This window comes from Moorena sp. SIO3A2 (assembly GCF_010672265.1).
Classification (GTDB): Bacteria; Cyanobacteriota; Cyanobacteriia; order Cyanobacteriales; family Coleofasciculaceae; genus Moorena; species Moorena producens.
Map to the genome: position 1 here is coordinate 1 of NZ_JAAHHC010000022.1, position 115343 is coordinate 115343.

Below are 115343 nucleotides of genomic sequence, written 5' to 3' on the forward strand. Positions count from 1 at the left end.
CCGTTCCACCAAGATGCCCGTTCCACCAAGATGCCCGTTCCACCAAGATGCCCGTTCCACCAAGATGCCCGTTCCACCAAGATGCCCGTTCCACCAAGATGCCCGTTCCACCAAGATGCCCGTTCCAGCCACCGGGTCAAACAGCTTTAATGAGATGCACCCGGTTTACACCAAGCACAGTAAAGTTAGTCCCTGGTTCAATAGGTAAATAGTATCAACCTGCCACCCTTAGAGGGCATTTCAATTTGAAGGTTGTTGCCTTGCACATCCTTACCATTGAATTCGTATATAACGTCTGTGGCCCGGACGCTCCTCCTAATCACAGTAGGCTGGAAGTCAGGTAGCCAGACTCTTAGACCTTTGAGTACTGGTGGGGGTACCTGACTCTGGTCAATTTCTTCTTCAACCTGCTGAATTTCCCCAATGGCATTGACATCCACTTCAAAGCGGTTACCCTGGGAGTTCTGACCACTCAGTCCATAGATTAGCTTGCCATCAGCCCCAATCTCGATTGCTGCATCCGTGGGTGAGACACCAGCAGCAACAGTGGCCGCAGTGATAGCAGGAGCTGGCACTTCAGAGATAGAAATCTCCTGATATATCCCCCCAAAGCTTTGGGCAAATCCCTTGCCAGCTGGGAGACTAAGTGCAAGGAATGAAACCAGTGTCAAGCTAAATTTTCGCAGTAAACTCATCTCCATGTCACACCAAAAAAAAGTTTGCTTTCTTGTAAAATAGCATTAAACTTGGCTTGGAGTTTTCTGGTACAGTCTCTGATGAAAGAAATTTGATTACCCACTTGATTGCCCACTTGATTGCCCACTGATAACGCCAGTAAAATTGGCGAAACTTTAGACTTTAAATGGTCGTCATATAAATTATATGATGATTAACGCGATCGCGTAATCTCTAGGATTAAGAATACTGACAATTGTAAGACTAGAATAAATGTAAGCTATCAGCTATCAGCTATCAGCTTAAGCGCTACGCGCACGCTACGCGAACAGCTATCAGCTATTGGCCGTAGATCAGGCTAGGCCAACATTTTATGCGCTACAGATGGTGCTAATCGAGGTGCTTTTTAATAAAATAAGTTCACGGCTGACGGCTGACGGCACCTCAAGTAGCGTGGCCAAAGGCCAACGGCTGACGGCTGAATACTTACGAATAAATTAAGGATACATTAATGATTGGCTATCAATTTTTTTGGCAAAAGGTTTTAACAGCAACAGCAGTAACCCTAACCGTTGGCTTTGGTTCTATCAGTGGTGCGATCGCTCAATCCTTCACTGGCGCGGGAGCTACATTTCCTGAACCCCTTTATCGCCGTTACTTTAGAGAATACCAAGAAGAAAAACAAAAAGAACAAACAGATGTAAAGTTCAAATACAGTGCCATTGGCAGTGGTGGTGGGATTAGACGATTTCTCAATCAGTCCGTTGACTTCGGAGCGAGCAATGTGATTCCAACTCCTGTAGAGAGAAACTCAATGAAACGGGGTTTGTTGATGGTGCCAACTGCTGGGGGGTCTTTGGCTGTCGTTTATAATCTTCAAGGAATAACCACCGATGTTAAGCTATCCCGAGACACTCTCGGTAAAATTTTTTCAGGTCAGATTTCTAATTGGAAGCAGGTTAACTCCCGCCTGCCAAACCGGAAAATCCAAGTAGTTGTCCACTCAGGCAGTAGCGGCACTAGCTTTATTTTTACTAAATATTTGAACGAAATTACTAATGGCAGAATCCGAGCAAGTAAAAGACCTAATTGGGGCTTTAAGGTCTTCTCTAGTGTTCCGGGAAATGCAGCAGTAGCTAGCGAAGTTAGGCGAATTGACGGTGCCATTGGCTATGTACCGGCGAGCTATGCTAAACAGCTTAACCTACCAATGGCCAGGCTGGAAAACCGAGCAGGTCGCTACGTCAAGCCTACCGTTGATCAAGCGAATAAAGCCCTAGGCAATGTGCAGTTCAATGATGACTTCACCATCGAAAATATAGATGACCCAGAACAGGGTTATCCAATTGTAGGTATAACTTGGCTGTTTCTCTACGAAAAGTATCCTAAACCAGAACTAGCCCAAGGGGTTAAAGACCTGATAAATTGGATTCTGACTGAAGGTCAAGACTTGAACGAAGATCTACAGTACACTCGGATACCCGAAGATGTTGCTAACCGAGCCATCGAAGCTGTGAATAACAACATCAGGGTTGTTCCATAGAAGGACAAAAGTCAAAAGTACTTTGGTATCGGTGTATCGCTGTTATCGGTGTGGTATAGCCTTCGAGCTTTTATAGCACTACGCATTAAGGTGTTTGACATAAATAAAAGCTGAAAAGCTCTTGTAGTTAACTTTTGCCTTTTGCCTCTTGCCAATGCCATTGCGCGTAGCGCTATACCTTTTATTTTTGTTGTGTGAGGAGAGTTGTGAAAAAATTTTGCGGTGGATTACCACTGACACCGATAGTACTTGGTGTCCATTTGGTAACCATTACCCCCGCTATGGCTGATAGCGAACCAGAAACCTTGACTGCCATAGACCCTAAACCATCACCAGATAGGTCAGATCTTAATCCCAGACCGAAATATATAGCGCGAGAGTACTTAAAAACTCCCCCAAAAACTCCTCAGTTAACCGACCAATTCCACGATGAACTGGAGTTTAAGACTACTACGTCTATTCCTAATTATGGGATATCGACAGCTAGCTTGACTAGTCTGGAGTCACCGCCAGACCTAGAGATGGCAGACACTGTGAGTAATCCGTCTATGGGTCAGGTAGCACCGATTTCTAAACTATTAGACATGCCATCTACCCAGACTAACTCCAATAGTCTAGATAATAGTCCAGATAATAGTTTAGATATATCCCAAAACTTAGGTGTGACAGACCCGTTGAGTAATGGACCAATGGAGCGGGTAACACCAGTTTATGAACTGTCTGATGTCCAACCTACGGATTGGGCTTACGAAGCACTACAGTCTTTGTTGAAGCGCTATAGATGCCTGACTGGTTACGAGGATGACACCTATCGCGGTAACCGTGCCCTGACTCGCTACGAGTTTGCTTTTGGCTTGAATTTTTGCCTAAATCGGGTGAATGCCATGATTATTGGTAAAACAGCCAACTTGGTAACCGAAGCTGATTTAGCAGCAATGCAAAGGCTACAAGAAGAGTTCAGTGGTGAATTAGCTACTGTACAGGCTCGGGTCGATAACTTGGAAGGGCGAGTGACTTTCCTAGAAGACCATCAGTTCTCGACTACTACTATATTGCGTGGGAGTGTAGATATTGCTCTAGCTACTGGCTTTGGCGGGAAAAAAGCAGTTCCTTCTGGTCAAAGCCCAACAGAAGATTTTGATGATACTAATACTCTGTTGGGAGGCCGGGCAATTCTCAACTTCGACACCAGTTTCACCGGTCGAGACCTTTTGCGCACTAGACTTCGGGCAGGGAATACCAGTAATTTTAGCACTGGTTTCACCGGTACAGCCATGACCAAGTTTGGTTTTGCCACTAATACCGGCAATGATGTTAAATTAAACCAGCTGTTCTATCGGTTTCCCCTAGGTAATAAAGGTCTGGTATCTATAGCAGCAGCAGGTCAGGGAGCAACTGCTTTGATTCCCGCCCTCAATCCAGCATTTTCCATTTCCAGTTTTGGATTCAATAATTACATCTACGACTTGGGTTTTGGTGCTGGTGCTGGAATCTACTATCAATTCAATGACCTGATTGCTACTGGAGCAGCCTATTACACTGGTTCTGCCTCTAATTCAGACTTTGGACTGTTCAATGGTGCCTTTGGTGCTTTGGCTCAGGTGACCCTTACTCCCTCTGATCGTTTTGGTATGGCCTTGACCTATGTCCGGTACTACTCTCCTCAAACAGCCAATACTGCATCGTTTCTCGGTAGCCAATTCGCTCAATCTCCCTTTGGCTCAAATACAGCCACCTCATCAAATAGCTTGGGTGTATCCACTAGCTATCGATTTAGCGATCGCTTTACCCTAGGCGGTTGGGTTGGTTATAGCAATGCGATCGCAGAATCCTCAAGCATTAACAATAACAATGGTTTCGATGTGTCAAGCGGATCAGAAGCAGATATTTGGAGCTGGGCAGTTACCGCCGCTTTCCCAGACATCGGAAAACTAGGCAGCCAGTTGAATCTCATTGTTGGCATGCCTCCAAGACTAGCTAGTAATGATGTTGCTGGTCGTCGCGATCGCGATGTATCATACCATCTTGAACTGTCTTATCGCTACCCACTGACTGATAGAATCTTTATCACTCCTGGTGTTTTGGTGATTATCGATCCAGAACACAATGATGAAAATGACACCATTGGGGTTGGACTGCTCCGAACCCAGTTTAATTTCTAGAGCATTGGTTGATTATTATTCGATGACAAAGCTTGAGGGTTAATGGTTTATGCTCAAAACCCTAGCACTGACAATGATTAGAGCATCATAGTAAATGGGATTTACCTACGGTCACGCTACGCGATGCTCGGTACGAGCCGCTACGCGAACCCATGAGCCAGCCATCAAACTATCTTGGACTATCATGGTGTTGGAGCAAGCCATAGAAGTTGACAAAATGACCAAAAATATTGGGTTTCAAGCCCCGCCCTTTTAGGGCGGCTTTAAAAAGATTTTATGTTTGAATTAAGGATGGGCGTTAATTCAAGAATGTGATATCCTTGAATTAAGGAGGCAAGTAAAGTGTTCAATCTAACCTACGAGTTCAAATTAAAACCTACCGCTAAGCAAGTATCTTTGTTTGAAAACTGGCTTGAACAGTGTCGCAAAGTCTATAACTATGCACTAGCAGAAAGGAAGGATTGGTATAAATCTCGTAGTTGTCAGGTTAATGCTTGCTCTGTTCGTAGTGAATACATCATTCCAGCAGAGCAAACCCGTCCTACTTATGCCAGTCAATGCCGTGGGTTAACCGCTGCCAGAAAAGCTATTGAAGAGCTTAGAGCTGTTCAAGTTCATGTCTTACAACAAACGCTCAAAAGGCTAGAAAAAGCTTTTGTTAGTATGTGGGAACAAGGTCATGGCTTTCCTCGCTTTAAGAAGCAGGGACAAATGCGATCTTTTGTTTTTCCACAACTAGGAGTCAAACCAGTTGAATCTGGAAAAATTAAATTGCCCAAAATTGGCTGGGTAAAGATGCGGCAATCACGGGAAATACCTTCTGATGCTGTAGTTAAACAAGCCAGAGTGGTCAGACGTGCTACTGGCTGGTATGTGATGTTGACTTTGCAATGGGATGTTGATGTTCCTCAGATTATGCCTCATGGGGAACCCTTGGGCATTGATGTGGGAATTTCACATTTTGCTGCTGTTAGTAACGGGAGGTTATTTCCTAATCCACGTCCTTTCAAGGGTCTCGAACGCAAGCTTAAATTGCTGCAAAAGAGGGTAAGCAGAAAGCGTAAAGGAAGTAGCAACCGTTGTAAGGCACAAGCAAAAGTCAGCAAGCTACACGAACGAATCGTTAACATTAGAAAAAATTATTACTGGAAATTAGCTCATAATCTTTGCGATTGGGCTGGGATGATCTTTGTTGAAGATCTAAATCTCAAAGGATTGGCTAAGGGAATGCTAGGAAAGCACTGTCTAGATGCGGGATGGGGACAGTTTTTTAAGATATTAGAGCAGTGTTGCGCCCATCGTGGTGTCTATTTTCAAAAAGTAGATTCTAAAAAGACTAGCCAAATTTGTCCCAATTGTTTAACTGAAACTGGCAAAAAGACCTTAGCTGAGCGCATACATCATTGCGAACATTGTGGCTACACAACCGACAGAGATGTGGCAGCTGCTCAAATAATCGCTATACGCGGACTTGCAGCCGTGGGGCACACGGTCAAGATGCTTTCTGAGGGCAAGTTCATTGGAATCCCTGGGAAGAAAGAATCCTCGTCCTTGTAGGACGGGGAGTGTCAACAGCATAACCAAGACCGAAGCAGTATCGCCAACTGCAACCGATAGTATGGATTGGGAGCCCCCCATGCCACCAACGGATTTAATCTTTGATGATGGAGAACCTTTGGAGAGTGACCGCCACCGCATAGCCATGAACGCCCTCATCCGTTCACTGCGCGTTGCTTTAGCTGACCGAGACGATTACTTTGTTGGGGGCAATATGTTTGTTTACTTCAGTAGTGAACAAGCACGAAACCAGGACTTTCGCGGGCCAGATTTCTTTGTAGTCTTGAATGTAGACGGTAGCCGAGAACGTCTTGGCTGGGTAGTATGGGAAGAACAGGGTCGCTACCCAGATGTGATCATCGAGCTGATGTCCCCCTCCACAAAGCAAGTTGATACAGGTAAAAAGAAGAGCATCTACTGCCAGACCTTCCGCACTCCAAATTATTTTGTCTACCAACCCTTTGACCCAGATTCATTGCAAGGATGGTATTTAGATATAGACAATGGCTACCAGGAGCTAACCCCAAATGAACAAGGGTGGCTATGGTGTCAGCCCTTAGGCTTGTGGTTGGGACAATGGTCTGGAACCATTGAGGAAACCTCAGCAGTATGGCTGCGCTTTTATGACCGGGATGGGAATCTAGTTCCCTTACCAGAAGAAGCAGCTGAGCAACGAGCTGAAGTAGCTGAACAACGAGCTGAAAAATTAGCAGAACGACTGCGACAGGCAGGGATTGACCCAGATTAAATTTAAGGTGAATGGCCATAAAAAGTGCTGAGTGCATCAGTGCAAAGCAGACTGAGTAACTGTTATAAACTAGGGGTTTTTCCGAATCACCTTTTATAATTTTATCTTTTTACCCTTTTCCAAAATAACTAATGACTACTATTAATTCAAACCCCAAAATTCGTATTGAACATCTGATTAAAATTTATGGAGAGAAACCCCAAGCTGCCCTCAAACTGTTTCGCCAAGGTGGGAGTAGGGATTCTATCTTAGAAAAAACCGGTCAAGTCTTAGGCATTGCCGATGTCTCTCTGACCGTTAATAAAGGAGAATTGTTCGTGGTAATGGGGTTATCCGGTTCCGGGAAATCCACCCTAGCTCGCTGTATTAACCGCTTAATTAATCCCACCAGCGGCAATATCTATATCGATGATGAAGACATTGCCCATGTTGATGAGAAGCGGATGCGAGAGATTCGCCAGAGCAAGGTATCAATGGTGTTTCAGCGATTTGGATTATTTCCCCACAAAACAGTTGCAGAAAATGTCGGGTATGGTCTCAAGGTTCGGGGGATAGATCAAGCCAAACGCCGCAAAAAAGCTCTGGAAACCTTAGAAGTGGTAGGTTTATCCCAATGGGCCGATTATTTACCTTCTTCTCTGAGTGGTGGGATGCGTCAACGGGTGGGTTTAGCCCGCGCCTTAGCCACAGATGCCGAGATTTTACTTATGGATGAGGCATTCAGCGCCCTCGACCCCCTGATTCGGCGGGACATGCAGGATGAATTACTGCGACTTCAGACAGAACTGCACAAAACCATTGTATTTATCAGCCATGATATTCAAGAAGCCCTCAAGATGGGCGATCACATAGCGGTGATGAAAGACGGTTATATTGTCCAAATTGGCACACCAGAAGAACTGATTAACCAACCAGCTGACGACTACATCCGTGCATTCATCCAAGATGTTAACCGCGCCCAAGTCCTAAAAACTGGGTCAATTGCTCGTCAAACCCCTGCCTTAGTTCTTAAAGAAAACTCTGCTAGAGCTGGACTGGAACAAATGATAGACCATCACCTCCAACAAATCTATGTTGTCGATGAACACAGCAAACCTGTTGGAATTGTCAAGAAACAATGGCTCGAAGCAGTCCTCCAAAAAGGAAGCGAAGACATTACTGAAGTGATGGAAACGGACTTCCCCACAGTCAACCCTTCAACCCACCTAGAAGATATATTTCACCTCTACCGAGACGGACTTCCTGTTGCTGTAGTCGATACTGACGGTACATTCAAAGGAATGGTCGAACAGTCTGATCTTATCGCTAGTATTGGCAAACCTCAAAAGCTTGTCCAAGACAACAGCTGATAGCACCTCAAGTAGCGTGGCCTTTGGCCTTTAGCTGATAGCTGATAGCTGAATGCTTAAAAACGAAATATCTAGATAAATTGACAATCTATACTAGAAGAGTGTTGCTTTGAATAGTATTGTGTTCAATTATTTAATTCTATCCCTTAATAATATCGCAACAAGCCAAGTCGGTCTAGATATTATCTTGAATCCCTTTGAGCTTTATACCTTACCCCTTGACGAGTGGATTACCGCAGTAGTTAATTTCCTAGTTGACAACTTCCGTCCCTTTTTTCAAGCAATTAGCTTGCCCATTACCTGGACTCTGGAAGGGATACAATCGCTGTTCCTATCCATTCCTCCCCTAATTTTTCTGATTATTCTGGCTTTGATAGTATGGCAAATTGCTGGGGGAAAAATTGCTATTTATAGCCTTTTTGCCTTGACCTTGATTGGTTTTTTTGGAGCTTGGGAACAAGCAATGACTACCCTGGCGCTAGTGGTAACAGCCGTAGTCTTTTGCGTGCTCATTGGCATTTCCCTTGGCATTGCCTGTGCTAGTAGCGATCGCGTCGAGAAATTCCTGCGACCCCTGCTTGATGCCATGCAAACCCTCCCGTCATTCGTCTATCTTGTCCCAGTGGTAATGCTGTTTGGCATTGGTGCAGTCCCTGGAGTAATCGCTACTTTAGTCTTTGCTGTTCCCCCCTTGATTCGCCTGACCAACCTAGGCATCCGACAAGTATCTACAGAAGTTGTCGAAGCTGCGATCGCATTTGGCTCAACCCCAAGACAAATGCTTTGGGAAGTGCAAATTCCCCTAGCAATGCCAACTATCCTAGCTGGAGTCAACCAAGCGATCCTATTAGCACTATCGATGTCGGTAGTGACTTCTATGATTGGTGTCGGGGGATTGGGACAGATGGTCTTACAAGGTCTCGGTCGGGTGAATGTCGGACTGGCTGCTGTGGGAGGATTAAGCATCGTTCTGATTGCGGTGATGCTCGACCGGATCACTCAAGTGGTGAGTCAAGGCAACAACCAAATCCCTTGGCTAGAGCGAGGACCCATTGGTTTTGTGCGTTTGAGGTTAACCAGTAAACCACGGACTGGGACTACTACTGTTGCTGCAATGGTTTTAGTGGCATTGCTTGTGGGTTTCATCAGCTCGCAACAAATTCCCCAAGCTACAACCGAATTAACCTCATCAGAAATAGCCCTACCTGGGAAAGGGGTGAAAGTACGCTCTACCTATGGTTATCTAGCCGATTCACAATTCATGACACACATCGTTAACACGGCTCTGGAAAAGCTCGGTTACGAGATTGAAAAACCCAAACAACTCCAGCCAACTACCAGCCACATCGCTTTGGGTAATAACGACCTCGATTTTACCGCTAACCACTGGGAAAAGTTGCACACAGAATTCTTTGAAAAAAATGGTGGCGACAAGAAATTAGAGCGAGTTGGGGTTATTGTTTCTGATCTGTTGCAAGGGTATCAGATTGATAAAAAAACTGCTGAAAAATACAAGATCACCAATTTAGAGCAACTCAAAGACCCTAAAATTGCCAAACTCTTTGACTCCGATGGAGATGGTAAGGCAAATTTAGCCGGTTGTATTCCCGGTTGGGGATGTGAGTTAGTTATTGAGCATCACTTAGATGCTTATGGGCTCAGGGATACTGTCGAACACGACCAAGGAGAATATAGCGTCCTAATTGCGAATAGCATTGCTCGCTACAAACAAGGAAAACCAGTCCTATACTACACTTGGACTCCTCTGTGGCTGGCTACGGTATTAAAACCAGGTGAGGATGTGGTTTGGCTAGAAGTTGCCCAAACCAATCTACCAGAAGCCCAGAAAGGGTTGACAGAAAAACATACTTCAATCGATGGTAAAAATCTCGGATTCGCGGTGGATCAGATCCGCTTTGTGGCAAACAAAAAATTCCTAGCAACTAACCCAGCAGCCAGAGACTTGTTTGAGCGATTTAAGATGCCGATTGAGGAGCTTAATGCTGAAAGCTTACGGGCCAAAAAGGGGGAAGATAGCCCAGCAGATATCCGTCGCCATAGCCAAGAATGGATTAAAAAGAATCAAAAGTTGTTTGATAGCTGGCTTGAAGAAGCTAGAAAAGTTGGAGAAACTTCTGGAATTTGAGGTTTCCTATAATTTACGAGAACATTAATATTGTCAAGGTTGAGTAATTGGTATTTGGTAAAGGGGAATTGGTATTTGTGATTAATCCCGACCTTTTACCCTTTACCCTTTACCCTTTACCTGCAAGTATCTTGGGTCAACTACCAGACACTCACCTATCGGTTACATCCCCTTGAACGATCCGTTGCCCCATCTTCCAACTATCACAACTAATAACAGATTGCTATATTCCCAAATTATCCGGATTAACCTGATCTACCCAGTAAAAAGAAAGTGGTAGATGCACCCTGGTAAAGTCCTAGAGATAAACTCTGGGGCTTTTTTTATTTAGATACCGTATCCCACTGCTGATTATCGACTGGAACAACATCTGGCAAAGACCGACCGATCCAATACAGCCACCCTAAACCAGCAACTCCCAATGCGATCGCAACTAAACTGACCACTTGAGCAATGCGTAATGGACCGAGCATCAGACTATCCATCCGCAATGCCTCAATCCAGAAGCGACCAGTACTATAGGCGACCATATAAACTAGAGCCATCGTCCCTACCTTCAGATGGGGTTTGCGGCGTAAATCCCGAAAGAACAGAGTCATCAGTAACCCAAAGACCAATAAGTTCCACACAGACTCATACAGAAAAGTCGGATGGAAATAGTCAAAATTATTAAAGCTTAGGGGACGCTGTCCTAGTGGAATATACAATTTCCAAGGCAAATCCGTGGGAGCCCCAAAGGCTTCGGAATTAAAGAAATTACCCCAACGTCCGATGGCTTGACCTAATATCAGGGAAGGAACTACTAGATCAACTAACAGCCAGACAGACAGTTTATTGAGGCGGGCAAAAATTATTGCAGCTAAGATACCACCCAAGATAGCGCCATGAATGGCAATCCCACCATTCCAAATCGCAATAATTTGGTCTGGACGCTGGGCGTATTGTTTCCACTGAAACAAGACATAGTAAAGTCTGGCTCCAGGAATCGCAGAAATCACCAGCCAGATAGCCAAGTCGCCCAACAAATCTGGGTTAACGTTACGACTCTTGGCTAGGTATTGGGAAAGGCTAACTCCAATTAACACTGCTGAGGCAATCAATAGTCCGTACCAGCGGATTGTTACCGGTCCGAGTTCAACGATTATTGGCCCGGGACTTGCAAATTGGAACCCTAGGGTTAGATGAGAGATTGCTTGCAGCATTGATTTATCCATAGGCAGCAAACCACAAATTTCATTGTAGTCTCCTACAGCATCGGTTAAGTCATCAGAAAACTAAGTAAATTGATGATGGGGTAATGGGATAATGGGATAATGGGGTGGTCAGGTGATAGAAATATCCTGTACAAGTGCTTGGTCTAGCTATTGCTAATTTTGTCAACTTCTATTACTTGACCAGCTCTCTAGCATTTCCTAATCTGGAGTGCGATGGTGGGAAGCAAAGGCTTAGATCAGCTTCTCCTATAACTGCTCAGCAGACAGTATAAATGGACTATATAGTTGTCAAAGTTTTGTGATTCCAAGAAATTAGCGTAACTTATCCATAGAAAAACCTTGACCTTCGGTCACGCTTTGCGAACAACCTTCTGACCTTGGCCAAAAGGCCACGCGATCGCTCGATTGCGGGACTCCGTCCATCGCGTTCAACCTACCCGACCAGGGACCCCAAAGGCCAACAACCAAATCACCTTCAACCCAAGATGAATTCCGAACAACTAGAATTAACTATAGGCTGGCTTTACCCTACCCTAATGAGTACCTACGGTGATCGTGGTAATGTCATCTGCTTACAACAACGAACCCAGTGGCGAGGCATTAGAGTCAATCTAATCCCCCTGGATCAGCAAACCCCTGCTGAGCAATTCTATAAAGTGGATATCTTCATGGGTGGTGGTGCTCAAGATAGACAGCAAGAAATTGTTATGCGAGACTTACAAGGTAGCAAAGCCAATGCCCTACAAGAAAAAATTGAAGCAGGTGTACCGGGAGTATTTACCTGTGGCTCACCTCAATTGCTAGGTAACTACTATGAACCCGCTCTAGGTAAGCGGATTCAGGGATTAGGGTTGCTGGATTTGGTCAGCAAGCATCCTGGCGTAGATGCTCGCCGTTGCATTGGTAATGTGGTATTTGAGATTACTGCATCACCCCTAGCCCAAGACTTAAAGGCTATGCTGGGGAAAAATCCAGTAGTGATTGGCTTTGAAAATCACGGTGGTCGTACCTATTTAGGTAATGTCGAACCCCTAGCTCAAGTGGTCAAAGGATATGGTAACAATGGGGAAGATGGCACAGAAGGAGCATTTTATCGAAATGCGATCGCAACCTACTCCCACGGTCCGCTGTTACCGAAAAACCCCTTTCTTGCTGATTGGCTGATCCAAACTGCCCTCAAGCAAAAGTATGATATACCAGTGTCCTTAGAACCACTGGATGATACCTTAGCAACCAAGGCAAGGGTGGCGATGTTTAAACGTCTTGCCCTGACTAACCTGAGTTGACTAGGACTAGTAGCAAGAAGTCGTGACTCTTACGGCTAATCGGTAATCGGTAATAGTAGAAATGTTTACCAATTACTAATCATCCACAGTCCCGACTTGAGTGGATAGCCCCTCAATGCCTCGTAAACGAATAAACTATTAACTATACCCCCTCCCAAGCACTTGAGCGAGGGATGAGGTTCTTTGACGGCGGTTAAAACCGCTGGTTTCGTAGTTCCTCCGCGCTTTAAAAAGCGGTGCGACCCCGGCGAGGTTCCCTCGCCATGGGAACGCGCACCAAGACAGACGCGGTTTCCCTACCCCGTAAAGTCAGATGACTGGAAAAGTAATCGATAGCAGTGCCACTGGAATTCTCATTCTAATCATCCCCTTCGCATTGGTGATGGTTCTGTTGCTAAAGGCATGGCCGATCGTACTGGCAATGCTAATCTTGATTATCATCATCAGGCTTTGGCAGCAATATCAATGGCAGAAGTGGACTCGGAAAGTTAATCCCTTCTTCAATCAACTGATTAAAGATAACCAAGGCTGTCTGACACCCATGGACTTGTCGATCAAGGCGGATATTTCTGGAACTGCAGCCAAACAGTATTTAGACAAAAAGGCAGAGGAGTTTGGAGCTCAGAGTAAAACCTATGATGACATTGGCACTGTTTATTACTTTCTGACTGCTAGCGCTCTCGGTAGTATCTTTGATCAGAGTGAACCCTCCTTCGACCCTGAAAGTGAATCCTCCTTCGAGCCTGAGAGTGAATCCAACACCAGTCAAGCAACCCCGTCTTTGGAACTACAGCTCCAACAAGATGAGTTCTCTAGCAATGACATCCCAAAACTGCAAGAAAATCCACGATCACAAGAATCTGTTGCCTCTAAACTAGCTGCCTTGACTGCTGACGCTTCAGGTGATCAAAAAAACCGGGTCAAAAAGAAGCAGGATAAGAAAGTTTATCAACCTCTGATCCAAGCCGAATTAGCCAAGCGACTGAATGTTCATGCCAGCACAGTTGGTAAACGTAAATCTGATGCCGACTTTTCACAATGGAGTCAAAGTAAAGATCCAGACGGAATTGCCTGGGAATATTCATCACAGAGAAAGGAGTTTTTGCCAATTGTGAACAATTAGGAAAATCTCGATAATTAGTTTGTTATTTGTCATATGTACCGAATAACTAATGACTAATCAGCCAGCTGGCCACAATGATAAGTATTCAACGGTAAATTATATCATACTAGCAATGATATAATACTACCTAAGGTTATAAAAAGCTAGGAACTAGGAAATGGAATGAGCAAGTTCTGGCTGGGTTGGGTAATTAAACCTGTCCAGAGCATCCCATTTATTCAACAGTTGGGATTTTAGTTGTTCAAATTTGAGCTTTAGTATGCGTCTGCTGACTATGGGTTGAGCTATAGGTTGTGAGGTTTGACCAGTATTAGCCGACTCTTGTAACATTTGGCATTGTTGGGGTTTAAGCGTTACGGTCATTACCTGGTTACAGCGTTGTGGTTCTTCAGTGGAAAACAAAAGTAGTCGATAGAAGCCTTTATCTGCTAAGCAACGAGTAATGGTCTGAACTTTCGAGGTTTTCAAGTCTAGATAACAAGGGAGTAACCGAGAGTCCTGTGCTTTAGACTGAAGTACAGTAACCCATAGTAGCATCGGATGAGGCGAATTGATGAAGACAAATTGACTGTGGGGCTTGCTGAATAGATAATACTGAATTTCTTCTGGAGATAACATCAAGCATAAGGTGGCAAAATTTCCCAAGCTGCTTGGTAAAATTGCTGGAAATATAATTTTGCTAATTGGTTTATCCTGGGGCCAGGATTGCTGTAGACACACTTGTAACATTTTAACTCCTGATTATCTATTTATAGTCTAATAAACCTATGAATAGCATCATTGAAAACTTCCTAAGCTGAAGGCAGAATCAATGAAATATTCCCCGCTAACCGTTGATGCTGTTAATTGGTTAAACTTGACATGCCATAAGGTTTCAGGTAAACTATCTACGCTCCCTAAGAATGATAGTGATGAAATATTCAACGGGTAAGTAGATTGTTGAGCGACTACTTCCTTAACCCCATCCTTATAATTCTGGAAAAACTTATTATTTATCAGGGTTCCAGAGATAAAATTTTCAGTCATTGGGGGAATCCCATTGACAAACATCAGGCAGGTAGTGAGAGCAGCTGCTTCGATAAAGGTTCTCCAATAACGATGGTTCATAAGTATAGTTAAGTTGATTGAGATATAGAAATAAGGCTTACTAGGATCCCAATTCAGTAATCAATGGCGGTCGTTATCCTAGGGTTATTCATGGTTCACAGTCCTCTTCACCGAACGCCTAAAGTGTACGAAAAATTACTGAATTGATGCTATAGTTTAAGGATGAAGTTTGGATGTTTGCGATTGCGTTTTTGTTGTGTTTGAGTTGATGTATACCAATCACTCACCAGAAATGGAAGAGGGTGAAAAGGGAAAAGGCTTGCAGGCAAAATCGATATCTTCTTGCCTGACGTTTAACATCATCTTTTGTCCGAGAACAACCAACGGTCGGACTGGGAGAGTGGGATAGAATAAAATATATAGCAGTCGCCAGGGCAGTTAGGACATGACAAAAGTCTCACACCCTTTGTAAGCGATGCAGCGCGGTCTTGGGGGTTTCCCCCATGAGCGACTGCATCAAGAAGCGCAAGAGTTTGACTTCTGACAAATGACTTCTGACAAATGACTTCTGACTTCTGCTATAGCAATCCGATTTGAGTTGTGAAACACCAGAAGAGGGGGAGAGGGGTCTGAGACCGGAAGTGGAGGAAGAGAAGTAAGAATCTCACCATGGGTTCTTTTTCACAAATGATTGAGGATTTCTATATACTTCTGACCCCATCACCTGATCACGTCATCACCCCATCACCCCATCACCCCATCACCCCCTCTGATCAAAAATTTCCCATTGTGATCCGTTCGTTGTGGCTCTTGACCTATTTTTCGGGAAATCTATAGGTGAGTGTCGAAAGATTTTTCAGTAAATTAAGCTTGAGCTATGGCAAAGCGATCTCTCCAGGCATCTCCAGACGGCATCAGAAAAGCCAAACAGGCTTTTGAACGCAAGGGATGGACACAAGAATATTTTGCGGGTGAAATCGGCATAGAAACTCGCCAACCGATTTGGAAGTTTTTTGCCGGTAAACCCGTTGACCGCCGCGTTTTTAGCGAAATCTGCTTTCATCTGGATTTGGAGATGGAAGAGATTGTCGCTATACCAGAAGATGCTCAGATAGATGCAGAACAGAAAGCAGCTGAGGACAAAAGTAGAGTTGATGCCATCGTCACCAAAGTGCGATCGCACTACCATGACAAAATTCAAAATCAGTGTGGCACTCTGCGCCTATTAGATATTGCTCGACCGGTGAGTTTAGATCACATCTACGTAGATGTGAATATTCTCGAAGAAATCACTAGTCAACGATGGTTGGAAATTGAGGATTTGCAAGGCTTCCCACCGGAGGAATTTGACCGCTTGGGTATAGGCAAAGTGCGCCGGGAAAGCATACCAGGAGTGCAAGCGGTAGAACGCTATCCTAAAATGATGGTGCTAGGTAAACCTGGCTCTGGGAAAACCACCTTTTTGCAATATCTGGCTATTCAGTGCAATCAAGGAAATTTTCAATCGGATCGGGTTCCGATTTTGATTCGATTGAAAAACTTTGCCGAGGATGCTATGATCGAATGTAGTTTCAGCCTATTTAACTACATTAATCAAGAGTTCCAAAGTTGTGGTATTTCAGAACAAGATATTGAAACTATCCTCAGCTATGGCAGAGGCTTGATCTTAATGGATGGCTTGGATGAAGTCCCGGAAACTGCCAGTAATCAAGTTATTCAACAAATCCGCAAGATTTCAGAAAAGTATTACAAAAATCAGCTGATCATCACATGTCGTATTGCAGCTCAACAGTATCGATTTCGGGGATTTACTGAGGTTGAGATTGCTGACTTCAAACCAGCACAAATTCAACACTTTGCTAAAAAGTGGTTTGTGGCGATAGCAAGGAATGACCCAGAATCAGGTTTGGAGAAAGCATCTCTGTTTATCGAGCAGATGAAGCTGCCAGAAAATCAGCAAATTAGAGAACTAGCAACAACACCAGTCTTGCTGAATCTAGCCTGTCTGGTGTTTCAAACCAAAGCTGACTTTCCTGTTAAACGCTCTGATCTTTACCAGCAAGGACTAGACTTACTACTGATTCGCTGGGATGAAGCCCGGGGTGTTAAGCGAGATGATATTTATCGTAATTTATCCTTGCCCCACAAGCTAGAATTACTTTCTCAATTAGCAGTTATCACCTTTGAGCAAGGGGAGTATTTCTTTGAAGAAATTCGGCTGCAACAATTAATTGCTGATTATTTACGGAAATTACCAGCAACTCAAAGCAACCAGGCAGCTTTAGAATTAGATAGCTTAGCAGTACTCAAATCTATCGAGGTGCAGCATGGACTATTGGTAGAGCGGGCACGACGAATTTACTCATTCTCTCATCTGACATTTCAAGAGTATTTTACCGCCAGAGCGATTGTGATCGGCAATGGGATGTCTTTGTTACAGCTAGTCGAACACCTACAGGAGAAACGTTGGCGGGAAGTATTTTTACTCACAGCACAAATGTTGCCAGATGCTGATCAGCTATTGTTGCTGATCAAGCAACAGGTTAATCGGTTAGTCTGTGCAGAAATGGTGTTTGACTCAGTCAAACAGACACCAGGCGTTATGGCTTTAGATGATACCTTGAGCAAGTTCTTGAACTGGATCGAGATCAAATCCCTCGACATCGATACTCCCTACAAGCCAGCAGCAGTGCGTGCCTTTTACATGACCCTTGCCCTTCCTCCTAACCATCCTCTTTCCCGGAATCAAGCCTTAGCTTTGGCTATTGATCACAGACTAGGAGGGGAGTTGGGTAGTGAACTTGCCCTAGATTTAGCTTTAGATCATGCTTTAGCTGTTGCCCAAGCTATGACACCAGAACTAGTTTACGACCGACTCAGTGCTCTTTACCTTGCCCTTGACTTGAATCACCTGACTGGGATTGAGTCTATAGGAGACTATCTAGAGAAGCTTAAAAATCAGCTACCTGACCTAGATGATGACGACCGAGATAGTATTCAACAATGGTGGCAAAGTCATGGTCCGGAATGGTTATCACAATTAAGGGCTTTGATGATTGAGCATCGTAATATGGGTCACCAATGGGATTTGAGCAAGACATCCCAAGATTGGTTAGAGCAGTATAGTCGTGCTAATCACTTGCTAGTAGAGTGCCTCAATAGTAATTGTCAGCTGAGTCTGACGGTGCGCAAAGAAATAGAAGATACGTTGTTTTTGCCGCTGTGCCACTCGTAATTGATCCCTCACGGTCGATGTTGACCTGAAGGGGTGAAAAGTAGCTTCTCACCCCTTCACCCTTTAACCTACCGTAAACCGAATCGCCTTGGGCGAACAACCTTGGCCTTGGCCTTGGCCAAAAGGCCACGCTACGCGAACAAGCCCTAACCCTTAAACCGTTTTGACCCGTGCTACGGTGAGAATGTCGTAAGGCTTACTTACCTAAATGGAGCAATAAGGCTCACACCATAACGCTAGTTTGGTGTTGGGACGGGGCTTTCAAGGTGCTGAACTAAATTCCGCACACAGCCCCTCATGAATTGCGACCCACAAAAAAAAGAATCCAGAACTTTTGGTGATCCGCATTTGTTTGTTGTAAAATAGGCTGATGATAGTCAGAGAAGCCAAGCTTTTAAACGGGTCTAAGGCACAATACCAAGCAATAGACTCAGCCATAAGAACTGCTCAATTCATTAGAAACAAAGCAGTTAGATTATGGCGCGACGAGCCGGATGTAAATAAGGCTCGTCTGTCTGAGCTGTGTAAAGAACTGGCACGCGCATATCCTTTTGCCAAAAAGTTGAACTCAATGGCGCGTCAGGCATCGGCACAGAGGGCTTGGAATTCAATCTCTAGCTTCTATCGTCGCTGTAGAGAGGGATCCAAAAAGAAAGGTTATCCTCAGTTCAAAAAGCATTCTCGCAACGGCTTTGCCGACGCTGCGCGAACAGTTGAGTATAAAACTACGGGCTGGAAGCTATCAGAGGATTGTTTAACGATTAATTTCACCGATGGTTTTCAAGCAGGTACGTTCTCTCTATTCTGTAATCATGAAACCAGAGAGGACTTATTTAGGCTAAAAATTAATCGGGTGAGAGTGGTTAGACGAGCTGATGGTTATTATGCTCAATTCTGTTTTGATGTTAATCGTAAAGAAGCGGGAAACTATACAGGGAACTTTGTAGGCATTGATTTGGGATTGAAGTATTTCTACAAAGACCAAAACGACAATGGTGCAATATATCCTAAGTATTTAAGAAGAGCACAGAAGCGAATTAAGAAACTACAGCGACGGTTGTCCAGAAAGTTTGTTAAGGGTAAGAAACCTCAATCCAACAACTACCACAAAGCCAGAATTAGACTCGGTAAGGCACATTTGAAGGTTCAAAGACAGCGTAAAGACGAAGTCTTCGCAGCTCTCGGAGCTTGCATCCGAGAGAACGAAGACTGGGCGGTGAAGCTCGCTCGGTGCGTAGTCCACTCTAATGATGTGGTTGTCTACGTTGGCGCTAGCCTGCCGACGCTAGGAGGCATAGACCTAAAGATACAAAACATGGTCAAGAATCATCATCTGGCTCAGTCTATTTCTGATGCTTCGTGGTATCAATTCACTCAATGGTTAGATTATTTTGGCAAGGTTTGGGACAAGACAGTGATTGCTGTTGCCCCTAACTATACCTCCCAAGATTGTTCAAATTGTGGTCATCGAGTGAAGAAATCACTCAGCACTCGAACTCATCAATGCCCTAAATGCAGGGAGCATCCCATTTTTGCCCATAACACTTTCAATTATGTTTTTAAACCCTAGTACTCTCGTTAGTTTGAGCCATGGATTTGCCAAATTGGGATGCTCCCTAAATGCAAGACAGAAATATGTCGGGATACGAATGCGGCATTAAATATTTTAAACAAAGGTATGAACATTCTAGGTGTTGAGTGCAATAACAACAGTACCCTAGGGCATAGGGGATCTGCCGGGGAACCGGGAACGCTTGAGGAGAGTTCGACCGCTGTTGATGAAGAGAAATCTAATTCAATAAGTTGTCTCGATGAATCAAGAATCACTGTCTGTGAGAATCCCGCCCTGTAATCTTTGATTCAGCGCCGGGAGTATGTCAATATTGTTGATCGCTTTTTTATGCCTTTTCCCAGATCTAGTGGTCTTTTGCTCCATCCGACATCCCTACCCAGTCCCTTTGGTATTGGTGACTTAGGTTTACAGGCTTATCAATTCATTGACTTTTTGGCACAAAGCGCCCAGCAATACTGGCAAATCTTGCCCCTTGGTCCGATTGGGTATGGTAACTCTCCCTATGGCTCTTACTCAGCCATGGCAGGCAATCCCCTGCTCATTAGCCCAGAACAATTGCAAAAGCAGGGACTGCTCAAGGATGAAGACTTTGCCAATCTACCAGAGTTTCCCCTCGACTCAGTGGATTATAATCAGGTAATTCAAACCAAGATGCCCCTGTTATACCAAGCTTGCGATCGCTTCCGTGCCAACGCCTCACCCCAACAGCACCATAAATTTACAGAATTTTGTCAAGCAAAAGCCAGCTGGTTGGAAGACTATGCTTTATTTATGGCTGTTCGTGATGTGTTTGACCAGAGTAGCTGGCATACTTGGGAACGAGACATTGCTATGGCTCAACCCAAAGCAGTTGAGTATTGGCGGCAGAAATTGCAAGATGAAATTTATTTCTACAAATACCTACAGTTTGAGTTTTTCTGCCAGTGGTCAGCTCTCACACAGTACGCCAACCATCACCAGATCCAGATTATTGGTGATATTCCAATTTATGTGGCTCACGATAGTGCTGATGTCTGGGCTCATCGGGAAATCTTTGCCATTGATCACGAAACTGGCGAACCCACACTCATGGCTGGGGTGCCTCCGGACTATTTCAGTGCCACAGGTCAGTTGTGGGGTAATCCAGTTTATAACTGGGAACAGTTACAGGCAGATAACTTCCGATGGTGGATACAACGCTTCCAAACCATCTTGGAGTATGTAGACATTGTGCGGATTGACCATTTCCGGGGATTTGAGGCCTACTGGCAAGTCAAGCAAGGAGAAACAACTGCCATCACTGGAGAATGGGTTAAGGCACCAGGAAAAGAATTTTTTGAAGTACTCCAAGACAAGTTGGGCAATTTGCCAATTATTGCGGAAGATTTAGGGATCATCACTTCAGAAGTAGAAGCATTACGCTCACGCTTCCAGTTTCCTGGTATGAAAATTTTACAGTTTGCCTTTAGTGGGGGATCAAGTAACCCTTACTTACCCTTTAACTATATCCAAAACTGTGTGGTTTACACCGGCACCCATGATAATGACACAACAGTGGGTTGGTTTAAAAAACTCTCTGCTGAAGATAAGCAGATTATAATTAATTACTCCGGACCAGTCAGCCAAGAAGGCATCCATTGGGATTTAATCCGATTAGCGCTCAGTAGTATTGCCAACCAAGCAATTATTCCTGTGCAAGATATTTTAGGTCTGGACACAGATGCTCGAATGAATTTTCCGAGTACCGTGGAAGGTAACTGGCAATGGCGCTATCAACCGAATGCGTTGAGTGAAGAATTGGCTAATCGCCTCAAAATCCTCACTCACACTTACGGTCGCGCTCCCAGTTCTGACTAGCAAGCCTAGTTATATTGTATTGGAATAGTTTGAACAATTAATCCTATTAAGTTCATTATTGGTTGTTTATTTTTTGACAAAAATGTTAATTATTAGTTGACAATCTTCAACTCACAATCCTACACAATTCTAGTCTATACAAGGGATTAACTGGACTTTATATAAGTTAAGTGCTATAGCATTTGAATTTGATATGTTCAAATTTAATTGATTAACAAAGGTAACAGGTAACATTAGGAAAGAGAGCCGACAATTGTTTCGTGTTATGGTAAATCAGCATTGGTTTTCATGAATCTATTTTTAATTTTAAATGCTATAGGTTGCGATTTTTTTATTAAAATCTATAGGTTTTTGCCCCCAATTATATGCTTTTTTAATGTTTAAGATTGATGAATTTAATGCTTTTCCCCTAGAAAGCTTGACTACTGGAGAGAGGGTCTAGGTTTAGCGGCAAAGGTTAATGCTTGTACTGCACCAGGAGCCCCCATCTGCTTTGCCTGTTGGTTATTGAACTCAACGATTACATTGCCAGCATCCCCAGCTTTAACAAATAGTTTTTCGTTAGCAACCCAAGTCTTCTGGGTTCCTTCTTCTAGGATGCCTTCATATTTTTTCTTGCCATCTGCCACGATCAGAAGCCAAGATCTACCTTTGAGAGTGATATCCACCTGAACTGGCTTATGTGGACTGGACGGTATCTTGGTTAAGGCTAACTGCGCTTGCGAGTTAGTTTGATCTAAATTACCGGGTGTCGGTAATGATTGAGCTGGAGACAAGTTTGGTTCCTTATCAGTTATTTGTGGCTTAGAAGGGTTGATTAGGACAGATAAGCCACTCACCGAACCAATAACCAAGCCAATGTAGAACAAATAAAGATGAAACGGTCGCAGTTGAGGAATCCAACTGTTACCCCACGAAAGTGTTGACCTTTGTACAGTTACCCCAGTGGGAAAAGCCTTGGCAAACTCGTCTCCATCTAAGCCTAGTGCATCCGCAAAGTGCTTGATAAACCCTTGAACATACACAGCTTCTGGTAATTGGTCTAGCTTGCCTTGCTCTATTGCCCTCAAAAATCGTGCATTAATTCGGGTGCAAGTGGCAATTTCCCCAATGCTTTTAGACTGTTGAGTGCGTAACTGGCACAGGTATGAACCCATTTCTGCCAGCTTCTTCTGTTGTTGTTCCTGCAACGGGACTTTGTTTTCATTCATACACGGTACTCCTCGACATCTGCTGGCATTTTTACTGAACAATGGTGGATTTACTGGTAAGAAAACTCACCTCTACATCATTCAAGGCACGGTAGTCACCACAAGGAAGAATTGGCTCTCCTGGTAGATTTAATTTAATCGGGCCAATAGCAGTACGATGTAGATGAATCACTGGATAGCTTAGCAGTTGAGCAACACGACGGATCTGTCGGTTTCTACCTTCGGTTAAGACCACCTCCAAAAGTGTGGATTGACCCTTACGCTTAAGTACACGGACTTGAGCGGGTAACGTTTTTTTACCCAGCAGATTAACACCTTCACGCCAAGTTTGCAGGACCGATTCTGGGGGATTACCCCGTACCCAAACCTGATACGTCTTAGGTATGTGATGACTAGGATGGGTCAGGCGAAATGTTAGCTCACCATCATTGGTCAGTAGTAATGCACCTGTAGAATCGGCATCCAGCCTTCCTACAGGATGAATCCCCTGACCCTTGGTTAGTTTATCCGGTAATAAGTCAATTACTGTCGGACGATTCCGGGAATCTCGGCAAGTGGAAACTACTCCAGCAGGCTTGTTCAGTAAAAGGTAGATAGATTGAGGTCGCTGATAGGGGTTTATCGGTTTGCCATCCACTTCGATTACATCTGTTTCTGGATCAGCTTTCTGCCCCAAATGTACAGTCGTACCATTTAGGCGCACTTGTCCTGCGGCTATCATCTTCTCGGCTCGACGCCGTGACGCAATACCCCACTGTGAAAGAATTTTTTGTACTCTTTCCTCCATGACCCAACATTTGGCTTGAGCTTTGTCTTCTGGACTATGGTGATGCTGAATTTAGTTTGCCTTATGCTTATAGTGTGCCCAGGAGTTGATTTCCATTAGACAACGACTTCAAAATACTATGTACAAATAGTACAAGAAGGTGTTCTTTTGGTTAAAACTCCGAAAAGCTCGAAGCAAAAGCCAAGCCAGATTATCAGCAAAGTTATTTCCCCAGCGCTACGGCTGTGGCTGCGATCGCAAGTAGAGGAAGTTGCTACATTGCAACTAAGCATTGTGGGACGCGATCGCCAAATCCTGACTGGTTACATTCCTCAGGTTGCCCTTGCTGCCAACCAAGCAGTTTATCAAGGACTGCATCTAACCCAAATTCAGCTCGAAGGCAGTAATATTAAACTTAACCTGGGTCAGATAATTAAGGGTAAACCCCTACGTCTTTTAGAACCAGTTCCCGTAGTGGGTCAGCTATTACTCCTAGAACCAGACCTGCAATCATCTCTTGAAGCACCCTTGTTATCTAACGCTTTGACGGAGTTATTATATACATTCCTTAAATCAGATGATATCATTAAACCCGGTAACGACCCAAAACAGCCACAAATACGCTGGCAAAAGATTAATATCAATATAGGACAGCTGACCTTAAGAGGCATTTCAACTAATCCTGATGTTGGTACCAAGCTGATAGTAATTCGTGCTGGTATCCAACTGGCGACCCCCAACCAACTGGAACTGAACCCCTTGCAAGTTCAGATAGACCCTGATGCCCCCCCGATTAGCTTAGATGGGTTTCTAATAAATTTAGGACCAGAGGTGGAGCTTCTTGAACTTACCCTCACAACTGGACAACTGATATGTCGTGGAGGACTGAAGGTAATGCCTTAGGTGTTAGTCCTTACTTTGTATAGCACTACCCATTCAGATGTTTGACATTCCTAAACTCCGAAACGTAAGTAATCGCTTACTTTTGACTTCTGACTTCGTTCCTTCTCACGCTAAGCGTAGCGCTATAAGACCCGTGGAGATTGTCGTTGGCCTCACCATCGCTACCTTTGAGGGCGCTCCATCCCTTGCCAACTAAATCCTATTCCATATCAATAAGATAACCATCTTCCTTCCGCCCCCTAATATTAAGTAATGTAACAATTATGCCGTCATAGCAGCTTAATGTCTTGACAGCTAGAGAGGAAGCCGATAAGGTTAAATACATACCCGGGTACAACGATATAAAAAATATATGCAAGACAAGCAAAAAGTTACTCTTTATCTTCCACCAGGATTGCACCGTCGGCTCAAAATAAAAGCGGCTGTTGATTCTGAATCAATGTCAGCTATGGTTGAGAGGGCGATTATATTCTACATAGAACACCAAGATGTGGTTGAAGAGGTAGACCAATATGGACAAACCCATCAAGTATACTCCTGTCCTGAGTGTTCTAGTGACTTGGTTCTCTCAGAGGGACAATTAGTTGCTCTGAAAAACCAACCTGGTGTGATATCGGAAGAACTCCCAGTAGAAAAGGTAACAGCGAAAGTATGCTCCATTACCGATTCTCACGGAGAAGAGGAATTGGTTCCTTGTTAAGGTAGCCAAAGTTAAGGTAGACAAATTAATCTACTCCCAGAGCAGACTTAGTTAGCTCAGTGGTTCAGTTGAAGATGTTTGGGCAGTTGTAAGCCGTCTCTAATATTAGGTAGAGTTATGCAAGAAGAGATAAACGTTCTCATTCAAGCTCAATATCCTCTAATCTACCTCGTGACTCCCGAGGAGGAGCGGGCAGAGAGGGCAATAGCAATGATTGCTCAAAGGAAGTCTCAACAGCAACGAGTCTTTGTTTGGACCGTCACTCACGGGATTGTTGAGTATGGTCAATCGCGCCACACCACTCAGCACAATACGGTCTCTCCTGAGGCAGCAGTTCAGTGGGTAATTCAACAAAAAGAACCTGGTATATACATCTTTAAGGACTTACATCCCTTTATCGATGCACCAGCAACTACCCGATGGTTGCGGGATGCGATGGCAAGCTTTAGGGAGGAAGCTAAGAAGTCTCTTAAAAAGTCTATCATCGTAATGTCCCCGGTGCAGCAGATTCCTATTGAGTTGGAAAAGGAAGTGGTCGTGCTTGACTTTCCCCTACCAAACCTTAAGGAACTTAACCAAGTCCTATCCCACCAACTGGATCAGAGCAAAACTCGTCGAACTACTACAGAAACTAGGGAAAAGCTGCTCAAAGCAGCATTAGGCTTGACCCGGGATGAAGCAGAGAAGGTTTATCGCAAAGCCTACGTTAAAGCTGGTCGTCTCACCGAAGCTGAAGTCGATATTGTTCTATCCGAGAAGAAGCAGATCATCCGCCGCAACGGTATCCTAGAGTATATCGAAGAAGATGAAACCCTCGATTCTATAGGAGGGTTAGAGGAACTGAAGCGTTGGCTAAAGCAGCGCTCTAATGCCTTTACAGAGAGGGCGAGAGAATATGGTTTGCCTCAACCGAAGGGAATGTTGATTCTAGGGGTTCCTGGCTGTGGTAAATCTCTGATTGCCAAAACTACGTCTCGTTTATGGGGTCTGCCACTATTGCGCCTGGATATGGGGCGGGTATACGATGGCTCGATGGTAGGGCGCTCGGAAGCCAACCTGCGCAATGCTTTGAAGACGGCAGAATCAATCTCTCCAGCTATTCTCTTCATAGATGAGCTTGATAAGTCGTTTGCTGGTAGCAGTGGTTCTTCTGACTCTGATGGGGGTACTTCAAGTCGAATCTTTGGTTCTTTCCTGACCTGGATGCAAGAAAAAACCTCACCAGTTTTTGTGATGGCGACAGCCAACCGAGTGGAGCGCCTACCAGGAGAATTCCTGCGCAAAGGTCGTTTTGATGAGATATTTTTTGTTGATTTACCCAACACCCAAGAACGCCAGCAAATCTTTGAAATTCACCTGAAAAAGCGGCGTGGAGATATTGACCGCTTTGACATTGAACAGTTAGCTAAGGTTTCTGAAGGTTTTTCTGGGGCTGAGATTGAACAAGCCCTGGTGGCAGCGATGTACGAGGCATTTGCTCAAGACCGGGAGTTTACTCAACTGGATATTATTGCCGCGATTAAATCAACTCAGCCTCTATCGCGCACGATGACAGAGCAGGTTGCAGCCCTGAGGGACTGGGCTAGGCAACGCGCGCGACCTGCTGCATCCTCCGTAGCTGAATATCAGCGTATGGAGTTCTAACAGGCTTTCTCCTGCTCCCAACAGGAGTAAAGGCTAGCAAAAAATTGCTAGCAGTTTGATAAGTAGCCGCTTGTAATTGTTGAGGGCGGCTAGCCATAAAAGTAAAACGCTACGTTGTCCTTTCTCTGATACCTTTTCTGGAGGAAATCCACATGTCTCACTTTAGCACTCTGCGCACTAAAATCACCGATGCCGAAATCCTGAAGACTTCCCTGTGTGACCTGGGAATCAATGTTAAGACAGAAGCTGATGTTCGCGGCTACAATGGTCAACGAGTTCGCGCTGACTTGGTTGCCGTTCTCGAAGGCGAATATGATCTAGGTTGGTCTCGCAACAGTGATGGCACCTTTGACCTGATTGGTGACCTTTGGGGTGTGGCGAAGAAGCACAACCAAACCGAGTTGATCAACTCCATCAACCAGAAGTATGCCGTTAACAAGACCTTGGCAGAAGTCAAGCAGCGTGGCCTAAACAATGCCAACGTTAAGTTGGTGCTACAAAAGTAGTCCATTTAGGCGTTCCCAAGCTCACGGGTTGACCAATTGTATAGCGGGTTAACCCGTTTTTTTGTGCAAATTTTTGTGCAATTGTATAAATTTCGATTTTATAAAAGCCGATAAAGCATAAAGGCTGACAACTCCGACGGCTTGATTAAAACTTCTTTTTCAAGGAAGTTTTAATATTATGCAAACGGTATGATGTTTTCAGTCATAGTAAAATATCCTATACTCAACCTGTCCAGATGCGGCTCTACGCCCATATCGTAACAATTGTTGATAATCCCCCATGCTTGAGCTGGGGGAAAGTTCAAGCAATTAATATATAGATTGTGTCAATGCAGTCTAATCTAGTATTTTGAGGGGATACCGTTGTGAGTAATGTGATTACAATCGAAGATCAAGAGTTTGAAGCCGAAGTTTTAAAAGCCGAGAAGCCAGTACTGGTATACTTTTGGGCAACTTGGTGTGGACCATGCCGCTTAGTATCCTCATCAATAAACTGGGTTGCGGAAAATTATAGCGATCGCTTAAAAGTCATTAAGATGGAAGTAGACCAAAATAAAGATGCCGTTGCCAAGTGCAAGGTAGAGGGTGTCCCTGCTCTAAGACTGTTTAAAAATGGTGAGCTAGCCAAATCCCATGAAGGAGCAATTAGCAAAGCTAAATTGCAGACTATGCTGGATGAGAATTTAAATTAGGGAAGTAAGGGGCAATGGGAGGAATGCCAGCGCAACCGATGGGAAAGACTCGTGCATGAATAGACAAAAGAAAAAGACTAAAGATTAAAATGCAGTTTGCCCAACGTTTACAACCCCTGCAAGCAAATGTATTTGCCGATATGGATCAGGCAAAAGCGTTGGCAGCTGCTGGGAAAGAAATCATTGACCTATCATTAGGGTCTTCCGATTTACCAGCTCCCAAGCATGTGTGTGCTGCGATTGAAGCTTCGTTGTATGATCCCAGCACTCACGGTTACTTGCTGTTTCATGGTACTAAAGCTTTTCGTCAGGCAGCAGCTAGCTGGTATACTAAAAAATTCGGTATTCCGGTTGACCCAGAAACTGAGGTGCTACAACTGATTGGTTCTCAGGAAGGCACAGCTCATTTACCTTTAGCTGTGCTTAATCCAGGGGATTTTGCTCTGCTACAAGACCCAGGCTATCCTTCCCATGCCGGTGGTGTCCACCTAGCCAGTGGTCAGATTTATCCCATGCCCCTATTGGCAGAAAATAATTTTTTGCCTGTATTTGAGGATATCCCCCAGGCAGTGCTAGCTCAAGCACGGATGATGGTGTTGAGTTATCCCCATAATCCCACTACTGCGATCGCACCCTTATCTTTTTTTCAGGAAGCAGTAGCGTTTTGTCAGTGCCATAATCTGGTATTAGTTCACGATTTTCCCTACGTTGATATCGTTTTTGAAGATACCACAGGGAATGGGGAGCAGATCGGGAAAATCCCAGAAAGCCTTAATCCCACCTCTGTTGCTCCCTCAGTTTTGCAAGCAGACCCAGATAAAACTGTATCGATTGAGTTTTTTAGCTTTTCCAAGTCTTACAATATGGGAGGCTTCCGGATTGGCTATGCTATCGGTAATGCTCAAGTGATTCGAGCTTTGCGGCAGGTGAAAGCGGCCATTGACTTTAACCAATACAGGGGGATTCTCAATGGTGCGATCGCAGCGTTGAATGGTTCTCAAGACATTGTTAAACCTGTAGTCACCACCTATCAACAGCGACGGGATACCTTTGTCGATGCTTTAAACCGGATTGGTTGGTCAGTGCCAGTGCCACTAGCCACTATGTATGTCTGGGCAAAATTGCCAGAACCTTGGGCAGGGAACTCAGTGAAATTTTGTACTAGCTTGGTAGAAGCCACTGGGGTTGCTGTTGCTCCAGGAGCTGGTTTTGGCAAGGCTGGTGAAGGCTATGTGCGTTTTGCCTTAGTACAGGAACCAGAAGTTTTGGAAAGAGCAGTGGAGAGAATTTCAGGATTTTTGCAATCTCATCAATAGGTACCTAATACCCTGTCGAATTTAATGTTAAGGGTTAGGGCAAGGTATTAGGAGCAACAGCTCAGAATGAGTTTTTAGTAGGTTAAACCCTAATCAGCTATGGGGCGGCCCTTGAAAACCATAGGTTTACCTACACCCTATGTTATTGCCCGATGTTATTTATTGTTAACGTGTTACAGCACCTGATTAGTATCCTCATTGATAGGCAGATCGAAAACTACTTCAAACTTTGCTTCTGGCATATACCGATCCAAAAATCGGAGATGGTTATCAGCATCCTGACGATTAAAGAACCTAGCAACTGTGTACCTTTGGCATTTAGGCAGTAGACGCATAAGAGCCCAAGGGCGAGTGTAGTCTTCTGTTAGTGGGATTTGTCGATTAGTCATGCTTACCCCTGATTTGACCTAATAAGATCACTGGATGATTGCTTGATGAAAGGCGATCACAGGCTGATATGCGTTCGCTGAAAGCGGGACGCGCGTCCATCGCCTAGCTTATGAAAGACCTTTGTTTTCTGTCGAATCTTTAGTCACATTAATCTAAAATCGCTGACTAAAAAACAGCCGGGTGATCTGGACATTAAGATGATTCTGTGATATCGCTACACTCCTGATCACGACAGGGAAAGATGATGAGCTGATTGCGGTGCGACCCCGGTCGGGTTTCCCGACAAGGGTGAACGCGCACCAAGAGAAAAGCTCACCTATTAACAGAGCTGTCCGCCGTAACCCACCAATATTCACCAAGTAATCGCTGTCTTAAGATTTACTTTATAAACAGTCTCTAATTTTCATCAGCTAGCCTAGCCATTAAACGTAAGTATTTAGTTAAAAAAAGCCCTTTAACATTACACTTACGACATTATAGCGTAAGACACATTTGCTATAATAATGGTATGTAAAAAGGTCGAACAATTACCAAGCTGGAAACATCAAAAGTTACCTAAAAATTGTTAACTTGAATCCTGCCAGTAATTGCAATGATTGACGCTGTAGCTAATGAAATAGTGTACATTAATGGGAATAGTGGACAAAAAATGCCCTAAGTTCCATCAATAAACTTAACCCTTAATCATAACATCCAATGACTACTGCTGCACCAGCTAAAACTCAATACGAAGCAATCATTGGTTTAGAAACCCATTGTCAGCTTAGTACCGAAACCAAGATTTTTTCTAACTCTTCCACAAAATTTGGTGCTACCCCTAATACCAATATTGACCCAATTTGTATGGGGATGCCAGGGGTGTTACCGGTTCTGAATCAAAAGGTACTAGAGTATGCTGTCAAAGCGGGTTTAGCACTCAATTGCCAGATTGCTCCCTACAGCAAATTTGACCGGAAACAGTATTTTTATCCTGACCTACCCAAAAACTACCAGATTTCCCAATACGACTTGCCCATTGCTGAGCATGGCTCACTGGAAATTGAAGTGTCCGATGATGACGGTAATCCTATCCGTAAAACGATTGGCATCACTCGCCTACACATGGAGGAAGATGCAGGGAAACTGGTTCATGCTGGTAGTGACCGACTGGCTGGTTCTACCTACTCCCTAGTAGATTTCAACCGTGCTGGGGTACCCCTGATTGAAATAGTATCAGAACCGGATCTGCGCTCTGGTCAAGAGGCAGCAGAATACGCTCAAGAGCTGCGTCGGATTGTACGCTACATCGGTGTCAGTGATGGCAACATGCAAGAAGGGTCCCTGCGTTGTGATGTCAATATCTCTGTACGTCCTGTGGGTCAAAAGGAGTTTGGCACCAAAGTTGAAATCAAAAATATGAACTCCTTCAATGCTATCCAGAAGGCGATTGAGTACGAAATTGACCGGCAAATCGCAGCTGTGGAAGCTGGAAAATCGATTATTCAAGAAACTCGCCTTTGGGAAGAGGGTAGTCAACGCACCATTAGTATGCGGACTAAGGAAGGATCTAGCGATTACCGCTATTTTCCTGAACCTGACTTACCACCGATTGAAGTGTCAACGGAACAATTAGAGCAATGGCGCAGTGAGCTAGCAGAACTTCCTGCCCAGAAGCGGCATCGTTATGAAAGTGAACTGGGACTTTCTGCCTATGATGCCCGGGTGTTGACGGATGATCGTCAAGTGGCAGAGTATTTTGAAACAAGTGTTGCTGCTAATGCTAATCCCAAACAAGCCGCAAATTGGGTAATGGGAGATATTGCTGCTTATCTTAAGACTGAGAAACTGGCTATTACAGAGATTGCTCTGAAACCCAATACTCTGGCAGAACTGATTAACTTGATTGATGATGACACCATTAGTGGTAAGATTGCCAAGGAGATTTTGCCAGAATTACTGTCTCAAGGTGGTTCTGCTAGGGAACTGGTGGAACGTAAGGGTTTGATTAAGATCTCTGACCCGGATCAACTCTCAACCATTATTGATGAGGTACTGGCTGCCAATCCTAAGAAACTCGAACAGTATCGCAATGGTAAGACCAAGCTGCAAGGTTTCTTTGTGGGACAGGTGATGAAGAAAACTAGCGGACGAGCTGATCCTAAGCTGACTAACCAAATTTTGGGCAAGAAGCTCAAGGGTGATTGAGGTAACGGGCTTGCCAGCTGTTGCTGATCACCAATCACTAATGACCAATCACAAATAACAAATAACAAAGAAAAGGAGAGTCACTGTCGTGACCCTCCCGATCATCAGGGTGCATCTACATATCAAAATATACACTATTTTGTATGAGGGGTGTAACCCCTTTTTTTGTTTTTTTGTAAAGTTTTGAGATTTTATAGCAATTCTGGAAATTACGGCTACACATCAAGCTACAGATCAATACCCTTGGTGCGTAAGTCCAGAAGACTTGGTATAATCCCGGATTGGGCATGAATTATGGTTTAAATGGAGGAATCATGTCGGACTGGCAAGAGATTAGTGGTGGGATAACAGCTCCCAGGGGCTATCAGGCAGCAGGCATTACCGCAGGTTTAAAACCTTCGGGTCAGCCAGACTTAGGGTTGATATTATCAGAGGTGGATGCGATCGCAGCTGGGGTGTTCACCACCAGTCATGTCCGGGCTGCTTGTGTAGATTATTGCCGTCAACGCTTACAAGCTAAAGCTAGTGCTCGTGCTATTTTGTGTAATGCTGGACAAGCCAATGCAGCAACGGGTGAGCAGGGTTGGCAGGATGCTCTAGCTAGTGCTAAAGCTTTGGGTGAAGCACTCAATGTTTCTCCTAATTCGATTTTGTTGGCATCGACAGGGGTGATTGGTCAACGTATCAAGATGGATGCTCTATTGTCAGGAATTCCCCAATTGGTAGCACAAGCATCCGAAACTGGTTCCGATGCAGCAGCTCAAGCGATTATTACCACGGATTTAGTCACTAAATCCATTGCTATGGAAACCATGATTGATGACCGTCCGGTCAGGATTGGTGGTATGGCTAAGGGATCTGGTATGATTCATCCCAACATGGCGACTATGCTAGCATTTGTAACTTGTGATGCTGCAGTTTCTACTTCCCTGTGGCAAGAGATGTTACAGCGGGCAGCGGATAAAAGTTTTAATCAAATTACGGTAGATGGGGATACCAGCACCAATGACACTCTAATTGCCTTGGCTAATGGTCAGTCCCGAACATCAGCAATTACAGAAATGGGACCAGCAGCTCAGAAGTTGGAGGGGATGCTGACAGCAGTATGTCAGCATTTGGCAAAAGCGATCGCACGGGATGGAGAAGGGGCAACCTGTTTGATTGAAGTCCAAGTCACTGGCGCACCGGATGATAAAGGGGCTCGTCAAATTGCTAAGACGATTGTTGGGTCATCCTTGGTCAAGTCTGCCATCTTTGGACGAGACCCAAACTGGGGCAGAATTGCCGCAGCCGCTGGCCGTGCAGGAGTACCCTTTGAGCAAGAAAACCTGCGGATTCAGTTAGGGGATGTGTTGCTGATGGAAAATGGTCAACCCTTAGGGTTTGACCGTCAACAGGCTAGTGATTATCTCAAGCAGGCTGCTGCTGGTGCTTATCTTAAAGAAGATACGGTTTTAATTCAGATTAATGTGGGCAATGGTCATGGTGTTGGTCAGGCTTGGGGTTGTGATTTGAGTTATGACTATGTCCGGATTAATGCGGAATATACCACTTGATTAGCCTTGTTACCAAAGACGTCTTAAAAAATAACAAACCATAACAAATCCTGATAGCAAAGGGAACAGGGAACAAAAATTATCACAATTCCTACACGGATACCGATAATGATTAATCAATAAACCGGTTAATTGGTTATTGTTTATTGGTTAAGCTGTCCCGCATTTAAACTGCCTTTTATTAAATCAGGAAACCACCCCTGAAACTCTTGTCAATTCTGCATTCTGCATTCTGCATTCTGCATTCTGCATTCTGCATTCTGCATTCTACCTTGCTGTTAGGCATAAAAATTCCTAACAGCTTATTGTTTATTCAAAGACCAATCATAGTTCAGATATTTTATCTTGTAATTCCCCCGCTCAAGATACTCCTGATCCTCTGGACTAAGGTAGTTACTGATAAAGTTTAACACCGCCCGTTGATTGGCGTTACCAGTAAATTTGTCATCGACACCATAGGTTTTTTTCCAATCTTCCCCAAACCACTTAAAGATGGAAGAAAGATATACGCTACCTTCTTGACGGTCAATACGAAAGCCATGGGGACTAACTAGAAAATTCTGTGTCTGGTCATCCAGTTGCTGATCGATTTTTTCCCCAGTATAAGGTTCGTTTCTTAAGGGAGGACAACTGATAGCGGCGCAAACTAAAGCCATATGAATTCGGGGTTCGTTGAATTCCGCACGCAGTGTCTTGTGTTCAATATTATCTAAGGTTTTAGATTCTCCAGTAATGTTGAATTCGCGTCCTTTCCAGACTCCTTTAATATCCCGAATACTCTTTTTGAGCGGGTTTTGGTCAATAATGGATTCTAGAGTAAAGGAGTTGTAAGCATTTATCAGAAAAGCAATTTTTTCTGCTTCATCCCAAGACTGATAGGTGCTAGGCTCAACAGCACCTAAGGAGGCATTAAATGTCTCCAGCTGCTCTGGATTTTGCTGCAATTTTTGGTAATTAACTAGCGCTTTATTGTTGACATGGGTTTTTAGGACAGTAGCATAGTCGTCATAATTCAATAGAGTTGTGTCAGAGCCTCTATTTACTTGTACTTGGGACTCTTTTGCTGGTGCTTTATTTATCGGTACGGAAAGTGTACAACTTGTCAGGATAATCAGGGTTGGAACTAGGGTTAGTAATCTCTTGGATGTATTCATAGTAATTCAGATGACTTAGCTGATAAGATGCTTGACCTGTAAGCATTCAGCCGTCAGCCGTCAGCCGTCAGCCGTCAGCCGTCAGCCGTCAGCCGTCAGCTAATGTAACTCAGATTAAAGCAATGCTTACCTGTTTTATTCAAAAGATGTAACTCAGATTAAAGCAATGCTTACCTGTTTTATTCAAAAGCTGATAGCACCTCAAGAAGCGTGCGCGTAGCGCTAATCGCTGATAGCTGATAGCTGATAGCTGATAGCTGATAGCTGATAGCTGATAGCTGATAGCTGATAGCTGATAGCTGATAGCTGATAGCTGATAGCTTACCTTGACCTAGGCAATTTTGATTAAAGCTAATCAATCTGAGTTTTGGTTGAGAGCAACATTAGGATTGCGGTAATGGGTCCACAACCAACCCAAAACAAAGGGTAACCATAAACACCATCGCTCCTGAGGAGTTAGATACCAGCTGTAGTTACCTAAAGCCATGCGATGCTGAAGTACAAAGTAAATAAAAGCAGAGATACTGACTAAACGTACTCCCAGATTCCGATAAGGAACAGCAAAAGGAATTATCCAAGTGAAGTACCAAGCATGGATAATCGGAGATAGGATTAGCAGGGAAAAAAAGTACCATTCGGTGAATTGTTGAAAATTGCGCGATCGCAAAATTAGCCAACTTACCGTTAAGCCTAGGGGAAAAGCATAAATCCAATTAACCCAGCGAGAGGGTTCCCAATATTCGCTAACAATATAAGGAATCAATTCCGCACTGCGACCATGGGACACAAACACTGATCCAGTAGGAATCAAAGGACATTCTCCACTAGAGCAAAATTGGAGAGCAGTGATGCCAAAAGGTAAGAAACCGCACAATAGCACTACTATTGCTAGTTTTACCCCTACTTTTCGGAAAGCTTGCCAGGTCAGAAACCCTAAAATTGGCAAAGACATCCACTTCACTGCCATACTAATTCCTACCAGCAAAGCCGAAGCAATCCAGTGCCACCAGGTCAGGGAGTGATCCGATGAAGACATCAATGGGTTAGGAAATGAGGATTTTTCTGCTACTGTTCCAATCTCCAACTTTTCCTCTATTTCTGTTATTTCTGTCTGCCTTAAACTCTCTGTTTTTCGGTCAAAGACTAACCAAGCTGCAACTAGGGGGAAAACAAACCAACTGTCGTAATGAGCACCACCAGCAAAGGAGTAAATTATTAAAGGATTCCAGGCATAGAAAATTGCCTGGTGATAACCAAATCGACGACTGAGTAACCAACAGATTAATAAGTCAGCTAAGATAAATGCAATTTTGAATAACCAAACCTTAAGGTCAATCAGCGCTAACATCCGAAAACCTAATTGCGCTACTGGTGGATAGATAGCAGAAACAGTAGGATGATTGATTAGTGACCACCATTCCGTATGGTAGGGAATCAGTTCAGTAGCATTAGGTGGCAAATGGTATGGACTAAACCCTAATGTTTGAATATACCCTTCCCATAGATAGCGCCATACATCATCTCCAGGATACATTGGTAGCAGTAGCAGCCTGCTGAGGATAGTAGTACTCCAAAAATTTAGTCCTGAGTGCTGAGTTTTGAGTTTTCGTAAGTACTTTATACTAAGAGATTTAGAGGTTGTCTGAGAAGTATCATTTGCTACATTAAAGCCCCCTAAATCCCCCAATTTTGGGGGACTTTTGCCATCAAATTGGATTCTAGTCCCCCCCAAATTTGGGGGGCTAGGGGGGCGAAATTCAGTATCAAAAAACTTTTCAGATATCCTCTTAGTAAATCCTTTGTAGACTCCTTGCCAAAGTCTGGTCTTGATACTGTTGTTGTTAATTCTGTTGTTAATTCTTTTTGCTTGTTGGGAAATCCCAAGTTTACTGTTGCTAACTTCCGCAGGATATCTAGTATAGACGCTTAATCCCCAAGACAACAGAAAACCTAAGCTAATCACACTGATACCTAACCAAAATCGAGGCACAGCTCCCACCTCTCGGAAATCTCCATGAGGTACAATCAAGATACAACCTAACAACAGGAGTAGAGAACTAAGCCATATATATAGCGTTTTCATTTGAGATGTGAAACTAGGATTGATGGAAATTCCCTATTCCCTTTTCAACACTTCTAGCAATTGTCCCATCTGCGTGGCTAAGCTTAAGGCGACGTAGATATAGACGACCTAAAGTCATCAAAATTATTGTTCCTGCTTGGACACTACCAGAAAGGGTACCAGATATTTTCGAGCGTCCCCCTTGTCGGCGACGGTAACCAACAGGAATTTCACAGATTCGCAAACTACATTCAATCGCACGGGCTTGCATTTCTACTGTCCAGCCAAACCCTCTATCTTGCATTTGGATTTCATCCAAAGCTGAACGGCGAATTAGCCGCAATGGTCCTAAATCCTGATACCAGTGTCCCCAACCCCAACCGATCAGGAAGGTAGCTAGCCAGTTGCCAAAATTTTGCACTGGGGTCATCGCGTTACGTCCATCTACTGTGGCGCGGCGGTTACCTAAAATTAGGTCATACTTATTCCTAGCAGCTAGAAACTGGGGTAAATAACTTAAGTCATCACTGCCATCGCCATCACAGAATAATATCCAATTAATATCTCGGTCTAGTTGCTGCAATCCCCGCCAACAGGCTCGACCGTAACCAGGAATAGGCTCACAGATTACCTCGGCACCGGCTTCTTTTGCTTTAATAATACTGTTGTCGGTGCTGCCATTATCGACTACCCGAATATTGTTCAAATTATAGGATTGAAGAGACTTAATTACCCCAGTGATAGTGGTTTCTTCATTGAGAACAGGGATAATTACTAAGATATTGTGGTTATTAGTCATGGTTATAGCGGTTTTTAATTGGGTGAGGTACAAATATTTTGGTTTTAGGGAGTAGGGAGTAGGGAGCAGGTAACAGGTAACAGGTAACAGGTAACAGGGAAAAAATTCTGTTTAACTAATGAGGATATAAACCGCTATATTAGTCATGAGTTATTGCAGTTTTCAATTGGGTTAAGTCCTTTGTCTATAACGTTATTTACCAAAGTAAGCTGCATACACAAAGGCAAAAGCAGTAGAACTGGGGATGGGAGTGCCGTCGAATTCTTCTACTAATACAGTTTGGAGTTGGCTATCCCAACGTGCTCTAATGGGACGACCATTGAATTCTACAACTTTTTCGCCGACTTTTTTTAATTGGTCATGGACAAATTGATAGCTAGCCCCAGAAAATAGGTTTTTAGGGGTTTGTTGATCCGCTTCCCACACATAGCTAACAATAGCTTTGGGATGAAGGGTAAGTCGTTGTTGATTCCTGACTGGGAAAATAATTTGCTTATCGGTATAGTAGCTACCATAGGGATAGCTGAAGTAAGCCCGGTTATGACCTGTGTTAGTGGATAGAATTTTACTGTTGGGATACTTGTTTAACCAAGAACCAAGAGTAGTTTTGATAGCGGGAATTGTTTTAAGATTACGATTGACTTTAGCACCAATAATACCCATCCCCCAAGGTTGAGAGTAAAGGGTATCATCGGCACGGTCATACATTACTAGGCAACTTTGATAAAGTTTGCCTGTAACACCGTAGGTTGTATTGCTGCGATTAAAGGCAACTATAGTATCACAAAGGGGACAATAGGATACACTAACATTAAGGCCACCTACTGTGTCATTCACCAATTCATGCCAATTCATGACCCCAAAAGGATAGGCTTTGGCTTCTCCATTAATTACCACACCAATCACAGTTTCTGTTTTAGAAAATGGTGTGGTTTGAGACGTATCAAACTTGGGATTATCGATACTAGGAATACCGTCTTTTGGGGGACCACCATTGAGGAGTTCCGTTAAATTAATGCGAGTGGATTTGGCTAGATTAAGGTTTTGTTTTTGGAGGTCAGTGATTTCTTGGTCTTGGTTGTGGAGATAGGCAGTGAGATGGAAGTAACGGAGTTTGAAATTATCCCAGCTCCCGGCTTGTACGACTAGTGCCATCAAACACAGCCCGACTAAGGAAGTAGTGCTGAGGGCTATTTTAAGTAATTTATTCATAATCGTGCTTTCCCTGCCTAGATGTCACTGCAAACCTAATGAGTGCGAGCCTGTGGGTGGTGCGTTACGGGACGGACTATCCCAAGGCTGGCTAGGATAGGAAAAATCAGAATTAGTCCGCCCCTAACGCACCCTACGCACCTGGCACCCTACGCAACTGCCCAACCCCAGCATCAGAAGCTGTGCCTGGAATCCCTAACCTTAGGGTGAGGGGGTAACATGAAACCAAGGTGAGTGATATCTGAGAATTGGATTAAGGATTGATAGCTAGACCATTTTCAAATCGATCATCAAACTCAATGGTGATTAAAGTCCCAAACCGCTACATGAGATTTACCCCCTAAGATTCCTCATCGATCCGATTATTACCAACATCAAAAACAATTATAAATTCTGCATCCGGCATCAATCGTTTCAGGGCCCATAAATGTCCTTCGGCATCCGATCGATTGCGGAAGCGAGCAACAACAACTCGTTGCATTTGTGGTAACAGCCGAATGACCACCCACGGATGAAGGCGTTCAGAATAGGTCATCATTAAAGTATCTCCTTTTTATAGGGGAGCCAGAGCTAGCCCGTAGGTATTGGACTCTCCCCGGGCTAGCTCTTGACTCTGGGCGTCTCAGCGCCCACCCTTATACTATAGCACAAAAATATTTTATTATAACATATTTTGAAAAATTTTGTAACAAATTGTTTGAGGGAGTCGGGACCAGGGACTTTTGAGCAGGTAAAAGAAATATATCCTAAGCTTTGCTTAGAGATTGTCTGAGAAGTCCCATTTGCTACATCCAAGCCCCCTAAATCCCCCAATTTTGGGGGACTTTTAGAAGCAAATTGACTCTTCCCCCAAAGTTGGGGGGCTAGGGGGGCAAAATTCAGTATCAAAAAACTTGGGAGATATCCTCTTAGACTGCTATAACAAAAACATCCTTGTCTCTGTTTGATAATCTTCTGTGTTTCCTATGCCCTCTTCCCTGTGCTCTAGGAATTTTTTCAAATAATGCTATACTTGAATTAGGCAAGAAAGGTTAATATATAGCATTTCTCTTTTTTAATTAGAAATTAAAGAATCTCCAGAAAAACTTAAAGCACTTAGGATGCCACCGCACCAAGGTATCAGAGTGGTTTAGTCTATATCGTCGGGGTAGAATGTAAGCGTTTTTAGAGCATAAAAAAAAGCCAGGTAGACCAATAAATATCCCCCTAGACGTAGAGGAAAAATTACGAGTTAAATTACAACAATCGGAAGGATTTAGTAGTTATGGGGAAGTGCAACTTTGGTTAAAGGGATTGTGTGGCATGGATATACCCTATGCCACAGTATATAAATATGTGCGCACTCGTCTGAAAACTAAATTAAATAAGTTAGATTAAATTTGTTAGAGTCAGTTAGTAGTAACAAAGCTGAGGGAATTTAAAACAGTTGTAAACTACCAGACGCCAAGCTTAAGCTATGGCGCTGGGTAAGGTTGGTTTAAATGTAAAGGTGCGATAGCTGTCGATAGCTTGGGATTGGCTTTTAGGACAAACAGCTCAGTTTTTAATTAGTAAAATTAGGATAATAATCGATAAACTTTAGTTAACTGAAATGCTACCTTCTCTTACCAATTCACTAACTTTCCCTGGCATTCTGCAACGAAGATAGCGTGGTTGTGCCCCGATAGAGCATGACGTTTCAAAGTCCTCACTTTTGTTTATCCAGCCGCCAACGCATTTCTTTAAGGCAAAAGTAGTGCTCCAACATAATCGAACAGACCATCTAGCGGTGATTGGTACACTTCCATTACTAATAGAACCTCTGGTCATAGAAAAGACTTTGATGTTACTAACCCACTTCTCTTTTGACTCAACATTGAAACTAGGATTAGCAGATATAAAATTATCAAGCTCTTGTCCCAGAGTTCCTGTTTCCGGAAGGCGTACAGAAAATATTCCATCCTCAAAGTTTGCACTACGTCCAGATGCAATCAAAAAATCATTGCTTTGTCCTATCCCTTCACTGGTTGACTGATTAGGAGATGTATAGGCAAAGGTTTCCAGTGGTTTGGCAATATCTACTATGGCTAAAGTGGTGATAATGGATGCTACACCGAGGGTGGTTAATAAGTTCGGTAGTTTCATTAATTTTTCGGTCTTTTTAGGATTTTAGTGTTTTGGTAATAGCACCCTATTTACTTTGATAAAAAATTGATATAGCTCTGGATTTATAGGTAAAAATTGTTGGCTATATAATATATTTTATTCACGGAGTAGCCTTGCTATTATTGAAAATAATAATTACTTACTAGTCTTAAAGCTAGTCAACTGGGGTTGCTGAATTAAAGTATGAAGCGCGATCGTTTGGTTTTGCTAAAGCCCCCTAAATCCCCCAATTTTGGGGGACTTTGAAACTCTTGTTCCCCCCAGAATTGGGGGGCTAGGGGGGCGAAACCATACCCAAAATCAGCAACGCCAGTCAACTAGCCCTAGGGCTTGAAATTGGCAATTATCCTAGGTAATGATGCACAATAGTTGCCTATTTCACTTTCCAATAGATAAATAGATTAATCTCAAAGTTTATATAACTCTTACCATCACCCTGATCAGTGGCGGTAATTTAGTGAGATACTATCAAACTATTACCAATAAATACTAATTTATATATTGATTTTTCTAATCAAAGATAGCATACCTATTATTTCTAGAATGTCAGCCAAGTCATTGATATTACTAAGCAAAATGTATTATTAGTGATTAATTATTGGTGACTAGTTATTCGTTAATTACTCTGGTCAATCTTTAATTTTAACCAAACTACGGTCAATATCCTTGACCTTAGTACAGCCACTTAACGCCATGGCTATATCCAATTCATCCCTTAACAATTGCAAGACATGGCGTACTCCTGCAACTCCTGCTACAGCTAATCCCCATAACACCGGACGACCTACCAACACCGCTGATGCACCTAAGGCTAGGGCTTTGAGCACATCAGTGCCTCTACGGATACCCCCATCGATTAATACCGGTAGATAATTTCCCACAGCTGCGACCACTTCGGGTAAGGCATCGATAGACGCGATCGCACTATCCAATTGCCGACCCCCATGATTCAATTACAGCCAGTCAGTATAGCTAGCTCACCTACTCGATTAGTAGAGATTCGATTTTGCGTTTGTAAGCATCACTGTCTAAGCCATCACCACCATTGGGATTCCAACCTTTTTTGTTGATTATTTCGTTGAGAGTATCAAGGCGTTTTGCTGGTTCTGGGTGGGTTCTTAGCATTGCCGGTGTATTGCCTTTGGTTAATTTTTGGAGAAATCCAGTCATTCCTGAGGGAGCGTAGCCAGCACCGTGCAACATTTCTATTCCCTTGCGGTCTGCTTCATATTCCTGCTGCCGTCCTCGGGGAAGAGAAAAGGCGATATCCTCAAGAAGATTTATAATTGTTCCATACTCGATTTCACTAAAGTTGTTGTCTTTGATAATCTGGCGCAGCCTCTCGATACTGTGTTTGCTGGTAATGTGAGCAATTTCGTGAGCTATCACTGCAGCTAACTCAGCTTCATTTTCTACCCCTTTGAGCAAGCCCGTATGAACATAAACAAAGCCACCCACCAAGGCAAAGGCATTTATATCGTTGTTCCTGACTACTTGAAAGGTATAGGGAAAATTGGGGCGATCGCTATAGGGGATTAATCTCTTACCAATGTCTTGGACGTATTCAGTGATTTCGCGTCCGCGGTAAATCTCCAGCCCTTGATCAACTTCTTGTTGATTCAAACACTTACCCAGCTCTACTTCTTGTTGATCAGAAATGGTGATTAACTGAATTATCTCAATTCCTGCATCACCATCCAACCCACAGGAGTCAGATGCTGATGAGGTATTGGGTAACCCTACCCCTAGAGCCAGTGCCACAACTACCAGAATCAGCAGGTAAAACCATCGGCGATGGGAAGCACGCTTAATCCAAAAGAATGGGTTTAACATAGTCGTCTATTTAAGCGTCTATTTGAATAATCAAAAATAGGCTTTTAAGTATTAATTATTCAGCAGTAAGCGATTTAGTTAGCACATTTATCATAAGCAGCTTGTCGTATACCTTGGTAATAAATAGAGTTAACACCCAAGGATTTTTCCAAAATTATCTCCCACCTTAAGTTAGTAATAAATTTATCAATTATTGTCTTCCATTCTGTATCCTGATCTGGTAAAATTATTCCGTAAAAATCACAACTTAACGGTCGGTCAGGAATTAAGGTAAAATCCTGGAATGTCAGCCCTTGTCTTAAGGCTTCTGCCATTAAGAGCATGCCATCACTGGCAAAAGCATCAATATCCCGTTCGACAACATCTCTTACAGCCAATTCTCGACCCTTAGAGCTTCTGTAAGGAGTGTCTACTATTTCAGCTAATGGGTAGGTGCTGGAGATTAAAGTATGTGTATTTGAACCAGGAAGGACACCAATTGTTTCACCAGCTAGGGAACTGTCAGGTTTGAATATACCCTTCATTTCGGGTCTGATTATAAAATGTGTCCCGGAAAAATAAAAAGCAGTGGAGTAAGTAACTCCTGATAGTGGTGGAGCACTTTTGATCGTATTGGGTCCACAATCTAGATGTACCTTGCCATTTGCTACCATCCCATAACGATTGTTAGGGGAGTCTTCGTCTAGAACAGATGGAATTTTTTCGAACCGAACAGGTCTATTGAGTACTTCACCGAGATGGTTGGCTAGATAATACATTTTAGTCACGCAGTAGCCTTGCCATTTGTCTTGGTCTAGAAAACCAAAGGGAGGGGCATCTCTTCTAATTCCTACTTTCAAAACACCAGTGCGCTTAATTTCTGACAAGACTGTTTCAGGTGACAGCTCCTACACCGACCTTTTAGGTTCGGTGTAGGCTTCCCAGCCAATCCGGGCATCCCTTAGGAGGCGCTGGGCTTTAAGAACGGACTGCCCTGCCGCTCTATTTCGTATATTGATAGCTGCATTATGATCTCGGTCAAGACTGCATCCACAATGGGGACAATCATGCCACCGGACATGCAACTTTTTTGGAACTTTATTGCCACAGTTGGAGCAATTTTGTGAAGTATTTTTAGGGTTTACTGGAACCGTTAACAAGCCAGCATTTTCGGCTTTGCTTGCCAGGATTGTCAGAAAGCTTGCCCAACCCGCATCTAACACAGATTTAGCCAGTCGGGATTTAGCTAATCCCTTTACGTTTAGCTTTTCGTGAGCTACTACATCGTATTTTGAAAGTAAATATTTAGCGGTCTTAAAATGAAAGTCTTTTCTCTTGTCTGCTACTTTTTTATGCTGTAAACCGAGTTGCGTAATAGCTTTAAGTCTATTCTTTCCTCCTTTTTTTCTTCGAGATACCCGCTTTTGGAGAACTTTTAATCTTTTTTGAGATTTCCGATAATATTGGGGGACTTCTACTGTTTCTCCTTCGGATGTAGTCAAAAAGTCCTTAAGACCGACGTCGATACCAATTATTGAATCGGGATTGATATCAGGTTTAACTTCAGGGACTGTCGCGTCTTCTAGAGACAAAACCAAGTAATAGCCGTCACACTTTTTTGTAATTGAGGCCGTTTTGATTTTGAACCCATCAGGAATGGGTCGATGCAACACAATCTTTACCTTACCTATTTTTGGCAGGTTAATCAGATTGCCATCTAAGCATCCTTCCTTCATTTGAGGATAAGTAAAAGTTCGGTAGCGATGCTGCTTCTTGAATCTAGGTCTTCCGCTTCGTTTTCCGTTGCTATCCCCTTTAATAAACCTATCAAAGGCTAATTTAACCCTTTTAACGGCATCCTGAAGCACTTGAGAATGTACTTCCTTATACCAAGGACGAGTCTTTTTAAGGTTAGGTAAAGTCTTTTTCTGGCTGAAATAATCTGGATTATTTCTTAGTTCGGGAAGGTGGCAAACAAGGGGACAAGCATTGATTGAGCAACGATTTTGCTCGTACCAACTAAACCTATCAGCTAATAAGTAATTGTATTGAGCGCAAAGCATTGACAGCCAATGATATATTTTGACCTGTTGATGTTTTGTCGGTTTTAGCCGGTATTGGTACGCAGTTCTCATTGTGCTTGCCCTTTTGTTTATCGACCTGGTAATATTATAGTGAATGTACGGCCAAATGTCAAGTCATAATGAAAAATCAAAAACTAACAATTAGGATTACCAATTTTGAAAAAAGACAGCTAGCACAAGAAGCAGAGCGACGCGGAATGACCCAATCAGAGTTGATAAGAAGCTTAATAGCTCGCTTCCCCGATCCGAAAGACTCTGTGCAAAATTCATCCCACATCCTAATGCGTAGCATAGGTGTGGGATGAATTTTGCCGAAAAGCTAAACTGGCTGAAGTAAACGTTAAGGATAAGATAATACTAAGGGTGACAGTGGCTAGCTTATTCCTCATTTCTTTTTCGGATTTCAGACTAATAATTACTTACTGATATCACTTTCCAATAGATAAATCGCTCAAAGCTTATCTAACCCTGACCCTAACCCTGATCAGTGCCAGGAATTTAGAGGAATATTATCAGAATATTACCAATAACTAATACTTGTGTCATAAAATTTAACATGCACAGTCTTGGTATAACTTCAACCAATTCATTGATATTGCTAAACTGTTTGGCTTAGTTTTTAGGTCTTATAACCTATTATTAATTTATTAATTAAATTGTTAATCTTTAATTTTAACCAAACTAGAGTCAATATCCTTGACCTTAGTACAGCCACTTAAGGCCATCGCTATATCCAATTCATCTCGTAACAATTGCAAGACATGGCGTACTCCAGCAACTCCTGCTACAGCTAATCCCCATAACACCGGACGACCTACCAACACCGCTGATGCACCCAAGGCTAGGGCTTTGAGCACATCAGTACCTCGGCGGATACCCCCATCGATTAATACCGGTAGATGATTTCCCACGGCTGCGACCACTTCGGGTAAGGCATCGATAGACGCGATCGCACTATCCAATTGCCTACCCCCATGATTCGATACAATGATTCCTTTCGCTCCATGGTCCAATGCCTTGAGAGCATCATCTCCTCGCAAAATGCCTTTGACTAACACCGGTAGAGTAGTGATCGATTGTAACCATTCCAGATCCCGCCAGGTCAGTGCTGGATCAATTTGCTGGGCAAAATAGCTCAATAAACCCGATTCTCCTGCGGTTTTGGGAATTTCCAGACCAGTCATTGTCGCTAAATTAGCCAGTTCCATCCCTACCGGTAGAGTAAATTGATTGCGTCGATCCCTTTCCCGACACCCCAACACTGGTGCATCTACGGTCAGACAAAGGGCACTAAAACCAGCTGCCTCCGCCCGTTCCACAAGTCTACGGGTGAGAGTGCGATCGCGATGGACATAAAGCTGAAACCATGAGGGATTTTTGATCTCGGATGTTGCCTCCTGCTTCTGTTGGCTCTGTTTGCCAGCTAGGGCTACAGCTTCTAACGGTTTGGTGGACATCGTACTCAACACCATGATTGCCCCTACCTCAGCTGCAGCCCTTGCTGTGGCCAATTCACCTTCTGGATTGGCCAGACATTGGAATGCCATGGGAGCAACCAGAATCGGTATGGGCAGAGACTGATCTAGGATTTGCGTGCTTAAATCTCGTTGACTAACATCCACCAACATCCGAGGACGAAGTTTTATCTGTTCAAACCCTGCACGATTCTCTCGCAGTGTTACTTCATCCCAAGCACCACTGGCGTAATAATCCAGTGCCATGGGAGATAGATACTGCGGCGCTAGGGATTCGTACTCGAATAGATTAATTGGTTGATTCAAGGTAGGTGTTTGGTTGAAGGTTGTTTGGTTGAAGGTTGAAGGTTATGAAGGTTTAAGGTTGAAGGTTGAAGGTTCAAGGTTGTTTGGTTGAAGGTTGTTTGGTTGAAGGTTCAAGGTTTAAGGTTTAAGGTTGAAGGTTCAAGGTTTAAGGTTGAATGGTGAATTCCAAATTCTAAATTCTAAATTCTACATTCTTAATTCAAAAATGTTGTTCGCCTTTGGCGTTCGGTGTAGGTTAAATGGACATCTGGCACCATTCTGAGTAAGGCACCTGAACGGCTGCGGGACTAATTATACAGGCTTTTAGATCCAGTCCACAGGAGAATGGCAAAGAGACTATAAATAGCCCAGAAGCCAGAAGGGGTCGGATTTCTGCTTTATTTATCTAAATTTGTTTTAGTCTTGACAATCAAAAAAAGAAAGATAATATGAAGACTAAGGATAAATAGATATAAGACGAAAGAAAGCCTGAAATTGTTTCTTAAACAAGGATTAACCTAAATTTAACTAAACCTTACGCGATTACTTACCATTACTTAGTAATCGCTCTATAGTCTTGACCAAGTGTGGATTGCGACACCCTAACATTGCTGGGAGTTTTTTACAGTGGTCAAGGCGATGAATTTCAAGAAAAATAGCTGGAAGCTAGCTGGCTTGTTTGCCCTAGTAGCCTCAACTGTTGCGTTAGTGGCACCTACAGTTAACTCTCAAGGTAGACCCACCGTCAGAATTGATGGGTCTAGCACCGTTTACCCGATTACTGAAGCAGTAGCGGAAGAGTTTCAGGATCTCAAGAAAAATGGGGTACGAGTAACCGTTGGTATTTCTGGAACTGGTGGCGGTTTTAAGAAATTCTGCAAAGGTGAAACCGACATCTCTGACGCTTCTCGACCAATTAAGGACAAAGAGAAGGCACTGTGTGCTGAAAATGGCATTGAGTATATGGCCATTCCAGTGGCATACGATGCCATTACCGTCGTAGTCAATAAAGGTAATACTGCGGTTACAGACATTAAAGTTGAAGAACTCAATAAAATCTGGAAGCCTGAATCTGAGGGGACTGTAACCAAATGGAGTCAAGTAAATTCCGCTTGGCCAGACCTGCCCCTAGTTCTGTACGGTCCTGGTGCAGACTCCGGAACCTTTGACTACTTCACCAAAAAGGTTAACGGCAAGTCTGGTGCTAGCCGCACCGATTACACCCCTAGTGAAGATGACAACGTTTTGGTTCAAGGTGTAGAAACGGATCGAAGAGCCCTGGCATACTTCGGTCTTTCCTACTACCTAGAAAACCAAGACAAGCTGAAGGCTGTTGCTATCAATGGGGTGACGCCTTCTCTGACAACGGTACGTAACGGGACTTACACGCCCCTATCCCGACCAATCTTCATCTATGTCAACAAAAACGCTGTTAAGCGTACGGAGGTAAGTGAGTTTGTGACCTATTACCTCCAAAATGCTGAGCGATTAGTCACTGAGGTTAAGTCGGTGCCTCTATCTTCTGCAGACTATGCCAAATCCCTCGCAGAGTTAGAGGTTCTAGTCGGTAGCGGTAACTAAGCCTAGAACTGAATCTAACCTAGAGGACTTAATTGGTTTAATCTCGTCAAGAGCGATTAGTAGTAGAATTATCAATCATCGCTCTTGACTTATGTTGAAAAGAGTCCTAAGTTCTGGGGTAAGCATTCAGCCCTCAGCTGTCAGCGGTCAGCTTAAAATAAACGTTGTTACCGTAGTGTGCGCCGATACGCAAACAGAAAAATATAATAGTTCGAGATTAATCAGAATTAAAAGTCTGGGGATTTGCCCATCTAACGCATATGCTGATAGCTGATAGCTGATAGCTGATAGCTGATAGCTGATAGCTGATAACTGATAGCTGATAGCTGCCTTAAAACAATACTTTTATTACCGATTTAATGACCGAAAAACTGATCCGACTTAACCAGACCAAACGCCTCTCACCAAAATTAATTCGCAATTTGCGAGAGCGGGGGATTGAAATACTATTGTTTTTGGCGGCATTGTCTTCCGTCGCCACTATGGCAGCAATAATCTTTTTCCTGCTTAGGGAATCTCTGGCATTTTTCAAGGAAGTATCATTATTTGATTTCCTAACGGATACCAAATGGACACCGATGTTTTTGGAGAAGCACTACGGAATTTTGCCATTGATATCAGGAACCCTAGTCACCTCTACTATTGCTCTTCTATTTGCTATCCCGACTGGAACTATTGCTGCGATTTACCTAAGTGAATTTGCTCCTCCTACATTACGAGAAATAATTAAACCAGGTTTGGAACTTTTAGCAGCAATTCCTACAGTGGTTTATGGTTATTTTGCCCTGCTGGTGGTTAGCCCTTTTCTGCGCAAGATTTTTACTGAATTGCCGGTTTTTAATATGCTAAGTGCCGGTCTAGTCATGGGTTTGATGATTATTCCCTTTATTAGTTCCATTAGTGAAGATGCCATGCGAGCGGTTCCGGTAGAGTTACGGGAAGGGTCTTATGCTATGGGAGCAACTCGGTTACAGACAGCATGGAACGTTGTGTTTCCTGCTGCTATTTCCGGCATTGCCTCATCCTACATCCTAGGAACATCAAGGGCTGTAGGAGAAACCATGATTGTTGCGATCGCAGCGGGCTTACAACCCAAGATCGCTTGGAATCCCCTGGACCAAGCCGCTACAATCACTGCTTACATCGTCCAGGTAAGTCTTGGGGATTTGCCTCATGGTACTCTAGAATACCAGACCATTTTTGCGGCTGGACTAACCTTAGTCTTAATGACTCTAGTCCTAAACATCATTGGACATTTCTTAGCTAAGCGTTATCGAGAAATTTATTAGTATAGCGATTTTAAATTGGGTGAAGTACATAATGTTTTGATTTTAGTGATTATCCATCAATCCTAGTTTCACATCTAATAGTAAAACGCTATATAAATGTCACAAGAAAATTTACTTACAATTCGAGAAGATATAAATCGCCGTAAGCTTATTAATCAGATTTTTGCCATCGTTGGTTTGGTAGTTATTCTGGTCGCTATATTTATCTTGCTGGGGTTAATCATCTATATGGTAAAATCAGGGATATCCCGGATTTCACCAGAGTTTTTTACATCGTTTCCTAGTCGTAGAGCAGAAAAAGCGGGGATTATGTCGGCCTGGGTAGGCACTAGTCTGGTGATGTTAGTGACCGCCTTAGCTGCAGTGCCCATTGGTGTAGCTTCAGGAATTTATTTAGAAGAATATTCCCGAAAAAACTTGCTAGCGGATTTCATTGAAATTAATGTCACGAATTTGGCAGGAGTTCCCTCCATTGTCTATGGTTTATTAGCCTTGGGCTTATTCGTCTATGAGTTAAATTTAGGTCGAAGCATTCTCTCAGCAGGTTTGACCTTAGCGTTGTTAATTCTGCCAGTGGTGATTGTCACCACACGAGAGGCACTGCGGGCAATTCCTAATCATCTCCGGGAGGCTGCTTATGCCCTTGGAGCCAGTAAGTGGCAAATGATTTGGGATCATGTTTTGCCCTATTCGTTTGGTAGTATTCTCACAGGCGTAATCATTGGTTTATCTCGGGCAATTGGGGAAACTGCTCCTGTGGTTACCATTGGTGCTCTAGTATTTATTCGCTTTTTGCCAGATTCTCCATTAAACAGCGAATTTCCCTATATTCCCTTTCAGGGTGAATTTCCCTATCTAAACTTACAGCAGCTGTTTGCATGGCTTCAAGCTGAATTCACAGTTATGCCGATTCAGATGTTTACCTGGGTATCTAGACCTGAACGGGCATTTGAGGCAAATGCAGCCGCAGCCGGTACAGTCTTGATTGCTATGACCCTAGCTATGAATGGTATTGCTATTTATCTACGCTATCGCTTCCGTAAAGGTCTAAAATGGTAGAAAAACTATCTAATAAATTATCCGACTCAACCATTAGTAACGCCAAAGCTGAGGTGGATAACCTTAGTTTTTACTATGGTTCATTTCATGCTCTCAAAAGTATTAGTTTACTGGTGCCGGAAAAACAAGTAACCGCACTAATTGGACCGTCAGGGTGTGGCAAAACCACGTTACTGCGATGCTTCAATCGTATGCATGACCTTTATCCTGGTAATCGCTACGAGGGAGCAATCTGGCTCGACTCCGATGTCAACATTTTAGGTAAGAAAATTGACCCGATAGAAGTGCGGATGCGGATTAGCATGGTATTTCAAAAGCCTAATCCTTTTCCCAAATCAATTTATGACAATGTTGCCTATGGGTTGCGAGTCCGGGGTGAAAATAGACGTCGTCTGATAGAAGAAAAAATGGAGAAAGCGTTGCGGGGAGCGGCCTTGTGGGATGAAGTAAAAGACCGCCTCTATGACTCAGCCTATAACCTATCTGGAGGTCAACAGCAACGTCTTTGTATTGCCCGCGCTTTAGTCGCTGATCCAGAGATTATTTTATTCGATGAACCCACCTCTGCTCTTGACCCCATTGCTACTGCCAGCATTGAAGAATTAATTGCTGATCTGAAGAAACAAGTCACAATTCTGATTGTGACTCACAGCATGCAACAGGCAGCAAGGATATCGGATTATACCGCGTTTATGTACTTGGGGGCAATGATGGAGTTTGGGGAGACTAGGCAAATCTTTGAACGACCCGCGAACTCACAGACAGAAGCTTATATTAGCGGACGCATTGGTTAGAACCTCAGCGTTGCTTAATAATGGAGTTTTGTGGAATAGGCATCTTGCCTGTTCCTTGATATTTTGGGGCGGGCAGGATGCCCACTCTACTCCTATTCATTCTTTGACTGACGCAACGCCAAAAACTCAGCAGGCTCCGGTGAGGGGATTAGCGATTAGCCCGAAGGGCTACGCTACGCGATCGCATATCGTAAACCCTTGTCAAACATCCTGCTTCCTTAAAAAATTGCTATAATTTTCGGTTGATTCCCAGTTTGAGGTCAACCTTGAAAACTGTTGCTGTCTTTTTTGAGGAAGCAGGCACCTTTTCCTACCCATTTAATAAAAAAAAGTACATACGACACATTGCCCAACTTGGTGAAGCAATAGAAGCCTGTGGTGCCAATTTTCGTGTTGTTCGTCACCAATCTTCTTATCTAGGGTCAGGACAATTTTCCCAGAGTTGGGAATTACGAGATGGAGAAGTGATAGAAACCGGTCCTATCAAAGCTGATGTCATTTTCGATAAAGGATTGTTTAGCTCTGATGGAACTATCCCAGTTCTTAACTGTCAGGAAATTAACGAAATTTGCACCAACAAATATAAAACCTTTCAGCTGTTCAGTGACTATTCTCCCCAAACCTATCTTGTTAACACCAAAGAAGAGTTTATTGAGGCACTCAAAACTATACCAGGACAATATAAAGTTGTCAAGCCAGTAGATGGTCTTGAAGCCAGAAATGTCCACATTGGAGACGATGAGTTCTTAAAGAAGCAACATTGCCCCTATCCCTTCTTAGTCCAAGAGTTTCTCGATTCACGCTCAGGTATACCCGGTATTGTTGATGGTGTCCATGACTTTCGTGTAGCACTCCTCAACGGGGAAATTCTTCACTCTATAGTACGTACTCCAGCTTCAGGAAAATTAGTAGCATCCGTGACTGAAGGAGGCGAGATGCGTGTTGTAGAAATAGAACTCATCCCTAGCACTGTCTTAGAGCTAGTTGAACAAATTGAAAAACATATGGTACAGTACGGTAACCGATTTTATGGCATTGATATTGCCCTAGTTAACGGTCAACCGAAAATCATCGAGCTTAATTCTCGTGTTAGCATTTGGGACAATCAACAACATGAAGTATTCGCTAGCACGAAGAGAAAACTTGCCGAGGTTTTAGTAGCACTCTGATAGTTGGGTAGGGTGCTTGATAAGACGGGCGATCCCTCATTTTATGCGTAGTCGTCACCGTTGGGACAGAACGCCCGAAAATTGTAACGGGCAAGATGCCCATTCCACCCACCGGGTCAAACTGCTTTTAGGATATGCACCCTTATCAATTCCACCAAATATCTAATTATACCAAATAATAAATTATGATCGAGTTTGAAAAAATAATCAACTTAACTGTTGATAAACTCCTTAAGTATTTGCAGGAAAATAAAAATACCGATACCAAGGTAATAGATTACAAAAGCCCTCAAACCCTTAAGGAAAAACTCGATTTAAGCTTACCGGAAAACGGAGTTCCCTTAGCCGATTTAATTCCGATTATTGAATCATACCTCGATCACAGCGTGCGGACTAGTAGCCACAAGTTTTTTAACCAGCTTTGGGGTGGATTTGAGATAACTGGATTATTAGCAGAAATGGTAACTAGTACTGCTAATACTTCTATGTATACCTATGAAGTTGCTCCAGTCGCCACGCTGATAGAGATTAAATTGATTGAGGCTCTCAACGACTTGATCGGTTTTCCTCAAGGTGAGGGGTTGATGGTGACAGGAGGGAGTAATGCTAATCTGATCGCCATGCTTTGTGGGCGACACAAACTCCTACCCGAAGCCAAAAACAAGGGATTGGGAAATCACCAGCTCGTAGCATTCATCTCAGATCAGGCCCACTATTCCTTTTTCAAAGCAGCAAATTTGTTGGGCATGGGCATAGACAATGTAGTTAAAGTTAAATCCGATGGCGATCAGCGCATGTGCCCGCAACAATTAGAAGCTGCTATTCAACAAAGCCTAAGGGAAGGAAAAACACCTTTCTTTGTTACAGCTACTGCGGGCACTACCGTTGCCGGTGCATTCGATCCTTTGCCCTCAATTGCAGAAATTACCAGCAAATATGGACTCTGGCTACATGTGGATGGGTCTTGGGGTGCTCCGGTTTTGTTCAGCAACCAGCACAAGCACCTGTTGCAAGGTAGCTCCTTAGCAGATTCGTTTACTTGGGATGCTCACAAACTCATGGGCGTGCCCTTGATTTGTTCAGCTATTCTGGTTAAACAACCAGGGACTTTATTGGAGGCTTGTTCTAGTCAAGGTACTCACTATATCTTCCACGATGATGAAGATAGTTCCTATAATCTCGGAGCTATGTCCTTGCAGTGTGGGCGGAAAGTAGATGCCCTTAAGCTGTGGCTAGCCTGGAAATACTACGGCAAAAGTGGTTATGAAGCACGGGTTGACCGCTTGTTTGAACTCGCTAGCTACGCGGCGGATTATATTCGCAGTTGTGAGAAATTACAATTGATAGTTCAACCAACATTTTTGAATATCTGTTTTCGCTATAATCCCAGAGATAACAGTCTGTCTAATCATGGTTTAGATCAGCTTAATCTGGAAATACGTGATCAATTAATGCGCTCCGGTCAAGCATTAGTCAATTACTCTCACTATCAAGAACAGATTCTAATTCGCTTCATTCTCAGCAACCCAAATATTAACGAAGCTGATCTAGATAGCTTTTTTGCTAACTTTATCAAAATTGGCGATAGTTTATCCTAGCAGTAGTCGTTTTAGGCGATTGAAATGTAAGCATTCAGCCGTCAGCTGTCAGCCGTTGGCCTTGGCCTTTGGGCCACCCTACGCGAATGGCCACGCTACTTGAGGTGCCTAATGCTTAAAATAAACATCAAAAAATAAACATCAAACGGGAGAATTGAATAGTTCGAGATTTTACAACATTGAAAGTCTGGGGATTTGCCCATCTAAGCATATGTCCTAGGCGCAAGCTACTCGAACAGCAGTCAGCCATTGGACTTTGGCCTTTGGCCAAGCCTGCCCATAAGCTGATAGCTGATACGCGACACGCTGAATGCTTACATAAAAACAAAAAAAAGCTGACGAATCTATAAACGAACGCCAGCATCTAAATTGTAAAGGTGTAAAAATCAGGTAGAGAATGGGAAAGATAAAATGTCTTATCTCATTCTGCTGTCTTGTCTAAACAAACATAGTCGTAAGCATTCAGCCGTCAGCTATCAGTTATCAGCTATCAGCTAACAACCTACGCCCACGCTACTTGAAGTGCTCAAGGTCTGAGGCCATGCTAAGCGAATAGTTTATGCCCATAGCTTAGGCTACTCATGGTGCTTGTGAATAAAATAAGCTGACGGCTGACGGCTGATAGCTGAATGCTTACCATTAGTCTAAACCAACATTAGTCTAAACAAGCCTTTCACCAGACTTGCGACGAATACCAACTACAGAAGGACGGGGTGGTCCAGAGGGATTGCCATCACCACCATCAGCCTTAGGTAAGCTACTAGGCCAGTTACTACCAAGAGGTACAGTCCGGCTCTGAGTAAACAGACTTCCATCCAAGTTCAGGATTTCAATATCTCGTTGCAGAGGCGGCTGACCTGCACCAATGGGTACACTTTCCCCAGGATGCTGTACTGCAACAATTAGAGTATCACCAATAAAGGTTGGACCAGTTATCTCGCAACGCACTGGACCATAAGCAAAGGGGATGACTTCCCCAGCATTAGGCCCACTAGTGGGAACATAGAACACCCAGTTGTTACCATAAACCCCAACCAAAGAACTAGTAGCACCAGTGTCGGTGTGGTCAATGGTGCGTTCTGTTGGCTCAGCACCAGTTCTAAAACCGTTGTGCTGACTAGTAGACATATCGGTGACACCCCAGATATTACCTTTAGTATCGAAGGCTAAGTTATCTACATTAGCAAAACCAGCACCATCGTCTGCTCCAGCTTCTCCAGATTCCACGAATCGAGTCCAGCGGAAGCTAGTACCTGTACCATCAGCGCTGTTTTCAATAATCTTGTAAATCCCACCAGAAGGCTGCTTAGCATCAACATCAGCGTTGAGTTTAGCAGTTTGGAAGATCCGGGAATCTGGATAGCCATCTCCACCAGCAATATGGTCGGTATAGGCAATGAATACCGCTTTAGTCCGGGGATGGACTTCTAGATCCTCAGGGCGGGATGAGGGAGTACCACCAACTAGATTAGCTGCCAGGAAAGAATCAACGACAATAGCACCTTGGCTAGTGTAGAAATCTGCCAGGGTTTTCTTCTTATAACCAGGGAGGGCAGTTGCTTCATTAGTGAGATCTACCACCAACGAGCCACCATCCTCAGTAGCACCAGCAATACCAGCACGCTTTGGTAAGCGCACCCGACCATCTCGTTGTGCCTCACCTAAAGCAGCTAGCTCAACAGAAGCCAGTTCAGAGGGAGCATTGGGATTGGTGGGAGTACTCAAGACCAATGGTATCCACTCACCTGTGCCATTGGAATTGAATTTAGCAACGTAGAGAGTACCTTCTTCAAATAACTTACTGTTATCTTTATCACTGAGGCCCCGCAGTTTGCCCTTACTAACATACTTCCAGGTGTGACCACCCCGGCGGTCATCTCCCATGTAAGCAACTAACTTATTACCAGCCTCAGTACGGAAAGTAATATTTTCGTGACGGAAGCGTCCCAACGCAGTGTGCTTCTTAGCACGAACACTAGGGTTAACTGGATCAATCTCTACCATCCAGCCATACTTTTCACCGACCAGACCGAATACAGACCCAGTGGTACCTTCGGTGTAGCCAGTCTGAGTGCCATTAGGTAGCACAGCTTCAGTAACACCATTGAAGAATCTGGCACTACCCTGGAAATTTTCTTCAGTAGTCAAAATGGTACCCCAAGGGGTAGTTCCACCGGAACAGTTGTAAGCAGTACCGATAATCTTGTTCCCTAAGCCATCGGAACTCAGAGAAAACACTTCAGTTGCTGCTGGTCCTGTTCCCACCAGGTAGTTTTGATCCCCTTGCTGATGGCTTCTGGAGCCCCAAGAGGTAACACTCTTAAACTCATCACTCCGCTGAGCATTGATTCCTAAACCAGAAAGACCGTGAATGCGACGGTTCTTGGAGTCATCCTTAACAACTTGGTAACGTTCACCGGAACCATTGCGACGGATGCGAACAATAGAACCTCCTTGGTTGTAGAAAAATTCTCCAAGCAGTTCTATATCATTCACATTAGACGGTAGAGGATAGCCAATCACCGTCTCAAAGCTAGTGGGGAATCCAGCTAAGCTGCTGGAAGTACCGGGAGCTAGGTCAGAAAATGGAAAAGAAACGTATTCGTGATTGACCCAGAGATAGCCATCATTAGAGCTTCTACCTACAGGAACAAAGCCAGTGTAGTCGTTGTTATAGCCAAAATAATCGTCTGGATTAGGGAAAACGCGATCGCCCCATTTGACAATTACATACCGTTCGTACTCCGGCGGTACTACTACATCATCAATGACCGTGTAGGTAGCCAGACTGATGTCAGAACTTGGTTCAAGCAGTTGGCTTTGATTAATGCCAGTGGGTAAGGCACTTTTTTTAGTTTGATAAATCGGCAAGGGATGGGGTAAACGCACCGGGGTAATACCCATAGTACTGGTAGCTGCATTGGCAACACTATAGTCACCACCTAACAGTTTTTGGCCTATCTGAGGAGCCAACACAGTAGCTGCAGTACTCGCCCCAAAGAAAACTAGCAGTTTTCTGCGAGTTAGCTTAGACATTCTAGTATCTCTTTATCTCTCTACAAGAATCAGCGGAATCACAAAGTTTGAGCACCATTACCACCAGAGCTAGCTGAAAAACAATCGTCAAAAGGCTATAACAAATTCAGCCCTGTTGCTAATAATTTTATAGCTATGCTGCAGTAGAAAACCAGTCCAAGCGTGAGAACACCCCTGTTTGAAAGCATAAGTAGTGAGCCAAGGTTATTAAACCCTGATATTTGTCTACTTTTTGATACCCTGGTGTCGCTCATATGGCTAGCATTGATTACTAAAAAAAATTGCGTTGGTAAACGCTTGTACTAGTTTTTAGCTACTGATTAGATATATCTTTTTAAGGTTAAGAGCGGTTAACTGGATGGTTAAGCATGTCTTAACTTTATAGTGTTTTTTCGTTGATATTAAGATTTACCATACCTTAACTATTTATTAGTTAAGTCTTAACCTGTGAAACTAAATTGTGAAAATAATTACCTAAAAAGGATTAACACTGCTACAGTTAAGGTTAACCGTTGCCAAGTTTTTATTTAAACTAGTTAATTCAACTAGTTAATCATCTCGAAAACCTGGATCATCCTCCAATGAAGCTTCAAGTAATACTGAAGATTTAGGTGGATTTGAAGGAGCTGGAGATGAATCAGAAGCTCTGAACCCCAATAGCATTTCAGAATTGCTAAAATAACTCGCCCATCGCTGGATTATGGGGAATTGTTTCCACTGAGAGCGAGAAACTGTTGCAATCATTAAAGGGACTACTTGACCATTGCGTTCACCTAAAATCATCATAGAAATGCTGGTAATATCAGGATTTCCGGTAAATTCCTGATTTAGTTTAGTTTGAGCCAAATTCTCTGTCTGCTGAATTAGGCGTTCAAATGATTGACTGCTATCAGAGTTAAGGATGACGTGGTATTCCTTAATTTCAGCTGAGGCTGTTGGAATCTGTGTAACTAAACTACTGAATACCAAAATAGTACTCCAGAGAAGGCGGCGATAAAGATCCATCAGCTTAGCTATCCTGACGACCTGGTGACTAACTAGTTAATAGTAATAGATAATAATAGATGAATATTAAGGTGACAGTAACTTTTGGTTAAGAATGAATTATCAAGTAAGCAGTCAGCAGTCAGCAGTCAGCAGTCAGCTGTTGGGCATAGGCTGATAGCTGATACGCGACACGCTGATAGCACCTCAAGTAGCACTATCTTTAGCGCATAGGCTAATAGCTGATATAGCACTACGCGCTACTGTTAGGACATTGTCTTGATGCAGTCGCTCATGGGGGAAACCCCCAAGACCGTAATGGTGCGTTTTCCGTTGGCGAATTAAATTCGCCACGGGTCGCACCTCTGCATCGCTCCTAAACTCCGAAACTTAGTCATAGCTTACTTTTGACTTCTGACTTCTAACTTCTTACTTGCGCGTAGCGCTATAAGTGAATGCTTACATTATCAAGGATGTTCGCCCTTAGCAATTCGGTGTAGGGTAAGATTAACGATTAAGGATCTTCGCCTGATAGCTTTACCGTCGGGTAGGATGAATTATTAATTATCAAGTCAAGGATGAAGGGTGAAGGGTTCATCCTTCATCCTTCAGATTAGCGATTGTCAATGTTAAGGACTAAATCAGACTTCAAGGTTACATCTAAATCTGTGTCAGGGTCGATGACAACTACTTCTACGTCTTCCTGACCTCCTGCAAGGAGAAGTTCTGTAACCAAACCGAGTCCAGCACCAGCTAAAACTTCCCAAAACTCAAGCTTACCAAAGATTTCAGAAAGTACAGCCCCGGCAGCTGCACCAATAGCAGCACCTTTGAGCAAATCCGGATCAGTGTTTTTGGTAATAGTTTCAGTTTTGGTGACAACCTCGGAGGTGGCATCAATAGATAAGGATTGATCACTATCCCTGAGAATCAACTCTTCGGCGACAAACTGAGAACCTCTGTTAACTGGACGCACTTCACCTTCAATCTCACTACCGGCTGGAATTAGGAGGGTTCCTGAAAAGGAGACTACATCTCTAGCTACTATCACCGTTATCGGTAGAGTTTCATTACGAGTGACAATGATTCTCTTGGCGTCGTCGGATTCAACTGGTATCAAAGTCCCAGCAGGAATGATGACTTGGGTAAATTGAGCCAACTGTGGCTCGATGTAGAATCTAGACTGGGCAGTAGCTTGAGTAGCCATCAACATTGGTAACGCCACAGTTGAAGTGATCCCCAATGCTGTGAGTAGAGCGATTCTGGACTGCCAACGATGGGAAATAAACATTAAATATATCTTCCTTGAGGATGAGTATAAGCGATTAATTAGACTCAAAAGAGCATAGTTATGTTTCCCGAGGGGCAGGATACCCTACCTAAACCCGGTCACCCTCCCTTTCAAGCTGCTTGTCACCCCATCACCCCATCACCCCCATCTTCTGCTCCCGGAGCGTTCGCGTAGCGTAGCCCTTCGGGCTAATCGCATCCTGTCTCTTTTAAAACCTAAAATTTGAAAACCTAAAATCTGTAGAATTGAGGTAAGATCAGGTTTTTGAGCCCCATACAACTAAAATTAGGTCTGGGACTGCATAGAGCCACTGCGAGGTTTTACCATGAGTCTAGGCACATGGATTGGTCTACTTGCCTTTATCCTTTCGTTATACATCCTGTGGCAAATCCGTAAAGTACTGCTGCTGATATTTACTGCTGTGGTACTTGCCAATGCCTTAAATATCTTGGTGGAAAAATTCCGCCGGGTTGGCATCAAACGGCTTTTTGCTGTGCTGCTGTCAATTCTTCTGATGGTTGCTCTAACCGTAGGGTTTTACTGGCTAATTGTGCCACCCTTTGCCGACCAAGTCCTAGAGTTAACTGATCAAGTTCCTAGGGGTATAGAAAAATTAGGTCAGTGGTTGGAGGTGTTGTCAGCGCGTCTTCCCCCAGATCTGATTACTTTCCCCGAGCTCCAAATAGATCAGCTAATTCAACAGCTACAACCGTTACTTAATCAGTTATTGGGTGGTGGATTCTCCATTGCCTTTAACTCTTTGGCTGTAGTAGCCCAAGTTTTGCTGGTATTAGTTTTGACCATAATGCTACTGGCTGACCCCAACGCTTATCGTCAAAGCTTTATACGACTTTTCCCGTCTTTCTATCGCCGTCGAGTTGATGAAATTTTGACTCTATGTGATCACTCTTTACGGGGGTGGTTAGTAGGCATTCTCGTTAACATTGCTGCCATTTCTGGCTTAAGTTTTGTGGGTTTGGTCATCCTACAAGTTAAACTGGCACTGGCACAGGCGGCTTTGGCAGGTATCTTGACATTTATCCCCAATATTGGCCCTGGATTGAGTGTAGTCCCACCGATTGCGATCGCTCTACTAGATGCACCCTGGAAAGCGATCGCTGTTTTAATTCTCTACATTATTATTCAGCAGGTGGAAAGTAATTTGCTAACTCCCCTGGTCATGAAGCAACAGGTATCCCTGCTACCAGCAGTAACCCTTTTGGCTCAGGTATTTTTCGCGACATTCTTTGGTTTTTTAGGTTTACTGTTAGCTTTACCATTAACAGTAGTTGGTCAGGTTTGGCTCAAAGAAGTTTTAATTAAAGATATCCTCGATCAATGGAAAACTAGTCCGATATCCATCAGACATACCCAGACCCCTTCAGAAATCGTTGCGATCGCATCACCAGATCCTGATTTAGCCAGCCCGACTACATCACAGGATTCCCAGGATAGCACTGAATCGGACAATCACCCCAAATCCGACAAATCAGATCAAATCGAGAAGGAGGAAGAGTAAACCTTCATAAGCCTTCAACCGTTACAACGCGAGCTATGGATTTTAACAACTTAAGCATTCAGCCGTCAGCCGTCAGCCGTCAGCCGTCAGCCGTCAGCCGTCAGCCGTCAGCCGTGGGCAAAAGGTCCACGCTACTTGAGGTGCTGACGTAACTCAGCATTATTCCAATGCTTACCTGTTGTATTCAAAAGCACCTCAAGTAGCGTGCGCATTAGCTGATAGCTGATAGCTGATATAGCGGTTTTTAGCCTCATGAGGTACACATAATTTTTTACCTTTTCCCTCTTCTGACTTTACTGCTCCCTACTCCCTGCTCCCTGCTCCCTAAAACCCAAAAACTTGTACCTTACTAGCTTAAAAAGCGCTATAGCTGATAGCTGATAGCTGATAGCTGATAGCTGATAGCTGAATACTTACTTAACAACTGCCTATGATCACCCTCGGCTGACGGAGGTAAGCTAAGATACCACTGACAAGTGATATTTTGGAAAACCCTTCTCCTCATTCCCAATCCCTATGCGAACCATTGCTCAAATTAATGACAAAATCGAGGGTAACTGTGCCGTAGTGTGGACAGTGGAAGAATTAAAAGCACGGGTGGCAGACATCGGTGTGACTCAGGCGGCGAAAGAAGTAGACATCATTACTACCGGTACCTTTGAGCAGATGGAGTCTTCCGGAGCAATCATGAATTTGGGACATACTGACCCACCCGTGAAAATACGGAAATGTTGGTTAGATGGGGTTCCAGCTTACACTGGCTTCGGAGCAGTGGATTTGTTTTTGGGAGCAACTCAAGTTGTTGACTACCCAGATAACCGTGAGATTCCAGATATGGAAGAACATAGGCAAAGGGGTGGTGGTCATGTCATTGAAGACCTGATTGCTGGGAAACCGGTCAACCTGCAAGCCCTTGGACAGGTGACAGATTGTTATCCTAGAAGCTCCTTTGAGACCACGATCACTAAGGATAGGATTAATCAGTTTTACTTATTCAATCCCCGCAATCTGTATCAAAACTTCATTGTAGGGGTGAATGGAGGCGATCGCCCCTTGTATACTTATCTGGGTTTGCTGCAGCCCAAACTCTCCAATGCGGTTTACTCTAACCCAGGAGCAATCTCACCCCTAATCAATGATCCGGAACTGAAGCTAGTGGGTATTGGCACACGGATTTTTATGGGTGGAGGTATTGGCTATATTGCTTGGGAAGGGACCCAACACTTCCCACTGCAAAAACGCCTTCCCAATCAGACACCCATAGGACCAGCAGCAACTCTAGCTTTAATTGGAGATGCCAAGCAAATGAACCCCAAATGGGTGCGGGGTTGTTACTTTAAAAATTATGGCCCCTCTCTGATGCTGGGTGTGGGCGTACCAATGCCAGTACTGAATGAAGAAGTAGTGCAACGTTGTGCTGTACAAGATCAAGACATTGTTGCACCAGTGGTAGATTTTGCCATTCCTAGACGGGTGCGTCCAACCTTTGGGTTAGTCAGCTACGCTCAGCTGAAGTCTGGTCGGATCACTATTGATGGTAAATTAGTACGTGTAGCTCCTCTTGCTAGTATTTTCCTCTCCCGGCAAGTTGCTATGGAATTAAAGCAATGGATTGAGAGTGGCAAATTTACCCTAACTGAACCAGTAGCACCAATTCCAATGGACCGCTCATTTCTACCTCAAGACCTATGGGGTTCACAAATTAGTTTGGATTGATTGATTTAGTCATTGGTCATTTTAAAATTAAAAACTGAAAATTGAAAAGGTAAGCATATGCGCTACGCGCAGGCTACGCCAACAGCTATCAGCGTGTCGCGTATCAGCTTATGGGGTACATCACAGGCTAGAAGCCTGTGCTACTTGAGGTGCTATCAGCCAACGGCTGAATACTTAGATAGGCAAATCCCCAAACTTTCAATTCTTTAAAATCTCAAACTATTAAATTATCCTGTTCGATGTTTATTTTAAGCATTAGGCTGACAGCTGAATGCTGACAGCTGAATGCTTACTTGAAAAGTAATAATTAGCAATTACCAATTAGCAATTACCAATTAGCAATTACCAATTAGCAATTACCAATTATCTTTAGCTTACTTGAGCTGTGACATTTGCTCGTCTAACACAGCTAATTTTGAGCGGAGTAGAGGATTGTCCTCTACTGCAAGGATTCGACAAATGCGATCGCGCATTTTTTCGTGGTGTCTGAGCGTGGTATCAGTGTCTGCTTGTAAGCCGTAGTGCCGCTCTTTAATTTGTGTCTCTGGCAAGCAGAAGAACACCCCTCCATCAGTGCGTTGAATGCTGCCTTCAAGCAGGTCAAAGATTCGTGCGTTGCTAGTAATCGAGCCCTTGGAGTTTTCGGTCCCGTATACATGAAGGCTAAAAAAGCAGGATTCTCCGGGGTTGCCCATCTGGTGAATCATATCGTCAGCTACCGCCTTTACCTCTCCAGAGCTATAGTCCAGTCGCTTCAGGGTTTGCAGCACTCCATCTGTTAAGGTATACACGTAGTGTTCCGCCTCGCCAAAGCACTGTACTGCTCCCCATTGGGCTGTGCCGTGGTCATGAATCGTGCTGTAGTCTCCTGGAGCCCAAGACATCACCATAATTTCAAAGGAACCACACTCGTACAGTAGCTTTCGACCGTAGCTGTCGGTGATGGGATGATCAAAGTCAGCCCATCCCATCAAGTCTTCCGGTGAGATGCGTGCATCCAAAATGCACAAACGAGCAATTTTCGGTACCAATACCGACTGACTTTGGATATTACTAATTAAGCGCTGGATACTCTTGGGAAGACTTTGGTCGGATACAGAAGTCTTCATGCCAGTAATAATCTGAATCATTTTGCCATCCTCTAATTTTTTAAAAAACTTGATTCTCTGAAAATAGAGACTTAAAAATTGAAAATTAACAAAATCGGATTAACCATCCTACGAATGGATTAACCGAAATTGATAGTATTACTAGGTGGGAGAATGGTGTTAGGGGAATGCTGTTAGAGTTTACTATTCAAAGCCTAATCCCTAATACTTAATCCCTCATCCCTAGATTTACCTAACTAATAATTCCTCACTGGTTGACTTGACTGTATAAACCTTAAAGCTCTAGGCTGAGAGAAAGCTGATAAATTCCTCACTATCGTCTGAAAAAAATTGAGAAATATCTCAGCTTATTTTGATTCAGAACACATGATGATTATTCCTCATATCATCAAAGATTTATTCAAGCTATAGCAAGCCTGATTGAAACGATAAAGAAATCGCTGCACCTCTTCGACCTCCTTCCCATATTGCTATCCGTTACATCCGCTCGAACTATCCGTTGCAAGCTCCTCCCATGCTCAAAACTAAAACACAGAATGTTATAGTTCAGGACGGTAAGGTAAGATATGGGATAAAACAAGCTGCATAATAACCATGTCGTGCCAGCGTCCCTTGAAAAACCCAATTTCTTTTTGAACACCTACAACCTCAAATCCAAATCGCTTGTGAAATTCAATACTCCCTTGATTGCAGCCCAAAATTTTAGCAACGACATGGTGATAGCAAAACTCCTCAACTTTCTTGAGCAATGCTGTTTGTAAAATACTGCCGTAACCCTTACCGGTTTCCGCTAAAGAAAAATAAATCGAAATCTCGCAGCAAACACGGTAGCCTAAGCGAGGGCTATAGCGCTTGATGACACCCCACCCGATAACACAGCTTTCTCGTTCTGCAACCAGTATGGTTTCGCGATCGCCAAACTTATTCGCGAGTACTTCCATGTCCTCAGCGGTATAAAATTGGCAATCCATCGTACTGTTGCCTGCAACGATAGACTCGTTATAGATAGATGCAATTGCTTGAAAATCAGTCTCTTTATATTGCCTTACCAGAATGTTGGGATGCTCTGATAAATCTGCACAGAAATTCTCTTGTTTAGTTGACATTTTTCTGCACTTATTTTGTTGCCCGTAATTATTTGCTCTCTCTCAATTATAATTTAGAGAACTAAACACTCCTAATCCTCAACCAAAGATAACGATAGGTTTTTTCTCGGCTTTCGATAAAACTCAATCATCCAGCTAAACAATCGCTCCATTATCGATTGGTTGGTTAACAGTTCTAATCTAGCAAAGCCACCAATATTTCCTCCATTGATTTCGCTAATGCACCAGTTACCCTCATCATTCATCAAAAAGTCATATCCCAAGGTATGTATACCCCGACAGCGATAGTGTTTAAAGGTAGCGTGAATTGCTTCTTTTTCTTCAGAGCTGATATCTGATAAGAAACATTCTCCATCTACGCTGACATTATGCACCCAATGACCACTTTTCGAACGGCGGATATAGGCACCGTAAATTTCACCATCTACCACAACAATCCGCTTGTCTCCCACATCAACTCGCTGCAAGTATTTCACAAATTGTAGTGGTTTACCTGTGGAACCTTTCAGATAATTCATCACCTCGGAAAAGTGACTAAACTCCCTGGTAGCTGCAAAGGGATTATCCACTAAGAAATGACCGTTGTGATCCCAAATTTTAAAAACTCCTCTACCACCACAACTATTATATCGCTTAGCCACAATAACTTGGTGCTTTTCAAAAAAAGCCAATCCTTCCATCCAGCTACTGGTTACTATCATGTCTGGTGTAAATTTACTGGCTACTTTGAGGAAGAATTCTTGCTGAATTTGCTCATGAATTCCAGTAGGACTGTTAACAAATTTTACAAACGGTTCCCACAATCGTAGTCTATCTAGATATCCTTCAGGAAAAGGCTTTAAGGTGCGACAAAATACCAAGTCAAACTCCTCTAGCGATCGCAAATCCTGGGCTTGTGAATCTAATTCGAGAAAGGTAGTGTAAGGTAGTATTCCCTTCACCGAAGCTACCTGAATCGATTCAGTCTTCGCTCCTTGGGTGAATACGCCCTCAGTAGGGATGTGGAAGAATTCAAATCGTTCGTCGAGGGCTAGCCGTTGGTAAAATATGGGTATGTCCAGTAACGGACTAGAGTATCGAGAAGGATTGCAAATGGAAAGTAATTTCATCTTACATTACTTCTTATATTACTTCTTACTTTCATTAAATTACAAGCTGATTTTACTATGCTGATTTTACTATACCGATTGCTAACTCTTTTCTACTCCTTTTATAGCAATTATCATACTGATGAGGTACAAAAATTTTTGTCCTAATCCCTACTCCCTACTCCCTACTCCCTACTCCCTACTGGGTGCATCTCATCTTTGTAAAAAAGAAGGGAAGTGCCGGAAGTGTCGGAAGCGTGGGGATTTTAGGGAGGGTGGGTAGTGTAGGCAGTTTGGGAATTTTATTAGAATTTTTGTTTAATTGCAAAAATGAGATGCACCCCTCCCTACTCCCTACTCCCTAACCACTCCTAGTAACTACCTCACTGAATTGATAACTGCTATCTACTTACATAGAAGAGGCAGAACTTTCTCCTCTAGCTGCAATTTCCTGTATCGGTTGGGGCTTTTGTTTACTAAAGTTAGTGATCGACACTCCAATCATGATCACAATAAATGCTATTACTTGCATCAGTGAAGGGCGTTCTCCATTGAGAATTAGCGCATAAATTATCCCAAATACGGGGGATAATACAGTCCACTTACCCACCGTCTTGGAGTCTAACTTTTCCAGGGCAGCGTACCAGAGAAATTGGGTAATCACGATGATAATTAGTGCATAGATCCCCATCACCATCCAAAGCTGACCTGAAAAGACATCTCCAAAATGAGACGGACCAAACAAATAACTAGCGATCGCGAAAAATATTACAGCTGATATAAAGTTACGGCTGAAGACAATTACCGACAAACTCTTGTTTTTAGAAAGGGTCAACTTGCCGATAATCGAAGTAACTGCATACAAAAACGTTGAAGCCAGGATTAAAAGGTCACCCTGATTGATTTGATAATTACTGCTTTTAAAAACAATAGCAACAACACCAACGCCAATCAGAGAAAAGCCAATCCATTCCCATTTCAGAATACGCTTGCCAAATAAAATTGCTCCTGCCAGAGCATAGAGTACCGGACCAAATCGCCCCAATAAGACTGCATTGGTGACAGTAGTGTGTTGTAATCCCAGGAAAATCAGTGCAGACAGTAAGGCGGCTAAACAACCATTAATAAACAATCCCAGAAGCAGCTTTACATTCAACTTTCTAAGTTCATTTAGAATAGGAATTGCTCCAAAAAAAGCCACCACTGCCAAAGACGCACAGAGATTGCCAACAAACAGAACGTTACAAAACGATATTGGTGTTTCCTTCCCGCCACTGAGCATACTAGCGTTTGCAATTAGGAAAGCAATCACCGAGGGTCGCAATGCTGCCAGGGCTCGGGAGACAACCAGCAGCAATTTAGGATTAAGGTTATTGATACTATTGGCAATCATTTCCGTTCTTCAGGAAGAGTGGTATATCCTTTCCTAGTAAAGCATTACTCCAGTAATAACAGGAATGGGTAAATTAATGACGATAGAACACCTAAAAGGGGTGGGATAAGGATACCTAAATCTACCCTTTTCTGTTAATACATATTTAAGATAATTTGTCAAATTCTAGACAAGTGTGGAATAAGGGGGGAGTGTAGGTAATTTCGTTACCCATGGATTGCCCATCATCCCCAGCTTTACTGAGTCACCAGTTCATAACTTTCTGGGTCAGCTTTGAGAACAAACATATCCCCATATTGAACTACTTCCCCAGTGATGCGGATAGGGTCAGCTACCTTATCCAAAATCCGAGAGTTAACCGCCTGGTTTTGCCGATCTACTAGGAGCAGATAAAGATTATCCCCCTGCTGATTGTACACGAAGAACACCGGAGGAACACCACCACTGATGCAGCGAATAGCACAGGAGCGATGGGTTTTAGTTTGTCCTGGTTTCATCACCCCCGGGTAGCATTTACTGTCTACAATCTCTCCTAAGAGGGAGAACTCACCCAGAGATTTACCCGCATCCGGTTTCACTGCTCCCGAAGGAGCGTCAATTGCCTCTGCAGAGCGAGCTGCTATCACCGTAAGGTTGTTGCGATAAACTGGACTACCGGTTAGCTTGACCCACTTTCCCACTTGATCCAAGACGCTGGACTTGGGTGAGGTTTTTCCCGGACCCGTGAGCAAGTAGCGAGAGTAGGAGGCTTGGGAGGAGGTATCCCCTGGACGGGGTACCAGCAAGTGAGGAACAGGTTGTCCTAACAGCAACCCTTCAAACTCTTGAGCCTTATTGACCTTTCCAGAATTAAACTGGTCATGAATTAAGGGGAAGACAGCCCCTAGAATCAGAATCACCAGGGCTAGGACGGGAATCAATATTAACAGAAACCGTTTGATAGCGGTAGGCACCTTACCATAACCGATATAAAATTCATCGGTGTTTTGACCTTGGCTGTTGGTACTCACGTCTTTTCCTCCATGGCGATTACAGCAGGACTAACGCTGGTACCAGGAAGGTTCGGTATAGTTTTCACTAAAATGCGATCGCCCTCTAATTTAATATCAAACGTAGGGATTTTTTCTGTAAACGGTGGCGGGGAAGCACCGTTTTCTGGCAGATACTGGTAGCCGTGCCATGGACAGGTGATGCAGCCATCCACAATTTTTCCCTCCCCTAGAGGGCCATTCTGATGCTGACAGACGTTGGAAACAGCAGAAATCTTACCGTCATACTTAAAAATTGCCACCCGCTCGCCCCCGAGAGTGACTATCTTAGCTCGCTTTTCCGGGATTTCTGCGATGCTGCCCGCATCCACAAATTCTTCGTTTCCTGTAACAAGCTCCTGATTGTCCTGCCCGAACTCCCGAATCCCTGCTGCCAAATGCACTCCCACAATCCACACTAGTCCAACACCAACAGCAAGGGTCAGAACTGGATCCGTGTTAGTTTGCAGTGCTCCTAGCAGGACATGACCTGTCAGTAGTCCGTAGGCAAGATAAACGCTCATATGTAAACCTTTCCAAACCGGAGCCGTTAGGTTAGCCAGCCAGAAATCGTGGCTAGTGGCTGCCATTAGGAACAAGATCACCAGGGGAACAAATCCCAAAACCTGGAAGGGAAAGCGAATAAAGGTAAGATAGTTAGTATTGCTCACAAACAGACTGACCAGAGGTTCGAGATTGCCGAAGTCGTGGTACCATTGCAGGCCAAGGCGGGTGTGCTGGAGAGCCAAGAAGAACATCGTAACCCCCATATGACGCCGATTGTAGAGGAGGGGATAGAATTTTGGACTCAGGCGAGTTAGCGGACCAATGGATAAGATCACATGCAACAGGATGAAAGCAGCTGAGCCAAAGGCGCGAATCCTGACTCCCCTGATGTCGATGTTGCTATCGAACCACTGGGTAACATTGATGAAAAGTACAATATAAAGGGCAACTAGGCTCAGAAGGATAGCATCGTAAATAAACTTCTGGCGGTTCCACAGAACAGCTTTATAGGCAACACTCATTTTTTTACTAAAGGTTAATTGCTATTGCTATTGCTCATTATTCATTAGTTATTAGTTATTATTAACTATCAGTAAACCTTCTTTTATTTACTAAGCACTAATAACGATAAAGTCTAGTCAGTTTGGCTGGCAATGGTAGAGCTGTAATCAGCTTTTGTTGCCCCTGGCTGTATATCAGCAAATGTCCCGCTTTGCCTCGCACACTGGGAGGAAGCAAAAATTGTTTACGAGATAACCCGGCCAGATTGCCTAGCAGTATTGAGCGGACGCTAATTTCTGTGGGGGCTTTTTGCCTAGGGTCCCAATACAGCAAGGGATCGGGAACTTGGAGCAAAGAAAGAGACTTAAGTTCCATCACCAGTTTGCCTTGGTAATTGACAAAGGTTTCAACATGAAACCGAAATGTTCCATCATCAAGTTTAGTTGAGCCAATTGCCTTTCTGGGTTGGGTTTGTGTCACGAACCCTGCCTGTGTAAATAAGTTATTGCTAGCTACATCAACTGGTTCGTAACTAGGACGCAGTAAAATCCCTGCCAAGAAGCACACTGGTAGGACAACTGCTAGTACCACAAAGGAATAAAAGTGAGTTTTACGGCGAGCGAGAATCATAGCATTTCCCTTTCAGGTCAGTCGTTTGGCCGAGATACGGTGAGCATTGCGTTCAGTCGGAAGAGTTTTGCCTCTCAACAGGCGAGTGGCAAACATCGGCCAGAAGGCAGTCACACCGGGAATGATCATAATGCGAAAGCCGATCGCCCATCCCTGGGCATTGGGATCCACCCGTTGCACGCCAAAGATGACGAAAGGAACCGCAAAAATCAAACCTGCGACCAGGTAGACGCGGAACAGTTTTATGATCCACTCGACCATAGCAATGGTGAGGCTTTCCATGTTTCTACTCTTGAGGAGTTATGGATATGATTCAGTTTATACCAAGCTATGATAATGGGTATCTGTTTCTTCTTTAAGATTAGGTAATACCGGAGAATCTGTCTGCCTGAAAAAATCGTATGTTTGTGACACTCCCACCTGGGAAGCCTCTCAAGGCTAGGTTTGTTGAGATAAAGGGCGCTGACTATACCAAGAAGCAAGTCCCGAAAAAATCAGGCAAAAGCAAGCCAAAAGGCAATGTTGATGATTAAGAAAAAATGAGCTAGCAGCAAAACCCAACCCCCAAACCGAGTAGCTAATCAAAAGCTGACTGCATGTAGTGTTGTAGCATCAGCTTATATCCTGCCACCAATACCGGTTGAGCTAGTTCAACTATCGGAAATTCGATCTCTTGATCTGCGGTTGTAGAGTGTAAAGGTTGGTTCAGGCACTGGCAACGGACAAGAGCAACATCAAATCGGCACGGTAAATCAGCTAAATCTGGATGTTCTGACAGAAATAACTCAGCTGTAAGCCGGAGTTTAGCTTGCTTTTGTGGTGTAATTGCTAGCATACCATCGGCATCCCAATTCCCTCGACTGCGAGTTTTAACCTCGACAAAAGCCAATGCCACCGGGTTTCCTTTGGCAATTAGGTCAATCTCTCCCCATCGACAGCGCCAGCTATGGTTTAGGATGATCCAGCCTTGGCTTTGTAACCACCTAGCGACTAACTTCTCTCCCAGTTGCCCAACCTTAGCCATCGTATCATTGTAAAGTCAATTATATCACTGGTATCTTGATTATGATACTTGTAATCGTCATCAACATTATGCTCTCCCTCTTGTGTCTATACATTGCTTGCCAAGTTTGGCGATTGGGACAGTGGCTTTCATCTATCGCTAATCAGTTGGAAAGGGTTGAAGGCCGTATCTCTAAAACGTTACATAGTGCTCCCAAGGCAATTGTTCTTGGGCAAGTAGGTATTCATGGTTTAAGAGAGGAGTATCAACAATTACAGGTTAAGCTACACACACTCAAGCAAATTTTTCTACTGTTGGGTATGCTTCAAAAATTTGGAGGATTTAGGTGGCGCTTTAGTAATAAACCGATGAGCAAGAACAGCTTACTTCCTCAAAAGCGATCGCACTAGTATAGCACTACGCATTCAGATGTTTGACATTCCCAAACTACGAAACGTAAGTAATCGCTGACTTCTGACTTCTGACTTCTGACTTCTGACTTCTGACTTCTGACTTCTGACTTCTGACTTCTGACTTCTGACGCTAAGCGTAGCGCTATATCAGGTAGTGACTAGTATCGGGTTGTAGTATTCCCAGCATAGCCGTCACCAACCCTAAGCGGCAACTGAGATCACCCTCACCGTAGCTCCCGTGATCAACCCACACTCAAGCGCCTACTAACTACTGATTAATTATCAAGCTACTTGTAGGATAATTAATCAAAACCATTTAGTATAAAAGTTTTATCCATCCCATTTATCTAAAATTGTTGGAGGAACACAAATCAAAAGATGTCAAAAAAAAGTGCTGGAACATTTATCGGTGGCATGCTATTGGGTAGTGCCGTAGGAACAGTGGTAGGGTTACTAATTGCCCCCCGTACTGGTCGCGATACGCGCAAGCTATTGAAAAAATCAGCAGATGCCTTACCCGAATTAGCCGAAGATCTTTCTAGCAGTGTGCAACTACAGGCAGATCGCCTTTCCGATTCCACACTGCGTAACTGGGATGATACCCTAGCTCGACTAAAGGTAGCGATCGCAGCAGGTCTTGAAGCTTCTGTCCCTGAAAAAGGTTCTGTCCCTGAAAGCGTAGAGCCTCAAAAGTCCGAGTCGGCAGTTGCCGCAGAGTCCAACTCGTCCGCTAATCAACATTAGCTTTAGGCATCCCGGACGGGGGGTAAGAAGGTTTAGTGCTTTTTTTTGGTGTTACCGATTGACCCAATCTCATGGGTTTTTTCTTACGTGCCCTTCTTCCGCTTCTTCCCCCTCTTCCCCTTCTCCATAAATTATCCCCCTACAAGTGCAAAGTCCTGTTTTTGTGTCGGTTAGCCGACTCACGAATATCGGAAATGGAAAAATTTATCCTATGGTGCAAGTATTAGCCAATAATATTACTAAACGTTGTCAAATACGTTGTCAAATGTCAAGAAAACTGATAGCATACAATTGGTTAAAGTTTGGGCGAGCTTAATGGTGTTTTCTCAAGGGTGTTTTTTCAAGACTCCAAGCTTGCTATTGAATTAAGTTGACTTAAGCTTAATTACTGCAGGCGAGGGCTTGATCAAAAAAGTCGTAAACTCCGATTTTCCATTGCCAGTTACTGAATCATAGCACAGGTTAACCTGTATAATAAATCAACGGTCATCACCCCTCTCCCCCATAGACGGGGCTTCCCAACATCCTAGGATTTTTTGTGATTGATCCTCTATTTTGGCTCGGGCTGTCCTTTCTGCTCGTAGCAGTTAGTTTAACCGCTGTTTTGGTAACGTTATTGCCTGCTGTACAAGAGTTAGCGCGGGCAGCTCGTAGTGTGGAAAAATTAGCTGATACCCTAAATCGGGAATTACCACCGACCCTAGAAGCCATTCGGCTCACAGGCTTAGAAATCAGCGACTTGACGGATGATCTTAATCAAGGAGTCCAAAGTGCTGGTCACGTGGTTCAACAGGTTGATCACAGTATTAGCAGTGCTAAAAACCAAGCCCAAAAAGTCAAAGAGAATACTCGTAATGTGGTTAAGGGTGTCAAAGCTGCCTGGAAAACTTGGAGGGGTACCTCACCAAAATCTTCTAGGTCAATCGATTCCCTACCATCATCTCACAGAAAAGCTCTAGAAATTCCTGAGACTGATCAACGCTCATCAGACGTTAATCAGCCAAGGCTCGGAGATAGTAACTATAACCATAAAGAGGTCAATCACGGGACTCGTGAAACCTCTGGTAACGAAATCCATGATAATTCTATCGATGATAATTCTTTTTAGCGAAGGCAATACCAAGACTCGAACCTGAAGACTATACAGAATAAATAAAGAATAAATGTAATGGCACCCTTTAGTTTATAAATTAAAGGGTGCCATTATACCGTTTTTGTTAATGGATGAGAAATCTAGTTAGTCAGTAATTGAGAACTGGTAAACACCAGCAGATAAAAGTATAGCAATCCTATTCAAACAGGCAGAAAAATCAGTCCGACTCTCGGTAGATGCTTCCCCATCTTCCCTAACTTCGGTCATCTTGCCAATCTTACAACTGGTCAGATTAGGAAAGAAATTCAAGTCTACTGCTGACATCACTCACAGATACATCGTGTAATACTGCAATCAAATCATTCTTAAAATATAAAGCTGTGCTACCGGGTAACCCATTATCAGCGTCAACCAAATCATATTGATCCGCTACACCATAGAGCTGAATGATGTCTTTAGATTCTAAGTCATAAATCTCTGCATAATCATTGTCGCCCTTACCCTGGTAGAAAGCGCGATGATCATCTCCTAGGATAAAAGTATCTGACCAAGCTCCACCAACAAGAACATCAATTTCACCATTACCTCGGGAACCATTTCCAACTCCATTGAGAGTGTCATTACCGGAACCTCCAATCAAATAGTCGTTACCAGAGCCACCCTTAAGGAAGTCATGGTGCTGCCCACCGTCGAGGAGGTCATCACCCGAACCTCCGATCAAATAGTCGTTGCCAGAGCCACCCTCAAGACTATCATGGTCCCGGCCACCGTCGAGGAGGTCATCACCCGAACCTCCGATCAAATAGTTATTCCCAGAGCTACCTTTTAAGGTATCATGGTCACTCCCGCCATCAAGGGTGTCATCACCCGAAGCCCCGATCAAAGAGTCGTTACCAGAGCCACCCTCAAGGCTGTCATTTCCATCGTCTCCTCTAAGGTAGTCATTGCCAGAGCCACCTTTGAGGGTGTCACCTCCCTTACCTCCTCTGAGACTATCATCTTCTGTCCCAGCCTCGATCAGGTCATCACCCGAACCTCCGCTTAGATTGTCCTCACCTGAACTACCTTCTAGGGTATCGTTGCCTACATCTCCCATGATCCTATCATTGCCAACACCCCCAGAAAGGGAGTCATCTCCCTGACCACCTCCGAGAGTGTCATGACCCGAGCCACCATGGAGAGTGTCATTGCCCCAAGTGCCCCTGAGAAAGTCGTTACCGAAACCTCCCACAAGACTGTCATCCCCAGAACCTCCTGAAAGAGTGTCATGACCCGAGCCACCAATTAGTGTGTCATTATTGCGATTACCCCAAAGCCTATCATCACCATGACCGCCTTCAAGGCGGTTATCGTAACGGTCTCCCCTAATCGATTTGCTTTCCCAATTCTGGTTAAGGACTTCAATCGTGAAAATTTCCTCGTAGCTTTTACCTCCGGAATCCGTGGTGCGGATTTTGATCGGGTGACTAGAGTTGACATCAAAGTCTAAGAGAGTGCCATCTTTGACTTTTAGTTGATCGTCAACAATTTTAAAGCGACCCTGAGCATCATCTAATAATTTATAAGTATGGCTATCTCCCCAATCAACATCCTTAGTAGTCAGCCTAGCAATAGTAGTGCCATTTTTACTGAATTCTTTGACACTGTTGCCATCAAGGCTGATATCTGTCGGAGCAAAATTCTGGTTAAGGACCTCAATGGTGAAAATTTCCTCGTAGCTTTTACCTCCGGAATCCGTGGTGCGGATTTTGATCGGGTGACTAGAGTTGACATCAAAGTCTAAGAGAGTGCCATCTTTGACTTTTAGTTGATCGTCAACAATTTTAAAGCGACCCTGAGCATCATCTAATAATTTATAAGTATGGCTATCTCCCCAATCAACATCCTTAGTAGTCAGCCTAGCAATGGTCGTGCCATTTTCACTCAATTCCTTGACACTGTTCCCAGAAAGGGTGATATCCGTTGGAGCACTATTCTGGTTTTCGAGGACTTCGATACTGAAAGTTTCCTCGTAGCTTTTACCCCCGGAATCCGTGGTGCGGATTTTGATCGAGTGACTAGAGTTGTCATCAAAGTCTATGAGGTGGCCATTTTTGACTTTTAGTCGATTGCCATCAATTTTAAAGCGACCTTGAGCATCATCTAATAATTTATAAGTATGGCTATCTCCCCAATCAACATCCTTAGTAGTCAGCCTAGCAATAGTAGTGCCATTTTTACTGAATTCTTTGACACTCCTGCCATCAAGGCTGATATCTGTCGGAGCAAAATTCTGGTTAAGGACCTCAATGGTGAAAATTTCCTCGTAGCTTTTACCTCCGGAGTCGGTGGTGCGGATTTTGATCGAGTGACTAGAGTTGTCATCAAAGTCTATGAGGTGGCCATTTTTGACTTTTAGTCGATTGCCATCAATTTTAAAGCGACCTTGAGCATCATCTAATAATTTATAAGTATGGCTATCTCCCCAATCAACATCCTTAGTAGTCAGCCTAGCAATAGTAGTGCCATTTTTACTGAATTCTTTGACACTCCTGCCATCAAGGCTGATATCTGTCGGAGCAAAATTCTGGTTAAGGACCTCAATGGTGAAAATTTCCTCGTAGCTTTTACCTCCGGAGTCGGTGGTGCGGATTTTGATCGAGTGACTAGAGTTGTCATCAAAGTCTATGAGGTGGCCATTTTTGACTTTTAGTCGATTGCCATCAATTTTAAAGCGACCTTGAGCATCATCTAATAATTTATAAGTATGGCTATCTCCCCAATCAACATCCTTAGTAGTCAGCTTAGCAATGGTAGTCCCATTTTTACTGAATTCTTTGACACTGTTGCCATCAAGGGTGATATTCGTCGGAGCAGTGTTGGTAGTTTGAGGCTCCTCTTGAACATACTGAACGTCGCTAATATTTGTTATTGTGTCCGGAATAATAATCTCTTCCCATACAGGTGCTTGACTCTCCTCCTCGAAGATAATCTTAAGGAGATCGCTTTCAGAGACTGTATGGTAGTCTTTGAGGGTAATCGAACTATCCGAGCCTAGACCAAGAATCAGGTCATCACCGCTTTGGGTTTGGGTCACACTAGAGAAAGCATAATTGGAAAGATCTAAAGTATCTAGATAGTTCCAACCTTTAATAAGATCATCACCCGTGGAAATTTCAAGTTCATAACCGCTAAAGATATTGGCCGCACTATTGGCAATGATGTAATCGTTACTGTTGGAGTTGATCAGATTTTCAAAAACTGTACCGAATGCGATCGCAGTCCCAAATTCAGACGTAACGTATTCTCTTCCGCTGTCATCGCTCCTAGCTTTATAAGAGCTATCATTGTAAGCTTCTTGGGTGGTCAGAATACCCCCCTCATTCATATCAAAGTGGTAACCTTTCTCCACAAAAGTCAGGTTTGAAAAGTCTAAGGTATTTACACCACCACTATCCCAGAGGGTTTGCTTAATCTCTTCGATCGGTTTGGTTTTACCATAATACTCACTACCATCTGTGTAGTAATTAACGCTGTCAAAGGAGTAAGTAGTATCCCCGTGGTTATACTCCCTAGCTCCATAGATAGACTGTAATGCTTGAATGTCGTAAATCATTGGGGTAATCGCTGATTTCCCAGCAAAGTTATACGACATTACTGTGTTGGTGGTATTGTCCTCGTTAAAGGGCAAAAATGGACCGTGATCATTATCCTCGTATGGATTCGGATGTTTTAACCCCAGACTATGTCCTATCTCGTGAATCACGGTCATGTAGCCATGATTCCCTGGATCGTCAGCAAATCCGTTATTACCTGTGGTGTCGTAAGCTTGGTTCAAATGCACATCCCCGGCCACATCCGACCAATTGCCAACATTGGTATTAAATCCCTCAGGCAAATAGGTATAGGCATAGCCCGGACCATCAGATACCATGTAGCGCAATAGACCATAGTCTGTTGCTGTATCTGCTACCTCATGGAAATCAACAGCAATGTATCTTTCCAGAGTTTCGAGGATGCTTCTGATATTGTCTTTGGTTTTTTCTGATATCTCTGAAACCCCCGTTTCAGGTCCGTAATAAGAACCACTATTGGCATTGTTATAGAAGCTGTAGGTGATAGTATTAGTGTCCCAATGGTGATGATCCAGAAGTGAATCAGCTGAGGAAAATGTGTTAGACATTGCTTTTAGTTAACTCTTACTGCTTGACAAAGCCTAGTTACGGTAAATGATTTGGCGCTCAGGGAAGTTCCTGATTGTTGATGGTTCATGTTTAATGGCTTATTGCCAGTTGCCATGAATCGTAGCTATAACCCCATTCTATAACTATTAAAAACCACTGAATCTCCTAGGATATTTATGTGAAAAACAATAAATCTTAGATAGTTTTTAGACTTAAATTAATCATGAATTATATATGTTTAAAGTCAAGTTTAATATGTGTATACTTTTGGTTTGGCTTTGGTTTTTTTACGGCTTATATGCCCAAAAAAAACCAAAACGTAAATCCGGACAATAATCAGTAATTAAATAAATTAAATTTAAATAAATTAAGTTAGCATTTTTAAGTATGAAATATGAATTTTTATTGAAGTTTTTGATTGTCAATTAAGCCACATTAACATCAGATAGCGTTTTTATTTTAGTTTTGAACATACTACCTTAGGTAATATACAAAATACAAAATGCAAAACGCAATAGGGGAAACAGCTCCAGCGTTTTATTGTCCACTAAAGACCTCCTAGGTTTACATCTCATTTATAAACCCTATAAATAAAGCCTAGGAATAGGGATAAACTCTCAAAATTTTCCAGTTTACGTCGAACTCCAATCCTAGTTATGTGAAGTTAGTATAAAGTTATAACAAATAGATAGAGGCTAAAATCAGTAGTTTTTCTAGGTCACCGTTTATTGGTAAGCATTCAGCATTCAGCTTAAGCTTTTTTTTGTAGGTGATGTCGCCATGATGCCCTTTTGTTCGGTTCGTTCTGTTGCCAGCATCATGAATGGCTGATAGCTGGCAACCATAGCATGGGCTTAGTTGCGTAGGGTGCGTAGGGTGTGTTATATCATGTCAGGATAATTACCCTTAATAAAAATTTCCCCCATCTCCCCATATTCCCCTCCTGGGAGGTTCCCATCTCCCCATCTCCCCACACTTCCCGCGCCCGGGCCCCAAAATTGATGGGTATTCAACCAGACTTGATATTAGGGGCGGGCTTGCCCTCATCTTCAACCTCGTAGCCAGTGTTGCGACAGCCCGCCCCGTAACCCACCACCCAAGGGCGAGCCCTGATTTTCTTGGTAGCCAGTGTTGGGACAGTCGGTCCCGTAACCCACCACCTAGTAGGCTGAAGGGTTACGTTGATCAAGCCTGCCTTTCAAACATAGAGTCTTTCATCTGTGTATTCTGATTTCTCAAGCTTCCCCTCCCTAAGTTGTTGCTCAAGTCATTGAGTGGGGTTATCTTAGAACGGAATTGTACTCACAGTATGAGTGTCATTATTTGCTAAGGCTCATAATTGAAAGATGTTCAGACCCAAATTCTGGATCAAGATAGGTTTTGTCGAACAGATAGGAGAATTTTTGGCGAAATTTAGAACTAAACCGGCTCCTAACACGGTATTTACTACTGTATTTCTAGGTTTATCTTTAGTTTTAGTCGCCTGTGCCCCCAAAGGTAGAGAAAGTAAAAGCAATACGGTTACTATCCTGGGAGTAATGACAGGGGAAGGGGAGCAAATCATCGAACAGATACTAGAACCCTTCACTAAAGAAACGGGTATCAAGGTGGTGTATGAAGCCAGTAGTGATTTCGCCACCCTCCTACCTGTGTTGGTGGAATCTGGAAATGCTCCCGATCTTGCCATGTTCCCTCAACCGGGTTTGATGGCTGACTTTGCTAGGGAAGGTCAACTGGTCCCTCTAGATACCTTCATGGACAAATCCCAGTTATCTGCTGCTTATTCTCAAAACTGGCTAGATTTGGCAACTGTCGATAGTAAAGTATACGGGGTGTGGATTAGGGCGGCGGTCAAAAGCTTAGTTTGGTACAATCGAGCTGCGTTTAAGGCAGCTGGTTACAAAATCCCTAACACCTGGAATGAAATGATGGCACTGTCCGATCAGATTGTGGCAGATGGCGGTGTCCCTTGGTGCATCGGAATAGAAAGCGGTGCGGCTACAGGATGGGTTGGTACCGACTGGATTGAGGATATTATGTTGCGCACGGTTGGTGGGGAAGTGTATGACCAGTGGGTTGCTCACAACATTCCCTTTAATCACCCAGCGGTTAAGAATGCTTTTGAGCAGTTTGGCAACATTGCCCTTAATCCTAAGTATGTGTTTGGTGGTACTGTTGGTATTATTAGCACTCCATTTGGTGACGCAGCCACACCCTTATTTGATAACCCCCCAGTTTGCTATCTGCATCGCCAAGCTAGCTTTCTTACTAGCTTCTTACCTAAAGATGTAGCCCTAGATAAGGATGTGAGTATCTTTCTGTTACCGGGTATTAAACAGGAATTGGGAGTGCCAGTGTTAGTGTCTGGTATTGCGACTGCTATGTTTAAGGATACTCCAGAAGCACGGAAGTTGATGGAGTATTTATCAACTGCCCAACCCCATACTATCTGGGCAAGTCAGGGAGATTATGTTTCACCCCATAAACAGGTTAGTTTGGATGCTTACCCCAATCACATTCTTAAACGTCAAGCGGAAATCTTAGCCAATGCGGATATGGTGCGCTTCGATGGTTCGGATATGATGCCAGGAGCCGTGGGTACCGGGACATTCTGGAGTGGCATTGTTGATTATATTGGTGGGACAGATGTGGATACAGTTCTGAAAACTATTGAGGAAAGTTGGCCAGATTAAGTATGAGGAATTAGGGATTAGTCATTGTCAAAAAAAATATTTATTTAAAATCGCCTTCTAATGTTACTTTAGCAGAATTGCCTGGGAAATCTGTAACTATAAGATACTGAAATCAAATTAAGTCAGTTATTCGCAACCATTTAGCGAAAGGGACAATAGTGCCGTTTAGGCATTAATTACGATTAAATCTCTGAGTGCAATATCAGCAATTGCGCTTCGCTCCGCTGTAACGGCAATCCCTTGGGGTGTAAGCAGGAAGGATATAGTAGGATGTCAGTGACTACTATAAATTTGGCGTTGCTGAATATTTGGGTACTGTATAGTTGGAGCAGTTACCGATTACCGATTACCGATTACCTTTGGATCTTCCATAATTGAGGAACACCGTAAGTTTAGGATTCCCCCTTTAGGCCAAACTCAAGTTTAAATAAGAAATAAGCTATGGATACTAGTCAGATTGATAAATTTGTTTCCTATTGCCAAGGTGAACAGCCACAAAGTGAAGAAGATATGAGACGTTTTTTTATAGGGGTTATTGGTTTTCCCTATGATAAGGAACTTCTATTACAGGCATATCTATTTTTCAATATAAACTCATTATTTCCAACCTGTAGTCAGCTCATCCTGTTTGAAAAGGCTCTAATCCAAGACTATACAAATTTAGGCAAAGTGGATTTTGTTTATCTTAGTAAAAACAAAAAAATATTTTTAATTGAAACAAAATATATTGATACTGAAGCAACAGGAAAACACGAAAGAACTAGAAGAAATAAGCATAGAAATAAGGTAGTGGAACAAGTCATTGATTGGAAATACAAATTGAGGGATTATTGGAATATATCAACTAACCAAATTAATTGTGGAGTATTTACAACCGATCCACAAGTAGGTGATCGTGCAAGGAGCACTGACATTATCGCTAAATCAATATCTATCTATGAACTGGAACGGTGGCAAAAAAATTATAAATTTTATAAATTAGACCATGGCAAGAAACGGGATTCGGTGAGAGATATATATGAGGTGATCAAGTGATCAAGTGATCAGGTGATGAAGTGATGAGGCAATGAAGGATGGTATTGTTCAAAATTGTTACTTTCATTCTCGCCGTTGTCATAGGCTGTGCTGGGGTGATGGCTTTGTTATATGGCATGAATGGCTTGGTAAATCAGCTACCCAATAAAACGCGATTGACCTTGGCCAAAAGGCCACGCTACGCGAACGGTCACGCTACGCGAAAGCATTTTATGGCTTGGGTATACTTAGCCCCTGCTTTAGCATTACTAACCGCTTACCTGATTCTGCCCACCCTCAATACTATCTATATCAGCTTCTTGGATAAGCGATCGCAAAATTTTGTGGGACTGGACAATTACATCTTTGCCTTTACCAACCCTACTATGCTAATCGCTTTTCGTAACAATGTCCTTTGGTTGGTATTGGTAACAGGGTTTAGTGTAGGATTGGGTTTAATTATTGCGGTGCTGGTGGATCGGGTACGCTATGAACCGGTAGCCAAGTCCATAATCTTTATGCCCATGGCAATTTCCTTTGTGGGGGCTAGCGTGATTTGGCGATTTATCTATGCTTTTCGTCCAGCTGGATCAGAACAAATTGGCTTACTCAATGGCATTATTACCCGTTTAGGATTTGAGCCTGTAGGTTGGTTAGTGGAGCGCGAACTTAATAATTATGCTCTGATTGTGATTATGATTTGGTTGCAGACAGGGTTTTGCTTGATTTTGCTCTCTGCTGCAATCAAAGGTATCCCCAAAGATATTATCGAAGCTGCACGGATAGATGGAGCTAGTGAGTGGCAAATCTTCTGGACAATTACTATTCCGATGATACGAGGGACTATTGCTGTGGTTGTGACTACTGTAGTAATAGCGGTGCTGAAAGTCTTTGATATTGTCTGGGTGATGACCGGTGGTAATCAAAATACGGAAGTGATTGCGTCTCGTATGATTAAGGAAATGTTCAATTATCGGAACTTTGGACGAGGTAGTGCGATCGCAGTTATTTTATTACTAGTTATTATTCCAGTTATGATTAGCAATATCCGTCGATTTCGAGAGCAGGAGAACAGCCGTTGATAGTAATATATAATTATTATTTGAATTGTGAACATACTCCCGCTTGGGAAAGGCAAGAGGCAAGAGGCAAGAGGCAAGAGTTAATCAAGTAGCGATGCAGCAAGGGAACAGGTGAGCCAGTGAGGCCAAAGGGGATTTCCCCCATTCGCGACTGCATCAAGACATAGAAGGATTTTGGTTAAGGTCAAAAACGGTAATTATGATTTATTATTTCTAATTGATTTAGAAATGCTATAGTATTCAGATTAAAGTTAAAATTTGATTCTGATGGCGTCACCGAGTTAAGCAACTGTTCTAGCTATGGTTGAAATTCTATAAGGCTTGGGGTGATGCGATCGCATCTTGCCCAGTTGTTTTGCCCAGTTGTTTTGCCCAGTTGTTTTGCCCACTTGTTTAACCACTGCTGTTGTGGGATTGGTTGCACAAAGCGCTTATCTTGGAAAAAAATCGACTATTCCAGACATGACTTTAACCCAGCTATGGTACCAAAACCGCTCTTTGTAGCAAAATCCCAACATCTACAGCAATTCTTCTGGAAAATCCCGATTCATCTGACCCTGATTATCATCTCTTTGATCTGGACTCTACCCACTGTTGGCTTGTTCATTAGTTCCCTACGCTACCGAGATGATGTGCTCAAAACCGGTTGGTGGTCAGTCTTCCAACACCCCTTCAATTTCACCCAATACCACCTCGGTAACTATATTGATGTGATTACCTCCGAAGGGATGGGACAGGCATTTCTCAATAGTCTGGTTATCTCGATTCCCGCTACAGTCATTCCGATTGTGATCGCTACTTTTGCTGCCTATGGGTTTGCTTGGATGAAATTTCCTGGTCGCCAAGTCCTGTTTATGGTAGTAGTTGGTTTGCTGGTAGTCCCGTTACAGATGACTCTGATTCCGGTATTGCGAGTCTACGGATATCTAGGACTTTCCGGTACATTATTAGGTATTTGGTTAGCCCACACAGGCTATGGTTTGCCCTTAGGAATTTATTTATTGCGTAATTATATTGCTAGTTTGCCTCAGGAGTTAATCGAAGCAGCAGCAGTGGATGGTGCGTCTCATCTGACCATAGTTACCCAGCTGATTGTGCCTCTATCCATGCCTGCGATCGCATCATTTGCCGTGTTTCAATTTCTCTGGGTATGGAATGACTTGCTAGTTGCTTTAGTCTATCTCGGAGTTACACCAGACGTTGCCCCGTTAACGATCCGATTAACAAATATAGTAGGTTATCGTGGGCAGCAGTGGCATCTTCTTACCTCTGGTGCATTTATCACCATGATTGTACCACTGATTGTGTTTTTTGTTCTACAGCGGTACTTTGTGCGGGGGATTTTAGCCGGTTCGGTTAAGGGTTGAAACTCTTATCTATAGCAGTTCTTAATTGGGAGAGGTACTTTCGTCCTGGGTTTTAGGGAGCTTCAACAGCTGGGAGTAGGGAGTAGGGAGTAGGGAGTAGGGAGTAGGATTCAGTTTATCGAGGGTGAGATTCAGGGCTGACCTACTTTAGGTAATTCTGTTTCATTGGAGAGAGCGAAATTATCTAAAGAAACCTTTGCTGAATAGGCAATAGCATCCCGCTGGTACAAAATTAATAGGCTATTTGCGTTTAGAACCTTGTAACCCAAAAATCTATCTACTCCACTTACTACTTCCTGATAGTCATTACCATTGTAATGGGTAAATGCTATTGTGAGCATATCATTGTTTGTTAATCTTCCATCACCATTGGTATCTTGTTTAATAAGGTGGTATAAAACTGCTATAACTGGTTTAGATTCAACCCTGTTATTAGCTCTATCATTAGTTTCTGAAATGAAGCTATCGCTAGTAATTAGATAGTCATTATTAGCAAAGATCCATTTGCTTTTCCCTGTTTCACTATCCAAAAACAAATAGTTTATAGTTGAGCGTGTCGATTTGCTATAATAGGATTGGGTATAAGATTGGTCTGAGTAAAGCGGCACCATTAGATAGGTTGTGCCATCAACCTCCCTGAGATTACCCAGCTCCCACTCTTGAGAGCTTGAGCTATCGTCATTAACATTAACAATGTTAATCCCCTGGCGCTCTCTCGTAGTGCTTTTGACTATCTCGATAGCAGCAAAAGCTAAAACTGCTATTGCTAGCAATCCAGTAGCCATAATAACAATGGCATTAAAGCGCCACACAAAACGAAAAAATTTATTGTCTTCCATGTTTGTTCACCGTTGACTATTGACGGTTGACTATTGACGGTTGACTATTGCTCTGAGGAATAAGACTCAAGATCAGGTAAAATTAGGTAATATTATTATAATAGTCAATTTTTGGGAGAATAATATGATCTCTGGAGCAATCGCTTACTTTGTAATTCTAGCTGGTGCCACTGTTGTGGCTCTGACTCTATTTTTTGGACTTAGAGCAGTTAAGTTGATCTAACTACTCTTGTTTCCAAAACAATTAAAGCAGTATGGCGGGTTGAAACATTTAATTGTTTTGAGTATAGCCGCATACTGTAGCGCTATAGTTAACCGTAAGCATTCAGCAGTCAGCGGTCAGTGGTCAGCTTATTTTATTCAAAAGTACTGCGCTACGCGCACCCTGCGCAAAAAGTAGCCTAGTGACACAGGCTTCGACGTTGGGACCACCTAACCCATAAGCTGATACGCGACACGCTGATAGCTGAATGCTTACAGTTAACCAGCTATACTTACACCTAGCTATACTTACCCAGATCAACTCTCTAAGTCAAACAAGCTTCAATTGTTGCTAGCACCGACTGAGCTAGAGCAGTGAGTTCATACCCCCCCTCTAAACCAAAAACAATCCGACGAGTTAGTTGCAGACAATAGTTCGTAAATAGCCCATAATCATCTGGCTGCAAGGCAATATTTGCCAAAGGATCTGCGGCATTAGCATCATAACCAGCACTGACAATCAATAAATCTGGCTGAAATTTGGTTAAAAATGGCATCACTTTCTGTTCAAACATAGGCTGGTAATCTGCTAACGTGCTGCCTGGTGCCATGGGAAGATTGAGGACATTATTGTGAAACCCCTGTTCACTGGCTTGGCCTGTACCAGGATAGCAAGGGGATTGATGAAGGGAGATGTAGGCAATGCGAGCATCTCGTTCCACAACATCTTGAGTGCCATTGCCGTGATGGACATCCCAGTCTAAGATGGCAACCCGTTCGACTTCCGATTGCTCTAAGGCGTAGTAAGCTGCGATCGCAGCATTGGAAAATAAGCAAAACCCCATCCCTCTCTGACGTTCAGCATGATGACCAGGGGGACGGGCTAGAACAAAGGCTGAATTATTGGTAGTGAGGACTTGATCTACCGCATCTAGCCAAGCACTAACGGCGAGTAGGGCAACATCGTAACTGCGGGGGGATATCCCTGTGTCCGCATCTAACCTGCCACCATTACTCCTAGCAATTTTTTCAACTGTCTCAATGTAGCGCTGGCTATGAATTTGTTGTACTAGAGGCATCACTCGACGAGTTTCCACCGCTGTCGGTAACTGCCACTTAATTTGGTCAGCCCAAGGTGCAGCTTTGATGGCATTCACAATCGCCGTTAAACGTTCTGGTCGTTCTGGGTGAAACCGACCGTTATCGTGTTCAAGAAACTCATCGGAGTAAATGACAGGGAACATATTATAGCACGATTCAGCCAAAATTATGGAAAAACGTTTTAAAGCAAGGTACTTGTGAATAGATTAACCTTTCCGATTATTTCATCAGGTGATCCCTAAACAGACCAAACACGACACCAAAAGCGATCAGAGCTAGAGCGAGGCTGGCAGGGATTAAATCTGGTCTCAAAATGAAGGCAAAAATAGCTAAGCCGATCAAAACATAGGATAGTTTCATCAAAAACTCCTTAGTTGTTGGGAACTTCTGAGGTTTAGTCAGGGAAGGAAAACAATCTGGTGGTATAGACCGCCAGTCAACATCAGCAAGAAGAGGTGAATGTCCTAAGCTGCCCTAGGAAATTTTCGGTCTTTTTCCCATAATTTTTGCACAAGAAGCGCGAATCTGCTCATTGTCTAAGGCTTGCCCGTGGTTCTGTTACCGGCTATAGTCGAGATTTTGTGTTAAAATTTAAAAATAACCAGCCAAATTTGGAAAATAAAGGTGTTAAAAGCCTCTTTTGAGAGATTTTAACCGATTTTTTTAGCAAAATCCTCGATAATAAGGGAGTTTGTCCAACTATGAGTACATCCCAAGAACGCATTGTCCCGACAAATTTGCGGAACGAAATGTCCCGGTCTTATTTAGAATACGCCATGAGCGTCATAGTAGGTCGGGCATTACCAGATGCCAGGGATGGGCTCAAGCCAGTACACCGAAGGATTCTCTATGCGATGCATGAGCTGGGATTAAGCCCAGAGCGTCCGTTCCGCAAATGCGCTCGTGTGGTGGGGGAAGTGTTGGGTAAGTATCATCCCCATGGGGATACTGCTGTTTATGACGCTTTGGTGCGCATGGCTCAGGATTTCTCCATGCGATCGCCTCTGATTAATGGTCATGGAAATTTTGGCTCAGTAGACAACGACCCCCCAGCGGCAATGCGTTACACAGAGTGCCGCTTGCAAGCGATCGCTACCAATGCCCTACTCCGGGACATTGAGTCAGAAACTGTAGACTTTGTTGATAACTTTGACGGTTCCCAGCAAGAACCGACTGTCTTACCGGCACGGATTCCCCAATTACTGCTCAACGGCTCATCGGGGATTGCTGTGGGTATGGCAACCAATATCCCCCCTCATAACCTGGGAGAGTTGGTGGATGGCTTAGTGGCCGTGATCCATAATCCCGAAATCACTGATAAGGAATTAAGGCGGTATATCCCTGGTCCAGATTTCCCCACTGGGGCACAGATTTTAGGAACATCGGGTATTAAAGATGCTTACACCAGTGGTCGGGGTTCTATCACCATGCGAGGTGTGGCAGAAATTGAAACCATTGGGCAACGAGGTCGTCCAGACAAGGAAGCCATTATTATTACTGAGCTACCTTACCAAACTAATAAGGCAAGTTTAATCGAAAAGATTGCTGAATTGGTCAATGATAAGCGCATTGATGGCATTTCCGATATTCGGGATGAAAGCGATCGCAATGGCATGCGCATCGTAATCGAACTAAAGCGCGATGCTTATCCCAAAGTTGTCCTGAATAATCTCTACAAGCAAACCCCCCTCCAAACTAATTTTGGAGCAAATATGCTAGCCCTGGTGGGCAATGAACCCCAGTTGCTGACCATAAAGCAGTTCTTAAACGTTTTCCTGGATTTCCGCATTGAAACCATTACCCGACGGACTCAATATCAATTGCGCAAAGCTGAGGAACGGGATCATTTACTGCAAGGGTTACTAATTGCCCTAGATAGCTTAGATGCTGTGATTGCGGTGATTCGGGGGGCGGCGGATACGACTACAGCACGAGGACAATTAGTTACAGAATTTAGTCTATCTGAAGCCCAAGCTGATGCTATTTTGCAAATGCAGCTGCGCCGTCTGACTGCTTTGGAAGCCCAAAAGATTCAAGCTGAGCATGAGGAATTACAAGTTCGGATTGCGGATTTAAGGGATATCCTAGCTCGCCGAAGTCGCATCCTGGAGATTATTGAAACTGAAGCCCAGCAACTGAAACAGAACTTTGCCACACCACGCCGCACACAAATTCAACAGGTTGAAGGGGAACTGGATGATACTGACCTGATTGCTAATGAAAAAGCTGTGATTCTGCTGACTGAGCAAGGGTATATCAAACGCATGCCTGTGGATGAGTTTAGAGCTCAAGCTCGGGCAACTCGTGGTAAAGCTGCTGCCAGGATCAAAGATGATGATGAGGTAGAGCATTTCTTCACTTGCTGCGACCACGATAGCATTTTATTTTTTAGCGATCGCGGTGTAGTGTACTCTCTGCGTGCCTACCAAATCCCGGCTGTATCTCGCACCGCCAGGGGGGTACCGATTGTGCAGATGTTACCCATTCCCCACGAAGAAAAAATTACTTCTATTGTACCGGTATCTGAATTTACGGATGATGAATATCTAGTCATGTTAACTCATAAGGGTTACATCAAGAAAACTGCTCTAGATGCTTTCAGCAAAATTCGGGCAAATGGATTAATTGCTATTTCCCTCGGGGAAGGAGACCAGTTGCGGTGGGTACTTCGTGCTAGGGAAGAAGACAGCATCATAATTGGGTCTCGTCATGGCATGGCAATTCACTTCAAGTGTGACAATGATCAACTCCGCCCCCTCGGTCGTGCGACCAGAGGAGTTAAGGCTATGAAACTAAAGGGTGATGATGAATTAATCGGTATGGATATTTTGTCCGGTCAAATCATCGCTAGTCTAGCTGCTGCTGAGGATTCAGAGGAAGAGACAGAAGACCTTAGTGATTCTGAGATGGTGGAAACAGCAGCTCAAGGTCCTTGGGTATTAATTGTCACTATGGGAGGCTATGGTAAGCGGGTACCGGTATCCCAATTCCGGCTACAAAACCGTGCGGGTATGGGAGTTCGCTCAACCAAATTCCGTTTACCCAAAGACCAACTGGCAGCCCTACAGGTAGTTAATGAAGGGGATGAATTGATGATAGTCACTAGTCGAGGGATTATCATTCGTCAAGCTGTTGATGCTATTTCTCCCCAATCTCGCATGGCAACTGGGGTCAGAGTGCAAAAGTTAGATGATGAAGATGCGATCGCAGCGGTTGCTTTGGTTCCCATTTCAGATCAAGAGCAGGAAATCGAAGAGCAGGAACTCCCAGACCAGGAACTCCCAGACCAGGAAGAGTCGGTAGATTCAGATAAATAAACCACTAGAAATAAACCTACAATAGGTTTTTGTAGACGGTTAACCGTCAACCGTCTACAAAACCCACCTTAACTACACTAAGAAAACGGTTTTCTAGGAGGCAACTCAAATGATTCAAACTGCCAAAAAGTTTTACACATTTGAAGACTATCTTTCCTACCATGATGACACTGACTACAAGTATGAGCTTGTTAATGGAGAGCTTATTGCTATGCCACCTGCTAGTGGACTACATGCCCTGATTATGCTTTTTTTATTCAAGCAATTTGATAGAGAAATTGAGAGGGTTAGTTTAGATTGGGTTGTTATGCCTGGTAATCTTGGGGTTCGCACAGCTGAGAATAAATCTAGAATTCCTGATTTAGTCATTATCTCAGAAAATCAGCGGCAAGCTATCAGTTCCATGTCATCAGCGGTGCTGGAATCAGCACCACTACTAGCAGTAGAAATTGTTAGTGCAGGTAATCCCCAAGATGATTACCGCTACAAGCGTTCTGAATACGCGGTGCGGGAAGTGCCTGAATATTGGATTGTTGATCCAATTAAGTCTAAGGTTTCGGTTTTGCGTTTAGTTGATGGGTTTTATGATCTGACAGAATTTACAGGAAATAAAAAGATTGAATCACAAACATTTCCCGAGTTAGCTTTGACAGTTGAACAAGTATTTGCAGTTTAGACTAATTGTTAATGATTAAGTATTAAAATTAGCTCTTGAACCAAGTTTAAAATTTATCTGTATTTCTATCACTCATAAGTTTACATAGCAAAAAATACTATAGCTATAGTAGACTTACTATTACTTCTCAACCCGATATCCCAACTCTAATAACCGTAAGCGAGATTGTCGCCATTTCGGTTTTACTTTCACAAACAATTCCAGGTAAACTTGACCAGCAACTAACTTTTGAAGTTGTTGACGAGCCGCAGTACCAATTTGTTTGAGCATATTACCCTTTTTTCCAATTAAAATACCTTTTTGGGAGTCTCTCTCTACATTGATCGTAGCAAAAATACGGGTAATTTTTGGTTGCTCCTCTACTAAATCAATAGTAATAGCAACCGAGTGGGGGACTTCCTCACGAGTTAGGAGTAAGATTTGCTCTCGAATCAATTCCCCCATGATAAACCGTTCTGGCTGGTCGGTTAAGAAGTCAGGGGGATAATAATATGGCCCTGGTTCTAAGCGTTCAATTAATTTCTGCTGCAATAGGTCTAAGCGATCAGCTGTCAGGGCAGAAAATTTTACGACTTCCCAGCCTTGAGCAGTAGCTAGTTTAGCATAACTAGCATCGATTGATTCTCCCCTACTGTGTCGAGGTTGTATATCTGATTTGTTCACACCCAAAATTACTGGTGTCTTAGTATGGCTCAGTAGATCAACAATAAAGCGATCGCCTCCTCCCGCCTCCACCGTACTATCCACCACCAACAGCACCACATCCACTAACTCAATCGCTATTTGGGCATTTTTCACCAAGACCTTACCCAGTTGATGATGAGGTTTGTGAATCCCTGGCGTATCCACAAAAATCAACTGAGCTTCCGGTGTGGTCAAGATACCTCGCAGCCGATTTCGGGTGGTTTGAGCCACGGGCGAAGTGATAGCAATTTTTTGCCCTACCAGTTTATTCATCAGTGTGGATTTCCCCACATTCGGACGTCCTACAATCGCCACGAAGCCAGACTTAAACCCATCTGGAGCAACCGGAATAGTTCCTAGAACTGATGGCTTGATAACTTTTTCCTCTAGGTTATCTTGGGAAGAGTCTATGGTCGAATCATCTTGGTCTTGGATTTTAGAATTGTCAGTCATTGAACCAATCGTAGTTTTTATTGTTTTATTATGAAATTTATGTTAGCAACATAGATAAGGACTATGTTGAGTATGTTGTTACAGGGGATAACACCCCGGTTAATTGACCAACAATATCATAAATAGAACTGATCGTGGGCTTGAAGTAAAAAATTCCAAGTTAGTTACCCACACTCAAGCAGTTTAGACTACATACTACTTATGACCAATACCGCTACTTTCCCTGACCTGGAAAATCATTGGGCGAGAGATTGTATCAACCAACTGCGGGATCGTAAGTTGGTCAGTGGTTACCCGGATGGTAAATTTCGTCCTAATTCTAGAATTACCCGCGCTGAGTTTGCCGTCTTAATGCTGAATGCCTTTCCCTCAGCACCGATTCAGCGGGGTGGTATTCGTTTTAAGGACGTACCTAGTAATCATTGGGCCAAAAATGTGATTCAAGATGCCTACAAGCGAAGATTTTTTTCGGGCTATCCTGGCAGACGATTTAAACCCAATGAGTCCATTTCTCGAGTGCAAGCGATCGCAGTTTTAGCAGGAGCAAAGAATTTCCCTATCCCGTCAGATCCCGATGGAACTATCAGACGGTATTTTACTGATGCTACCCAGATTCCCCAGTATGCTAAAAATGCGATCGCATCCGCAGCAATTAATACTATTGTGGTTAACTATCCCAATATCAAACAGGTCAAACCAAATCAGAGTGCTACCCGTGGTGAAGTAGCGGCTTTGCTGTGTCGGGCGTTAAACATCTATGCTGTTCCACCTCAGTATATTGCTGGAGTGGAAGTTTATCCTGATGATGTTCGTAGTTTACCAGGGCAATTGGATCAGGTGCCTGTCTTTAATAGCAATAGTCCAGAACTAGTCAGAAGTGAGGGAATTTTGCTGTCTACGTTTTCACCGGAAGGGAAACAAGTTGCTTCTGCCCACCTTGACTATGGCTTTAATGGACGGTTTGATATCTTTAGCCACCATATTGCTAGAGCAGAGACTCAGGCGGAAACCCATCCCCTTTACCAAGGATTGATAGTTTATAATCCCAATGACACACCTGTTACAGTGGACGTCTTGCAAGGGGCGAGTTATCTGTCTACCCCAGATGCACCGTTTATCTCGTTGCCGGATATGGTAGATAATCCCAACGGTACAGTCTATGCTGGTCCTGGCAGTCGGACAATGAATGATGTACTCAGGGGAATTCTCAAAGAAATGTTTCCCGCTAAACTGGTGCTGAAGGCAAAACAAAGCCAGATGTTAATGAATCAGCCAATTCCAGTTAAACGATCACCAGCTTCCAATGGTCGTTCTACCATGATGCGGTTACGAAGTGATGGGATGGTGTATCTGGCTAACTTAGCGATGAAAGCCCCTCGTGATGGCAATGGAAACTATCGGGAACCTACGGTAGCAGAATGGCAAAACCTACTGGATACGGGTAGCTTAGCTCAACCCCGTGGACCGATACCCACTCCTCTCGAACCACCTCAAGAACCGACGGTGTTTGGTCGGGTGGCTGGTGTTTCCCAAGGTTCTCAATGGCAAGTGCTGATTCAAGATAATCCAAATGTTAACTATTTGAGTATTCCTCAGCTCGGGCAGGCATTTTCTTATGTGTTGGGGACCCTACATCTGATTACTCTGAGTACAGGGCAAATTCAAAGTGCACCGATGTTAAGGCGCTATCCCGATACGGCCTACTTTGCCCACAGTAATTATGGGGTAGAATACAATATAACTTTACCATTGAAGAATACTACTAATCAACCCCAAACGGTGACGGTATCGCTGCAAACGCCATTGAAGGATGAGGGGGGTACTGATCGACTGCTGTTTTTGAACCCACGGGTTGAAAACGTGTTCTTTCGGGGTACACTCAGAATAAATTATGATGATGATGATCGAAAGGCTCAGACGCGCTATGTGCATTTAGTGCAGCGACGAGGACAGCCAGGGCATCCATTGGTGACGTTGAATTTAGCCCCTGAAGAAGTTAGGCAGCTACAGGTGGATTTTCTCTATCCCCCGGATTCGACACCACCCCAGGTGCTTACAGTTCGGACTTTGGAGGGTTAGGAGAGTTGGAAATCGGCTCACAAATGCAAGGTCGCAATGGCGCGTACGCACAATCAAATATTAATCTCGATTCTAGTAGTCTGACGGATTTAGCATGAATCTGCTATTGTGTAACGTTAGCACCATACTAAACTTTATCAAAAATAGCTGATGCGAGCAAAAGCGATCAGTATTAACTATTTAGGAGTTTAGTTATTGCTGACGAAGTTTTGCCTAAGATCATCAAACAAGCAGAAATGCTGACTCTAGATGATAGAGATGATCTAGTTACGGCAGGTACTGCCTAGGGATATACCTAGAATTGCTGTCGGCACCAGAACAACTATATCACACTCAGGTTGCTAGATAACTGTTGCTAGATAACTATTGATACGTTGATCACTTATGCCTTCTCAAACCTTTATCGTGCGTGCTCATACTCGTACGATCCATACCCGTCCAGTTACCTTTTTCTGCCCGAAATGCAATCATATGACTACTCGTGAGTGCTATCCTGGTAAGCCTCCTAAATACTGTCTCGAATGTAGTCCGAGGCGGAAACGTCAGCAAGATGAGCTGTATATACCCGAAAAGGGGATGTTCAAGCCAACACACAACTTGGTTAATCTTACCAGTGGTCAGAAGACACCAGTATGTCTGGAGAAGTCCCCCCAAGCTGGGTGGCTTTTTGTGAGGACAGCCCTAGATTGGTTTAGCGGGGAAAGCATCATCAAGTATCACACAACTAAAGGGGTTTACAGCCAGGAGGTGCCGTTGGCAGATTATATCGTCGAAGCTCTACCAGCTGGCGAGATCACCACAGCATTTCCATCAGCTACCTCTGCTAAAAAGAAGATTACTCCTGCTAAATCTTCATCAGAGCTAATTTTAGTAGAACCCTACAGTGTGAAGAAGATGTGCGATCGCTTCCGGTGCGGGGACAGGTTACTCAAGAGGATGCGCACTGACCCAAACTTCAGCCAGTGGAGTCGCTCTCGGGATCCCGAGGGCATCACTTGGGAGTATCGGCAAGGAAAATATTTTCCTTTAGTTGATCAGGTTAATCAGGTTCATCAAGAATCATCAGACACCTTTGAACCTGAGATCGATGAGACTACTCCCACCACTAATGGGTCATCCCAGGGTATTTTAGTAGAACCCTACAGTGTGAAGAAGATGTGCGATCGCTTCCGGTGCGGGGACAGGTTACTCAAGAGGATGCGCACTGACCCAAACTTCAGCCAGTGGAGTCGCTCTCGGGATCCCGAGGGCATCACTTGGGAGTATCGGCAAGGAAAATATTTTCCTTTAGTTGATCAGGTTAATCAGGTTCATCAAGAATCATCAGACACCTTTGAACCTGAGATCGAGGAGATTACTCCCACGACTAATGGGTCATCCCAGGGTATTTTAGTAAAACCCTACAGTGTCAAAGAGATCTGCGATCGCTTCCGTTGTGGGGACAGGTTACTCAAGAGGATGCGGACTGAGCCAAACTTCAGCCAGTGGAGTCGCTCTCGGGATCCCGAGGGCATCACTTGGGAGTATCGGCAAGGAAAATACTTTCCTTTACTTAATCAGGTTAATCAGGAATCACCAGCCACCTTTGAACCTGAGATCGAGGAGACTACTCCCACGACTAATGGGTCATCCCAGGGTATTTTAGTAAAACCCTACAGTGTCAAACAGATGTGCGATCGCTTCCGTTGTGGGGACAGGTTACTCAAGAGGATGCGCACTGACCCAAACTTCAGCCAGTGGAGTCGCTCTCGGGATCCCGAGGGCATCACTTGGGAGTATCGGCAAGGAAAATATTTTCCTTTACTTAATCACCAATAGTTCATTAGTCTCAAACGGAGTCAGCAGATGCGTTCGCGTAGCGTGGCCGTAGGCCAATCGCGCCCCGCGTGACCTACGGTCAATCGCATCTGCTTTACCAAAAATTTTGGGTCTAAAGCCCCGTCCTTCTAGGACGGCTTTTTTCTTGGACTATTACTTTACAGTTTTATACAACTCTGCTAATATAAAAGTATATAAAATAGGGTCGAAATTCGGTGATTATTTTAGAGTTTAAAGCGAAAGGGAAAGAGTCCCAATACTCAGCCATTGACGAGGCTATTCGGACAGTTAAATTTATCCGAAATAGCTGCATCCGTTTATGGATGGACAATAAAGGGACTGGAAAAGGTGATTTGAGTAAATACTCTAAAATCCTTGCCAAGAATTTCCCTTTTGCGAATGAGTTAAACTCTACTGCTCGACAAGCTGCGTCTGAGAGAGCATGGTCATCGATAGTTCGCTTTTACGATAATTGTAAGAAAAAAGTCTCAGGCAAAAAGGGTTTTCCTAAATTCCAGAAACGCGCTAGATCTGTTGAATACAAAAAGTCGGGATGGAAACTGTCACCTGACAAAAAGTCAATAACATTTACGGATAAAAAAGGGATTGGGAGGCTTAAGCTCAAAGGTACCTGGGACTTGTGGCGCTTTGATAAGAAGCAAATTAACCGGATTCGGATAGTCAAGAGAGCTGATGGGTACTATGTTCAATTTTGCGTTGCAGTCAACGTGAAAGAAGACGTGGAGCACACTGGCGAAATGATCGGATTGGACGTAGGACTTAAAGAGTTCTATACAGACTCCAATGGTCACTCAGAACCTAACCCCCGATTCTACCGGAAGGGAGAAAAGCGACTAAAGTTTTATCAACGTCGAGTATCTCGCAAAAAGAAAGGCTCGTCCAATCGCAGGAAAGCCATTAATAGACTGGATAGGCATCACCTCAAAATAAGTAGGCAACGTGAAGAGCATGCTAAGAGACTGGCACGTTGCGTAATCCGATCTAACGATTTGGTCGCCTATGAAGATTTGAGGGTCAAGAACCTAGTTAAAAATCATTGTCTAGCTAAGTCTATTAATGATGCAGGTTGGTATCAATTCAGAAAATGGTTAGAGCATTTTGGTACTAAGTTTAGCAGGATAACTGTTGCGGTGAATCCTGCTTACACCAGTCAAAACTGCTCTGATTGCGGTGAGGTAGTCAAAAAGTCTTTATCCACTAGGACTCATGTCTGTGAATGTGGATGCGAACTTGATCGCGACCACAATGCTGCAATCAACATTCGCAATAGAGCCGTAAGTACGACGGGGCACGTCGGAACTTGGGTTATCGACCCGAACGCTTCAGGAGATTTGGCCTCTACTCTTCTTGGTTCCGGCCAGGTTGAGCAAGTCGGATCGTTGAGTGAAGAATCCCCGCTCTTATAGGGCGGGGAGTGTCAATTGGACCATCTACCGTTGGCTGGGTAGCAGTCATGGCATGGATGGTAGTCATTAACCCTTCCGCTAGCCCAAAATTGTCATTAATCACTTTAGCAATGGGAGCAAGACAGTTAGTTGTGCAACTGGCATTGGAAACGATACTATCAATACCTGGGTTATAGGTATCGTGATTGACACCCATCAACAGGGTGGGAACCAAATCAGGGTTTTTAGTAGGAGCAGAGATTACCACCCGCTTCGCTCCCGCTTGTAAATGCTTAGATGCCCCATCATAGGTGGTAAATAGACCCGTAGATTCTACTACATATTCCACACCGAGTTTCGTCCAAGGCAGTTCCTCTGGGTTTTTAATTGAGACACAGGGGATTTTCTTGCCATTGACCACAATTCCATCAGCTTCAGCTTCTACGGTACCCTTGAAACGACCATGGGTTGAGTCGTATTTGAGTAAATAGGCGATAGTCTGTGGTGGAACTAGGTCATTAATGCCCAGCACTTCGATTTCTGGGTAGTTGAGGGCAGCACGGAATACGAGTCGTCCGATACGACCAAATCCATTGATACCCACTTTGACAGTTGCCATGGACAAATCTCCTTTAAGAGGTTTACAAATTTACGTTTGTCGATAATTAAGAATCCTGATCCAGCGATGCAGCCTAGTCTTGGGGAAACCCCCACTCGCGCTCTGCATCAAGACAATGTCATCCAATAGAGAAGATTAATTCTTCCTTTATTGTTGACAGCTGGGAGCATCAAAACTATCATTAACGGATTGCAAAGCAACCAGATGTGACTCAATGATTTTTGCTAGGCATCCAAGCTATTGTTTATAGCTCACTCTACTCATTATTTGTTAATCCTTTAACTTAATTTAAGACTGTGGTAATTGGTGTCAATCTCTCCCACTGATCTGTGTTAAACTTCAAATAAATAAAAGAGAAGGTAAGCATTTATAGCGCTACGCGCAAGTCAGAAGTCAGAAGTCAGAAGTCAGAAGTAAGCTATGACTAAGTTTCGGAGTTTAGGAATGTCAAACACCTTAATGGGTAGTGCTATACATGACCGCTGATAGCTAACTGTTAAATGCTTACCAGAGAATTAACCTTTTCTTTAAACCTAGTCTTTAAATTTTTATCTAAAATTTAATTAAGCTTGTTTTGGCATTACATCTATGAAAGTCGCTGTCTTTAGTACCAAAGTCTACGACCGACAGTTTCTGGAAGCTGTTAATTCCCAATATGGTCATGAATTAACTTTTTTTGAACCGCACCTCGATACTCAAACGACTATTTTGGCATCAGGATGTCCAGCAGTATGCGTTTTTGTCAATGATTCCCTCAACGGACAAGTGTTGGAAAAGCTGGCGCAACAGGGAACTCGTCTAATTGCTCTACGCTGCGCTGGTTTTAATAATGTGGATGTCACAAAAGCGACAGAATTGGACATGATAGTAGTGCGTGTTCCGGCTTACTCCCCTTACGCGATCGCTGAACATACGATTGGCTTAATGCTAGCCCTGAATCGCAAGATACATCGTGCTTATTCTCGAGTACGAGAAGGAAATTTTTCCCTAGATGGACTCTTGGGATTCGATATGCATGGTCGCACTGTAGGCATTGTGGGAACTGGTAAAATTGGTGTTGTGGTAGCCCAAATTCTCAATGGTATGGGGTGTCAATTAGTGGCATATGATCCCTATCCCAACCCGGATTGTCAAGCTTTAGGGGTCAAGTATGTAGAGCTAGCTGAACTCTTTGCTATCTCTGATATTGTCACCCTACACTGTCCCTTAACTACTGAAAACTATCATCTGATTAATTCCGAAGCTCTAGAGCAGATGAAACCAGGTGTGATGCTCATTAATACTAGCCGAGGGGGATTGATTGATACCAAAGCCATTATCGCTGCCCTCAAGTCCAAGAAAATTGGCTATCTCGCTCTGGATGTCTATGAGGAAGAATCTGAATTGTTTTTTGAGGATTTGTCTAATGAAGTCATTCAAGATGATATTTTTCAACGTTTACTGACTTTCCCTAATGTAATCATTACTGCTCATCAAGCTTTTTTAACTGAAAATGCCCTCCATAACATTGCTGAAACTACACTATCTAATATTACTAACTTTGAGCAAGGTCTTCCTTGTCCGAATAAAATTATTAATAGGGAATAGGGAATAATATCAAGTCAGGTTTAATACCTATAATTAGAGGGAGAGTGGGAAGTGTGGGGAGATTGGGGGGGTTCCTAGGGAATGCGTTCGCGTAGCGGCTCTTTCATAGCATCCCATTATATCGAATCCCATAATTTTGAAGTTGGAAGACTTATCCAAAATAGTTCAAAACTATGATATGATTCCCTATTTTAACCAAACCTTAACAACTAGTGACCTCGGCAAAATTCAATCAAGATTTTAGTAATCGGTAATCCTAATCCAATTACCAATTACCGATTACCAATTACTAAATTGGCCTAAAACGCACTAGGAGGAGCGGTAACAAAGGAACGAGGAGGGAAGACTTGTAAATCAATATGCTGCTCTGGACTGAAATCAAGACCTGCTTGTAGTTGAGCAAATTGTTGCTCTTCAAAAGACAGAGCACCTGTAGTTTTATTGTAGGAGATTTGATCAATATCAAGTTCCCCAAAACTAACAATTTCAATCCTATCTCCCTGTTGGACATTGAAATCTGTAATCCTGTCAATTCCGCTTTCAGGTCGTGGCACTTCCGAGTCATCGTTCCTCGGCAATAGGAAACTATCAGTTATGTTGATTCCCCTTGAAAATTGTAGCGGTTGTGATGGAGGCATTGAAGGCGGGAAGATTGGTAATGGACGATTTGTAAATGTGAACTTAAAGATATCAGATCCGTGACCACCAGTCAGGGTATCGCTTCCGTTGCCACCTACTAGAGAATCATCACCATTGCCACCAATTAGATAATCATTCCCACCACCAAAGACATTTTGATCATCACCATCACCAATCAGGGTATCATTGCCAGTGCCACCAATGAGAGTATCACTGCTACCCCCACCTTCGAGCACATCATTTCCGTCTCCACCATCCAGGATGTCACGACCTGGATTATAGTTGATGGGAATTCCAGTCAAACGTCTACGAACATCACCTAAAAGGGAATCATCACCAGCTCCGCCTTTTAGGGTATCATTACCATCTGCTCCGTTGAGAGTGTCATTTCCTGTGCCACCGTCGAGGAAATCATGATCAGATGTCTGTTTAACCTCAAACAAACTCAAGCCAAAGCTAGGACCCGGTCCACCAGTAAGGACATCATTCCCTGAGCCACCAATCAGAGTATCATTACCCTCTCCACCGTTGAGAACATCTGAATCCTCCTCCCCTTCAAGACGGTCATTACCCCCTCGACCATTGAGAATATCATCCCCAGCTCTACCTTTGAGGGTATCATCCTGTGAGCCACCGCTGAGAGTATCGTTGCCACTATCACCTATGAGAATTACACTAGTATTTGTAGTATTTGTTTCCAAGTCCACTAAGTTCAAGTTAAACATTTCTTCGAGCACCTATTCCTATCCAACTCCGACCTCCTTTATTGTCTGGTCTTAGGTATGGTAAGGCTAGCCAATTTTGCAGTATTTAGCCAATTTGACCGATTTATTGGTGCCCGTTGACGCTTCTCGGTAAACCCGACCGGGGTCCCAGCGCAAAATACCATTAAAAATGCTCAAAAATTATTCACGTTTTCCGAAAATCTTGCTTCCTAGGCGAATCATCGTTGCTCCTGCTTTAATAGCCTGCAAATAATCTCCCGACATTCCCATTGACACTTCTTTTAAATTTAACTGAGTTGTTTGATTAAGCTGTTCCTTGAATTTAGCAACTTCTACAAATGCATCAAAAATTTCAGCTTCCGATAACTCCAAGGGAAGAATTGTCATTAACCCTTGAATATCTAAGGAATCGCAAGCTTCCAATTCTGGTAACGTTTCTAATAACTGCTCAACAGACCAACCATATTTATTAGGATCGGGCAATATCTTAATTTGTAAACAAACCTTAGGTCGTTTATTTAACTCATTAGCCCGCCGATTTAAACTCTGGGCTAACTTTAAATCATCAACGGAATGGATCCAGTCCATTGTTTGAACAGCTAGTTTAGCTTTATTTTTTTGTAAGTGACCGATAAAATGCCAGGAAATCCCCTCTAAATCTTTTAACTGCTCCTGCTTAGCACAAGCCTCTTGCAATCGATTTTCTCCGAAATCCCGAATTCCCGCACCATAGGCTTCCCGCATTTTTTCCACAGATACGGTTTTGCTCACTGCAATTAAACGGACATTAGGCTTTAACTGTTGAAGAATCTGCTGGATATTATCAGTAATAGGTGTAGTGATAGTTAAAGGTATTTTTTCCATAGTCTTCCTCTTGCCTTTTTCCTCCATGGCTTCACCCACCAATCACTTTGGACAAATCTTGTAGGATTACCTCAGCTGACTGGTATCTGTCAGCGAAATGATAGGTTACCATCTTTTCTATAATTTGGGCAAATTCTTCAGGTACATCTGCCAGATTACGCCAGATCACTTCACCACTTTCTGGAGAAATGGGCAATTGATAGGGACGAATGCCAGTTAATCCTTGAATCCCAATCATACCTAAAGCATAAATATCACTATTGAAACTAGGGTGTCCCGCTAATTGCTCTGGTGGGGCATAACCGCGAGAGCCAATGGCAACCGTAGCATTTTCTTCCTGACTCTGCTCTGGGCTTTTAATCTGTTTAACTGCTCCGAAATCAATTAGTACCAGTTGACCATCAGTTTCACGACGGATAATATTGCCAGGTTTGATATCCCGGTGGATGACGCCGTATTTGTGGATAAAGACAAGAATTTCTAAAATATCTTTCAGGATATCCGCGACTTCCTTTACTCCAAGCCGTTTATCTACGGGCAATTCGTCACTCAGGGACTGACCGGGAATATATTCTTCCACTAAGTAAAATGCTTTATCTTCTTCAAAATAAGCTAGTAGTCGAGGAATCTTTAAATGATTACCCAAGATTTCTAATATTTCTGCTTCAGTGCGGAATAGCCGTCTGGCAATTTTCAAGAATTGCGGATCGCTACGAGCCGGTTTCAATTGCTTGACCACACACTGGGGTGAACCAGGTCGCTGAGTATCTTCTGCTAAATGGATTAGACCAAACCCACCTGAACCAAGAACACGCTTGGTTTGGTAGCGTCCAGCTAGGAGGTTATGTTCGGGTCGGTACTCTACCGATGTGCCATCAGGGTCTGCACCAGCTGTTGGGTTCCAAATTGCTGTGGCATCTTCTTGAGATAAATCGGTTTGTGGTATCGGTATAGTTTTGGTGTTAGTGCTGGAGATGGTTTTGTTTTGTTCTTTCAACAACGCCTGTAACAAGGCCAAGTTCTGTTCCTGTTCTTGAGCTTTGGCTTCAATTTTGCGGCGCTCTTGCTCTGCTTTTATGCTCTCCTGTTTAGCCTTGTAACCGGTGTAAGTCATTACACCAGTACCCGAAAGGATTAATGCCAACGCAGGTGCCACAACAGGTATCCATCCTGAGTTGAGAAATAGCAGGTAGGATGTTCCGAGCAAAATACCTAGAGCAATACTCTCAGATAGTACTAACTGTCGAGTGTTGCGGCTTACCCCAACTAACACGCCCCCTATTAGTGTCCAACCCCAAATCCACAAGCCTTCTGTCCACTCAGACCAAAACCAAAACTGTGCTCTTCCCTCTCCAAGTGCGCCACTGAGCAGTTGACTCACGATTTGACCATGTATCATGACTCCTTGCATATGCTTGCTTTCTTTTTGAGCAAAACTGTAGGGTGTTAAGAAGTCATCATCTTTGATACTAGGAGCATTCATCCCGATTAGGACAATCCGGTCTTTGACCAAGTCCGGTTCAATCTCCTCATTCAGAACCTTAGTTAAGGTAACGGTATCGGCAAGGTGATCAGCAGAGCGGTAATTCAATAAAATTTGGTAGCCTCCCGTATCTCCCTTTTGGTAACCTCCAGCAGTAGGAGATATCTTGTTATAGACTGTTTTTCCTAGCTTCATCTGTTTTCGGGAGATGTTTTCGGGCTTGATTCCCCGCTGTTCCAAATAGCTTCGGGCTAACTGAAAGCCGAATGATAATCTGGTGGTGCAACCCACGATGCTGGTATTATCACTGGTATTGTCAAAAAATAATGGAGCCCGCCGGACGATTCCATCGGGATCTTCAAGTAGATTAACAAAGCCTACACGATGCTGAGAAATGTTTGGGGGGGCTGCAACACTGGATGCTTCTGATTGACCCCGATAGCAAATTGGGATTATGCGATCGCTACTTTGCAGTAGTTCAGAAAATTCGCCATGACCCGGTTCTACTGGACTGTCTCGAAAGATATCGACACCAATGACAGCGGGTTGATGTTGCTCCAACTTCTGTAATACCTCATACATTACAGCATCTTTGATTGAAGACCCTCCTGGAGCTGTTGTGCCTTTTAAATCTGGCTCAGTCACCTCTACTACTAAGAGGCGGTCATCGGGTGGTAAAGCTGGTCGCAGCTCTATCATCCGGTCGAAAGCCTTTAACTCAAAAAACTGTAACATTCCTAGGTGCTTAGACCCTAGCATTAAACCAGTTACCGCCAAACTCGCTACCAATGCTGGGTTTATCCCAACATATTGCCCCAAGCGTTTCAGCCGCGACCAAGCTTTCGCAGATTTTCGGGGCGGGGGGGAGGGATTTTCCACCTGGGGGCTAATAAGTTTTGATTTGTTTGGTGACTCTTCTGTCGCCACTTTTACCAGCTGAGCACTCATATATAATAGTTATTACTAGAAACGATCACCCTTGATGTTCACCCTTGATGATTCTATAAATAATACGATCAACGGTTCGATCACCCTGTAGAGTAGTGACTCATTCCTTGATTCAATGCCCTGACCTAAGTTGGAAACGTTGCTCTTTGTATTTTCCCGATCGATTTAATCGATTGAGCAGAAGCAATGGAAGCGAAGTTGCTTACACTACCATTTGGCTTTTTTTTGGTTAGGAAGCAAGTCGTGCTTATTGTGTCAAGCTATCAATCGGATTATCTGAAATTTGTCTTCAACTTCGCCGTGGTCAACCACCCTTATCCCAATTATTGATGCCCACCTGACTAATATCTTGGGTAATTCTACATTGATAGTTTTGACAGCAAAAACTGGCATTTAGCCTATACAAACAGCTTCCTGCATTTTAGCTTAACAACCGGTGGATAGTCTTCATCCAACATATCGGCAAGTTTTACTACTCACAGGATGCCCTATCGCCAACTTTTCTTTTTTTGATTGCTTTATCAACACTAGAAAATCTGGCTACTGTCATGCTTCAAGTACAGTTTCGGCTTTGGTTATCTACTTGAAAAGACTTCCAATTCGCCGTTGCTTATCTATTGTCACTTATTAGTTAGACAAAAAAAGACAAAAAACACCTATAACTATCAGCCTGGCTTCAATCGCAGGTTGATAGTTCGTACACCCCTACTGCTAATCTATACCGTCATCAACCCTGCCAAGTCATCATCCCACCCTGACCTAACCGGTTCATAGGTGGGATGAATCGTAGGGATTATTGATCACATAGTCTTCCGAGAGACAAACGTTGGTCAGGTAGTGAGGTTACTTTCCCCCGGATTCATCCGTCGGGTTTGTACTACTCCTTTCTGACACAACCTAGAGCTTTTTGGTAGATATGTCTAAATTTGTAGATATTTTCTGATCAAACCAACCCCTAGAGCCAAACCGGTTTTCTAGCGGGGGAGAAGTTTACCGGAAGCCCACGGCGGCTTGCCAGACAAAGGCTAGCAGCAAGAAGAACACAGGGATGACTGGTAGAACGTCCACCACTGGACCAAAAATAGAGTAAGCTTCGGGTAATGTTCCTAACAGGAGTGCAGCTTCCATATCTTAAATCTTCCTTTCCAACACAGATTTAATAATTGACATGTATCTTAACATGAAGTGAACAGCCATTGAGCAAATTGTGTAGTGAATTGATCACTTAAGATGGCTGCCCTGATCGCTTGAGTAAACCGAATTAGCTCAGTCACATTGTGGTGAGAGAGTAACATATAGCCTAGAGATTCACGCGATCGCACTAAATGGTTCAGATAAGCACGACTGAAATTCTGACAGCAATAGCAAGGACAACTGGCATCTAAGGGGGAAAAATCTTCCCGAAACTGGGCGTTTTTCAAGTTCCAGCGTTCCCCCTGGACTAAGGCGCTACCATGACGTCCCAGGCGAGTGGGAATAACGCAATCAAACAAGTCTATGCCAGATGCGATCGCTAAAACCATTTCCCTGTAGGTACCGACCCCCATCAGATAACGAGGCTTATGCCATGGCAGTAATGGAGCGGTTGTCTGGACAATTTGGTGAATCAATTCAGGCGGTTCCCCCACACTGACACCACCAATGGCATAACCTGGTAAGTCCAGCTCGACCAAGGATTCGGCAGCCCTTTGACGCAAATCTAGGTACACCCCACCCTGAACTATACCAAACAAAGCTTGTTGTTCAGGGCGATTGTGGGCAACAATACAGCGTTTGAGCCAGCGATAGGTTCGTTGAGTTGCTAATTCTACCTCAGTTCGCTCAGCTGGATAGGGGGGACACTCATCAAATGCCATGATCACATCTGCTCCCAAGGCATGCTGAATTTCCATACACCGTTCTGGGGTTAGATCAATCATCCGCCCATCCCGAGGAGATCGAAACCTCACCCCCTCTTCAGTAATAGTACGGAGCTGGCTTAAGCTAAACACCTGAAAGCCACCAGAATCAGTTAAGATTGGTCCGTGCCAACCCATAAATCGATGCAGACCACCGGCTTGTTTAATGATGGCTTCTCCCGGTTGCAGATGGAGATGATAGGTATTAGCCAAAACCATTTGCGCCCCAGCTACCTCTAACTGGGCTGGTGTTAGAGTTTTTACCGTTGCTAGGGTGCCTACTGGCATAAACCTGGGAGTTTCCACCACACCATGGGGGGTCACAAACACCCCAGCTCTTGCCTTAGTGTGGCTACAGGAAGCCTGACATTGAAATGAAAAATTAATTTTCTGTTGATTCAAGTTGATCTAGGTCTTGAAATATCGTTAACTAGACCATAGCTTCTAATTCGGTTAACCCAGGTTAAACTCTTGCGTCTTCGATATTTTGTATTAGATGCATCCAACTTGGAGCAAGCCAATACTTATACCCTTGAATTTCATTAATCAACCTGTAACCTTCTAACCTTCTAACCTTCTAAGCTAAAAAGGACTATCTGCATCATCATCAATTTGCACATCCCATTTCGCGCTTAGAACCTGTGTGACCATAGCTTCAAGGGCTTCCGCCTGAAGTTGATCAACACACTCTTGTTGCAAGGGATTCAACAGCGGAATCAGCCGCAACTGACGATTTTCATTAATTAGGTCAAAGTATGCTTCTTGGGTTGGAGACTGACTCAGTTGTAAATAGTCAAAACTATGGACATTGATGTAAAGTGTCCGATTGGCAATCAGGGTCGAGCAATGGGGATCAGCAAATACTTCCTGAACTAACCCTTCCCCCTGGTTCTTTAGTTGACCATCGAGAGTGTGGATGTAACGGACGCAACCTAAATCACCAAGCAAGCGTTTCATATCTCGCTTGTTGATGATAATGCCAGTTTCAATGATGCAAGGAGCTGGGAGTTGGTGTCGAGATTGGTGGTGACTCATGGATAAAAGCCTATAATGCTTTTCAGGGCTGATATTGACATGCAACTGGTATATTTAATTGATTGGCGAGGCAACCCTAAAGGTTAAACCAATTGATGAGAACATAGCTACGGCAACGGGTTAAAACCAACAATAAAGGTTAATGGTTATCGTACTTAATACCTAATCTAAGCATGCTTAATGGTTAATACAAGCGTATAAGCGTGTAAACCTACAAGCGTTTAAGGGTGTAAGGGTGCCTAGTAAGCAGCAAGAGATAATTCCAATAGATGCAGGGGATAATCTCTGTTAGGTGTTTATCTTTAAATAGTTCACAGTAAACTCGTCAAATCTAGTCAACTAGATTACTCCTGTTTAAGGTTTTACCCTTATTGAGTGAACACCAACAGCTTATATCCCAAATGGGGTCAACCCATTGCCAACTACTTTTTATTGATGCAGTCGCGCTATAGCCAGGGGCCGTGTGGAGCACATTCGAGCACCTTGTCAGCCCCGTGGAAACCACGGCAGTTGCTCATAGGGGAGACCCCCTTTGGCCGCACTGCCTCCCCGTTGTTGGCGCTGCATCGCTTCTACCAAGGAATGTTGATTGAGCCGTTTTGGTCGGAACGAACTAACTAGATTGGCAGCCCGTTGCTGTTGAGACCTAACCCATAGGGTGGAGTAACTTGCTGCTTATAACAACAGCTTATGACACCATACTATCCCAATCTTTCGATGGTGCTCAAAGGAAAATTCAGTGACATCCTCCCGGCGCTGATGCTACGCATACAGCGCGGGCTTCCAAGAATCACTTCAAGGATTTCCTGGTTGCTCCCTTGTGGGGTTTCGCCTCTGACCTAGATTGGGTTGCCCCAACCCCCGGTAGACCGACTGCACAGGCAATTTCGATTCCCGACTGTCCATCGGTACTGATCAGTTGTATCCCTCTATTTTTTATGACTTGACCGCTAGCTACATCCCTATCGGTTTTATACCCACAATCAGGGCAATTGTGAACTCTAACACTCAAGTCTTTTTTGACTTGCCCACCACACTCAGGACACTGTTGAGAAGTCCTCCTGGCATCTACTTCACCAAAAAACTTTCCACGCTTCCAGCACACATACTTAACGATGGTTCGGAATTGTCCAAACCCAGCATCAAGCATATACTTACCCAACATCCCTTTGGCACTAGTTTGATAGTCCAAATCTTCCATGAAGATCATATCTCCAGCATCACAAAGAGCATGAGCTTGTTTGAAGTGAAAGTCCTTCCGAGTGTTATCAATTTTGTGGTGAAGTCTAGCAATCTGCATCCGCTGTTTCTCGTAATTCTTAGACCGTTTCTGCTTTCTAGACAACCTACGTTGCAGCACTTTCAGCCTACTTTGCAGGGTCTTAAAAAACTTCGGCGGCTTGACGAGAGCACCATCACTTGTTGCTAAGAATTTTTCCAGCCCGACATCGACGCCAATGGGATGACCATGTGGCATAGGGTCTGGAACACTGACATCACATTGAATGTTGATAGATGCATACCATCGGTCAGCTTTCCGTATGATTCTCACTTGCTTGACCACAAACCCGTTAGGGATTGGGCGATGCAAGTTAATTGGAATCAGTCCTATCTTGGGCAATTTGATGTGCAAGTCCGTAACCGGATTGTCTTTAAACTGAGGGAACAGCAAAGACTTGAACTGCCCATGCTTTTTGAACCGTGGAAAGCCAAAACCACGGGACTGAAAGTACTCCCAACCTTTGTGCAACTGCTTGATAGCTTGCTGAAGAACTTGAGAAGGAACCTCCTTGAGCCTGGGAAATTCTTTCTTAGCGTTGGGCAGGTTGTTCAGTTGATTAATTTCGTTAGGAAACTTTGCTTCAGATGAAATGATGTACTCTTTTTCAAGAGAGCATCTGTCTATCAAGCATTTGCGACTATCACACCAATCTTTGATCTCCCGCAACGCATAGTTGTAAGCACTGCGACAAATTTCCATCGACTCAATTAATCTTTGTTCTTGAGTGGCGTCTGGGTAGATTCGGTAGCGATAGTTCAGAGTCAACATCCTAATATTCTAGAGGATTTACTGGCTGTAGCGCTACTGTTAAATGTTGTTAATTGAGGGGGTGTTTAACCCCCTCAATTAACCTGGGGGAGTCCATGTATCCCGGCGCTAACAAGATCAGATATAGCGCGGGTCTTATCGCTCCCCCAGGTTAATTGATTAGTTGAACCTCCCCACCCTGAAGAGGGATGGGGTATCCTTTGCACAACAACGCTCGTTGCTGTTCTCGACCTGGGCGTGACTTTCCCCCGCACGGTCGGTAGCTGAGTGGGGTCAATACCCAGTTTTTTTTGAGACCCTTACTTTTTATATTAACACTATTTGAGAGGGAAAAGAATACCCCGTCCTCTTAGGTCGGGGATGAATTTTCCCTCTCAAACTCTCCCACTCTGATCAATTTCAGTAACAGCAGTAACCCATGAAGTATTTTACCGGACAACAATTTAAACAATGGGGACGTCAACTTTTCTGTTCAATGAGCAGTGCTGTAACTTTTTATACCTGTATTCCCCTACCAGCTAGCTGGGGGATGGAGTTTCGGGGCATTGCCCGTTGGGCACCGATGATTGGATTGCTGATTGGGGGGATACTGGTAATATTAGATACTTTATTGCAACAGTTGGGGATGCCAGTATTCACTCGCTCTGCTGTAGTTGTGGTCAGCTGGCTTGCCCTGACTGGAGGATTACACTTAGATGGGGTGATAGACACAGCGGATGGTTTAGCAGTTCCAGATCCCCAGCGCCGTTTAGATGTGATGGCAGATAGTGCTACAGGAGCGTTTGGGGCAATGGCAGCCTGTACTCTATTACTGTTAAAAACAGCTGCCCTAACTGATATCGGGGCTTATCGGTGGGCAGCTTTGATGGGAGCAGCTGCTTGGGGACGCTGGGGACAAGTAGTAGCGATCGCATTTTATCCCTATCTCAGACCCACCGGTAAAGGAGCATTTCACAAACCATGGATACGTATTCCCCAAGATATTCTCTTGGGATTATTCGTTGTCTTAAGTTTATCTATAGTGCCAGTGTTGCTTGACCCGACAAATGCTTGGTTCTCCTTAACCATGGCCATCGGAGGATGTGCGATCGCTCTACTGACTGGCGGCTGGTTCCACCGCCAGCTGGGGGGACATACTGGAGACACTTACGGAGCAGTGGTGGAATGGACAGAAGCCCTGTTTCTGTGCTTACTGACCCTCATCCTTAACTAATTCTTTCGCTAATTCTTTGGCAAAGACGACCTGTTGGTTAATCGAGTACTTACCGACTCGACCACTAACCCCCTAAATTGGTTTAAGTCGGGTTATCTTTAATCTGAACGTGCCACCGCCCGTTGAGCCAAAGGCACGCACCCTGATAATGTACTCATCTGTCTCAGTGATGCGAGCAAATAACAAGGAGTTAGTACTCCCATCTGGTCCATCATCATTTTCCGCTACCGTAGAACCATCAGAAGCAATCACAGAGATCATCGTGTCAAAGTTGTCTGAGATCAGGTCGATGGCAACTTGGTCTCCCGCATCAAGATTTACTACATAGTCTCGGGCAAAGCCACCGTCCCCGATCGGAATATCTTTTTGAGTCAGGGTGTCAACAATTTCTTTGCTATGGGAAATCGGCTGCGGATTGTACAGGTTTTGTGCTCTGGCTACCGGTGCAGTTAAGCTCGTTGCCAAGAAAGTTGCTGCTACAGGTATAACCCAGCTAAACCAAGCAGCAAAAGCTTTACTCATCTAAACTAGATATCTTTTAGTTGCTAACATTTCTAACACTGTACCCTAACCCCCTTCAAAAAGCAGGGTCGTGTCGAGTATGGGATTGAAGTAGACCCAGGCTATCCCCTGACAATACAACCAGCTTAATCTATTGCTGACGGGATGTTCCACCGCCAAATTTTTGAGATTTTTCCTACTTTACTCTAGTCATTTTATAAGCACAAAAAAGCATAAATTCAACGCGATCGCTATTTCAACCTCACTTCGAGATAACCAACTTTATCCAGGAATTAAAAGCTTTGAGTCTGTTCTGCTCTCTCCTCAAAAAAATCGCCAATTTATGACATCAAACTGAGGTTATTTCCCTCAATATTTACTTCGGAAGAGATTTTTTTTACTAGAACTTGTCAATGATTCATTTATCCTATATAATACTGTTATAGGAAGAGTTAAAACAAGGCAACCAAATGAACAAGTATGTTTGTACTACAGAAGCAGCATCTCTCTTAGGTATTTCTTCTCGGCGATTGCGCCAACTTCTAGAGAAGGGTCGGGTTCGGGGTGCTTATAAAAGTGGGAAATTCTGGATTATTCCCTTGTTCAACAATCTGCCCCAAATCACGAAAGGCACTAGAGGACCAAAAGGGAAATGGCGCACTAATCGTGCTCCGGCTTTAGCTAAGATCAATGTCAACCGCAATAACATTGGCTCGAATATCCACAAAAGCCCCGAAGAACGGAAGCCAGTGATTTCGGTAAAACGAAGCGGCAACAATATATACGGCAACCAGGTAGAAATCCTTGGCCCGTGCCGCATTGTCTATAACCCGGATAACCCACTATCTTGTGGTGCTCGTCTATGGATCGAGACCTTCAGTGATGTCCACTTCATTGGTGGCCGTTTCCCTGCCAGCTAATGGTCGATTTTTGAGCGTCCGCTCACCATAGCGCAATAATCGTTGGATCGTTTCCAGACGGTTGTCCCATACCTGGACTTGATACGGTTGCTCAACTGATTGTCCAAACATCCACGTCTGAAAGCGAGTACGGAAGGATGACATGGACAATTGTGCTGATAGCAAGCTCATCATGGATGGCTTGTCCGCTAGTCGATTCAGCAACAGGGAAAGGGTATCGGCTTGTTGTCCCCAGTCTGAAAGGTCTGGTTCTCCAATCACGATTTGATTATTTGCCAACATAAAACTCCATTCCTGTTGCAGAGCCTGATAACGTTCTGCTGCAGTTAGGAACGGTTGACGGTAAGGTACTTGTATTTCAGTGGTAGCCTCTTGTTCTCCTTGAGTGCGTGTCAAGATACCCCTGAGATTATCATTGAGATTTTCTACTGCAAATAGGGCATAGCCAGGAGCTGGTAAATCTCGCAGCAGTTGGATTTGGTCAACAGCTACAATATCGGGTAAATTCAATAGACGAATCCCTGGCAAAACTAACGCTGAGCTGAGGGATGATTTTTTTAGCCATGGCTGGGCTAATTTCTGTAACTCTTCCGTTTCCAATGCATAAGTCATCGGTACCATCAGGTCAATCTCACCCCGAGATGCCCAATCTTCCCAGTTTTGTTGGATTTTTTGCAATCGGTCTTCCCGAGGCATGGGAAATACAGCAGCAGATATAATCAAGTCGGGACGTTTCTGGCGCAGCATCTGTGACACTGACTTGACTAAAGTGTCAATTTGCTTTATACGGAAATCTGTCCACTGTCGCCATAACTTCTGATTCCTTGGGTCAATCTCAATGGGGTCAACACCGGTCAATTCCTGAAACTGTTCACGGGCTGCCTTACCATAGCCAAAGGTATGACCAGCTTTGGGGTCTTGAAACGGGTAGCGAATATAGTCGAGTTGAATCCCATCCACTTCATAGCGGCTGGCTATCTCTTCCAATAGCTTAGTTAGATAATCCCGCACTTCCGGATTAGCCGGGTCAAGAAATGCCTTTCTAGTTCTTTTGTGAAACACACGTTTTTCGTTATCCAAGATTGCCCAGTCTGGATTCTTGGATAGCACTGGTCCGAGATAGTCTGCTGGTTGATCTAAAACCGCATTGTGACGCTGGTTAGCTGCAGCAAACATCCAAACCCAAGCGTGCAATTCCATCCCTCGTTCATGGGCTAACTTGACTGCTGCTTCTAGGGGATCCCATCCTTCAACCAAGGGATTTTGCTCTGGTGCGATCGCACTCGGGTAAATCGTATAACTAGCGTTAACCGTTTCAAAAAAGATGGTGTGAAAACCAGCTGTAGCCAATTTGTCAAAAATCTTAGCTAAATCTTTTTCAGACTTCGCCTTAACAATAGTACCCCGGTCTAGCCAAATTGCTCGAATCTCTGACTGGGCTAGTTTACGATCAATTGGGTAGTTTTCCCACAGGGTATTTCGTGCTGTCATCCACAGCTGACTAGCCTTTTGATACTCCCTGCGAGCCACTGCTCGACGATAATTTTCCAAACCCACTCTGGCCTGATTCAATGCCTCAATAGCTGAGTAAGTAGCTGAGTCAGTTTCATCCGTTGTTTCCTCAGAGGTTTCCGACACTTGCTTAGCACCAGCAGTGACAAATTGTTCGATAGCAGCGCCTGTCGATAAATTCAGATTACTGTTAGCTGCATCGGCTCTTAGCAAAGCACTTTCAAACCGACCAATCAGATTTTCCAACTCCCGCTCCATCGCAGTAGCTTGCTTTAGGGTTAGAATTCGTCTTCTATATCTTGGTGGTGGCGCTTTTGCTGGCTTGGGTGATGGGGCTAATCGGGAATTGGTAGGCTTAGCTGAAGCATCTGTGTTATTGCCAGACTCTGCATCTTCTGTTTCCACCTGTTTCTGGGCAATAGTCGTTTCGATATTCCCACAATGTTGTGGTGAGTGATCAGAGGATTGAGATGATGTAGATGAATCACTAGTGAGTTGGGCATCAGTGACATTGACATCAGTGACTTGGACATCATAGCGACCAAGAGCCGCTCGTAACCAAGCACTATCGACTTCTGCCGGAGCTACGCGATCGATACCCCAGCGCCAACCAAAAAAGGTAGCATTATTAGAGGTTACTACAGCAGGGGGCTTGTCAACCTGACTCCAGACCGCAGCAGTAGTGGAATTAAGATCAGTAGGAATAAGAGTGCCACCCTGGATGATACCTGTAATTCCAGTATCCTGCACCCATTTTTGGTTACTGTCTGGGGAAGGATGGAGGATAGAGGGTTGGGTCATCGCAAACCCCCAATAAGCACCCAAAAGCTCACGCAATTGTTTGCGGATGTCAGGTTTGGAAAGTAACCCAGTCGGACCGGTGACAATAACTTTTCCTCCTTGTGCAATCCACTCCTGTAACGCTTGGAATTGTTTTGGGTGGAGGAACTCGACATTAGGCAAAAATAGCAAATTAGTGTTATGGAAGTCAGAGGCTTTCTTAACTTCAGTCAAGTCAACAATACAGTAGTTAACTCCAATTGAATGCAAGCGTTCGGTAATTCCAGACCAATGCCCTTGATTATCCCGACTCTTAACTACTCCCAGTTGCACCGTTTGAGCACTAGCAGCTGGTAACCATGGTAGAGAATTGAGCAAAAGCCCGATTAAGGTACTAACTACAATAGTCTTGAGATCGATAGGATTAGATTTGACTCTGGTTAAATCTCCGATCAAGGGGGTTAGCTGCTTGGACAAATACCACTGCCAATTGGAACTATCACTACTCCTGAACACCGTTTACTCCTTAAATTTTTATTATCCAAATCCTAACCTCTGTTGGTAATTAACAACGTTAGCGAGAAGTGCGGATTTAGATCAGTGCGATCGCATTAGGTATAGCGCTACGCGCAAGTCAGAAGTCAGAAGTCAGAAGTCAGCGATTACTTACGTTTCGGAGTTTAGGAGCGACTGCATCAAGACAATGTTAAACATCTTAATGCGTAGTGGTATATTGGTTCAATTGTAGTTTATGACTGGTATAACCCATAGGGGATATGTCGGCTAAAATTAGCGTAAGCGGTCAGCTGATACGCGACACGCTGATAGCTGATAGCTTACGAATTAGCTGACATGAAGGGAATAATTTTACCATCAATGATTACTTTTCTGTCGTTGATGATTAACATAAGTACGAAGAACGTTATTAATTGATGATTGATAGCCTTTTCCTTGACTTTTGAACCAGTCTATGATGTCACTATCTAAGCGAATAGAAATCGCTTTTTTAGTAATCGGTTTAACTATTTTGGCATTTTCCCAAAAATTATCGTCTAACTCAGGTATATCTGAGGTATCAATGGCAGAGTCAGGAATAGTTTTGATTTCTTCAAGTCGTTTGGGCGAGATACTCATAATACTTTCTCTTTTCCTTAGGGGTAGCTTTTCGAGCAGAAATTAAGCGAATTTTGCTGTTTCTTTCAGTGTGGGCTACGGTGACAATGACAACGCCTTGTATGGAACCGATGCTAATTTCTCTGATTTCATCATAATCGTATCGTTCATCAATTGACGTAAAAACGATTCCAAAGAATATTTCCTGTGCTTCTTCAAAGCTGATGCCATGTTTTTGCTTATTTTGTCGGTTTTTGTTTTCGTCCCATTCAAATTCCATTAATTTGTATATACTTTTTGTATATACAAGCATTATAACATAAAATTTAGTTTTTGGTTTCTATTCCACTTTCCGGTAAATGGTATATGGACGCGATCGCATTCTAGGGTAAGCGCAAGAAAAAATTGCCCATAGTGTGCATTGGCTAGATATGCTGATAGCTTATTGCTTACCTAGGGAGTAGGAGTATGAAGTAAGGTGAAGTAAATCAAATGGCTTTGATAATTATTAAAAACGCTAGAATTATTTGTGTGGAAAAACAAACCGTAAGCACTCAGCTGATACGCGACACGCTGATAGCACCTCAAGTAGCGTGCGCGTAGCCCATAGGCTTACGATAAACCCTACCGAAATTAATATCCTGGATAGGTTGGGCATCTCCCATGAAGACTCATAACCATCGGTCAGTGTGTGGGAAATTCAAGCAGCGGTTAAATAATGCGGTTAAACGCTGGTTTAATTCCCCTAAAAATGGTCATAGCAGCACCACACAACCAATAGCTGTTTCTGTGGCAGAGCCTTATGCTCCCTACAAACCTCCCTCAACTACTCAGCCACCTAACCACAGCTACGGCGTAACTAATCATACCTGGCCCCCTGGTTATCGGCTACAGAACGGGAAGTATACCATCGAAAAAAAACTAGGACAAGGTGGGCTGGGTATTACGTATTTAGCCCGAACTAAAACAGGCGATCGCATTGTTATTAAAACTATCGTTAATCATGTACTCCGCCAAGATAATTTATTAGAATATTGGAAAATTTTTGCCAACGAAGCGGTAAAGTTAGCCCAATGTAGCTGTGGCAATCCTCATCTAGTCGGCTTATCAGAAGAAATCATCCGAGAAGGTGATTTGCCCTGCTTGATCATGGAATACATCGAGGGGGAAACCTTGTCGGATCTGGTGAAACGGCAGGGTGTGCTTTCGGAAGAGCAAGCCTTGCTCTACATTGGGCAAATTGGTAGCGCCCTCAGGGATATTCATCAGCAAGGATTACTCCATCGGGATGTTAAACCTCATAACATCATGGTGGGTCACGATGGTTCTGGTGCCGTGTTGATTGATTTGGGTATTGCTACTAGGTTTGTCCCTGGGGTTACCCAAACTCATCTGTGTGGGCGGACTCCTGGCTATGCTCCTCTGGAACAATATGAGTGGCGAGGGCAACAGGGTCCCTACACCGATGTCTATGCTTTGGCCGCTACCTTGTATGTGCTTTTAACTGGAAAGAAACCAGTAG

Annotated in this window: 100 protein-coding genes and 2 pseudogenes (1 of these 102 running past the window's edge); 50 read left to right on the plus strand and 52 right to left on the minus strand. The window is 43.6% G+C overall.

The window, feature by feature from the left end; translation table 11 throughout:
- Positions 1 to 197: 197 nt before the first annotated feature.
- Entirely contained in the window at positions 198 to 671 is a 474-nt protein-coding gene (locus tag F6K64_RS22575) for a hypothetical protein (protein WP_137985690.1), read from the minus strand.
- A gap of 515 nt (positions 672 to 1186) precedes the next feature.
- Between F6K64_RS22575 and pstS the strand changes: the two genes are divergently transcribed.
- From pstS to proX, 7 genes are all read left to right on the plus strand, one after another.
- On the plus strand, positions 1187 to 2218 hold the full coding sequence (pstS, locus tag F6K64_RS22580) for a phosphate ABC transporter substrate-binding protein PstS (protein WP_071106071.1): 1032 nt from the start codon (positions 1187 to 1189) through the stop codon (positions 2216 to 2218).
- A 206-nt stretch (positions 2219 to 2424) separates the two neighbouring features.
- Positions 2425 to 4380 (plus strand): iron uptake porin, encoded by a 1956-nt coding sequence (locus tag F6K64_RS22585; RefSeq protein WP_287266361.1) that lies wholly within the window; start codon positions 2425 to 2427, stop codon positions 4378 to 4380.
- Positions 4381 to 4474: 94 nt separating this feature from the next.
- The gene (locus F6K64_RS22590; RefSeq protein WP_008177656.1) at positions 4475 to 4636 is read left to right on the plus strand and encodes a hypothetical protein; all 162 of its coding nucleotides are present in this window, start codon (positions 4475 to 4477) and stop codon (positions 4634 to 4636) included.
- 86 nt (positions 4637 to 4722) lie between these two features.
- A complete protein-coding gene (locus F6K64_RS22595; protein ID WP_008177657.1) occupies positions 4723 to 5937 on the plus strand; it encodes an RNA-guided endonuclease InsQ/TnpB family protein in 1215 nt (404 codons plus the stop codon).
- Positions 5938 to 5998: 61 nt separating this feature from the next.
- Positions 5999 to 6685: a Uma2 family endonuclease gene (locus tag F6K64_RS22600; RefSeq protein ID WP_008177658.1), complete on the plus strand. Its 687-nt coding sequence runs from the start codon at positions 5999 to 6001 to the stop codon at positions 6683 to 6685.
- Between the two features lie 131 nt (positions 6686 to 6816).
- On the plus strand, positions 6817 to 8034 hold the full coding sequence (locus F6K64_RS22605) for a quaternary amine ABC transporter ATP-binding protein (protein ID WP_008177659.1): 1218 nt from the start codon (positions 6817 to 6819) through the stop codon (positions 8032 to 8034).
- A 109-nt stretch (positions 8035 to 8143) separates the two neighbouring features.
- Positions 8144 to 10180: a glycine betaine/L-proline ABC transporter substrate-binding protein ProX gene (gene proX, locus F6K64_RS22610; protein WP_008177660.1), complete on the plus strand. Its 2037-nt coding sequence runs from the start codon at positions 8144 to 8146 to the stop codon at positions 10178 to 10180.
- 323 nt (positions 10181 to 10503) lie between these two features.
- On the opposite strand, the gene lgt is transcribed toward proX, so the two are convergent.
- Positions 10504 to 11382, minus strand: coding sequence for a prolipoprotein diacylglyceryl transferase (lgt, locus tag F6K64_RS22615; protein ID WP_287266386.1), 879 nt, complete (start codon positions 11380 to 11382; stop codon positions 10504 to 10506).
- Between the two features lie 497 nt (positions 11383 to 11879).
- Between lgt and F6K64_RS22620 the strand changes: the two genes are divergently transcribed.
- Together F6K64_RS22620 and F6K64_RS22625 are read left to right on the plus strand one after the other, a co-directional pair.
- Positions 11880 to 12680, plus strand: a complete 801-nt coding sequence (locus F6K64_RS22620) for a type 1 glutamine amidotransferase (protein ID WP_044491798.1) — start codon at positions 11880 to 11882, stop codon at positions 12678 to 12680.
- Between the two features lie 313 nt (positions 12681 to 12993).
- Complete coding sequence (locus tag F6K64_RS22625; protein ID WP_008177664.1) at positions 12994 to 13803, plus strand: hypothetical protein; 810 nt, start codon at positions 12994 to 12996, stop codon at positions 13801 to 13803.
- A 150-nt stretch (positions 13804 to 13953) separates the two neighbouring features.
- Here the strand turns inward: F6K64_RS22625 and F6K64_RS22630 are convergent, their stop codons facing one another.
- Positions 13954 to 14532: a hypothetical protein gene (locus F6K64_RS22630; protein ID WP_008177665.1), complete on the minus strand. Its 579-nt coding sequence runs from the start codon at positions 14530 to 14532 to the stop codon at positions 13954 to 13956.
- 48 nt (positions 14533 to 14580) lie between these two features.
- Positions 14581 to 14910: a hypothetical protein gene (locus F6K64_RS22635; RefSeq protein WP_008177667.1), complete on the minus strand. Its 330-nt coding sequence runs from the start codon at positions 14908 to 14910 to the stop codon at positions 14581 to 14583.
- A 609-nt stretch (positions 14911 to 15519) separates the two neighbouring features.
- Between F6K64_RS22635 and F6K64_RS22640 the strand changes: the two genes are divergently transcribed.
- The 4 genes from F6K64_RS22640 (at position 15520) to malQ (ending at position 21494) form a co-directional block, all read left to right on the plus strand.
- On the plus strand, positions 15520 to 15687 hold the full coding sequence (locus F6K64_RS22640; RefSeq protein WP_154659631.1) for a hypothetical protein: 168 nt from the start codon (positions 15520 to 15522) through the stop codon (positions 15685 to 15687).
- A gap of 40 nt (positions 15688 to 15727) precedes the next feature.
- A complete protein-coding gene (locus F6K64_RS22645; RefSeq protein WP_008177669.1) occupies positions 15728 to 18085 on the plus strand; it encodes an NACHT domain-containing protein in 2358 nt (785 codons plus the stop codon).
- A 370-nt stretch (positions 18086 to 18455) separates the two neighbouring features.
- A complete protein-coding gene (locus tag F6K64_RS22650; RefSeq protein ID WP_008177671.1) occupies positions 18456 to 19655 on the plus strand; it encodes an RNA-guided endonuclease InsQ/TnpB family protein in 1200 nt (399 codons plus the stop codon).
- 330 nt (positions 19656 to 19985) lie between these two features.
- Positions 19986 to 21494 (plus strand): 4-alpha-glucanotransferase, encoded by a 1509-nt coding sequence (gene malQ / locus F6K64_RS22655; protein ID WP_044491801.1) that lies wholly within the window; start codon positions 19986 to 19988, stop codon positions 21492 to 21494.
- A 422-nt stretch (positions 21495 to 21916) separates the two neighbouring features.
- Here the strand turns inward: malQ and F6K64_RS22660 are convergent, their stop codons facing one another.
- Together F6K64_RS22660 and F6K64_RS22665 are read right to left on the minus strand one after the other, a co-directional pair.
- Positions 21917 to 22705, minus strand: a complete 789-nt coding sequence (locus F6K64_RS22660) for a helix-turn-helix domain-containing protein (protein ID WP_008177680.1) — start codon at positions 22703 to 22705, stop codon at positions 21917 to 21919.
- Between the two features lie 31 nt (positions 22706 to 22736).
- Positions 22737 to 23492 carry a pseudouridine synthase gene (locus F6K64_RS22665; protein WP_008177683.1) on the minus strand — a complete coding sequence of 252 codons (756 nt, stop codon included), beginning with the start codon at positions 23490 to 23492 and terminating at the stop codon, positions 22737 to 22739.
- Between the two features lie 147 nt (positions 23493 to 23639).
- Here F6K64_RS22665 and F6K64_RS22670 point away from each other — a divergent pair, with 147 nt between their 5' ends.
- From F6K64_RS22670 to F6K64_RS22695, 6 genes are all read left to right on the plus strand, one after another.
- On the plus strand, positions 23640 to 24374 hold the full coding sequence (locus F6K64_RS22670) for an LmeA family phospholipid-binding protein (RefSeq protein ID WP_008177685.1): 735 nt from the start codon (positions 23640 to 23642) through the stop codon (positions 24372 to 24374).
- Positions 24375 to 24726: 352 nt separating this feature from the next.
- Entirely contained in the window at positions 24727 to 25074 is a 348-nt protein-coding gene (locus F6K64_RS22675; RefSeq protein ID WP_008177686.1) for a slr0373 family blue light stress response protein, read from the plus strand.
- 117 nt (positions 25075 to 25191) lie between these two features.
- Positions 25192 to 26718 carry a stress-responsive protein Ycf46 gene (gene ycf46, locus F6K64_RS22680; protein WP_008177688.1) on the plus strand — a complete coding sequence of 509 codons (1527 nt, stop codon included), beginning with the start codon at positions 25192 to 25194 and terminating at the stop codon, positions 26716 to 26718.
- A 152-nt stretch (positions 26719 to 26870) separates the two neighbouring features.
- Positions 26871 to 27224 carry a DUF1257 domain-containing protein gene (locus F6K64_RS22685; protein ID WP_008177691.1) on the plus strand — a complete coding sequence of 118 codons (354 nt, stop codon included), beginning with the start codon at positions 26871 to 26873 and terminating at the stop codon, positions 27222 to 27224.
- A gap of 365 nt (positions 27225 to 27589) precedes the next feature.
- A complete protein-coding gene (locus tag F6K64_RS22690) occupies positions 27590 to 27916 on the plus strand; it encodes a thioredoxin family protein (RefSeq protein WP_008177692.1) in 327 nt (108 codons plus the stop codon).
- 89 nt (positions 27917 to 28005) lie between these two features.
- Positions 28006 to 29232 carry an LL-diaminopimelate aminotransferase gene (locus tag F6K64_RS22695; protein WP_008177694.1) on the plus strand — a complete coding sequence of 409 codons (1227 nt, stop codon included), beginning with the start codon at positions 28006 to 28008 and terminating at the stop codon, positions 29230 to 29232.
- A gap of 173 nt (positions 29233 to 29405) precedes the next feature.
- On the opposite strand, the gene F6K64_RS22700 is transcribed toward F6K64_RS22695, so the two are convergent.
- A complete protein-coding gene (locus F6K64_RS22700) occupies positions 29406 to 29621 on the minus strand; it encodes a hypothetical protein (protein WP_008177697.1) in 216 nt (71 codons plus the stop codon).
- A 697-nt stretch (positions 29622 to 30318) separates the two neighbouring features.
- Between F6K64_RS22700 and gatB the strand changes: the two genes are divergently transcribed.
- Together gatB and argJ are read left to right on the plus strand one after the other, a co-directional pair.
- Entirely contained in the window at positions 30319 to 31806 is a 1488-nt protein-coding gene (gene gatB, locus F6K64_RS22705; RefSeq protein ID WP_008177699.1) for an Asp-tRNA(Asn)/Glu-tRNA(Gln) amidotransferase subunit GatB, read from the plus strand.
- 314 nt (positions 31807 to 32120) lie between these two features.
- Positions 32121 to 33362: a bifunctional ornithine acetyltransferase/N-acetylglutamate synthase gene (gene argJ, locus F6K64_RS22710; RefSeq protein WP_044491804.1), complete on the plus strand. Its 1242-nt coding sequence runs from the start codon at positions 32121 to 32123 to the stop codon at positions 33360 to 33362.
- A 302-nt stretch (positions 33363 to 33664) separates the two neighbouring features.
- Here argJ and F6K64_RS22715 read toward each other — a convergent pair whose 3' ends face one another.
- The 12 genes and pseudogenes from F6K64_RS22715 to F6K64_RS22770 form a co-directional block, all read right to left on the minus strand.
- Positions 33665 to 34516: a DUF547 domain-containing protein gene (locus tag F6K64_RS22715; RefSeq protein ID WP_008177703.1), complete on the minus strand. Its 852-nt coding sequence runs from the start codon at positions 34514 to 34516 to the stop codon at positions 33665 to 33667.
- Between the two features lie 179 nt (positions 34517 to 34695).
- Positions 34696 to 34875: a hypothetical protein gene (locus F6K64_RS22720; protein WP_008177704.1), complete on the minus strand. Its 180-nt coding sequence runs from the start codon at positions 34873 to 34875 to the stop codon at positions 34696 to 34698.
- On the minus strand, positions 34872 to 36599 hold the full coding sequence (locus F6K64_RS22725) for an MptA/MptB family glycosyltransferase (RefSeq protein ID WP_193374683.1): 1728 nt from the start codon (positions 36597 to 36599) through the stop codon (positions 34872 to 34874). Before F6K64_RS22725 ends, F6K64_RS22720 begins: the two co-directional genes overlap by 4 nt.
- Positions 36600 to 36612: 13 nt before the next feature.
- Positions 36613 to 37377, minus strand: a complete 765-nt coding sequence (locus F6K64_RS22730; RefSeq protein ID WP_008177709.1) for a glycosyltransferase family 2 protein — start codon at positions 37375 to 37377, stop codon at positions 36613 to 36615.
- Between the two features lie 192 nt (positions 37378 to 37569).
- The gene (locus tag F6K64_RS22735) at positions 37570 to 38589 is read right to left on the minus strand and encodes a DUF3179 domain-containing protein (protein WP_008177711.1); all 1020 of its coding nucleotides are present in this window, start codon (positions 38587 to 38589) and stop codon (positions 37570 to 37572) included.
- 340 nt (positions 38590 to 38929) lie between these two features.
- Entirely contained in the window at positions 38930 to 39124 is a 195-nt protein-coding gene (locus F6K64_RS22740; RefSeq protein WP_008177713.1) for a hypothetical protein, read from the minus strand.
- Positions 39125 to 40167: 1043 nt separating this feature from the next.
- Positions 40168 to 40713, minus strand: a complete 546-nt coding sequence (locus F6K64_RS22745) for a hypothetical protein (protein WP_008177716.1) — start codon at positions 40711 to 40713, stop codon at positions 40168 to 40170.
- A gap of 650 nt (positions 40714 to 41363) precedes the next feature.
- Positions 41364 to 41684: pseudogene (locus F6K64_RS22750) on the minus strand (alpha-hydroxy acid oxidase); the annotation flags it as partial.
- 31 nt (positions 41685 to 41715) lie between these two features.
- Positions 41716 to 42567: a M48 family metallopeptidase gene (locus F6K64_RS22755; RefSeq protein ID WP_287266365.1), complete on the minus strand. Its 852-nt coding sequence runs from the start codon at positions 42565 to 42567 to the stop codon at positions 41716 to 41718.
- Positions 42568 to 42641: 74 nt separating this feature from the next.
- On the minus strand, positions 42642 to 43433 hold the full coding sequence (locus F6K64_RS22760; protein WP_287266367.1) for a transporter substrate-binding domain-containing protein: 792 nt from the start codon (positions 43431 to 43433) through the stop codon (positions 42642 to 42644).
- 21 nt (positions 43434 to 43454) lie between these two features.
- Positions 43455 to 44681, minus strand: a complete 1227-nt coding sequence (locus tag F6K64_RS22765; RefSeq protein ID WP_287266368.1) for an RNA-guided endonuclease InsQ/TnpB family protein — start codon at positions 44679 to 44681, stop codon at positions 43455 to 43457.
- A gap of 608 nt (positions 44682 to 45289) precedes the next feature.
- Complete coding sequence (locus F6K64_RS22770) at positions 45290 to 46411, minus strand: alpha-hydroxy acid oxidase (protein WP_044491789.1); 1122 nt, start codon at positions 46409 to 46411, stop codon at positions 45290 to 45292.
- 618 nt (positions 46412 to 47029) lie between these two features.
- Here F6K64_RS22770 and F6K64_RS22775 point away from each other — a divergent pair.
- From F6K64_RS22775 to F6K64_RS22805, 7 genes are all read left to right on the plus strand, one after another.
- Positions 47030 to 47971 carry a PstS family phosphate ABC transporter substrate-binding protein gene (locus F6K64_RS22775; protein ID WP_008177732.1) on the plus strand — a complete coding sequence of 314 codons (942 nt, stop codon included), beginning with the start codon at positions 47030 to 47032 and terminating at the stop codon, positions 47969 to 47971.
- A 359-nt stretch (positions 47972 to 48330) separates the two neighbouring features.
- Entirely contained in the window at positions 48331 to 49260 is a 930-nt protein-coding gene (gene pstC, locus F6K64_RS22780; protein ID WP_287266370.1) for a phosphate ABC transporter permease subunit PstC, read from the plus strand.
- 96 nt (positions 49261 to 49356) lie between these two features.
- Positions 49357 to 50319 carry a phosphate ABC transporter permease PstA gene (gene pstA / locus F6K64_RS22785; protein WP_287266373.1) on the plus strand — a complete coding sequence of 321 codons (963 nt, stop codon included), beginning with the start codon at positions 49357 to 49359 and terminating at the stop codon, positions 50317 to 50319.
- Positions 50313 to 51113: a phosphate ABC transporter ATP-binding protein PstB gene (gene pstB / locus F6K64_RS22790; RefSeq protein WP_287266376.1), complete on the plus strand. Its 801-nt coding sequence runs from the start codon at positions 50313 to 50315 to the stop codon at positions 51111 to 51113. Before pstA ends, pstB begins: the two co-directional genes overlap by 7 nt.
- On the plus strand, positions 51106 to 51348 hold the full coding sequence (locus F6K64_RS22795) for a hypothetical protein (RefSeq protein WP_287252038.1): 243 nt from the start codon (positions 51106 to 51108) through the stop codon (positions 51346 to 51348). Before pstB ends, F6K64_RS22795 begins: the two co-directional genes overlap by 8 nt.
- Before the next feature lie 31 nt (positions 51349 to 51379).
- Positions 51380 to 52282, plus strand: a complete 903-nt coding sequence (locus F6K64_RS22800) for an ATP-grasp domain-containing protein (RefSeq protein ID WP_287266378.1) — start codon at positions 51380 to 51382, stop codon at positions 52280 to 52282.
- A gap of 185 nt (positions 52283 to 52467) precedes the next feature.
- Complete coding sequence (locus F6K64_RS22805) at positions 52468 to 53880, plus strand: pyridoxal phosphate-dependent decarboxylase family protein (protein ID WP_287252036.1); 1413 nt, start codon at positions 52468 to 52470, stop codon at positions 53878 to 53880.
- 660 nt (positions 53881 to 54540) lie between these two features.
- Here F6K64_RS22805 and F6K64_RS22810 read toward each other — a convergent pair.
- The 4 genes from F6K64_RS22810 to F6K64_RS22825 form a co-directional block, all read right to left on the minus strand.
- A complete protein-coding gene (locus F6K64_RS22810) occupies positions 54541 to 56916 on the minus strand; it encodes a PhoX family protein (RefSeq protein ID WP_008177746.1) in 2376 nt (791 codons plus the stop codon).
- A 549-nt stretch (positions 56917 to 57465) separates the two neighbouring features.
- Positions 57466 to 57921 carry a hypothetical protein gene (locus F6K64_RS22815; RefSeq protein WP_008177747.1) on the minus strand — a complete coding sequence of 152 codons (456 nt, stop codon included), beginning with the start codon at positions 57919 to 57921 and terminating at the stop codon, positions 57466 to 57468.
- A 186-nt stretch (positions 57922 to 58107) separates the two neighbouring features.
- Entirely contained in the window at positions 58108 to 58254 is a 147-nt protein-coding gene (locus F6K64_RS22820) for a hypothetical protein (protein WP_154659632.1), read from the minus strand.
- Between the two features lie 259 nt (positions 58255 to 58513).
- Complete coding sequence (locus F6K64_RS22825) at positions 58514 to 59191, minus strand: TraB/TrbI/VirB10 family type IV secretion system protein (RefSeq protein WP_008177749.1); 678 nt, start codon at positions 59189 to 59191, stop codon at positions 58514 to 58516.
- A gap of 325 nt (positions 59192 to 59516) precedes the next feature.
- Here F6K64_RS22825 and F6K64_RS22830 point away from each other — a divergent pair, with 325 nt between their 5' ends.
- Entirely contained in the window at positions 59517 to 60710 is a 1194-nt protein-coding gene (locus tag F6K64_RS22830) for an AI-2E family transporter (RefSeq protein WP_008177751.1), read from the plus strand.
- 364 nt (positions 60711 to 61074) lie between these two features.
- Here F6K64_RS22830 and F6K64_RS22835 read toward each other — a convergent pair whose 3' ends face one another.
- Positions 61075 to 61215, minus strand: a complete 141-nt coding sequence (locus F6K64_RS22835) for a hypothetical protein (RefSeq protein ID WP_287266380.1) — start codon at positions 61213 to 61215, stop codon at positions 61075 to 61077.
- Positions 61216 to 61226: 11 nt separating this feature from the next.
- Between F6K64_RS22835 and F6K64_RS22840 the strand changes: the two genes are divergently transcribed.
- Positions 61227 to 62426: a homocysteine biosynthesis protein gene (locus tag F6K64_RS22840; protein WP_008177754.1), complete on the plus strand. Its 1200-nt coding sequence runs from the start codon at positions 61227 to 61229 to the stop codon at positions 62424 to 62426.
- 374 nt (positions 62427 to 62800) lie between these two features.
- Here the strand turns inward: F6K64_RS22840 and F6K64_RS22845 are convergent, their stop codons facing one another.
- The 3 genes from F6K64_RS22845 to F6K64_RS22855 form a co-directional block, all read right to left on the minus strand.
- Positions 62801 to 63556: a cysteine dioxygenase family protein gene (locus F6K64_RS22845; protein ID WP_008177756.1), complete on the minus strand. Its 756-nt coding sequence runs from the start codon at positions 63554 to 63556 to the stop codon at positions 62801 to 62803.
- A gap of 518 nt (positions 63557 to 64074) precedes the next feature.
- Complete coding sequence (locus F6K64_RS22850) at positions 64075 to 64641, minus strand: GNAT family N-acetyltransferase (RefSeq protein ID WP_008177758.1); 567 nt, start codon at positions 64639 to 64641, stop codon at positions 64075 to 64077.
- A 71-nt stretch (positions 64642 to 64712) separates the two neighbouring features.
- The gene (locus F6K64_RS22855) at positions 64713 to 65750 is read right to left on the minus strand and encodes an ATP-grasp domain-containing protein (RefSeq protein WP_008177760.1); all 1038 of its coding nucleotides are present in this window, start codon (positions 65748 to 65750) and stop codon (positions 64713 to 64715) included.
- Positions 65751 to 65871: 121 nt separating this feature from the next.
- Here F6K64_RS22855 and F6K64_RS22860 point away from each other — a divergent pair, with 121 nt between their 5' ends.
- A complete protein-coding gene (locus tag F6K64_RS22860) occupies positions 65872 to 66012 on the plus strand; it encodes a hypothetical protein (protein ID WP_154659633.1) in 141 nt (46 codons plus the stop codon).
- Positions 66013 to 66138: 126 nt separating this feature from the next.
- Here F6K64_RS22860 and F6K64_RS22865 read toward each other — a convergent pair whose 3' ends face one another.
- From F6K64_RS22865 to F6K64_RS22880, 4 genes are all read right to left on the minus strand, one after another.
- Positions 66139 to 67122, minus strand: coding sequence for a DMT family transporter (locus F6K64_RS22865; RefSeq protein WP_008177762.1), 984 nt, complete (start codon positions 67120 to 67122; stop codon positions 66139 to 66141).
- Positions 67123 to 67358: 236 nt separating this feature from the next.
- A complete protein-coding gene (locus F6K64_RS22870) occupies positions 67359 to 68132 on the minus strand; it encodes a hypothetical protein (RefSeq protein WP_008177763.1) in 774 nt (257 codons plus the stop codon).
- On the minus strand, positions 68129 to 69178 hold the full coding sequence (locus F6K64_RS22875) for a Rieske 2Fe-2S domain-containing protein (RefSeq protein ID WP_008177765.1): 1050 nt from the start codon (positions 69176 to 69178) through the stop codon (positions 68129 to 68131). The genes F6K64_RS22870 and F6K64_RS22875 overlap by 4 nt, the downstream gene beginning before the upstream one ends.
- A 97-nt stretch (positions 69179 to 69275) precedes the next feature.
- Positions 69276 to 69788, minus strand: a complete 513-nt coding sequence (locus tag F6K64_RS22880) for a hypothetical protein (RefSeq protein ID WP_008177767.1) — start codon at positions 69786 to 69788, stop codon at positions 69276 to 69278.
- Between the two features lie 39 nt (positions 69789 to 69827).
- Here F6K64_RS22880 and F6K64_RS22885 point away from each other — a divergent pair, with 39 nt between their 5' ends.
- A complete protein-coding gene (locus F6K64_RS22885; RefSeq protein ID WP_154659634.1) occupies positions 69828 to 70100 on the plus strand; it encodes a hypothetical protein in 273 nt (90 codons plus the stop codon).
- Between the two features lie 265 nt (positions 70101 to 70365).
- On the opposite strand, the gene F6K64_RS22890 is transcribed toward F6K64_RS22885, so the two are convergent.
- Entirely contained in the window at positions 70366 to 70812 is a 447-nt protein-coding gene (locus F6K64_RS22890; RefSeq protein ID WP_008177774.1) for a YraN family protein, read from the minus strand.
- Positions 70813 to 70853: 41 nt separating this feature from the next.
- Here F6K64_RS22890 and F6K64_RS22895 point away from each other — a divergent pair, with 41 nt between their 5' ends.
- The 3 genes from F6K64_RS22895 to F6K64_RS22905 all read left to right on the plus strand — a co-directional run bounded on the left by F6K64_RS22895 (position 70854) and on the right by F6K64_RS22905 (position 73056).
- Positions 70854 to 71201 (plus strand): hypothetical protein, encoded by a 348-nt coding sequence (locus F6K64_RS22895; RefSeq protein ID WP_008177776.1) that lies wholly within the window; start codon positions 70854 to 70856, stop codon positions 71199 to 71201.
- Between the two features lie 381 nt (positions 71202 to 71582).
- On the plus strand, positions 71583 to 71948 hold the full coding sequence (locus F6K64_RS22900) for a YtxH domain-containing protein (protein WP_008177778.1): 366 nt from the start codon (positions 71583 to 71585) through the stop codon (positions 71946 to 71948).
- Between the two features lie 538 nt (positions 71949 to 72486).
- On the plus strand, positions 72487 to 73056 hold the full coding sequence (locus tag F6K64_RS22905) for a DUF948 domain-containing protein (RefSeq protein ID WP_008177780.1): 570 nt from the start codon (positions 72487 to 72489) through the stop codon (positions 73054 to 73056).
- 129 nt (positions 73057 to 73185) lie between these two features.
- Here the strand turns inward: F6K64_RS22905 and F6K64_RS22910 are convergent, their stop codons facing one another.
- Together F6K64_RS22910 and F6K64_RS22915 are read right to left on the minus strand one after the other, a co-directional pair.
- Entirely contained in the window at positions 73186 to 73308 is a 123-nt protein-coding gene (locus tag F6K64_RS22910) for a hypothetical protein (RefSeq protein ID WP_267873721.1), read from the minus strand.
- Positions 73309 to 73333: 25 nt separating this feature from the next.
- Positions 73334 to 77203, minus strand: a complete 3870-nt coding sequence (locus F6K64_RS22915; RefSeq protein WP_287266383.1) for a reprolysin-like metallopeptidase — start codon at positions 77201 to 77203, stop codon at positions 73334 to 73336.
- A 1347-nt stretch (positions 77204 to 78550) separates the two neighbouring features.
- Between F6K64_RS22915 and F6K64_RS22920 the strand changes: the two genes are divergently transcribed.
- The 3 genes from F6K64_RS22920 to F6K64_RS22930 all read left to right on the plus strand — a co-directional run bounded on the left by F6K64_RS22920 (position 78551) and on the right by F6K64_RS22930 (position 81993).
- The gene (locus F6K64_RS22920) at positions 78551 to 79897 is read left to right on the plus strand and encodes an ABC transporter substrate-binding protein (RefSeq protein ID WP_008177789.1); all 1347 of its coding nucleotides are present in this window, start codon (positions 78551 to 78553) and stop codon (positions 79895 to 79897) included.
- A 441-nt stretch (positions 79898 to 80338) separates the two neighbouring features.
- On the plus strand, positions 80339 to 80932 hold the full coding sequence (locus tag F6K64_RS22925) for a hypothetical protein (RefSeq protein ID WP_008177791.1): 594 nt from the start codon (positions 80339 to 80341) through the stop codon (positions 80930 to 80932).
- 212 nt (positions 80933 to 81144) lie between these two features.
- Entirely contained in the window at positions 81145 to 81993 is an 849-nt protein-coding gene (locus F6K64_RS22930) for a carbohydrate ABC transporter permease (RefSeq protein ID WP_008177794.1), read from the plus strand.
- A gap of 16 nt (positions 81994 to 82009) precedes the next feature.
- Here F6K64_RS22930 and F6K64_RS22935 read toward each other — a convergent pair whose 3' ends face one another.
- Both F6K64_RS22935 and F6K64_RS22940 read right to left on the minus strand, forming a co-directional pair.
- Positions 82010 to 82138 (minus strand): hypothetical protein, encoded by a 129-nt coding sequence (locus F6K64_RS22935; RefSeq protein ID WP_267875714.1) that lies wholly within the window; start codon positions 82136 to 82138, stop codon positions 82010 to 82012.
- Positions 82139 to 82291: 153 nt separating this feature from the next.
- Positions 82292 to 82417 (minus strand): hypothetical protein, encoded by a 126-nt coding sequence (locus F6K64_RS22940; RefSeq protein WP_287248805.1) that lies wholly within the window; start codon positions 82415 to 82417, stop codon positions 82292 to 82294.
- A gap of 55 nt (positions 82418 to 82472) precedes the next feature.
- Here F6K64_RS22940 and F6K64_RS22945 point away from each other — a divergent pair, with 55 nt between their 5' ends.
- A complete protein-coding gene (locus F6K64_RS22945) occupies positions 82473 to 83360 on the plus strand; it encodes a carbohydrate ABC transporter permease (RefSeq protein WP_044491826.1) in 888 nt (295 codons plus the stop codon).
- Between the two features lie 131 nt (positions 83361 to 83491).
- On the opposite strand, the gene F6K64_RS22950 is transcribed toward F6K64_RS22945, so the two are convergent.
- A complete protein-coding gene (locus F6K64_RS22950; protein ID WP_008177798.1) occupies positions 83492 to 84199 on the minus strand; it encodes a hypothetical protein in 708 nt (235 codons plus the stop codon).
- Between the two features lie 124 nt (positions 84200 to 84323).
- Here F6K64_RS22950 and petL point away from each other — a divergent pair, with 124 nt between their 5' ends.
- Positions 84324 to 84422 (plus strand): cytochrome b6-f complex subunit PetL, encoded by a 99-nt coding sequence (gene petL / locus F6K64_RS22955; RefSeq protein ID WP_071106406.1) that lies wholly within the window; start codon positions 84324 to 84326, stop codon positions 84420 to 84422.
- A 6-nt stretch (positions 84423 to 84428) separates the two neighbouring features.
- Positions 84429 to 84599, plus strand: a complete 171-nt coding sequence (locus tag F6K64_RS22960; protein ID WP_158026727.1) for a hypothetical protein — start codon at positions 84429 to 84431, stop codon at positions 84597 to 84599.
- Positions 84600 to 84726: 127 nt separating this feature from the next.
- On the opposite strand, the gene F6K64_RS22965 is transcribed toward F6K64_RS22960, so the two are convergent.
- Positions 84727 to 85644, minus strand: coding sequence for a histone deacetylase family protein (locus tag F6K64_RS22965; RefSeq protein ID WP_008177803.1), 918 nt, complete (start codon positions 85642 to 85644; stop codon positions 84727 to 84729).
- Positions 85645 to 85720: 76 nt separating this feature from the next.
- Complete coding sequence (locus F6K64_RS22970; protein ID WP_008177807.1) at positions 85721 to 85861, minus strand: hypothetical protein; 141 nt, start codon at positions 85859 to 85861, stop codon at positions 85721 to 85723.
- Between the two features lie 341 nt (positions 85862 to 86202).
- On the opposite strand from F6K64_RS22970, the gene gyrA reads away from it, so the two are divergent.
- Positions 86203 to 88818 carry a DNA gyrase subunit A gene (gene gyrA / locus F6K64_RS22975; RefSeq protein ID WP_044491792.1) on the plus strand — a complete coding sequence of 872 codons (2616 nt, stop codon included), beginning with the start codon at positions 86203 to 86205 and terminating at the stop codon, positions 88816 to 88818.
- A 109-nt stretch (positions 88819 to 88927) separates the two neighbouring features.
- Positions 88928 to 89494 (plus strand): Uma2 family endonuclease, encoded by a 567-nt coding sequence (locus F6K64_RS22980; protein ID WP_008177811.1) that lies wholly within the window; start codon positions 88928 to 88930, stop codon positions 89492 to 89494.
- Between the two features lie 120 nt (positions 89495 to 89614).
- Here the strand turns inward: F6K64_RS22980 and era are convergent, their stop codons facing one another.
- A complete protein-coding gene (gene era / locus F6K64_RS22985) occupies positions 89615 to 90631 on the minus strand; it encodes a GTPase Era (RefSeq protein WP_008177814.1) in 1017 nt (338 codons plus the stop codon).
- Positions 90632 to 90832: 201 nt separating this feature from the next.
- On the opposite strand from era, the gene F6K64_RS22990 reads away from it, so the two are divergent.
- The 3 genes from F6K64_RS22990 to F6K64_RS23000 all read left to right on the plus strand — a co-directional run bounded on the left by F6K64_RS22990 (position 90833) and on the right by F6K64_RS23000 (position 95955).
- Positions 90833 to 92710, plus strand: coding sequence for a DUF3370 family protein (locus F6K64_RS22990; RefSeq protein ID WP_008177816.1), 1878 nt, complete (start codon positions 90833 to 90835; stop codon positions 92708 to 92710).
- A 471-nt stretch (positions 92711 to 93181) separates the two neighbouring features.
- Positions 93182 to 94528: a hypothetical protein gene (locus tag F6K64_RS22995; RefSeq protein WP_287263093.1), complete on the plus strand. Its 1347-nt coding sequence runs from the start codon at positions 93182 to 93184 to the stop codon at positions 94526 to 94528.
- Positions 94529 to 94743: 215 nt separating this feature from the next.
- Positions 94744 to 95955 carry an RNA-guided endonuclease InsQ/TnpB family protein gene (locus F6K64_RS23000; RefSeq protein ID WP_008177823.1) on the plus strand — a complete coding sequence of 404 codons (1212 nt, stop codon included), beginning with the start codon at positions 94744 to 94746 and terminating at the stop codon, positions 95953 to 95955.
- Here F6K64_RS23000 and F6K64_RS23005 read toward each other — a convergent pair.
- Positions 95942 to 96553: pseudogene (locus tag F6K64_RS23005) on the minus strand (type I glyceraldehyde-3-phosphate dehydrogenase); the annotation flags it as partial. The gene F6K64_RS23000 and the pseudogene F6K64_RS23005 overlap by 14 nt on opposite strands.
- A 588-nt stretch (positions 96554 to 97141) precedes the next feature.
- Between F6K64_RS23005 and F6K64_RS23010 the strand changes: the two are divergent.
- On the plus strand, positions 97142 to 98140 hold the full coding sequence (locus tag F6K64_RS23010) for a 2-hydroxyacid dehydrogenase (RefSeq protein ID WP_008177826.1): 999 nt from the start codon (positions 97142 to 97144) through the stop codon (positions 98138 to 98140).
- Positions 98141 to 98439: 299 nt separating this feature from the next.
- Here the strand turns inward: F6K64_RS23010 and F6K64_RS23015 are convergent, their stop codons facing one another.
- From F6K64_RS23015 to F6K64_RS23045, 7 genes are all read right to left on the minus strand, one after another.
- On the minus strand, positions 98440 to 99504 hold the full coding sequence (locus F6K64_RS23015; protein WP_008177828.1) for a calcium-binding protein: 1065 nt from the start codon (positions 99502 to 99504) through the stop codon (positions 98440 to 98442).
- A 180-nt stretch (positions 99505 to 99684) separates the two neighbouring features.
- Positions 99685 to 100368, minus strand: a complete 684-nt coding sequence (locus F6K64_RS23020) for a YggS family pyridoxal phosphate-dependent enzyme (RefSeq protein ID WP_044491833.1) — start codon at positions 100366 to 100368, stop codon at positions 99685 to 99687.
- A gap of 31 nt (positions 100369 to 100399) precedes the next feature.
- Positions 100400 to 102799 carry a CHASE2 domain-containing serine/threonine-protein kinase gene (locus F6K64_RS23025; RefSeq protein ID WP_008177832.1) on the minus strand — a complete coding sequence of 800 codons (2400 nt, stop codon included), beginning with the start codon at positions 102797 to 102799 and terminating at the stop codon, positions 100400 to 100402.
- Positions 102800 to 103789: 990 nt separating this feature from the next.
- Positions 103790 to 103927, minus strand: a complete 138-nt coding sequence (locus F6K64_RS23030; protein ID WP_008177837.1) for a photosystem II reaction center protein K — start codon at positions 103925 to 103927, stop codon at positions 103790 to 103792.
- Between the two features lie 47 nt (positions 103928 to 103974).
- On the minus strand, positions 103975 to 105099 hold the full coding sequence (tgt, locus tag F6K64_RS23035; protein WP_008177840.1) for a tRNA guanosine(34) transglycosylase Tgt: 1125 nt from the start codon (positions 105097 to 105099) through the stop codon (positions 103975 to 103977).
- Positions 105100 to 105279: 180 nt separating this feature from the next.
- Positions 105280 to 105732, minus strand: a complete 453-nt coding sequence (locus F6K64_RS23040; protein ID WP_008177841.1) for a hypothetical protein — start codon at positions 105730 to 105732, stop codon at positions 105280 to 105282.
- A 790-nt stretch (positions 105733 to 106522) separates the two neighbouring features.
- Positions 106523 to 107782: an RNA-guided endonuclease InsQ/TnpB family protein gene (locus tag F6K64_RS23045; protein ID WP_008177843.1), complete on the minus strand. Its 1260-nt coding sequence runs from the start codon at positions 107780 to 107782 to the stop codon at positions 106523 to 106525.
- Positions 107783 to 108200: 418 nt separating this feature from the next.
- Between F6K64_RS23045 and cobS the strand changes: the two genes are divergently transcribed.
- The gene (gene cobS, locus F6K64_RS23050) at positions 108201 to 108995 is read left to right on the plus strand and encodes an adenosylcobinamide-GDP ribazoletransferase (RefSeq protein ID WP_044491793.1); all 795 of its coding nucleotides are present in this window, start codon (positions 108201 to 108203) and stop codon (positions 108993 to 108995) included.
- A gap of 72 nt (positions 108996 to 109067) precedes the next feature.
- Here the strand turns inward: cobS and F6K64_RS23055 are convergent, their stop codons facing one another.
- Positions 109068 to 109517 (minus strand): PPC domain-containing protein, encoded by a 450-nt coding sequence (locus F6K64_RS23055; RefSeq protein WP_008177847.1) that lies wholly within the window; start codon positions 109515 to 109517, stop codon positions 109068 to 109070.
- 449 nt (positions 109518 to 109966) lie between these two features.
- On the opposite strand from F6K64_RS23055, the gene F6K64_RS23060 reads away from it, so the two are divergent.
- Positions 109967 to 110416: a MerR family transcriptional regulator gene (locus F6K64_RS23060; protein WP_287252406.1), complete on the plus strand. Its 450-nt coding sequence runs from the start codon at positions 109967 to 109969 to the stop codon at positions 110414 to 110416.
- Here the strand turns inward: F6K64_RS23060 and F6K64_RS23065 are convergent.
- The 3 genes from F6K64_RS23065 to F6K64_RS23075 all read right to left on the minus strand — a co-directional run bounded on the left by F6K64_RS23065 (position 110357) and on the right by F6K64_RS23075 (position 114101).
- The gene (locus tag F6K64_RS23065) at positions 110357 to 113224 is read right to left on the minus strand and encodes a glycoside hydrolase family 10-like protein (RefSeq protein ID WP_131827201.1); all 2868 of its coding nucleotides are present in this window, start codon (positions 113222 to 113224) and stop codon (positions 110357 to 110359) included. The two genes, F6K64_RS23060 and F6K64_RS23065, sit on opposite strands and share 60 nt — an antisense overlap.
- A 357-nt stretch (positions 113225 to 113581) precedes the next feature.
- Positions 113582 to 113842, minus strand: coding sequence for a BrnA antitoxin family protein (locus F6K64_RS23070; RefSeq protein WP_008182423.1), 261 nt, complete (start codon positions 113840 to 113842; stop codon positions 113582 to 113584).
- A complete protein-coding gene (locus F6K64_RS23075; protein ID WP_044492669.1) occupies positions 113817 to 114101 on the minus strand; it encodes a BrnT family toxin in 285 nt (94 codons plus the stop codon). The genes F6K64_RS23070 and F6K64_RS23075 overlap by 26 nt, the downstream gene beginning before the upstream one ends.
- 383 nt (positions 114102 to 114484) lie before the next feature.
- On the opposite strand from F6K64_RS23075, the gene F6K64_RS23080 reads away from it, so the two are divergent.
- Positions 114485 to 115343 carry the beginning of an AAA-like domain-containing protein gene (locus tag F6K64_RS23080; RefSeq protein ID WP_052308424.1) on the plus strand. 1205 nt of this gene lie beyond the right edge of the window, so the window shows 859 of its 2064 coding nt (coding positions 1-859); its start codon is at positions 114485 to 114487; the stop codon falls past the right edge of the window.

Bases quoted from the DNA above. Each gene is read 5' to 3' on its own strand.
- F6K64_RS22845 (WP_008177756.1), bottom strand. From the start codon at position 63,556: ATGATTCAGATTATTACTGGCATGAAGACTTCTGTATCCGACCAAAGT.
- F6K64_RS22865 (WP_008177762.1), bottom strand. From the start codon at position 67,122: ATGATTGCCAATAGTATCAATAACCTTAATCCTAAATTGCTGCTGGTT.
- F6K64_RS22755 (WP_287266365.1), bottom strand. From the start codon at position 42,567: ATGTTAAACCCATTCTTTTGGATTAAGCGTGCTTCCCATCGCCGATGG.
- pstB (WP_287266376.1), top strand. From the start codon at position 50,313: ATGGTAGAAAAACTATCTAATAAATTATCCGACTCAACCATTAGTAAC.
- ycf46 (WP_008177688.1), top strand. From the start codon at position 25,192: ATGCAAGAAGAGATAAACGTTCTCATTCAAGCTCAATATCCTCTAATC.
- F6K64_RS22935 (WP_267875714.1), bottom strand. From the start codon at position 82,138: ATGGGGGAAATCCCCTTTGGCCTCACTGGCTCACCTGTTCCCTTGCTG.
- F6K64_RS22965 (WP_008177803.1), bottom strand. From the start codon at position 85,644: ATGTTCCCTGTCATTTACTCCGATGAGTTTCTTGAACACGATAACGGT.
- F6K64_RS22860 (WP_154659633.1), top strand. From the start codon at position 65,872: ATGAGGTACAAAAATTTTTGTCCTAATCCCTACTCCCTACTCCCTACT.
- F6K64_RS22810 (WP_008177746.1), bottom strand. From the start codon at position 56,916: ATGTCTAAGCTAACTCGCAGAAAACTGCTAGTTTTCTTTGGGGCGAGT.
- F6K64_RS22685 (WP_008177691.1), top strand. From the start codon at position 26,871: ATGTCTCACTTTAGCACTCTGCGCACTAAAATCACCGATGCCGAAATC.
- F6K64_RS22605 (WP_008177659.1), top strand. From the start codon at position 6,817: ATGACTACTATTAATTCAAACCCCAAAATTCGTATTGAACATCTGATT.
- F6K64_RS22855 (WP_008177760.1), bottom strand. From the start codon at position 65,750: ATGAAATTACTTTCCATTTGCAATCCTTCTCGATACTCTAGTCCGTTA.
- gatB (WP_008177699.1), top strand. From the start codon at position 30,319: ATGACTACTGCTGCACCAGCTAAAACTCAATACGAAGCAATCATTGGT.
- F6K64_RS22805 (WP_287252036.1), top strand. From the start codon at position 52,468: ATGATCGAGTTTGAAAAAATAATCAACTTAACTGTTGATAAACTCCTT.
- F6K64_RS22850 (WP_008177758.1), bottom strand. From the start codon at position 64,641: ATGTCAACTAAACAAGAGAATTTCTGTGCAGATTTATCAGAGCATCCC.
- lgt (WP_287266386.1), bottom strand. From the start codon at position 11,382: ATGCTGCAAGCAATCTCTCATCTAACCCTAGGGTTCCAATTTGCAAGT.
- F6K64_RS22635 (WP_008177667.1), bottom strand. From the start codon at position 14,910: ATGAACCATCGTTATTGGAGAACCTTTATCGAAGCAGCTGCTCTCACT.
- F6K64_RS23020 (WP_044491833.1), bottom strand. From the start codon at position 100,368: ATGGAAAAAATACCTTTAACTATCACTACACCTATTACTGATAATATC.
- petL (WP_071106406.1), top strand. From the start codon at position 84,324: ATGATCTCTGGAGCAATCGCTTACTTTGTAATTCTAGCTGGTGCCACT.
- F6K64_RS23015 (WP_008177828.1), bottom strand. From the start codon at position 99,504: ATGTTTAACTTGAACTTAGTGGACTTGGAAACAAATACTACAAATACT.
- pstS (WP_071106071.1), top strand. From the start codon at position 1,187: ATGATTGGCTATCAATTTTTTTGGCAAAAGGTTTTAACAGCAACAGCA.
- F6K64_RS22765 (WP_287266368.1), bottom strand. From the start codon at position 44,681: ATGAGAACTGCGTACCAATACCGGCTAAAACCGACAAAACATCAACAG.
- F6K64_RS22695 (WP_008177694.1), top strand. From the start codon at position 28,006: ATGCAGTTTGCCCAACGTTTACAACCCCTGCAAGCAAATGTATTTGCC.
- gyrA (WP_044491792.1), top strand. From the start codon at position 86,203: ATGAGTACATCCCAAGAACGCATTGTCCCGACAAATTTGCGGAACGAA.
- F6K64_RS23070 (WP_008182423.1), bottom strand. From the start codon at position 113,842: ATGAGTATCTCGCCCAAACGACTTGAAGAAATCAAAACTATTCCTGAC.
- F6K64_RS22625 (WP_008177664.1), top strand. From the start codon at position 12,994: ATGACTGGAAAAGTAATCGATAGCAGTGCCACTGGAATTCTCATTCTA.
- F6K64_RS22600 (WP_008177658.1), top strand. From the start codon at position 5,999: ATGGATTGGGAGCCCCCCATGCCACCAACGGATTTAATCTTTGATGAT.
- F6K64_RS22620 (WP_044491798.1), top strand. From the start codon at position 11,880: ATGAATTCCGAACAACTAGAATTAACTATAGGCTGGCTTTACCCTACC.
- F6K64_RS22970 (WP_008177807.1), bottom strand. From the start codon at position 85,861: ATGAAACTATCCTATGTTTTGATCGGCTTAGCTATTTTTGCCTTCATT.
- F6K64_RS23010 (WP_008177826.1), top strand. From the start codon at position 97,142: ATGAAAGTCGCTGTCTTTAGTACCAAAGTCTACGACCGACAGTTTCTG.
- F6K64_RS22735 (WP_008177711.1), bottom strand. From the start codon at position 38,589: ATGAATAAATTACTTAAAATAGCCCTCAGCACTACTTCCTTAGTCGGG.
- cobS (WP_044491793.1), top strand. From the start codon at position 108,201: ATGAAGTATTTTACCGGACAACAATTTAAACAATGGGGACGTCAACTT.
- F6K64_RS23060 (WP_287252406.1), top strand. From the start codon at position 109,967: ATGAACAAGTATGTTTGTACTACAGAAGCAGCATCTCTCTTAGGTATT.
- F6K64_RS23030 (WP_008177837.1), bottom strand. From the start codon at position 103,927: ATGGAAGCTGCACTCCTGTTAGGAACATTACCCGAAGCTTACTCTATT.
- F6K64_RS22775 (WP_008177732.1), top strand. From the start codon at position 47,030: ATGAATTTCAAGAAAAATAGCTGGAAGCTAGCTGGCTTGTTTGCCCTA.
- F6K64_RS22890 (WP_008177774.1), bottom strand. From the start codon at position 70,812: ATGGCTAAGGTTGGGCAACTGGGAGAGAAGTTAGTCGCTAGGTGGTTA.
- F6K64_RS22910 (WP_267873721.1), bottom strand. From the start codon at position 73,308: ATGACCGAAGTTAGGGAAGATGGGGAAGCATCTACCGAGAGTCGGACT.
- pstC (WP_287266370.1), top strand. From the start codon at position 48,331: ATGACCGAAAAACTGATCCGACTTAACCAGACCAAACGCCTCTCACCA.
- F6K64_RS22640 (WP_154659631.1), top strand. From the start codon at position 15,520: ATGGGTTCTTTTTCACAAATGATTGAGGATTTCTATATACTTCTGACC.
- F6K64_RS22730 (WP_008177709.1), bottom strand. From the start codon at position 37,377: ATGACTAATAACCACAATATCTTAGTAATTATCCCTGTTCTCAATGAA.
- F6K64_RS22630 (WP_008177665.1), bottom strand. From the start codon at position 14,532: ATGTTACAAGTGTGTCTACAGCAATCCTGGCCCCAGGATAAACCAATT.
- F6K64_RS23025 (WP_008177832.1), bottom strand. From the start codon at position 102,799: ATGAGTGCTCAGCTGGTAAAAGTGGCGACAGAAGAGTCACCAAACAAA.
- F6K64_RS22715 (WP_008177703.1), bottom strand. From the start codon at position 34,516: ATGAATACATCCAAGAGATTACTAACCCTAGTTCCAACCCTGATTATC.
- F6K64_RS22660 (WP_008177680.1), bottom strand. From the start codon at position 22,705: ATGAATGAAAACAAAGTCCCGTTGCAGGAACAACAACAGAAGAAGCTG.
- F6K64_RS22925 (WP_008177791.1), top strand. From the start codon at position 80,339: ATGGATACTAGTCAGATTGATAAATTTGTTTCCTATTGCCAAGGTGAA.
- F6K64_RS23075 (WP_044492669.1), bottom strand. From the start codon at position 114,101: ATGGAATTTGAATGGGACGAAAACAAAAACCGACAAAATAAGCAAAAA.
- argJ (WP_044491804.1), top strand. From the start codon at position 32,121: ATGTCGGACTGGCAAGAGATTAGTGGTGGGATAACAGCTCCCAGGGGC.
- F6K64_RS22825 (WP_008177749.1), bottom strand. From the start codon at position 59,191: ATGTTTATTTCCCATCGTTGGCAGTCCAGAATCGCTCTACTCACAGCA.
- F6K64_RS22645 (WP_008177669.1), top strand. From the start codon at position 15,728: ATGGCAAAGCGATCTCTCCAGGCATCTCCAGACGGCATCAGAAAAGCC.
- F6K64_RS22835 (WP_287266380.1), bottom strand. From the start codon at position 61,215: ATGAGGAGAAGGGTTTTCCAAAATATCACTTGTCAGTGGTATCTTAGC.
- pstA (WP_287266373.1), top strand. From the start codon at position 49,357: ATGTCACAAGAAAATTTACTTACAATTCGAGAAGATATAAATCGCCGT.
- F6K64_RS22900 (WP_008177778.1), top strand. From the start codon at position 71,583: ATGTCAAAAAAAAGTGCTGGAACATTTATCGGTGGCATGCTATTGGGT.
- F6K64_RS22700 (WP_008177697.1), bottom strand. From the start codon at position 29,621: ATGACTAATCGACAAATCCCACTAACAGAAGACTACACTCGCCCTTGG.
- F6K64_RS22740 (WP_008177713.1), bottom strand. From the start codon at position 39,124: ATGACCTATTCTGAACGCCTTCATCCGTGGGTGGTCATTCGGCTGTTA.
- F6K64_RS23040 (WP_008177841.1), bottom strand. From the start codon at position 105,732: ATGAGTCACCACCAATCTCGACACCAACTCCCAGCTCCTTGCATCATT.
- F6K64_RS22650 (WP_008177671.1), top strand. From the start codon at position 18,456: ATGATAGTCAGAGAAGCCAAGCTTTTAAACGGGTCTAAGGCACAATAC.
- malQ (WP_044491801.1), top strand. From the start codon at position 19,986: ATGCCTTTTCCCAGATCTAGTGGTCTTTTGCTCCATCCGACATCCCTA.
- F6K64_RS22930 (WP_008177794.1), top strand. From the start codon at position 81,145: ATGGCTTGGGTATACTTAGCCCCTGCTTTAGCATTACTAACCGCTTAC.
- F6K64_RS22830 (WP_008177751.1), top strand. From the start codon at position 59,517: ATGAGTCTAGGCACATGGATTGGTCTACTTGCCTTTATCCTTTCGTTA.
- F6K64_RS22665 (WP_008177683.1), bottom strand. From the start codon at position 23,492: ATGGAGGAAAGAGTACAAAAAATTCTTTCACAGTGGGGTATTGCGTCA.
- F6K64_RS22675 (WP_008177686.1), top strand. From the start codon at position 24,727: ATGCAAGACAAGCAAAAAGTTACTCTTTATCTTCCACCAGGATTGCAC.
- F6K64_RS22915 (WP_287266383.1), bottom strand. From the start codon at position 77,203: ATGTCTAACACATTTTCCTCAGCTGATTCACTTCTGGATCATCACCAT.
- F6K64_RS22745 (WP_008177716.1), bottom strand. From the start codon at position 40,713: ATGAAACTACCGAACTTATTAACCACCCTCGGTGTAGCATCCATTATC.
- F6K64_RS22950 (WP_008177798.1), bottom strand. From the start codon at position 84,199: ATGGAAGACAATAAATTTTTTCGTTTTGTGTGGCGCTTTAATGCCATT.
- F6K64_RS22840 (WP_008177754.1), top strand. From the start codon at position 61,227: ATGCGAACCATTGCTCAAATTAATGACAAAATCGAGGGTAACTGTGCC.
- F6K64_RS22880 (WP_008177767.1), bottom strand. From the start codon at position 69,788: ATGATTCTCGCTCGCCGTAAAACTCACTTTTATTCCTTTGTGGTACTA.
- F6K64_RS22725 (WP_193374683.1), bottom strand. From the start codon at position 36,599: ATGAAAACGCTATATATATGGCTTAGTTCTCTACTCCTGTTGTTAGGT.
- F6K64_RS22875 (WP_008177765.1), bottom strand. From the start codon at position 69,178: ATGAGTGTTGCCTATAAAGCTGTTCTGTGGAACCGCCAGAAGTTTATT.
- F6K64_RS23045 (WP_008177843.1), bottom strand. From the start codon at position 107,782: ATGTTGACTCTGAACTATCGCTACCGAATCTACCCAGACGCCACTCAA.
- F6K64_RS22815 (WP_008177747.1), bottom strand. From the start codon at position 57,921: ATGGATCTTTATCGCCGCCTTCTCTGGAGTACTATTTTGGTATTCAGT.
- F6K64_RS22995 (WP_287263093.1), top strand. From the start codon at position 93,182: ATGACTACTCGTGAGTGCTATCCTGGTAAGCCTCCTAAATACTGTCTC.
- era (WP_008177814.1), bottom strand. From the start codon at position 90,631: ATGACTGACAATTCTAAAATCCAAGACCAAGATGATTCGACCATAGAC.
- F6K64_RS22590 (WP_008177656.1), top strand. From the start codon at position 4,475: ATGGGATTTACCTACGGTCACGCTACGCGATGCTCGGTACGAGCCGCT.
- F6K64_RS23055 (WP_008177847.1), bottom strand. From the start codon at position 109,517: ATGAGTAAAGCTTTTGCTGCTTGGTTTAGCTGGGTTATACCTGTAGCA.
- F6K64_RS22895 (WP_008177776.1), top strand. From the start codon at position 70,854: ATGATACTTGTAATCGTCATCAACATTATGCTCTCCCTCTTGTGTCTA.
- F6K64_RS22980 (WP_008177811.1), top strand. From the start codon at position 88,928: ATGATTCAAACTGCCAAAAAGTTTTACACATTTGAAGACTATCTTTCC.
- F6K64_RS22990 (WP_008177816.1), top strand. From the start codon at position 90,833: ATGACCAATACCGCTACTTTCCCTGACCTGGAAAATCATTGGGCGAGA.
- F6K64_RS22945 (WP_044491826.1), top strand. From the start codon at position 82,473: ATGGTACCAAAACCGCTCTTTGTAGCAAAATCCCAACATCTACAGCAA.
- F6K64_RS22920 (WP_008177789.1), top strand. From the start codon at position 78,551: ATGTTCAGACCCAAATTCTGGATCAAGATAGGTTTTGTCGAACAGATA.